The following is an 85,376-nucleotide window of genomic DNA, read 5'->3' on the forward strand; positions in this document are numbered from 1 at the left end:
CATCGTCAGGCGGAGGCGCATCGGCCGCAGCGGGCTCCGCGGTCGCAGCCTCTGCCGTCGGCGGCGCGGCCGGTTCGCGCTCCTGCGCCGCGACCACATTGGCGCCGGCGAGCGCGAGCAGCGACGCGGACAATAGTCCCCACCGCCGCCGAGCATCGACGCCAAAGCCGTTCAATTCGTGACGCTTTTTTTCGCTGGCCATCTGTCCACAACCGATGCGCACTTGTGGCTTGCCCGCCGCACGCACGCAACCCGGTTTTCGGGGAAACCGGCTCGGTCCGTCGAAAAGGCGGCCCCGTGGCAACCGCTCAGCTATCGGCGCCGAACAGATCGCGGCTGTAGACCTTGTCGGCCACATCGGCGAGTTCGTCGGCAACCCGATTGGCAATGATCACATCGGCCTCGGCCTTGAAGGCATCAAGATCGCGCACGACGCGCGAGTTGAACAGCCGATCTTCCTCGATCAGCGGTTCATAGACGATAACCTCGATCCCCTTGGCCTTGACGCGCTTCATCACGCCCAGGATGCTGCTCGCGCGGAAATTGTCGGATCCCGCCTTCATCGCGAGCCGATGGATGCCGACGACGCGCGGCTTGCGGCGAACGACCTCGGCGGCGATGAAATCCTTGCGCGTGGTGTTCGATGCCACGATCGCCTGGATCAGATTCTGCGGCACGTCCTGATAATTGGCAAGCAGCTGCTTGGTATCCTTGGGCAGGCAATAGCCGCCATAGCCGAAGGAGGGATTATTGTAGAATTGCCCGATCCTGGGATCGAGCCCGACCCCGTCGATCACCTGCCGGCTGTCGATTCCGTGCATCGCGGCATAGGTGTCGAGTTCGTTGAAGAAGGCGACGCGCATCGCAAGATAGGTGTTTGCGAACAGCTTGATCGCCTCGGCCTCGGTATTGCCCGTTTGCAGCACATCGGTCTTGTCCTTGAGCGACGCCTGCTCGAGCAGCCGCGCGAAATCGGCGGCGCGCGGGTTCGTGTCGCCGACGATGATCCGCGAGGGATAGAGATTGTCGTAAAGCGCGCGTCCTTCGCGCAGGAATTCGGGCGAGAAGACGATATTGTCGCTGCCGAATTCGGCGCGCATGCGGTCGGTAAAGCCGACCGGAATCGTCGATTTGATGACGATCAGCGCGCGCGGCGCGAGCGCCAGCGCATCGGCGATGACCGCTTCGACCGTGCTCGTGTTGAAATAATTATTGTCCGGGTCATAGTCGGTGGGCGTCGCGACGATCACGAAATCGCTGTCGCGATAGGCGTCCTGCTTGTCGGTCGTCGCAACCAGGTCGAGCGGCCGGTTCGCCAGATATTCCTCTATCTCCGGATCGGCGATCGGCGAAGTCCGGGCGTTGATGAGATCGACCTTCTGCTGATCGATATCGAGCGCGACGACGCGGTTGCGCTGCGCGAGCAGCACCGCGTTCGAAATGCCGACATAGCCGGTACCGACCACGGTGATTTTGGGCGAGCTGGTCGCCGCCGATTCAGTCTGGGACAAAGATGCGATCCTCGATTGGGTTGGCGGCCGCTCTAGCAAGTGCCGGACGCCCGCTCAACAGCGCCGGACACGCCCGTCAGGTTCCGCAGAAAGTCGTATAGGGTCCGAAGCCTTCGGGCGGCGGGCCGGCAAACGCCTCCCATTCGCTGCGCGGCACGAAAGGCTGGCGCACGACATCGAGCAGTTCGCGCCACGCCGTCATATCGCCCGCCTCGGCATCGGCCAGCGCCGCCTCGACCAGATGATTGCGCGGGATATAGAGCGGGTTGACCCCGTCCATCGCGTCAGCGCATTCGAGCGGCCCTGCCGGCTCGCGCTCGATCAGCGCCCACCATTCGGCGATCCACGGCGCCATGGCATCGGGCGCGGGAAGCAGCGCCTGCAGCATATCGCCCTCGCCGCGGAGCAGCATCGCGAGCGCACGGAAGAACAGCGTGAAATCGACCTGATGCGCCTCAAGCTGATCGAACAAGCCGTCGATCAACTCGGCATCGCTCTCGCCCGGCTGCGTCAGCCCGAGCTTCGCGCGCATCCGTGCGAACCAGGCCGTGCGAAAGCGTTCGGGAATGGCGTTGGCAAGCGCCTTCGCCTCTTCGACATCGCCGGGTTCGACCGCATGGATCGCCGGAAGCAGCGCCTCGGCGAAGCGCGCCATGTTCCAGTGCAAGATTTGCGGCTGGCGGCCGTAGGAATAGCGTCCGTTCGCGTCGATCGAGCTGAAGACCGTGTTCACCGCGAAGCGGTCCATGAAGGCGCAAGGGCCATAATCGATCGTCTCGCCGCTGATCGCGACATTGTCGGTGTTCATCACCCCGTGGATGAAGCCGACGCCAAGCCAGCTTGCGACGAGATCGCACTGCAGGCCGATCACCCGGTCGAGCAGCGCCAGATGCGGATTGGCCGCCTCGGCAAGCTCGGGAAAATGGCGGCGCACGGCATAGTCCGACAGTTGAACGACATGGTCGGCGCCGAAATGCGCGGCGAAGAATTGGAAGGTGCCGACGCGGATATGGCTGCTCGCGATGCGCGTCAGCACGGCGCCGGGGTGCGCCTGCTCGCGCTGGACGCGATCGCCGGTGGCCACCGCGGCGAGCGCGCGCGTCGTCGCTATGCCCATCGCCGCCATCGCCTCGGACACGAGGAACTCGCGCAGCACGGGGCCGATCGCGGCCTTGCCGTCGCCGTTGCGCGAAAAAGGCGTCGGCCCCGACCCTTTGAGCTGCACGTCGAACCTCGCCCCGTCGGGCGCGACGATCTCGCCGAGCAGCAGCGCGCGGCCGTCGCCCAGTTGCGGCGAGAAATGCCCGAATTGATGCCCGGCATAGGCGAGCGCCAACGGGTTGGCGCCGCCGGGCATTTCCTCGCCCGAAAAGATCCGGGCGAGCTGTGCATCGCTCGCGCCCGCCGCATCGATCCCCAACCGGTCGGCAAGCGCATGGTTGAAGATCAACAGCGTCGGCGCCGACGGCTTCGCCGCCTCCGCGGGCGCGTAAAAGCCCGGCATGGCGTCGTGAAAACTATTGTCGAACGCAAAATCCATGCCCGGCTCCCTAAGGCAGCAATGTCGGTCGAAGCGCCAACGATTGCAACCCACAGCAAGTCAAGGTTAGCGTCATTATCCGCGCTGCGATCGATATATCGCGAAGCGGCGTCCACTCGTCGCGCAGCGGATTTCAATCTTCGCAGGGCATGGCAAAAGCAACGCCAGCGATCGCAAAAAAGATAGTATATTGAAACGGAATTCATTTCCGCATGAGGGCAAGCGATGCTGAATCCTCGTCCATCGACGAATGCACAATAGCATCCAATTTAGCTCAAAATAAATTATCGTTCGTTGACAAATATTTGTAGCGGTGAAAAAGCTCATGGCAGATTGAGTTTTGGACAAGGGCCGGGCACCTCCAGTGGATAGGATTGCACCAGCCTCGAAGGCCCCGCCGGACGGCGGGGCCTTCAACTTTTCCGCCAATGCGCGCAAGCTCGACGCATACAAGCGAGGTTCAGGCAGCGCGCGGCAAGGGGCGGCCGCCCGATTCGAAATTCCGCGCATTTTGAAAGAGATCAATGCAAATTCTGCAGCAAGCCGCCGCCGATTATCACGGCCTCATTCTCGATATCGGGGCGACGACGGGCCTCCCCGATGCGATGCTGCACCTGCATGCGGGGATGCTCATCTTCCTCGCGACCGCGCTCGTGATGCGCCGGGGCCTCGATGACATATTGCCGCTCGGCATCGTCATCATCGCCGCCTGCGGCAACGAAGTGCTCGACCGGATCAATCTCGGCAACTGGAACTGGCCCGACACGCGTATGGACCTGTTCAACACGATCATCTGGCCGCTCACGACCCTCCTCGTCGCCCGGGCCGTTCGCGCCGCCCGTTCAGCCGCCGCCGACAGGAAAGTCCCGGCCGAGCCCGCCACCGAGCCGGCCGCGGCCAACCCCGACTTCACCTGAAACACGGCGCGCCGGTCCAACCCTGGCCTGCGAATTGGCGATTGCAGCGCGGTCGCGCATTTGCTAGCGGCCCGCACCGTGACCTCGGGTTGCCCGGTGACGGGCATGAAAAGGGAAGACCGGTCGATCCGGCGCTGCCCCCGCAACTGTAGTCCGGCGAGGTGGATGCAATCATGCCACTGGAAGCTTGTCTTCCGGGAAGGCCGCATCCCACCGCTGACCCGGCGAGCCAGGAGACCTGCCAGGGCGTCGCCGTTATCTGCACGCGGGCGGGGTGTACCGGGCGCAGGCGAGGATCCTCGCGTGACGGCAAGCCGTTACGCTGGAGGTACTCGTGAAGTCATTTTTCTGGAAATCCACCTTGTCTCTCGCCGCGGTTGCCGCGGCCTCGCCTGCCTTGGCGCAGGACGCTGATGGCGATGGTTCGACGATCACCGTCGTTGGCGATCTGCTCGGCGCTGACCAAAGCAATGCCTCGGTCTCGATCATCGACGCCGCCGCCATCCGCCGCGCCCAGAACGGCACCGCCGCCGACCTGATCGCGCGCCTGCCCGGGGTCAGCATCACCCAATATGGCACGCTCGGCAGCGTATCGAACGTGCGCGTCCGCGGCGCCGAGGGCGAGCAGACGCTCGTCGTCATCGACGGGGTGCGCGTCGGCGACCCCTCCTCGCCGGGCGGCGGCTTCGACTTCGCCAATCTGATGCTCGGCGCGATCGACCGCATCGAGGTGCTGCGCGGCGCGAACAGCCTGCCGTGGGGCAGCCAGGCGATCGGCGGGGTGGTCGCCATCTCGACCACCGAGCCCGACGCGGTCGGCGGCGCGACAAGCGGCCGGATCGGCGCCGAATATGGGGCGCGCGATACGGCGCGGGTCAACGGCCAGTTCCGCGCCGACCTCGGCGCGTCGCAATTCGGCCTCGGCGGCGGCTATGTCCGCACCGACGGCATCAGCAATGCCGCGGTCGGCACCGAGCGCGACGGCTACCGCCAATATGCGCTCAACCTCACCAACCGGACCGATATCGGCAATACGCTGACCTTCCGCGCCTTCGGCCTTTATGCCGACAGCCGCGTCGATCTCGACGGCTTCGCGCCGCCGACCTACAGCTTCGGCGACACCGCCGAATATCAAAAGACGCGCGAACATTACGCCGCCGCCTCGGTCGAACACCGCCCGGGCGGCAATGCGAGCACGACCGGCTTCTCGCACAAGCTCGCGTTCGGCTTTGCTGACATCAACCGCGACAATTACGACCCGGCGGTCGGCAGCGATCCGAGCTTCAAGGCGCGCGGACGCAGCGAGCGGCTTTCGTACAGCATCGACTGGCTGACGGCGGGCAACGCGAGCGGACAGCAAGTGCGGCTGATCGCGGGCGCCGAACGCGAATGGATGCGCTCGCTGACCGCCGACGCCTTTTCGAGCGACAGCGGCCGCACCGCGACCACCGGACTGTGGGCGATGATCGTCGGCAAGCCGACCGAGACGCTTTCGCTGACCGCGGGGGTGCGCCGCGACGATCACCGCGACTTCGGCGGCGCGACCAGCCTCGCCTTCGATGCGGGGCAGAAGCTCGGCGATCATGTCACGCTGCGCGCGAGCTACCGCGAAGGCTTCAAGGCGCCGACGCTGTTCCAGCTTTCGGATACCGCGGGGGCCTACGGCAATCCCGATCTGCAGCCCGAGCGCGCCCGCGCCTATGAAGTCGGGGTCCGCATCGAAGCCGCACCGCTCGCGTTCATCGACATCGCCTGGTATCACCGCGACACGCGCAATCTTATCGATTTCGTGAGCTGTCCCGCCGGTCCCAATCCCCTGCCCCCGATCTGCGCGACGGGCAACCGTCCGTTCGGCACCTACGACAATATCAACCGCGCGCGCGGCCAGGGGGTCGAGGTCGAGGGTACGGTGCAGCTTGCGCCGGGCCTGCGCTTCAGCGCCAACTACAGCCTCGTCGTCGCGACCGACCGCACCCCCGGTTCGCTCTACGAGGGCAACCGGCTCGCGCGGCGCCCCAAGCATCTCGCCAATGCCGAACTCGGCTGGACGCCCGGCGGCGCCTTCGCCGGCGCCGATCTGTCGGTCGCCGCGCGCTATGCCGGCAAAAGCTTCGACGATCGCGCGAACAATGTGACGCTGGACGATTATTGGCTGGTCGATCTGCGCGCAAGCTACCCGCTCGTTGCCGGAATCGAAGTCTATGGCCGCATCGAAAATCTGTTCGACACCGATTATCAGACGGTGGCGGGCTATGGCACCGCGGGCCGCTCGGCCTATGTCGGGGTCCGCTGGGCTTTCTGATGCGCGCGGGAGCGGCCCTCGCGATGCTGGCGGCCCTTTCGGCCTGCCAGCCGCGCGCGCCGCTTCCCGCCCGTCACGGCATCGTCAGCATCGATTATTGCGCCGACCAGATGCTCCTCGGCCTCGTGCCCCGGGAGCGCATCCGCGCCATATCCTTCGAGGCGGCGAGCGACAGCGCCTTTGCCGCGCCGCGCGCCGCGGGTCTGCCGCGACTGCGCCCGCAGCTTGAGGATATTGCGATGCTGCGCCCCGCGGTGGTCGTGCGCTCCTATGGCGGCAGCGCAAAGCTCGACCGCCAGCTTGAGGTGATGGGGATAAAGGTCGTGCAGCTCGGCTATGCCGGCACGCTCGCCGATGTCCGAAGCCAGATGCTCCAGGCAGGCGAGGCGCTCGGCGCCGGCCCGCGCGCCGCGGGGCTGGTCAAGGCCTTCGATGCCGAGGTCGCCGCCGCGCGCCGAGGCGGCGGGCACGCGGGCACCGCGCTTTACATCACCCCCGGCGACGTGACGACCGGGCCCGGCTCGCTGGTCGCCGAGGTCATCGCGGCGGCGGGCTTCACCCCCTATCGCACCCGCCCCGGCTGGGGCAGTCTGCCGATCGAGGCGATGGTGCGCCGCCCGCCCGATCTGGTGTTCCGTGCCTTTTTCGACAGCGCGCGCTATCGGCAGGATTATTGGACCGCCTCGCGCCACCCCGTCGTCGCCGAAGCCACGCGCCATGCCCGCGATGTCGAGGTGCCCGGCGGCTGGCTCTCGTGCGGCAATTGGTTGACGGGGCATGCGGTCAAGGCACTCGCCGATGCGCGAAGGGATATGCGATGACGCGCCTCAACCTCACCCTTGCCGCGATGCTGCTGCTCGCCGCGCTGCTCGCGCTGGCGACCGGCCCCGATGGCGTGTCGCCGTCGCTGCTCGCCGGCTGGCTCGGCGGGCATGACCCCGCCGCGACGATCATCCTTGCCGACATCCGGCTGCCGCGCGTGCTCAGCGCCGCGGTCGTCGGCGCGTCGCTCGGCCTATGCGGCGCCGCGCTGCAGGGGCTGACGCGCAACCCGCTCGCCGAACCCGGCATCCTTGGCGTCTCGGCAGCGGCAACGCTCGGGGCAACGCTGACGCTCTATTTCGGGCTCGCGGCACTCTTCCCCTGGGCGCTTCCCCTCGGCGCCATCGCAGGCGCTGCGCTCGCGACCCTGCTCCTCGCCTCGACGGCGGTGCGGACGCAGGCAATGGCGAGCCTGATCCTCGTTGGCGTCGGCCTCTCGAGCCTCGCCGGCGCGCTGATGGCGCTGATCCTCAACTTCGCGCCCAATCCCTTTTCGCTCTCCGATCTCGTCAACTGGACGCTCGGGTCGGTCGCCAACCGGTCGCTCGCCGATCTTGCGATGACCGCGCCGCTGATCCTCGTCGGCGCGCTATTCCTGTTCGCCCAGCGCGCGAACCTCTCGCTGCTCACGCTTGGCGAGACCGCTGCCGCGGCGCATGGCCTCGACGTCCGCCGCACCCGAATCGCGATCGTCGCCGGCACCGGGATCGCGACCGGCGCCGCGGTGGCGCTGGCCGGCGCGGTCGGCTTCGTCGGGATCGTCGCGCCGCATCTGGTTCGCCCGTGGACGGGGCACGATCCGGGGCGGACGCTGGCGCCTTCGGCGTGGCTGGGCGCGCTGCTCCTCGTGCTTGCCGATCTCGTCGTGCGTATTCTGCCAACCGACAATGAGCTGCGCCTCGGCGTCGTCGCCGCGCTTGCGGGCGCGCCCGTTTTCACGCTGATCGTGCTGCGCCGCGGCCGTGGAGGCGCGCGTGGCTGACGATCTGATCATCGAAGCGCTTCGCGTCGAGGCGCAGGGTACGCTCCTCATCGACGATATCAGCGCCCGCTTCGCGCCGGGACAGCTAACGGCGATCGTCGGCCCCAATGGCTCAGGCAAATCGACGCTGCTGCGCGCAATCGCGGGCGTCGTTCCGGCGCAGGGTGCGATCCGCATGGGCACAGCCGACCTCACCGCACTGCGCCCCGCCGAACGCGCGCGGCGGCTTGCCTATCTGCCGCAGGTGCACGAACTCGCCTGGGGCATCAGCGTCGCCGACATGGTCGCGCTCGGCCGCTTCGCCTATGGCGCCGCACCGGGACGGCACTCTGCCGAGGACAAGGCGGCGATCGACCGCGCAATGGCCGCCACCGGCTGCACCGACCTTGCCCATCGCGGCGTTACCAGCCTGTCGGGCGGCGAAGCGGCCCTCGCCTGCCTCGCGCGCGTCCTCGCCGCCGAAACGCCGGTCCTGCTCGTCGACGAACCGGTCGCGGCGCTCGATCCCGCCAATCAATATCGCGTCATGGAATGCCTTGCCGCGCTCGCCGCCGACGGCCGCACGGTCGTCGCGGTGCTCCACGACCTTTCGCTGGTCGCGCAATTTGCCGACACGGTGCTGTGGATCGGCGGCGGCCAGCTTGCTGCGCTAACGCCCGCAACCCACGATGCTTTTGCGCAGCATGTCCCGGCGCTCTTCACCCGCGAGCCCGTCTTTGCCAGCGACGGATCGAGGGCGCTCTATTTTCGTCGCAGCCAAAGCACGTAACGCACCCTTTGCTTCTGGCGCCTAAGCCCTTCAGAATTGACCATGGCCAGCGAACCGCTAGGCAGGCGAAGCAAGGAGGCGATGGGTGAAAGTCTTTGTTACCGGCGGCGCCGGCTATATCGGCAGCCACACGCTCGTTCAGCTTTTGTCGGCGGGGCATGAGGTGTGCGTGTTCGACAATTTCGCGAACAGCTCGCCCGCCGCGCTTGACCGGGTGCGGCAATTGACCAACCGCGACATGGGGCTGGTCGAAGCAGACATTCGCGACGCCGACGCGCTGTGCGATGCGGTGACCACATTTGCGCCCGACGCCGTCGTCCATTTCGCGGGGCTCAAGGCCGTCGGGGAATCGAGCGATCTCCCGCTCCTCTATTATCAGACCAACGTCAGCGGCACGATGAATCTGCTCGCGGCGATGGATGCGGCCGGGTGCAAGCGGATCGTCTTCTCCTCATCGGCAACCGTCTATGGCGAGGCACATTATCTGCCGTTCGACGAGGATCATCCGATCGCCCCCACCAACCCCTATGGCCGGACCAAGGCGATGGCCGAGGGTGTCATAGGCGACTGGGCCAAAGCGACCCCGGACGCATCGGCGGTGCTGCTGCGCTATTTCAATCCCGTGGGCGCGCATGAATCGGGCCGGATCGGCGAAGACCCGCAGGGCATCCCCAATAATCTGATGCCTTTCATCGCGCAGGTGGCGGTGGGCCGGCGCGAAAAGCTTGCGATCTTCGGAGACGATTATGACACCCGTGACGGCACCGGCGAGCGCGACTATATCCACGTCGTCGATCTCGCCGCCGCGCATCTCGCGGCGATCGACTACAGTGGGCGCGCCATCGGCTGCGAGGCGATCAACGTCGGCACCGGTACCGGCATCACCGTCAAGGAACTCGTCGCCGCCTACGAGCGCGCCTGCGGCCACGCCATCGCCGTCGAAGTCGCGCCGCGCCGTCCCGGAGACGTCGCAAGCAGCTTTGCCGCAACGGCAAAGGCTGACGAACTGCTTGGGTGGCGGACCACTTTCGATGTGGACGCGATGTGTAAATCGTCGTGGTGTTGGCAGTTCCTCAATCCGAACGGTTATTCTCCCGGCCCATGATCTTATCAATTTCTACAGCTGCGGCGGCTCATTTGGCGGAAGGGACGCAAGCATTACGGAACAAACAAATCACGAAAGCGCCCGGACGACCGATGTCGTCCGAACAAAAATTATGAAAAACGCCTAGCTGGCGATCCCAATTCCGAGGAATAACCCGACGAAGATCGCAGGATTCCGAAGGCAGACGGCGCCAGAAAGTTTGAAGTCAGGATCAAGTCGGGCTCGCATACAAGGTTGAGCGAAGCGGGATTGATTCTACAATGACCAGCGGTCACATAAAATCTGGGCGCCGAACCTAGAAATACTAATGCACATTATATAGATAAAAATAAGAATAATCAAAAATTATTAACAATAATAAAATCTATTTTGCTCCATAACCTTTAACAATAACAACAACCGTCTTAAAAAGAATAAGAATGTCTAACCACATAGAAAAATTCTTAATGTAGAAAAAATCAAAACGAAGCTTGTCATGAACATCGCTTATGCCGACAACATGCCCCTGATTTACTTGCGCCCAACCGGTAATTCCAGGTCGAACAATATGGCGATAGACGAAAAAGGGGATCTCACGCTCGTACCATTCGGAAAGCGGCCGCGCTTCCGGTCGTGGGCCGATCCAGCTCATCTCGCCACGAAGGATGTTGAACAGCTGAGGTAATTCGTCGATCCGTGTCTTTCGCAGAAAGCGCCCAATCCGCGTTATCCGTTCATCTTGATCCTTGGTAATTGCTTCTTGGACGCCATCATCGTTGGTTGAGACAGGTTGAGCGACCCGCATGGTTCGGAATTTCAACACACTAAAGGCCTGCCCGCGATAGCCGATTCTTTCTTGACGAAAGAACATCGGCCCTGGTGAATCTAAGCGGATGAGCAAGCCCGTCAGGAGTAAGGGAAGCAGAAGGATTGGAAGAACGGCGAGCGTAAGAGCAATATCAATTAACCGTTTGATTTTAGCATAAGAATTGCTTGGCATGAGCGAGCCTAAGCTATTTTCAGAAAGATGCTCGATTCGCACCTTCCCTGTCCGCGCTTCCCACACCTGCTTATAGTGATAAATTGCAATACCTTTGAGCGCCGCCACCGCAAAGGCCCTTTCCCATTCAGCGAGGTGATCATGATGGAGGTCGGCCACAATTACGGCGGACGGATCTTCAGGCAGAACGGACTCTTTCAGTATGATACAATCGGCCTCTAATTCGCTCCTGATACGCTCAATGTCGCCCCCCGGAACAAGATAATAGCGATTGGTATCCCGCCGTGGCTCCACGGCCCCAATCGCAAAACGCGTGGTAAGGACACACACGAACGTAACTGAGAGAAGCATCCCACTGTAGGGTGCTCGCATCAACAAAATGATTGCGAGCGCAATCGCGTAACTGCTGGCGAGCGCAGGAAAGACATAGCTTATGCTGAATGACCCCGGAAAGGAACCAAACTTCCGCGTGGCAACCACGCCAACAATCGTAGTTATCGTCGCGGTAACCACCGAAATGGCGATAGGTCCATTCGATGAAATAATGGACAGATCACCGCCGATATAAGTCATAACTGGAACGAATACGCCGAAAACACAGCACAGAAAAAGTTGCAGCCGCAGAGAGCCGAACCAGCGTGGCCACATTCGTGCAGGCCGAACCAGGTGCTGGTCAGCCCCCAAAGTGGGGGCATCCGCCTGGTCCATTGACAAATCCTCAGCACTTATGGCGCGCGACGACGCCGAATGGTCGTGGCTGTCGCTTGTGAAACGCCGATTTAGCACTATTCCGTCATCCAGTCGAGTTTGTCATAGAAGCGAGCCGCTGAAGCAAACCATCTGCGCTCCGCTTTCAGGATTCATCTGTGGCGCATCTTCTAATATTGTTTGAGCGCCTCTTGCAGCACCGCTGATAGGCGGAGAAGGTTGCACCGTCAGCCCCAAAAAAAAGCTGTTAGCAATCACTCGGCACGAGAATGCGACGAACGCTAATCAGCTGGGTAGTTTCCCAGCAATACTGCCGCCATTTGCCGGTTGATAACCCGGACGTCGAACTTCCTTTCGACAATTGCACGGCCTGCTCTGCCGTGCCTTTCGGCAAGAAGCGGATCGTTGATATATCGAATCATAGCCTCGGCTATCGCATCAGCCGATCGCGCAGGAACCAGAATTCCGTTCACCTCAGTCTCCACCGTCTCACGACACCCCGGCACGTCCGTGGTGATTGCCGCAAGCCCCATCGCCATCGCTTCTTGGGTGCTACGTGGCAGACCTTCCCGATAAGACGGCAAGATGAAAACATCGGATTGGGCCAAATATGGGCGCACGTCATCCACCTTGCCGGTCCAAGAAACTAGCCCAGCGTCGCTCCAATTTTGAACGATTTCCGTAGACAACGATCCCGGGTTAGAATCAACGCCTCCGACAAGAAACAGCCTGAACTCAAAGCCCTGGTCGCGAACCAGCCGCGCCGCTTCGATGAGCTCAAATACGCCCTTCTCGCGGAGCAGTCGACCGGTCCAGACGAACGTCAGCGGGCCATGGGGGCGCGGCATCTCCTTCATCGCGAACCGGTCGAGATTCACGCCGCTGCCATTGATCAGCTTTGCCCGCTCCGCCGGCGCGATCCCGGCGCCGGTCATCAACGCCCGATCATCGCAATTCTGGAAGATGACGGCGTGCGACACCCGGAAGGCCATTTGATAAAGCCGCGTGACGAGCATCTTTAGCAAACATGATTTGGCGGACGCGCCCCGGCCTGCATTGATGAATACAAAACCGAGCCCCGCCACCATGACGACGCGCCGCGGGACGCGCGCAAGCCATGCGGCGATAGCCCCATAAATCACCGGCTTCATGAAATAGCCAAAAAAGATCGCGGGACGGACGCGGCGCATGAAGCGGTAAAGTGAAATAAAGCTGTCGAGATCGCGCGCCAAATTCATACCGTTTCGCTCAAGTGGCATTGATACCGCGACGGCTCCAAGCTCCTCGACCCGCGCCTTACTCGCCGGATTGTAATCGGGCGCCAACGCAAAAACGCGCCATCCCTCGCCCACCAATTCGCGGATTAGGTCGCCGCGAAAATTGTAGAGTGATTCCGCGTAGCTCGACAATATGATGATGGTACGCGCGTCGTTCGATATCTTGAATGCCACGACCGATCCTCGATATTGAAGTCTCGCCGCGACCTAGGCGGCCAGCGAGCACTTTTCAATGCGATAAGATGGCGTGTAGGCGTGAGCGACGGGCCCACGGGCTACCTTGCTCATTGATTTTCCAGCGGTCATGCGGCACAGGACCCATGATGAGCGAGCAAGCCAAGCTGTTTCAACTCGAGCTCAACGAGATCAACTTTGATTTCGTGCAACGCTACGGCGCGGTGGGCGAACTTCCGAACCTCAACCGGCTCATCGTCCGGCACGGCCTGATCGAAACAACCTCGGAAACGGCCTATCAGGAACTCGAACCCTGGATACAGTGGGTTACTGCTCACACCGGGCTTAGCTACCGCGAGCATGGCGTATTTCGCCTTGGCGATATCGTCGAACATGACCTTTGCCAGATATGGGAGTGGCTAGAGGAACGCGGTGTTAGCGTCGCTGCGACAAGTCCGATGAACGCAAGCAACCGGACGCGCAACGCGGCTTTTTTCCTGCCCGACCCATGGACCGACACGCAAGTTACCGGTTCGCCACTTCTTGCCCGGGTAATGGCCGCCGCATCGCAAGCAGTGAACGAGAACGCCGATGTGAAACTCAGCCCTCGATCGGCAACGGCACTAGGACAGGCGGTGCTGCGCTATTGCGGAATCCGCGAATACGCCCTGCTGGCAAGCTATGTCGGACGGGCGGTGCGCGGCGGCAAGTGGGCGCTCGCACTCGTTCTTGACGAACTGCTGACTGCGATCACGATTTCTGAAACACGTGCTAAGCGGCCGGACTATGTGTCGCTATTCCTCAACGGCGGCGCGCATCTCCAGCATCACTATATGTTCAATTCAGCGGTATATGACGGACCGCATCGCAATCCGGAATGGCTGCTATCGCGTAAGCAGGACCCTGTTTTGGAAGTTTACCGCCAATATGACCGGTTGCTCGGCCGCATCGAACGCGCCCTTCCCGAATATCGGCTGCTTATCGCTACCGGCCTTCACCAGAATCCCTATCCCGACGAATGCTATTATTGGCGCCTTGCGGACCATGGCTCGTTTCTGAGCCAGATCGGATGCGAAAATTTCGTCGCCCACCCGCGCATGTCGCGCGACATGATGATTGAGGCGGGCGATCAACGGAATGCCGAAGCCATCCAACGCCGTCTGGAAAGCGCCGCGGGCGACGACGGGACGAAGCTGTTCGAGGTCGACAATCGCGGCGACAGCCTTTTCGTGATGCTGACCTATCCGCGCGACATCCCTATAGGCTTCGGATTTTCGATTGGCAATCGCCGTTTCGCAGACCTGCGCCGCCATGTGAACTTCGTTGCGATCAAGAATGGCGAGCACGACGGCATTGGTTATCTCGTCGACACTGCCGAACAGGCGGGCCAATTGACTCGGCCCCGTATTGCGCTCGGCGAACTCCCCGGACGGGTCGCGGCCCATTTCGGGCTGAAATGGCCGACCGGTCCTGCCGGCGCCGCACGCCTCAATGCCTTAGCCAAACCTCCCCGCTAATGGGCGGTGGGAGTATCTAGCCACGACTGGAACATAAGAATATCCCAGACATGATAATGCAGCCGGCGCCGGCCGCTGCGCACGTCGGACCACAGTGCGGCGACCGCGTCGGCATCGAAATATCCTTCGCGCCGCAATCGATCGGAGCCGAGCAAATCATCCGCCCAGTTCCGTAACGGTCCGCGCAGCCAGTGTTCAATCGGCACGCCAAATCCCATCTTGGGCCGTTCCATCATTTCGCGCGGCACATAGCGGTACAAAATCTGTCGCAGCGGCCACTTCGCCCTTCCGTCGCGAAGCTTGTAAGCCAGAGGCAGCGCAAGAGCGAATTCTACTACGCGATGATCCAGCAAGGGAACGCGCGACTCCAGGCTGACCGCCATGCTCGCCCGGTCAAGCTTCACCAAAATATCGTCGGGGAGATATGTGCGCATGTCGAGAAACATCATGCGGTCGCGGAAATCGCCGCCGGCCGGCCAATCAGGGTCTGCCGACGACAACAGGGTCGGAAGCTCGCTGCCACCCCGCACGATGGCGGAGGGCTTTTTCGAGTGTGACACAAGCGAACGATAGAAATCGTCCGCGCGATCGACGTCCAGTACGTCTGCGAATTTGAGCAAGCGGTCGCCCACCGCCATCCTGCGCAACCGCTCGGGCGCAAATTTCATGGCGCCGGCGATCATCCCGGCGGGCGTCAAGCGAAGCGCGCCCGCCGCCGCCTTGCGGAGCGCCCTCGGCATTGCGCCCAACCGTCGCCAGATGTCGTAACCCTGTGCGTAGCGCGTGTAGCCGCAGAAAAGCTCGTCTCCAGCATCGCCTGACAGGCTGACGGTGACCTCGCTCCGCGCAAGGCGACTGACAAGCAGCGTCGGAATCTGGGATGAGTCGGCAAAAGGCTCATCCCAGTGATGCGGCAGGATCGGAATCTGCGCCAATGCATCCTCGGGTGTGACATATAGCTCGGTATGTTCGGTACCGAGGTGAGCGGCCACCCGTTTCGCATGGTGCGCCTCGTCATATTCCGATTCCGAAAAGCCGATCGAGTAGGTCTTCACCGGCCGCGACGATTGGCGCTGCATTAGTGCTACCACCGTACTCGAATCATAACCGCCCGACAAAAAGGCTCCAAGCGGCACATCGGCCGCCATGCGGATGCCGACTGCGTCGAGTAGAAGTTCCTCGAGCGCGTCAACCGCGGCGTCGGGTGAACCCGCGAAAGGATGGTCCCGTCCAAGGCGCGCCTTTTCAGAAATGTCCCAATAGGCCACGGGTTCGCCGGGAACGAAATCGTCGACGCCCACTTCCAAATAATGCGCAGGGGGCAGCTTTTTTATGCCGTCAAAGATCGAATAGGGGCAGGGTACATAATTGTGCCGCAGGAAAAGGGTAAGAACATCACGATCGATACCCCCTTCCCAGTTCGGGTGCTGACGAAGCGCCTTGAGCTCGGATCCGAAAAGCAATGCTCCCCGTTGCATTCCGTAGTAGAGTGGCTTTTCGCCCATTCTGTCGCGTGCGAGAATCAGCTTGCGCTCCGCACGGTCCCAGAGCGCCAGCGCGAACATGCCGTTCGCCCGCACCAATGTTTCGCGGACTCCCCACGTCCTAAAGCCCTGCAGCAGGGTTTCGGTATCCGAGTGTCCCCGCCACTCAACCTGTCCCTGCTCTTCGAGTTCAAGGCGCAGGTCGAGATGATTGTAAATCTCGCCATTATAACTCAGCACATATCGTCCGTCGTGACTTGCCATCGGCTGGCGCCCTGCCGCCGACAGGTCGATGATGGCAAGCCGGCGGTGCGCAAGGGCTATTCCCGCTTCGGCGTCTACCCAATAGCCGTCACTATCGGGTCCGCGGTGGACGATCGTATCGGCCATCCGCCGCAACGTCGCTTCGCCGTCCGAAAAACCTTTCCGGTCCAGAAAGCCCGCAAAGCCACACATTTACGTTTCTCTCTTCATCATCATATCAAAGAGGTTTGCATAGGCGTCAGCCGTGGCATCCATCGCATAGGACGCGACTATCCTCTCGCGCGCGGCTATGCCAATCTCCCGCCGTCGCGCAAGGCTTGTCGCGGCAATTTCCCGTATGGCGTCGGCGATACGCGACGCATCTCCGGGTGGCACCAGTATCCCATTGCCGTCGAGCAGGCGCGCGCAATCTCCGACGTCGGTCGCGATGCACGGAAGCGCCGTCGCCATCGCCTCCCCCAGTACATTCGGGAACGCCTCGCTGACCGACGACAGGCAGAAAAGGTCAAATGCGGGCATGATCGCTTCGACCGTGCGCTGGCGGCCAAGCGCATGAACCCGCCCGCGGGGAAGCCCGTTCAGCGCTAATGCGAGTTTCGGATTTTCGAGATCCAGTCCCTCACCTACCAACGCCACGTGCAGCCGCGGATCATCCGCCATCGCCCGCTCGCATGCGGCGAGGAAAGTCGGGATGTCCTTCATCGGATGAAACCGGCCGACAAAGCCCAGCAGCAACTCATTGCTGCCCAGCCCCAGTGCGCTGCGTAATGTTGCACGCCGCCCTGCGTCGGGACGCCACCGATTACAATCGAATCCGTTCGGGATGACGATTCCGTTCGCTGCAGCGAACCCGAAAGCCTCATGATGCGCACGCGACTGAAAGCTGTTGTAGACGATTGCTGCCGGGCCGGCCGACATGCCCGCGAGGCGCCTTATAACCCACCGGGTGACGCGCTTTTCGCTTTCGATGTCATAAAGCGACTGCCGGATATTCCAGGCGACAGGGATACGGCGCCCCGCAAGCCACGGGGCAAGCGACGCAATCAGGTTACCGTGATACATCCATCCTTGTATCCCGTCCGGACGGAATAGCCTCACGATACGTCTGAGCCGCCCAATTGCGGCCAGGGACTGCGGCGTGCTCCCCAGGCCCAATTTATCGACCCCGATCCCCTCACCTGAAAGAATCGGTCCATAATGCCCTTCGCCTGACAGCGAAACGACATGCGGTACATGACGCCGCTTTGCCGCCCCGAGCAAAAGGTTCGCAAGTGAACGCTCGGCGCCGCCCATGTCCAGCCCCGTTATCAGGTGAAGTATGCGTGGAAGGCGCTCGGCGACCATCAGGCGGCTGGCGCCTGCCTTGTCCGTGCACCCAGCATGATCAACGCAAACATGATCGGTGATGTCAACGTGCCGATGAGCGTCTTTGGATCTCCCTGGAAATAATACACACCCCAATAGAAGACAAAGGGAGTGATGATCAGTGTATTTATAAACCTCTTCGGTGCCGATACACGGTTAGCCTTATCAAAAAGACCAAGGACAAAGCCGTATATCACAGCGGAAATGACAATACCGACCGGACCGAGTGCATAATTTCCATAGGCTATTAAACCCGGCGGAACCACCGACTCCCATACGCCTATCACCATATAGGTGTTGAAATACATGACGGATTCAGGCTTCGCGAAATCGAAGAGGCGCGATGGAACAAGGTAAGCCGGAGATATCAAGCTGTCATAGAAATATGTGTAAGAGATGTTCTTCATCGACATCGAAGAAATGGCAGATGCTATATACTCATCATAATAACCGACCAGCGACCCCAGGGGGGCATATTTGAAATCTCGAAACACATCGCCGAATGTGAGGTCCTCGCGATAAAGAGCGCTGGAAAGAGATTTCCCGATACCAAGGAAGTAATCGATCACGAACGCGCCAATGAAGAGAAGGATCAGCGTACCGGGCTTGATCACCTTGGTCCCGTTATAACGGAAATTCATGTAACAGAAAAATAGCAACGCAATCGATATGACGATATGGCCGCGGCTCCCAAGGATTAGCCACACTAGAACCGACAGAATGAAAGAGAGAAAGAAGAGGGCGCCCGTGGCCCAACTCCGCTCTTTCGTCAGCAACACTAGAGCCGCAGGTGTCAGAACGAACGCCAGCGGAGTCAGGTTTTGGACGAAGAGCAGTTCACCGCTTGTTTCCAGAACATCGTCCTGAAATCCTTGTCGGATAAAGCCGGATAGCTCAACAGTCCGGATAAACCCGCCGTATTGATAGATATATATATAGAATGCGACAAAAACAAAGCAGCCCCCAACGATGACTGCGCGCTCCAACTGACGCCTGTCATAACGCAATTCCTTAAGCGGATTGAAATAAGTTCCAAATCTGTATCCTAAAGACGACATAAAAAATGCGCCGGCGCAAGCAATAGCTAGCTGAAAAAGGAGTTCAGGACTTGGAACAAACCCAAAGAGATCTATTCTTTCTCCATATAGATCTGGAAAAAAGAATAGGCACAAGGGGCACAAACCGTAAATAATAGAATAATTAACCCTCATTATCAAAAGGCCGTCAAACTTCAACGATCCGGATTGCCGGATAATTTCAGACAACGCCCCAATCAATAGTATTGACAGAAATATGATGAATGAAATATAGTTCATGTTCTTGTCTGCGAAATTCAGGAAACGAAGTTGAAGTCGAAATGAAAATTCTCTTTTTGACGTCTTCCATGGAAGGAGGCGGCGCAGAACGAGTGGCCGCTCTGCTCAGTAGCGCATGGGGCGCGCGCGGAGATGACGTCACGCTGATACCGACGTTTTCTGGACGGGGGGGGTGCGCCTTTCCCTTGTCCGACTCCGTCCAACTTGAGTTCCTCTCTGATTTGGTCGGAAATGGTGCAGGAAAATTCACCCGCCTAAGAACATTGCGGGCTTTAATAAGGGCGCGTCATCCTGATGTCATCATCTCTTTTCTGCCGCATGTGAACTGCGCCGCGATCCTCGCCGCATGGGGACTCGGCATCCCCGTCATAGCGTGCGAGCGCATATTTCCGCCGTTGTTCGAGCATCTCCTGCCCCGACCATATCGTCTTCTGCGCCGTCTCCTCTATCCGGCTGCGGCCGGATTGGTCGGCCAGACGGAACCGGCAAGCCGCTGGCTACGCGATTGCGCTCCACGGTCAACGGTCGCCACGATCCCCAATCCCGTGATCTTGCCGCTTCCGGCCACCGAACCGGGTCCGGTGCCGGACGCGATGCTGGCAAAGGAGCGCAAACTGATCCTATGGGCGGGACGCTTCGAAGATCAGAAGCGCCCCGAACTGCTGATCGATGCCTTTGCGGAGGTCGCCGCGTCCGCCCCCGATTGGGACGTGGCCATGCTTGGCGATGGTCCGATGCGCGCGGCGATGCGAGAAAAGGTTGAAGCTGCAGAGCTGTCAGACCGAATCCTGCTCCCCGGATTTGCCAGTAACTTGGGCGAATGGTACAAAAGAGCCGAGCTGTTCGTCATGACATCTAAATTTGAAGGATTTCCCAACACGTTACTCGAGGCAATGGCGCATGGCATCGCATCCATCGCCTATGACGTGCCGACCGGGCCGGCCGAGCTCTCAGATGGCGGCCGCCGAATCGCCCTCTTGCCCAATAGTCAGCAGGTGGTGCGCCTCGCGGCGCAAATGGAGCGGCTCATCTCTGACGGCCAGGCCCGCGAGGCTGCGGCACGCGCGGCACTGGAAGTACGCGACGCCTATTCGATGGATTCCATCGTCGCGCAATGGGATGAACTATTCGAGATGGTGCGCCAAGGCCGGACTCAGCGCGGTGGCGAGCATATTTCGTCATAAAGAAAGGCCGCAAGACCGAGCGGCCAGCTCAGGAAACGAAGCAACTGTCCCGGCAGCGTCCGCGGCAGATAGCTAACTTGGCGCCCACTTTTCCGCATATGTAATGCAAATCGCGTATGGTTGGCAGCGGTTTTGGTGACGCGGGCGGGCGCCCGCAAAAACCAGCGCCATTCATGATCGAGGAAATCGGCCGAGGCGTAACATTGGCCTTCCGCGACGCTTTGCATCTTCGCAACGGTCTTCCGGCTATGAATCAGCGAGTCCGATTCGACATGATAAATTCGTACCACGTCGTTGATATAGCGCGTCCGGTATTTGCGCGCGATCGCGTTCCAGATCAGCCCCTCACCAACCAGCCCCTTGATGAATTCGGGGAACGGATACTCACGCAGTACCTCAATGCGGTGAAACCCCCATTTTTCGCCGCCAATGCCATCCCCGAGCGTCGACGACAGCGTATCGCTGTCATAGGGGCTGGTCGGGTATCGATCGCCGACAATCGCTCCCCCTTCGTCGATGCATAGACCGGTCACACCGACAAACTTGCTCTGCTCGCTTTCCGGAATCGCGCACCATCGGTCATGGAATATCTGCAAGGCGTCCGCAGGGGCTGTGTCGTCGCTGTCCCAGCACAGGAACAATGCGCCGCGCGCCTCGCGCACGCCGCGATTGAAGGCGGTCTTCTTGTGTCCATTCGTCTGATAGACATAACGGATCGGAAAATCGGCCTCGCGAGCCCATGCTTCGACAAGTTCGGCCGTGTTGTCCGTCGATCCGTCATCGACGATCACCCATTCGAAATCTCGAAAACTCTGGGCCGCAATGCTGTCATAGACGCGCGGAAGCGTATGCGCCCGATTATAGCTCGGCGTGAAGATCGTGAACCGGGGTGCCTTCGGCATTTCGTCTTCCGGGACCATAAGGCCGGTCACTTGACGGGAATATCGCCATGAACGGCGACAATCATCTGGTAGAATCTGGACTCAAAATGCTCGATGGGACGCAGCACATAATTTTCGCCGAACAATGTCCGCATCAGGAAACCGGCATATCGGCCGATCCTTGACTTGCCCAACTGGAAATTCTTCTCGACAGCAACAAAGTGATAGCCGTGACCCTGCAGGATATTCACCACATCAGAAGCGCCGGACTCATCAAAATCGCTCGGCGAAAGCTCGAAGATGATGAGGGGCTTGTGATTTTCCAGTACTTGCCGGGCACCGCGGAGGATACGCGCCTCGAATCCTTCCGTGTCGATCTTGATCAGGGCGATGTCATCAAGCCCCTGCGTCTCGACGAACTTGTCGAGCGTACCGAGCGATACGGGCGGCTTCCCCGGCACATCCTCGTTCGCGCCCAGTTCGATATAGGTCCCGCCCATATTGGTCGGGTTCTCTTTCAGCGTCCCCACGACATCGGCGTCGGACAGCCCGCGCGGGTGCGCAATGACGTTGCCCGCATGGGCCGCGTTGAACCGCAGCAATTCGAATGTGCGCGGGTTCGGCTCGAAAGCGTGCACTTCTCTGAAATGCTGTGACAAAAAAACGGCATGATTGCCGATATTGGCACCGATATCGAGCGCCAGCCTGTCCTTCATCCCGCCGGCGAAGCTGGTGAGCCAGCCGAACACCGTCTGAAGATAATCATCCTCATAACGCCCATCGACATTGATCACATGGCCGATGTGGTCATGCGAAAATACCGCCATTTGCGGAAAGCCATTGTCATGGTGCTGTTTGGCGAGCTTGTGCAACTGCCAATGCGTCAGGAAATGCGCAATCTTCGTCGATCCCTGACTTGCCGCCCTGCGGCTGTAAAGAGTCTCACCCACGTTTTATTCCCATCCTCACGATCTGGTTTAGTCCAGAAACTGCGCTGCATTCGATTCCAAGGTGAGATCGAACATAAAAGTAGGCCATCATTCTCAACAGAACAAAGCTGAAACTGGTGGCTGTGGCGGCTCCGACCACCCCGAAATTGGGGATTGCAATGGCATTGAAAATCACATTTATCGTCAGTGCGACAACGGTAAGCCGCATCGAGGTTTGATGATGCCCCGTCATGTTCAGAATATAGAGCGGATCGCCGAACAACAGCGCCAGAAAATGCCCAAGCGCCAGAACGGAAAGCGGCGCGGCTGCGGCCGCGTATGGCATACCGAAGACAAAGGTGACGATCGGCGCGGCAAATACCGACAGAATGAAAAACGGCAGCAGCGCGATCGCCAGGACGATTGCTGCCGATTGTCGGGCCGTCCTCTCCAAAAGCGCCAGATCGCCGCTGGAAAAAATCCGGCTGTATTCGGGTGCCAGAACCGCGTTGCCAGCGACATAGGCGAAGGCGACCATCTGCGCGCCTTCGGCAGCCACCTTGAAAATGGCGACCGAACTCTCCCCGATCATATAGCCGAGCATCAATTGGTCGATCGAAATGAACACGACGTGCAGAACGCCGATCACCAGAAACGAAAGGCTGGTTTTCAACGTGTCGCGGGAACCCGGTCTGGCTCTCTCCTCATGTGGGAATGAGGCCGCTTGTGTCCGCGCGATGCGGGTAACGAGGGCGATCGCGGCGATACACGCAGCGACCACGATGAGCATCCGGATCGCCAAGGCGTCGAAAGCCGAAAACTCGTGAAAGAGAACCGAATAGGCAACACAGGCAATCAGGGTCAGCGCGGTCATTCCGAGCGTACTGATAATCTGGAACGTCACGACATAGCCCAGCCCGCGCAGCGCGCCTGCGTAGATTTCAAACAGCGCGAGCGGCGCCATCATCAGAAGCCCGAGCATGAACTCATCGGCATTTGGCCCGTCATACAGCGTCGTCAGGACCAGCATGCCGATCGCGATAAGGATCAACGCCGACGATGATGAAAGAATGACGGCGGTTCGCAGCAGCAATGTGGGCACATGCCCGCCACCGGTACCGCGGCCCGCCGCGAAATCGCGCAGGACCAGCTCCGGCAGCCCCAGCTTGGCCAGCAGCGCCACCAGTGTGACCTGCGACATGACGAAGGAATAGGCGCCATAGCCCGCAGGCTCAAGCAAACGGGCAAGAAAAATGCCGAGCCCGGCCGTAACGATCCGATCGGCGATATTGATCGCGCCGACGCTCGTCGCCTTGCGGATGAACGTCGCCGTTCTGTAGTCGCCCATTCTCCCCGGCCCGTTATGTTAGAGGCGCAGATCGCTCTCGGCGAGCGGCAGGATGCCTTTGATATCGATAAGGATCGCCCCATCCCTGCCGAAGGCGCGCAGCGCGGCCGCGCCCACCTCGGCGAACTCGCGATGCGCAACCGCAAGCACCACGGCGTCATATTCGCCCGCTGCGGCGTCGACGAGATCGATGCCATATTCATGCTGCGCTTCGGCGGCATCGACCCACGGATCGTTCACATCAACCTCGGCGCCATATTCCCGGAGCTCGGACACGACATCGACGACGCGGGTGTTGCGGATATCGGGACAATTTTCCTTGAACGCCAGCCCCAGCACGAGGATGCGCGCGCCCTGCACCGGCAGGTTGCGCTTGATCATCCGGCGGACGATCTGGCTGGCAATATAGCCCCCCATCCCGTCGTTCACGCGGCGTCCCGCGAGAATCACCTCGGGATGATAGCCGACCGCTTGCGCCTTGTGCGTCAGATAATAGGGATCGACGCCGATGCAGTGGCCGCCGACGAGCCCCGGCGTGAACTTCAGGAAGTTCCATTTGGTGCCCGCGGCCGCAAGGACGCTGTGCGTGTCTATATCGAGCTTGCCGAAGATGATCGACAGCTCGTTCATCAACGCGATATTGAGGTCGCGCTGCGTATTTTCGATGACCTTCGCCGCTTCCGCTACCTTGATGCTCTCGGCCATGAAGGTGCCCGCGGTGATGATCTGGCCGTAGAGGCGGTCGACCCATTGCGCCACCTCGGACGTCGAGCCGCTCGTCACCTTGCGGATCGACGGCAAGCGATGCTCCTTGTCCCCCGGATTGATCCGCTCGGGGCTGTAGCCGCAGAAAAAGTCGCGATTATATTTGAGGCCGCTCACGCGTTCGAGAATCGGTACGCAATCCTCCTCGGTGCAACCTGGATAAACGGTGCTTTCATAAATGACGATGTCGCCGCGCTTCAGTGCGCGCCCTACCGTCTCCGACGCCTTGACCAGCGGCGTCAAGTCGGGGCGCTTGTGCTGATCGATCGGCGTCGGCACCGTGACGATGAAGACGCGCGCATCGGCGAGATCGGCCGTGTCGTGCGAAAAGCGAAGGCGGCTGGCCGCCGCCAGTTCCTCAGCCGTGGTTTCGAGCGTGTCGTCGCGTCCTTCGCGGAGCGCCGCGATCCGGTCGACGTTGATGTCGAAACCGGTGACGGCGCGCAGCCGGCCGAATTCGACAGCGAGCGGAAGCCCGACATAGCCGAGGCCGATGACTGCGATCGGGGCGGAATCGAAATCGGGAAGCGATGCTGGGGAAATTTCGGTCATTTCTGGAAATAATCCCTGTACCAGGCGACGAACTGGCGAACGCCGTCACGGAAATCGGTCTGCGGCCGATAGCCGGTCAGCCGCTCGAGCAGGCTGGCGTCGGCCCAGGTCGCCGGAACGTCACCCATCTGCATCGGCATCAGATTGCGCTTGGCGACGATGCCTAATGCGTCCTCGATTGCGGCGACGAAATCGAGCAGCCGGACCTTGTCATTGTTGCCGATATTGACGATCCGGAAAGGCGCCACCGGTGACAGGCTGTCGCCAGGCTCAATGTCCCCCGCGCTGGCGGGGCGCTCCGGCACCGCATCGATCAGCAGGCGGATACCGCGAACAAGGTCCTCGACGTAAGTGAAGTCGCGATACATGTTGCCGCCATTATAAAGATCTATGGGGCGGTCATCGAGCATCGCGTCGACGAACTTATAGAGCGCCATATCGGGGCGCCCCCACGGTCCGTAGACGGTGAAGAAGCGGAACATGGTTGTTGGCACGTTCCAAAGATGGGCATGCGCGTGCGCCATCGATTCCGTCGCCTTCTTGGTCGCCGCGTAGATAGTCAACGGCGTATCTGCCTTCTCGGTTTCAATAAACGGCATTTCCTCGTTCGCGCCGTAAACGGACGAGGTTGATGCCATCAGCAAGTGCCCGACTTTGTTCCGGAGCGCCGCCTCCATGACATTGAAGGTTCCCACGACATTTGCCGAAATGTATGCATGAGGGTTTTCTAGCGAATAACGTACGCCTGCCTGTGCCGCGAGGTGCACGATCGCGTCGGGCTTGAACTCATCGACAACATCATCAATGCGTTGACGATCCTCGAGCATGGCTTCTACCGCTTTGAAGTGCTGATTTTGCATCAGAATCTGGTGTCGGCGGCGTTTCAGATTGACATCGTAATAATCCGTCATCCCATCGAAGCCGACTACCTCGAACCCTTCAGCCAGCAGCAGCTTGGCGAGATGAAATCCAATAAACCCGGCGGTACCGGTTACAAACACTTTTCGGCGCACATGAATCTCCGATGACGGCTCTAATCGTCTGGTTGATACGGAATCAACGGATTGCCTTGCCCGCTTCTCGCCGGAGGCTGACGTGATCAATCGAGACATCAACGCCCGAATCCACCTTCATGGTGTTTAGCTCGACCGTCACCCAGAACCAGCGGCAAGCCGACGAGGACACGTCGATCACCTTGTTGCCGGCGCCATTGGTCAACAAAGCGGAATCCAGCGACTTACCGCCGCTCAGGCTTGGATCGACACAGGCAAGGCGAACGCGAAGCTCACTACCCGGGGCGGAATCCAGCCCCGATACTTTCCATCCTAACCGATATCGCCCAGGCGACAACGAGGTCAGTTGGCGCGCGACGACGGCGTTCGAAGCTGGCAGGCTCGACAGCCGCAAAGTGCCTGTCCTGCTATCGATGCTGACCCCAATTTCACCGCTTTCCAATAAATCCCAGTCCACTGGCGGAAAGCGCGGAATACTGGAAAAAGAAGGATTGGCCAAAATTTCAGGCGGTTGCCTTTTAAGGCCTAAGGCACTGGCAAGCGCAGCAGCCGTTTCGAATTGCTTTGCTTCAACCAGTGCGCGAATAAGTTCCGGGTCCGTATCAAGGACATTGCGCTGGTTCCACGGCTGGCCTGCGATGCGCAATCGCAATAGCCCCGCTTGTGGAACCGCCTGGGGACGCAACACGACGGCGCCCCAATATTCAGCGCTCCAGTCGGGAGCTCGACCAAGCATTGGAACGAGCGCTTGCAAAGAACCGGGCAGGGACGTCGCCGCCGCCAATCGCTCAAGATAGAAGCTGCGAACCTCCAGATTCACGGCCATCGCTCGACCGAACAGGTGGACTACCTGCTCAGGACGGTTCTTCGGTAACTCCTGATCTATCAGCATCGCGTTTATAAGACGGTCTCGACGCGTCATTTGCCCCGCAAGCTGCAACAGTTCGTCGCCCTTCCGAGGCTTACCGTCAGCCATAAAGCCACCGACCAACACCGGGAGCGCATTCGCCGCAAGCGGTTCAGCCGCGAATGCTGCGTTTGCGAGACGTAGGTCGGTCGCGCCAGGGCTTGCCTTCGAATTCTTTGCCAGACGTGCGCCGTAGAGTGCGCGCGCCACACCTGCTTGGGCCAGCCCTTGTGGCGGAATTCCGATTGCCAACACCACCGCCGATCGGCGCGTCTGGTTCGCTATGGCAAAATTAACCGCACCAACCGCAATTGCCACGAGCACTGCAGTTCCCAGAAAAAAAAATCGCTTGTCCATGATCAGACGCTAACCGATTTCCAAGAGTAAATCTAATTGGCCCGCTCTGGCGCCTTGTCGGCCCCATAACCATAACCATAGCCATAACCATATCCGTAGCCATAACCGTAAATTTCGTTGCGACGGCTGACTTTGGTAACCAGCGCACCAAATATTTGAGCCCCCGATTGCCTCAGTCGGCTGAGTGCCGATTTGATCGCGCGCGCACTGCTGCTCGATGAATCGATAGTGTAAATAATGCCTTCGACGCAGCGTGCGAGAAGGGGAGCGTCCGCAAGTCCCAGAATCGGCGGAGAATCAAGAATCACATGGTCATATTCTTTCTGGAGGTGCTCGATAAGAAGCCCCAAGCGCGATGTGCTGAACAGCTCCGCCGCGTTAGGCGGGGTCGGTCCAGCAAGCATATAATCGAATCCGAACTGGTCAGATTTTGCGATCATGTGATCCAGATCTTCAGATCCGGTCAAATAGTTGCTGAGGCCTCTGCCATTCTCGATTTCAAGCATCTCATTGAGCGACGGACTGCGAATGTCAGCGTCGATAAGGATTATCTTTTTGCCTGTCGATGCGAACACGTGCGCAATACTAAGTGCCGAACTGCTCTTGCCTTCGGCCGGACGCGTAGACGTCAACAAAAAGCTCCGAGGAGCGCCGTGGTGCGTCAGAAATGTAAGATTGGTCTGGGCTGCAAGATATGCTTCGTAGATCATCGACTTTTTGTCGAGCAGCAAAGCCTCAAAATGCTGTGGGTCAACTCGCGGGATAGCTCCCAGCAAGGGAAGGCCAAAACGGTCGTTGACCTCCGCGGGGTCGCGTATTGACTGATCGAGTTGCTCGAGGATGAATACCAGTCCGCCCGCAAGCACTAGGCCAGCGACCAACGATAGCAGAATGTTGAGAAACAGCCGCGGGCTTGAAGGGGAATTCGACGGCATCGCCAGATCAACCACCGCGATATTATTTGTACCCACACCGGCCGCGCCGATTTCCTTGTAACGCTGCAGCAGGCCATCATAGAGTTGCCGGTTGGTATCCACCTCTCGTTGGAGGATTGTGTACTCGATCGACCGAGTCTGCTGGTCCCGATACTTTCCCGTAATGCGGTCGAGCTCAGCCGCAAGGTCACGCTCACGCTTAACTGCGCTGTTGTAGGTCTCGCGATTGATGCCCTGACTTCTCTTAGCTTCTGCAGCCACTGCACGATCTATGCTTTCGAGCTGCTCCCTCTTCGCAACTACCTCAGGATACTCCTCACCGAATATCTTCCGCAACTGAGCCAAATCCGCTGTTAATTCAGCCCGGCGTTGTCGGAGCGCGGCCACAGCAGAGTTTGCAGAGGCATCGGCAAGTGCAAACGAATTATTGAGCTGGCTCTCGGCGGCAATCCGGGCGTCGCGCGCAGCGGATAGCGCTTGACTAACCTGCTCGATATCGCCCGAAACTAATGTGCGCTCGACGGTCGTCCGCCCGTTTGCGTCAGCCCGCCCCTGCAGAGTGATGATATTGTTGTTGGTAGCATAATTAATCAGTTCGCGTTCGGAGTCTTCCAAGTTCCGCCGAAGCCCACCAATTCGTTGCTCAAGAAACTGACGCGCATCGCTTGTCGCTGCATAGCGACGATCAAGATTCGCGGCAATGAATTGCTTTACCCACAGATTCGTAAGACGCGCAGAAAGAGCCGGCGAAGGCGTAGCGAAACTAACGTCCACAAGACTTGAAGTGCGAACTGGCGCAATGCTTACCGCGTCGAGCAGTATCTTCGCAGCGCGTTCGGATTTCCGTTGGCGACTTTCGCTATTTGAAAAGCCTTCGTCCTGCTCGTTAAGGCCGTAAATGCTTACAAATTCCTTGTCATTCAAAAGATTTCCAGCGCGGACGGCGCGTTCAGCAAGCGAACGCGATTCAAGCAGGCTATATTGCGTGTTATAAAAGGCGACCTCATTCGTGAGATTCTTTTCCTTGGCACCTTCAACGTCAGTTTCAACAGGGGCTTGAGGAGAAATCTCGATGCGAGATGTGCTAGTATAAAGCGGTGTCGTCAAAAATGTCGCAATTATACCGATAGCCAAACACGCCGCGATGCAGCCGACCACCCAATTTCGATGACTGAGCAATGCAATGAAAGCCCGCTCCAGCAAATGAGTATCGAATAATCCTCCGCGATATTGGGACGAAGGCTCGCTTTGATCCGGCGCTTTCAGGCCCACCAAAGAGCGGTCAGCGTTTACGCTATCCATTTTTATTATATCCGTGTTACAATTGGTTGCCGAGAATTACAAGCGGAGTACTCAACAGCGTTGAAGCTTTCAAAATATTGTCAAAAAGGCGCCGCTGGGGTGAATCACCGACCACGACTACGTCGTTCGGATAGATTTCTGGATCGCCGTAATTGCCGCGGCGTATAGCCTGTAGATTATATGCCCCGACATACTGTCGACCTCCGACCTTCCGAAAAATCAGAACATCCTCCAGTTTGGCAAATTCGCTTGTTCCACCAGCTAGCGCAACAGCGCGCATCAGCGTCACCTTACCAAATATCGGGAACTGCCCAGGTTTGACCACCTCGCCATCGACAGTGACCGATTGCGCCTGCATCAGAGCGGGGTTGGTCGAAGCCTTGAAGTTGACGGTCACACTGGGGTCGCGAACGTAACGCCCGCGCAGTCGATGTTCAATCTCCGACGAAATCTCTTCAGGCGTCTTCCCGGCAGCCTCCACCGTTCCGATTAGGGGATATGTAAACTTGCCTTCACCGTCAGTTAGCACTTCGCGCCGCAAGTTCTCGACCCCGAATACCTCGACAGCCAACTCCGTAAAGGGGCCAACAAAAGACTGGCGCGACGTCTGCCGCGTATCTTCGCCGTTTGGAGACGGCAACTCTGTCAACATTGTCACGCCCGATGCCGGATTGACCGCGACAGGACCCGCGGATTTCGTGCACCCAGACAGTACAAGAATTGCAACGATTGCTACGGAAGCTCGAAGGCCGTTCATGTAAGAATTCCAAAAACAAGGACGTGGCGGACGAATGCCCCCGGCCATAGGGAGAAACACAAGGAGACGGAAGCCGGTTAGTTTCTTTTGCGCCAACCCGAGCCATCCGCCCGCCCTTTGACCGCTATCGCGATCAAGAACATGGCAAACATCATGATTGAAGGCTGCCTAAGCGGATAATCAACTAAGCTGCCAATCGCCAAAAAGGCAAATGACGTCACCAAAATGATGGCCTCGATTAAGCCCACTCCGTCCCCCGCCCACCTTTGACGGAGCAAAGCGAACAAGGAGGATCCGACCCAAACGATCGCTGCGATCGCAACAAGTGTGGCGGGCAACCCCCCTTCGAGCGGAAACTGCAACCAATCATTGTGAGCGTGGTTCAAATAAGATGGCTGCAGAAGCTCGTCCGGCTCGGCCAGCTGGAAAAGTTTGGCAAAAGAACCGAAACCAGACCCGAATAACCATTGCTCCCTGAGCTGAGCTAGTACCGTTCCCAACGCAGCTAATCGGACTTCTGAGACGTTGTCCCCGCCTTCCAAAAGACGCGTTATCGAACTCGCACGACCCGATGCATAAATCAACGCTCCTGTAACTGAAACGATCAGCACTGGAAAAACAACGAGTGCATACCGAGCAATGGTGTCGGACCGGACCGCCTTTTCAGAGGGCACCACATTTAAGCGTCGATAGCGAATTCGAAACCCCCAGCAAATTACCAAATATCCTACCACAAGCGCAATGCAGCCACACATCAATCCCAAGCGCGAACCGGTGACCAGAATAAGTATTAAAAACAGGATTATACTGCCCCCTAACGCTGCTGTCACGAGCGGGCGCCGAACCTTTCTCGCCATCTCTTTTACGAGGAGCCAACTCGAAGCCAGAATGCCAAATGACAAAAGAAAAGCTTGATGGTTGCGGTTCGCGAAAAGGCCAACCAAGGAGCCCTCATTGGTGATGCGATAAAGATATAAGGGGCTGCGAGGTCCGGCCATAAATTGCAACAGGGCGAGACCGGAGGAAGCGAGTGCAAACGCCCACAATAACCACCAAAGCCTGTGGCGATCTCGGTTCGGAATTCCCGCAACGATTAAGAGGGCAGCGGCGGGAACCACAAGCGACATCAGACTATTCAAAGTCAGCGACGGCGTCAAACTCAAGGGTCGCCAGCGATTGGGGTGTCCAAGAAGAACATCTATCGAATGGATCAGCTCGCGTTCGGGCAAGGCGGACCATATTCCCACCGGCAATGGGACGAGCTGCAACACCATCCAGAACGCCAGCGCCGCGAGCAAAAGCAGCGGCACACGTATTGCGCGGACGGCACCAGTCGGCATCATTACGATCGCCAGAAACGCGAATGCAACAGCGATGGCTCGCAGAAGCGGTATCGACGCGATGTCACTTCGTGACCCGCCACCCATAACCGTCACGATCAAAGCAAATGTTATCAGAACGACCCATAGCGCTCGCGGAGAAAATTCCTGCGGGAGCCTGAGTGATAGTTTCGTCTTCTTCATCAACGGCCACTCCGAATGAAGGGTCGTCTCAGCCGGGCGGCCTTGCTTCGATACATAATAGATTGAATCCCAGGTTACCGATAACTTGGTCAGAACGGCCCGGACCTAATCTTCAGCTGTGTCCAGAGACCAACGATCACTGCCCTCGAGCCCCAAGGCTGTCAAGCGGCCGGTTAGATATGCGCCGGTGTCGATCCCAATGCGATTTGGCGCTTCATCAACTCGTTCCGTTATTGTGTGCCCATACACGATAACTCCACCGTGACCATCCTTGGATTGGATAAACTCGTCACGAATCCAACGCAGATCCGACAATTGCTGCCGATCGAGCGGGACGCCAGGCCGGACGCCGGCATGGACGAACACATAATCTCCGATCTGAACCATATCTTCGCCGCGCCCCAGAAAATCGATGTGCGATTGGGGAACCAGATGCGGCAGGCGCTCGGCAACCTCTTCAAAGTCCGCTGCGGCATAGGCGGCATCGTCGCACCAATAGCTTCTTATGGTCGCATCGCCGCCAATCCGGATAAAATAGCGCACGCGCCGCGGGTCGCCCGAAAGCGCGGACAGAAAACATTCCTCATGATTTCCAATGAGAAGAGTCACCTTGTCGAACGGAGCCCCGAGGCGGATCGCGCGCTCGATGACCGATGCAGAATCGGGTCCGCGATCGACCAGGTCGCCGAGCAGGATTAGTGTCGTTTTCGCCTGGCCTCGGCCGGCGTTGTCGGCCTCGATCTTCGCCAACAATTGCTCGAACAGATCGTTACGACCGTGAATGTCACCGATCGCATAAACACGCTCGCCAGCGGGAACGCGCGGCTCCGCCGCACGCGAACCGCGGTCTTCGCCTCGCCGGCGCTTCAGAAAACCAAGTAAGGACATATGGGGCTTTACGAGTAGAACTCTGAAATTACAGACAAATGCATCACCTGCCGCCCCCCTCGATGGCATGTGTTACGGCCCACGGGAGGCGTATCCGATCGTTTCGAACCAGAATTCCGCGAACGGCCGGGCGAATAGTGGCAAGTTAAGCCAGCGGCAAGAGCTTTGCGCTAAGGCGGGCGAAGGAATCGCCGAGAAAGCCTTTGCCTTATGAGTCCGGAATTGCGTTCATCACAGCATTCAGCGGCGCGAAAAATCGTTGTCGTGTTCGGCACACGACCCGAAGCCATCAAGATGTTTCCCGTGATTCACGCGCTTCAGCGCACCAACGGCATCGACGTTCGTGTCTGCGTGACCGCCCAGCACCGCGAGATGCTCGACCAGGTTCTTGCAATAGCCCGAATCATTCCCGACGTCGATCTCGACATCATGATCCCGAGCCAGTCGCTCGATGCCCTTCTCGCGAGACTGGTCACCGGACTCGGCGAGACTTTCGACACAGAAAGGCCGGACCGCATTCTCGTCCATGGGGATACATTGACAACAATGGCAGCGACGCTCGCCGCCTATTTCCGCAAGATACCTGTCGGCCATGTCGAGGCGGGGCTGCGCAGCGGAGATATCTATCATCCCTGGCCCGAGGAGGTAAATCGCAAGGTCACAGGTTCGGTCGCCGACCTGCATTTCGCCCCGACCGAGACCGCCGCCGCTGCGCTGCGTTCGGAGAATGTGCCGGACGAGCGCATTCACGTCACCGGCAACACCGTCATCGATGCCCTGCTCGCAACGAAGGCGCGCATCAACGAAGACCCGTCGCTCGCAGCTGGCCTCGATCCGCTGGTAAAACGATATGCGAGGAAGCGGATCATCGCCGTCACCTCGCACCGGCGGGAGAATTTCGGCGAGGGGATGCGCGCGATCGCCGAAGCGATCGCCGCCATCGCCGCCCGCCCCGACGTCGCCGTGATCTTTCCCGTCCACCCAAACCCGCAGGTCCGCAGCGCAATGGAACCGCTGCTCGGAGGGCTTTCCAACGTCGCGCTGATCGATCCGCTCGATTATCCGCATTTCGTGCGCCTGCTCGCCGAAGCCGATCTCGTGCTGACCGACAGCGGCGGCGTGCAGGAGGAAGCGCCGTCGCTCGGCAAACCAGTGCTCGTCATGCGCGAGACGACCGAGCGCCCCGAGGGCATTACGGCAGGCACGGCAAAGCTCGTCGGCACCGACAAGGACCGTATCGTTACCGAAATTTTCAGCCTTTTGGACGATAGCAAAGCCTATTCGGCGATGGCCCGCGCGCACAATCCGTTCGGCGACGGCCTTGCTGCCCAGCGAATTGCGGAGATTGTCGCGCGTGCCCATTGATACCGACCAGCAAGTTACCGTCCTCGGCCTCGGCTATATTGGGCTGCCGACCGCGGCGCTGATCGCGCGGTCGGGTTGCCGCGTCACCGGCGTCGATGTCAGCGAGAAGGTCGTCGAAACCGTCAACAGCGGCAAGGTTCACATCGAGGAGGTCGATCTCGATGGGCTCGTCCAGGGCGTCGTCGCGCGCGGCGCGCTCACCGCTTCGACCGAAGTCGCGCCCGCCGACAGCTTCGTGATCGCCGTGCCCACGCCGCACGACGCCGATCATCGCCCCGACATCAGCTATGTGCTGGCAGCAGCTCGCGCGATCGCGCCCAAACTGCAATCCGGCAATCTTGTCATCCTCGAATCGACATCGCCCGTCGGCACGACCGAAAAGGTCGCCGCGCTGATCACCGAACTGCGCCCCGACCTGAAGGTGCCAGGCGCGTGCGCCGGTGCCGCCGACATCTTCATCGCTTATTGTCCGGAACGTGTCCTGCCCGGCCGGATTCTGGTCGAGCTGGTCGACAACGACCGCTGCATCGGCGGTATCACGCCGCGCTGTGCGCGCCGTGCGATGACCTTCTACCGCCAGTTCGTGCGCGGTGCCTGCATCACGACCTCGGCGCGCGCCGCCGAAATGGTCAAGCTCGTCGAAAACAGCTACCGCGACGTCAACATCGCCTTCGCTAACGAATTGTCGATGATGGCCGAAGAAATGGGCGTCGATGTCTGGGAGGTGATCCGCCTCGCCAACCGCCACCCGCGCGTTAACATCCTTCAGCCCGGCCCCGGCGTCGGCGGCCATTGCATTGCCGTCGATCCCTGGTTCCTCGTTCATGGGGCGCCCGATCACAGCCGACTCATCCGTACCGCACGCGAAGTCAATCTCGCGAAGACCGCGCATGTCATCGGCGCCGCCGAAATGCTCGTGTCGCAGCATCCGCAGGCGCGCGTCGCCTGCCTCGGCCTCGCCTTCAAACCGAACATCGATGATTTCCGCGAAAGTCCCGCGGTCGAGGTGGCGGCAGCCCTCGCTCGCCGCTTCGGCAAGCAGGTCGACATCGTCGAGCCCTATGCGCGCGGTCTGCCGGCCGAATTCGCCGGTACCGGATCCGAACTCATCGACCTCGATACCGCACTTGCGAAATGCGACCTGCTGATCGTGCTCGTCGATCACGACCTGTTCAAATCGATCCCGCTCGAAGAACGGTCGGACAAGATTGTCTATGACACGCGCGGTCTCTGGCTCGACCAGCCCGGCGGGAGCACCCCTAACCGGCTCAATCGCGCCGCTTGATGCGCGCGGTCGCTTGACGTCCTCGCGCACGCGACACATGACATCGTCATGTTGACCCGCCTTCCCCCGCATATCGTCGAAAAGCCGTGGGGACGGACCGACATACCCGCGGCATTCGGCGACTTCGGCGAACGGCGCATCGGCGAGATATCGTTCGCGCATCCCGACGGCGATGCGGCGCCGCTGATGATCAAATTCCTGTTCACCTCCGAGCGGCTGTCAATTCAGGTTCACCCCGACGATGTCCGCGCGCGCGCCGCCGGTTATACGCGCGGCAAGGACGAATGCTGGCTGATCCTGGGCGCTGAGCCGGACGCCGAACTTGGCCTCGGCCTGAAAGCTCCCGCCGACGTGCCCGCACTTCGCGCCGCGGCGCAGGATGGGTCGATCATCAACATGGTTGACTGGCGGCCGGCGCACGCGGACGAATTCTTCTATAATGCGGCGGGCACGATCCACGCGATCGGCGGTGGGCTGACCTTGGTGGAGGTGCAGCAGAATGCCGACTGCACCTACCGCCTCTTCGACTATGGCCGGCCGCGCGATCTGCACCTCGATGACGGGCTTGCGGTTGTCGACGCTGCGCCGTCGCACGGCGCGCCGCATTGCGCGATCGACCCGGCGGCGAACCAGCGTCTCGTCGATGGCCCCCACTTCCATCTCCTGCATCTGGCGGCGCCTTTCGATCGCGACTTTGTGGGACCGACCGGCCAAAGCCTGACGCTCGTGCCGCTAGCAGATGGCTGCCGGATAGGCGACGAACCGCTGCCGTTCGGGGAAGTCGCCCTGCTGGGCGACATATCTTCGCTTGAAATGGCGCCGGGCGCCCGCGCGCTGCTCTGCTGGGCGGCCTGATCGGCCCCTCCCCTTGCGGCCCGGCGCCGCTTTACCCATATCGCGCCGCATGACCCAATCGATCACGCACCGTGACGCGCCCTGGCACGGAACCACCATCCTCTCCGCCCGCAATGCAGACAAGGTTGTCGTAATCGGCGACGGTCAGGTGTCGATGGGCCAGACGGTGATGAAGCCCAATGCCCGCAAGGTCCGCCGCCTCCACGACGGCAGCGTGATCGGCGGCTTCGCGGGTGCGACCGCCGATGCCTTCACCCTGTTCGAACGGCTCGAGGCCAAGCTCGAGCGCCACAATGGTCAGTTGCTGCGCGCTGCTGTCGAGCTCGCCAAGGACTGGCGCACCGACAAATATCTGCGCAACCTCGAAGCGATGATGATCGTCGCCGACAAGGAAGTGACGCTCGTCATCACAGGCAACGGCGACGTCCTCGAACCGCTCGGCGGCATCGCCGCGATCGGCTCGGGCGGCAATTTCGCTTTGTCGGCCGCGCGCGCACTCGCAGATTATGAAAATGACCCCGAGGTGCTGGTAAAAAAGGCGATGCAGGTCGCCGCCGATATCTGCGTTTACACCAACGACCAGACCACGCTCGAAACCATCGAAATTCAGGCATAATATCATGAACAAGGATTTGACTCCGAAGGCGATCGTCGCCGCGCTCGACACGCACATCATCGGCCAGAAGGACGCCAAGCGCGCGGTTGCCGTTGCCCTGCGCAATCGCTGGCGCCGCCAGCAGCTCGCGCCCGATCTGCGCGATGAGGTCAGCCCCAAGAACATCCTGATGATCGGCCCCACCGGCTGCGGCAAAACCGAGATTTCGCGCCGCTTGGCCAAGCTCGCAGATGCCCCCTTCATCAAGGTCGAGGCGACCAAGTTCACCGAAGTCGGCTATGTCGGCCGCGACGTCGAGCAGATCGCGCGCGATCTGGTCGAGGAAGCGGTGCGGCTCGAGAAAGATCGCCGCCGCGGCGCGGTGCGCGCGGCCGCCGAGGAAGCCGCGATGGAGCGGCTGCTCGACGCCCTGACGGGCAAGGGCGCCAGCGAAGCTACACGCCAGAGCTTCCGCCAGCGGATCCGCGAAGGTCATCTCGACGATAGCGAGGTCGAGATCGAGGTCTCCGACGCCCCCGGCATGCCGTTCGATCTGCCCGGACAGCCCGGCCAGATGAGCATGATCAATCTCTCCGACATGCTCGGCAAGGCGATGGGCGGCCTGCCCAAGAAGCGCCGCAAGATGAAGGTCATCGACGCCGCGACACGGCTGATCGAGGAAGAGCAGGACAAGCGGCTCGATCAGGACGATGTCGCGCGCGTCGCGCTCGCCGATGCCGAAGCCAATGGGATCGTTTTCCTCGACGAGATCGACAAGATCGCGGTCAGCGACGTGCGCGGCGGTTCGATCAGCCGCGAGGGCGTCCAGCGCGACCTGTTGCCGCTCATCGAAGGGACGACCGTCGCGACCAAATATGGCCCGATGAAGACTGATCATATCCTCTTTATCGCCAGCGGTGCGTTCCATGTCGCCAAGCCCAGCGACCTGCTCCCCGAATTGCAGGGCCGCCTGCCTATCCGCGTCGAACTGGGCGCGCTAAGCGAGGAGGATTTCGTCCGCATCCTCAGCGAAACCAAGGCGGGCCTGCCCGAGCAATATGCCGCGCTGCTCGGGACCGAAGGGGTCACGCTCAGCTTCACCGCCGATGCGATCGCACGCGTCGCCCGGCTCGCGGCAGAGGTGAACGAAAAGGTCGAGAATATCGGGGCCCGCCGGCTCCAGACGATCATGGAGCGGCTTGTCGAGGAAGTGAGCTTCACTGCCGAGGACATGCCCGGCACGACGCTCGAAATCGACGCCGCCTATGTCGACAAGCAACTAGCCGATGTCGTGGGGGACACCGATCTCAGCAAATATGTGCTCTGACGGCTAGCGGCCCACCGTCGGATGGCGGCATGAGCCGCCCCCCGCGATTGCACACAAAAAAAGCGGGCGGTTTCAAACCGCCCGCTTTTTTTCATCGCTTATTTCGCGACCTGTCAGCTGATCTTCTTCGCAGCGGCCGAACCGAGGACGAGGAAGAGAACAACTAGGGCCAAGCCGACGAAGAAGAGGATTTTGGCAATCCCGGCTGCCGCGCCGGCCACACCGGAAAAGCCGAGAACGGCCGCGAGCAATGCGATCACGGCGAAGATCAACGCCCATTTGAACATGCTGAATTCCTTTCGACACCTAATCATCCGGATTCGCGCGCTTTGTTTCGCGGGAACTGAGAATGGAACGGATGAGCGGCGGCGAATGTTCCCTGCCCTGCCCTCGTCTCGACAAGTCGGCTTTTCCGGCAATCCGGAATCCGCTTCCTTTCGGCCTGTTGTTTGCGGAACTTCATTTGACTTTCGCGCGTCCACAATGCGAGAACGAGGCGACACGGTCGAAACGGGTTGCAAGCGACCGGCACGGAGACAGCAATGGCAGATGAGGACGTCGCCCCGCAGCAGGGCGAGTTGGCGATCACGCGCACCGGCGACCGGCTTCGCCTAGCGCGCGAGGCGGCGGGGCTTTCGCTCGCCGACATCGCGACGCGTACGCGTGTGACCCAGCGACATCTTCAGGCCATAGAAAACTCGGAATTCTCGGAACTTCCGGGCCGGACTTATGTCACCGGCTTCGCCCGCGCCTATGCCCGCGCGCTCGATCTGCCCGAAGCCGAGATCGCCGCCGAGCTTCGCCGCGAACTCGACGAGGATGAATATGGCGCGCGGCCGCTTTACGAAGCCTATGAACCGACCGACCCCGCCCGCCTGCCGACCGCACGGCTGACCTGGACGCTTGTCATCGTCGCGCTCTTGCTGGTGTCGGCCTATGGCGTGTGGCGGTTCCTGTCGGTCGAGCCCGACGAGGCGCTGATCGCGGCGCAGAATGCCGACGCCGACGCATCGGAAGCTCCCGCTGCCGCAACGCCCGCAGCAGGCACCCCCAAGGCGGCCGCCCCGAATGCCGCCATTCCGGCCAATGCCCCGGTCGTGCTCACCGGCCTTTCCGAAGTGTGGATCGGTTTCGACGATGCGACCGGCAAGACCGAGAATTGGCGGACGCTCGACGCCGGCGAAACCTATGAGGTTCCCGCAGCCTATATCGAGCAGTTCACGCTGCGTACGAGCCGCCCGCAGGCGCTCAAGATCACCGTCGGCGGCCGCGACGTCGGCGCGACCGGCCCCGCCGATACGCTCGTCAAGGGAATCTCGCTCAAACCCGCCGACCTTGTGGCGCGCGCCGAAGGGAGCGGCAGCACCGCGACGGTGCCGCTGCCCAGGGCAAAGGGCGCGCCCGCGCGCCCCTGATTCGTCTCCGTTCCCGACGGATCGACGCGGCCGCGCGCCGAAATGGGTTTGCGTATCCGCCGTTTGCGGCGTTATGAGAGCATAGAGACAAGATAGTTAACTGGTGGGGGCCGCACGGCAGATGAGGAAGTTACAAGGGTCTTTGATCGGCGCGGCGATGATCGCGCTGACAGCGGCGCCTGTTGCACAGGCGCAGGACGCCGGGCTCGACAAGCGCGTCGAGCGATTGGAAAAGGAAATGCGGGCGGTCCAGCGCTCGGTCTTCCCCGGCGGCAGCCCCGCTTTCTTCGAGGGCGAGATCGCACCCGACAACACAGCCGGCGAGCGCGCGAAGGGCAATGCCCCGGTCATCGACCTCACCGCGCGCGTCGATGCGCTCGAAGCCCAGCTTCAGACGCTCACCGGCCAGACCGAGCAGAACAGCTATCAGCTACGCGAACTCGAAAAACAGTTCGCCGCCTATAAGGCCGAAATGGAAAATCGCCTTGCCGCCCCCGCCATCGGCGGTGAAACCCCGGCAAGTCTGCCGCTTGCATCGGGCTCGGGGGCGACCAAGCCTGCCACGGTGACGCAGGCGTCGACGACCACGACCACCAAAAAGCCCTCAACGACGCCCACCGCGAGCAAACCCGACGCCAACCGGCTCGCGCTCGTCAAGAAGGTCGAAATTCCGGCGACCGGCAATGAAGCCGAAGATGCCTATACCTACGGCTTCCGCCTGTGGGATGCCAAACTCTATCCCGAGGCGCAGGCGCAACTCAAACAGGTCGTGGCAAAATGGCCGAAGAGCAACCAGGCAAGTTATGCGCAGAACCTGCTCGGGCGCGCCTATCTCGATGAAGGCAAGCCCAGCCTTGCCGCCGTCGCTTTCTATAATAATTACAAGGATCGGCCGAGCGGGCCCCGCGCGCCGCACAGCCTGATGTATATGGGAGTAGCGCTCGACAAGCTCGGGCGCAAAGCCGACGCCTGCAAGGCCTTCCGCGAACTGGATGAGGTCTATGGCGACAAGGCACCGAAGGATGTCCGCGACGATGCTGCCGCCGCAAAAGCAAAAGCAGGCTGTTGACAGCGACGCCGTCGAACGGCTCGGCGGTGAACTCGCCGCGCTCGTCGGCGCCGACTGGCATCGCCGTCACTATGGCGTCGCCGTATCGGGCGGCCCCGACAGCATGGCGCTGCTCTGGCTGATGGCTTCGCTGCTGCCCGGGCAGGTCCGGGCGGCAACGGTCGATCACGGATTGCGTAGCGGTTCGGCCGAGGAGGCGCGCATGGTCGCGGCCTTCTGCGCGCGTGAACATATTCCCCACGCGACGCTGACGCCGGATAGTCCAATCGCGGGCTCGCTGCAGGCCGCGGCGCGAACGGCGCGCTATGATCTGCTCGACGGCTGGCGCCGCGAACAGGGCATCGACTTCATCGTCACCGCGCACCATGCTGACGATCAGCTCGAAACGATGATCATGCGGCTCAACCGCAGCAGCGGCGTCGGCGGCCTGGCCTCGATCCGCGCCCGCAACGGCCAGGTTTTGCGCCCCCTGCTCGGCTGGCGGCACATGGACCTGACGCGGCTCGCGCTCGACCAGGACATTCCGTTCGTCGACGACCCGTCGAACAGTGACGAGCGCTTCGACCGGGCGCGGCTGCGCCATGCGCTGCGCTATCAGTCGACGATCGACGCCGAAGCCGCCGCGCGCTCGGCGCGCTGGCTCGCCGAAGCCGACGAGGCGCTCGACTGGGCTGTCGACCAGGCGATCACGAGCTGGCCCGAGGTCGACGACGCAGCCGTCATCCGCGATCTCGGCTATCCGCCCGAGCTTTTCCGCCGCATCGTCATGCGCCGCCTTTCGCATGCCGACCCGCGACTCGTGCTGCGCGGCGTCACCCTCGACACGGTCATCGCGGCAATGCGCGAGGGCCGGCGCGCAATGGTCGGCAGCCTGTTGATCGACGCCGCGGGCGAGCGCGACGGCTCAATCTGGCGCATTTCCTCGGCGCCGCGGCGGAAAAGCTGAATTTATCGCGCTTGGCGCATTGTCATTTAACCGGATATTCCTATCTTGCAGCCTATGGTCGCGGCTTCTCGCGATGCTGGCGTTGATTGGGATATTCTCCGAATGCAGGACGACAAGGAACCGCAGGGCAACCCCTGGATGAAGAGCGTGATGATCTGGAGCGGCATTCTGCTTGCCATGCTCCTCGTCGCGTCGATGTTCGGCGGCGCCTCGCAGGGCACGGGTTCACCGATGGCTTATTCGGAGTTCCGTCAAAAGGTTCAGGAAGGCGCGGTGAAGGAAGTCGTCCTCTCCGACGACCGCGTTTCCGGCAAGCTGAACAGCGGCGAAAGCTTTTCGGCAAATATCGTCCGCGATCCCGAACTGCTCAAGCTGCTCAACGACAATGGCGTCAAATATGACGGCAAGCCGACCGATCAGGGCAATATCTGGGTCTATCTGCTGATCCAGGCGCTGCCCTTCATGCTGATCCTCGGCATCGCTTTCTTCGTTTTCCGCCAGGTTCAGAAAAATAACGGGTCGGGCGCGATGGGCTTCGGCAAGAGCCGCGCGAAGATGCTTACCGAGAAGCAGGGCCGCGTGACCTTCGACGACGTCGCGGGCATCGACGAGGCGCGCGAGGAGTTGCAGGAAATCGTCGAATTCCTGAAGGATCCCACCAAATTTTCGAAGCTTGGCGGTCAGATTCCGAAGGGCGCACTGCTCGTCGGCTCGCCGGGGACCGGCAAGACACTTCTCGCTCGCGCGATTGCGGGCGAGGCGGGCGTCCCCTTCTTCACCATCTCGGGTTCGGACTTCGTCGAAATGTTCGTCGGCGTGGGCGCCAGCCGCGTTCGCGACATGTTCGAGCAGGCCAAGCGCAACGCGCCGTGCATTGTCTTCATCGACGAAATCGACGCGGTCGGTCGCCATCGCGGTGCCGGCCTTGGCAACGGCAATGACGAGCGCGAACAGACGCTCAACCAGCTGCTCGTCGAAATGGACGGCTTCGAAGCGAACGAGGGCATTATCATCGTCGCCGCGACCAACCGTCCCGACGTTCTCGATCCCGCGCTGCTGCGTCCGGGCCGCTTCGACCGCCAGGTCGTCGTCCCGCGCCCCGACATCGAAGGCCGCCAGAAGATCCTCGAGGTCCATACGCGCAAGAAGCCGCTCGCGCCCGACGTCGACCTGCGCCGTATCGCGCGCGGCACGCCCGGCTTTTCGGGCGCCGACCTTGCCAACCTCGCCAACGAGGCCGCGCTGCTTGCAGCGCGTAAGGGCAAGCGCCTGATCGCGTCGGGCGAGTTCGAGGAAGCCAAAGACAAGGTGCTCATGGGCGCCGAACGCCGTTCGATGGTGATGACCGAGGACGAAAAGAAGGCGACCGCCTATCACGAGGCGGGCCACGCACTCGTGTCGATCCATGTCGAGCATAATGATCCGCTGCACAAGGTGACGATCATCCCGCGCGGTCGCGCACTGGGCGTGACGTGGAACCTGCCAGAACGCGACCGCTATTCGATGAGCATGAAGCAGATGAAGGCGCGCCTCGCGCTCTGCTTCGGCGGCCGCATCGCCGAACAGCTCATCTACGGCAAGGACGAGCTCAATACCGGTGCGTCGAACGACATCCAGCAGGCCACCGACATGGCGCGCTCGATGGTCATGGAATATGGCATGTCCGACAAGCTCGGCTGGCTGCGCTACCGCGACAATCAGGATGAGGTTTTCCTCGGCCACAGCGTCTCGCGCGCGCAGAATATGTCCGAGGAGACCGCCAAGCTGATCGACGCCGAAGTCCGCCGCCTCGTCGAGGACGGCGAGAAGACGGCGCGCAAGGTGCTCACCGACCATCTCGACGAACTGCATCTGCTTGCAGGGGCGCTGCTCGAATATGAGACGCTGTCGGGCGAGGAAGCGCGCCGCGCGATCAAGGGCGAGGACATCGGCCGCGATAGCGATGCGAACAAGCCCGGCGCGCCCATTCAAGGGCACGCTGGCGGCCTGCCGCAAATCAAGCGCAAACCGCGCCCCTTTGGCGACACGCATCCACAAGGCGCGTGACGATCTCTGATTCAGCCGGCATTCAGGGCGCGGGAGAGATTTCGGCGGCATGATGAACGGCAAGACGCAGCGCATCGGACTGGCTTCGGCGGCCCTGGCCGCCGGGCTGGTTCTGACCGCGGCGTCGCCCGGCGACATGAGCGTAGCAGCCTTTCTCCAGCGCGCCGAAGCGCTGCAGCGGCTGGGCCCGCTTGCGCTTGCCATGCCCGAGGCGGACCGGCTCAAGAGCGAAGTCATCGCGGCGGGCAAACGCTATCAGGCGCGGATAGAGGCCGACCGCAAAGCGGGGCGCAAATCGGCGAGTTGCCCGCCCAAGAGCGGCACGCTGACCCCCGAACAATGGCTCGCGCATCTTCGCACCTATCCGCCGCAGAGCCGCAGCCGCACGACGATCAACATGGCGTTCGACGGGCTGATGCGGAAACGCTATCCCTGCCCTGCTTGAGCAGATCAATTTTCACCTTTCGAAGGACCAGATGATGCGCGGCAGGCTTTTCGCATATATTCTCGCGGCAGGCCTTGGCGCCGCCGGCCCCATGGCCGCCGCGCAGGAAAAGGGCGCGCTGACCTCTACGGTGGAACTGGAGAAGATCAGCGGCGCCGACAGCGGCAAGCCCATCAAATCCTATGTCACCCCGGACGTCGTCGTCCCCGGCGACCGCGTACGCGTCACGCTGCTGTTCGCCAATCCCGGGCCCAGCCCGGCGACGGGGGTTCGCATCGTCAACCCGATCCCCGCGGGGCTGGCCTTCGACGGCACCAACGACCGCGCCGATTTCAGTGTCTCGGTCGACGGCGGCAAGAGCTTCGGCGATCTCGCTAGCCTTACCATTCCCGGCACCGATGGCACGCCGCGCGCGGCGACCGATGCCGACGTGACCCACGTCCGCTGGCTCTGGAGCACCGCCGTGCCGGCAGGCGGATCGCGCTCGGTCGCCTTTTTCGGCCGCGTCAAATGATCGGCGCAAGGGGCGCGGCGCGGGCATGACCATCTATTGCGACGAATCGGGCGGCCTCAATGCCGGCGCGATGACTTTTGCCGCGGTAATGCTCACCCCCGAAGCCGCGGCGCAAATCCACGCGCGCTTTCGCGCCGTGACGGGCCTGCGCGGCGAACTCAAGGGCAGCCGCATCAGTCTGACCGAGCGCGCTTACCTGCTCGAATTGTTCGACCGGGCCGGCGGACGCGCCTGGGTGGCCGTGGCCAATCGCGCGCAGCTCCAGCCGCCGGCCGACGGCCAGCCGCCAAGCGATCTGGCGCTCTATGCCGCGCTTCTCGATCTCGCGATCGGAAGCTGGCTCCCCGAAACGGGCGGCGTGTGCAGCGACGTGGTGATCGACGACGGTCGCTACGATCCCAAAATTCTCGAAAATGTCCGCGAGGCGATCCAATCCGGGCTTGGCGGCTGGGGCCGCGCCTCGCTCGCCGACAGCCGCCGCTCGGACGGCGTGCAGATCGCCGATGTCGTCGCGAACAGTCTCTATAATGTCGAGGTCGATTCACCGCGGGCTCGGCGCATCGGTATCATCATCGAACCGATGCTCGCCTCGCGCGCGATCCGCGTCGCCGAACTTACGCAGCTTCCCCGAGCGTCCTGACGAGACGCCGCGCCAACGAAAAAGGGCCGCGGTTTCCCGCGGCCCCCTTCGGTGATGCTTTCGTCGACTTCAGTCGAAATCGGCACCGCCGCCCGCAGGGCTGCGCGGCGGCGCAGCGGCGGTGAGGCGAAGCGCCTCGGCCGAGCGCGCGATCGAGCTGATTTCATCAGGCGTATCGTCATCGTCGACGACGACCTTCTGCAGCGATCCAGTGAGCGCGTCCTTGAGGTCGACGGGACGGATCGTCTGTTCGGCGATCTCGCGCAGCGCGACGACCGGATTCTTGTCGCGGTCGCGATCGATGGTCAGCTCCGAGCCGCCCGAAATCTCGCGGGCGCGATGCGCCGAAAGCAGCACCAGATCGAAACGGTTGGAGACTTTGTCGACGCAATCTTCGACGGTAACGCGGGCCATCTTGTTTCCTTAGATGAGGAGAGGCCAGCCCGATGGGCATGGCGGCAAGCGCTGCGCGCTAGCAGGCAGCGCCCTATATGTCAACAAAACCGGGGTGCTTGCGGCGCTTCGCGGCTCCGGCTTATGACAGGGGCAGGATGACCGAGCCCCCTGCCCCTGCCCGCGAGCGATTGCATTGGAGCGCCGATGTGGCGGGGCACCGGATCGAGCTGCTGTTCGACGGCGCCGCGCGGCTCGAACGGTTGCTCGCCCTGATCAATGGCGCGATCCGCAGCATCGACCTCGTCATGTATATCTTCGAGGGCGATAGCGCGGGGACCGACGTGCTCGACGCGCTTGCACGCGCGGCGCGGCGCGGCGTCCGCGTGCGCGCGGTCATCGACAGTTTCGGATCGTCGAACACGTCCGACAGCATCTTCGTGCCGCTGCGCGACGCGGGCGGCGAAGTGACCTATTTCTCGCGCCGCTGGCGTTCGAGCTATCTGATCCGCAACCATCAAAAGCTGATCCTGATCGACGGCGATATCGCGATCACCGGCGGCTTCAACATATCCGACGACTATCTGAGCGCGCCGCGTGCCGACTGCTGGTTCGATCTGGGGATGATCCTGCGCGGGCCCAGCGTCGCGCGCGCCGTCCAGTGGTTCTCGCAAATCCGCGACTATGCCGTCAACCACGACGGCAAACTCCTCATGCTCCGGCGGCTGATCCGCGAATGGCCGGTCGAAAATGGCGCCGTAACCTGGCTTGTCGGAGGACCGACGCAGCGCCTCTCACCATGGGCGCGCGCCGTACGCGCCGATCTCGGGGGGGCGCGGCAACTCGACATGGCGATGGCCTATTTCTCGCCGACGCAGGGGATGTTGCGCCGGCTCGGACGCGTCGCGCGCTTCGGGCGAGCGCGTTTCGTCATGGCGAGCAAATCTGACAATGCCGCGACGATCGGTGCCTCGCGTCTGCTCTACGGCTATCTTCTGCGCAAAGGCGGCGCAGTTTGGGAATATCGGCCGTGCAAATTGCACATGAAGCTGATCGTCATCGACGACACCGTCTATATCGGATCGGCCAATTTCGACGTGCGCAGCCTGTTCGTGAATGTCGAGATCATGGTGCGGATCGCGGATCCCCATTTTGCAGAGCGCATGCGCGGTTTCGTCGCAGGACTTGAAGAGGATTGCGACGTAATTACCGCCGAAACGCACAAGGCCCGCGCCGGCTGGCTGACCCGCCTGCGCTGGACGCTTGCTTGGTTCGTGGTCGGTGTGGCCGATTATACGGTATCGCGGCGGCTGAATTTCGGGCTCGCCGAACCCGATCCCGAGCTTTGAGGGCTCAGTCTTTCCAGCCCCAGAACAGGAAACAGGGCGGGACATTGACCCATTCGAAGGCGTTGTCGATGCGCTTGAAATGCGCCGCGAGAAAATCGCGGGCGCGGGCGCGGAACTGATAGACGAGGAAGGCCCCGCCCGGGCGTAGCACGCGGTGCGTCGCTGCCGCGATCGCCGGCCCGACGCCTGCCGGGAGCGTCGAAAAGGGCAGACCCGACAGCACATAATCGGCCTTGTCGAAACCGTGCGCCTTGACGATTTCTTCAACGTCTGCCGCGGAGCCATGCACCGCAACGAAGCGGCTGTCGCGGATCTCCTTGCGCAGATAGGCGATGAAATCCTCGTTCGTGTCGATCGCGATCAGCATCGCATCGCCCGCCAGCCGTTCGAGCACCGGGCGGCAAAAGGTGCCGACGCCGGGGCCATATTCGACGAACAGCTTGGTATTCTTCCAGTCGACGGGCCGCAGCATGTGGCGGATCAGCGTCGGTGAGGAGGGCACGATCGACCCGACCATGACGGGATGCTTGATGAATCCCTTCACGAACATACCCCAAGGGCCGAAAAATCGCTTCAGCCTCTCGCGGATCCGGCGGGACATCGCGATTTTCGATTCTTGGGCCTGCGCCCGCGGATTGGTCATGATGGCTTTCGCGTTGTTGCGGTTCTTGGTGGAGTGGCAAAATCGTGGCGGCGGTGCAAGAAAAGAGTCTGTCTTGACACTGGACAGACGCCCGGCGGCGTGTAGGGAAACAGGCACTTGCGGTAAATGGTTGGAAAACAGGGGGAGGACGAATTGAGCAATATGACGCGCTCGATTCCGGCCGATCGCATGGCCGTCCTCTTCGCCATCATGCTGGTCGCCGCCGCGGGCAATACCGCGATGCAGTCGATCCTTCCCGCCATCGGTGCCAAACTTCACATCCCCGATGTCTGGGTCAGCCTGGCATTCAGCTGGTCGGCCTTGCTCTGGGTGCTTACCGCTCCCTATTGGGCGCGCCAGTCGGACAAGCGCGGGCGCAAGGTGCTGATGGCGCGCGGAATCATCGGTTTTTTCCTGTCGATGGCGCTGTGCGGCGTGACCTTGTGGGCCGGGCTCCAGGGCTGGCTCGCCGCGGGCGCGACCTTCATTCTCTTCGCGCTCTTCCGCAGCCTCTACGGCGGCTTCGGTTCAGCGGCGCCGCCCGCGGTCCAGGCCTATGTCGCCGCACGTACCGATCCTGAAGAACGCACGCAGGCGCTGTCGCTCGTCTCCTCCTCCTTCGGGCTCGGCACCGTGATCGGTCCTGCGGTCGCGCCCTTCTTCATCCTCCCGATCTTCGGCCTCGCCGGGCCGCTGCTTGTCTTCGCGCTGATCGGCCTAACGGTACTCGTCATGCTGCGCTGGCGGCTGCCCGATGACATGCCGCGCTTCGCCGCACGCGGCGCGATCGCTTCCTATCCACTCTCGGCAGGACCGGGCGAACCGACCGCCGAGGATGAGAATGAACGCGACCCCGCCGAGCAGGAATCGCTTGGCTGGCGCGACCGGCGCGTGCGCCCCTGGCTGCTCGCGGGATTCTTCGGCGGCCAGGCGCAGGCGATGATGCTCGGCGTCATCGGCTTCCTCATTCTCGACCGGCTCCATCTGCGTCTGAGGCCCGACGAAGGCGCGGCGATTACGGGTATCGTGCTGATGGCCGGCGCCTTTGCGACGCTGCTGTCGCAATGGGGGCTGATCCCTCTGCTCAAGATGACCCCGCGCACCACCGTCCTGTACGGCGCCGCTTTCGGGGGCGTCGGCATTCTCATGACCGGGCTGGCGCAGGATTTGCACGCGATCGTCATCGGTTTCGCCCTCGCCTCGCTCGGCTTCGGACTGTTCCGGCCCGGATTTACCGCCGGCGCCTCGCTCTCGGTCCCGCGCCGCGATCAGGGCAGCGTCGCCGGGATGACCGCGTCGATCAATGGATCGGCCTATATCATCTCGCCCGCCATCGGCGTCCTGCTCTACAATTGGCACCCGATGATCAGCTATGGACTGATGGCCGCTTTTTGCGGCTGGCTCGTCCTCTGGGGCTGGTCCGCCTTACGACAGGACCAGCCCGCAAACTGAGCATTAGCGCTTCGCGTCAGCCCTTCGCATCATCGGCGTGCTTCTGCTCGCGAACGGGTTTCAGCATGCCGGGCGCGAAAAAGCCGATCGGGTCGATGCTCATCGCCTGCTGCTTGATCTCGCCCTGGATTTTTTCATAGTCGCGCTCCATCGCCTCCGTGACCGAAGCGCGGGTGTCTTTCAGCGCGGCCTCGAAATCGGCCATGGTGACGAGATCGCTCGCGATCGATCGCTTGAGCGCGGCAAGGCCCGCCCGGCGCACCAGATCCTCCAGATCGGCGCCCGTAAAGCGGTCGCTGCGCTCGGCGAGCGTGTCGAGCGACACATCGTCGGCGAGCGGCATTTTGGCGGTATGGATCTCTAGAATGCGCCTCCGTCCCTCGGCATTCGGAACCGAGACATAGATCAATTCGTCGAGCCGTCCCGGGCGGAGCAGCGCGGGATCGATCAGGTTCGGGCGGTTTGTCGCGCCGATGACGATGACCGATTGCATCTCTTCGATCCCGTCCATCTCGGCCAGGATCGTGTTGACGACGCGCTCGGTCACCTGGGGTTCGCCCGACGTTCCGCTGCCGCGCGCCGGCACCAGACTGTCGAGTTCGTCGATGAAGATGATCGTCGGCGCAACGGCGCGTGCCCGGGCAAACAGCCGGGCGATCTGCTGCTCGCTCTCGCCATACCATTTGGACAGGAGGTCCGAGGATTTGATCGCAATGAAATTCGCGTCCGATTCGCGCGCTGCGGCTTTTGCCAGCAAGGTCTTCCCCGTACCGGGCGGGCCATAGAGCAGAAAGCCCTTCGCCGCGCGGATACCGAGCCGCCGGAACGCCTCGGGATGTTTGAGCGGCAGTTCGATGCCCTCGATCATCTTGTCGCGCGCCGCGTCGAGCCCTCCGATGTCGCTCCAGCGCGTTTTCGGCGCCTGCACCATCACCTCGCGCATCGCCGAGGGTTGGACGCGCTTCAGGGCATTCAGAAAATCGTCGCGCGTCACGCGCAATTCCGCGAGCACTTCGGGCGGGATCGTCCCCTCCTCAAGGTTCAGCTTAGGCATGATCCGCCGCACCGCCTCGATGGCCGCCTCGCGCGTCAGCGCGGCCATGTCTGCCCCGACGAAACCAAAGGTCGTGCGCGCAAGCTCGCCCAGATCGACGTCGTCACCCAGCGGCATGCCGCGGGTATGGATCGCGAGTATCTCGCGGCGCCCGCTTTCATCGGGCACACCGATCACGATCTCGCGGTCGAAGCGGCCAGGACGACGCAGCGCCTCGTCGATCGCGTCGGGGCGGTTCGTTGCCGCAATGACCACCAGATTGGTGCGCGGTTCGAGCCCGTCCATCAGCGTCAGAAGCTGCGCGACGATGCGCTTTTCGGCCTCGCCGGTTACCTGGCCACGCTTCGGCGCGATCGAGTCGATCTCGTCGATGAAGACGATCGACGGCGCGGCCTTGGTCGCGGCCTCGAAAATTTCGCGCAGGCGCTTTTCGGACTCGCCATAGGCGCTGCCCATGATCTCCGGCCCGTTGATCAGGAAGAATTGCGCATCGCTTTCGTTCGCAACGGCGCGCGCAAGCCGCGTCTTGCCGGTTCCCGGCGGGCCGTGAAGCAGTACGCCGCGCGGCGGATCGACGCCGAGCCGCTGGAAAAGTTCGGGATAGCGCAGCGGCAGCTCGACCATCTCGCGCAGCTGATTGATCGTGTCGCCCAGCCCGCCCAGATCGTCATAGGTAACGTCGGTGCGCCGCGCGTCCTGCGGTTCCTGATATTCGGACAGCAGTTCGACTTCGGTGCTTTCATCGATGTACACGACGCCCTTCGGGTTCGCCGACACAACAAGCAGGCGCACCTCGGCGAGTGCATAAGCGGGCGCATTGAGCATCTGCCGCAGTTGCGGCGGCATATCGCCTGCAGGGACGCGCTGCTGCCCGGCGGTCGCGACCGTATCGCCGGCGACCAGCGGACGACCGAAGAAACTGCGCTTGAGCGCATTAGCCGAGCCCTGCAGCCGCAGATTTTCCTGTGCTGGCGCAAAGACTACGCGCGTCGCGGGCCGCATCTCGACGCGGCTCAGATGCACCATATCGCCCGCGCCGGCGCCCGCATTGGCGCGTTGCAGACCGTCAAGGCGGATCACCTCGATCCCCTCATCCTCGGCATAGGGCGCAACGACGCGCGCTGCGGTGTCGCGCTTGCCGCTGATTTGGATGACATCGCCCTCGGTCACCCCGAGTTCGGCCATTGCGGTGCGCGGAATCCGGGCGATCCCCGCGCCGCTTTCTTCTGCGCGCAGAGTCGCCACCTGAAGCTTGACCTGCTTTTCTTTTACCGGTGCGTCGGCCAACGCCAATCTCCCACAAAGAGTTCAGAACGGCAGAGATAGGACGGCAGTTCCCGATTTGCGACCCCCGGACCGCCGTCCAATCATGCCGCACTGCACAAAAGTCTGGCGCGGGATTGACACGCATGTCATCATCGCCATCGAGACACGATCATGCCACGCCTTCCTCCCCTCAGCAGTATGGAAGCCTTTCTGGAGGTTGCCCGTCACGGCACCGTAAAGGCCGCCGCGAGCGAGCTTGGTCTGTCGATGCCCGCGCTCTCGCGCCGCATCCAGACACTCGAACACGCTGTCGGTCGACCTTTGTTCGACCGCCATCATCACGGGCTGCGACTGACCGAGGCAGGGCGCGACCTGCAGGACCAGTTGTCGCCCATCCTCGACGAGCTACGCAGCGTTATCGGCCAAGTCGGGAGTCCCGACGCGTCAGTCCGCCTGCACCTCAATGTGCTGCCGCTCTTCGCGCAGCAGCGCCTGTTCCCGCGCCTGCCCGAACTGCGCCGCGCGCATCCCGAACTGCACATCGACATCGACACGCTGTCGCACGGGGAAGCGCGGCTCGGCGAAGGCATCGACGCCGCGATCGCGCTTGCCCGCGCAATTGATCCGGCGCTTTATGCAGCCAGGCTCGATCAGGACAAAGTGTTCCCGATCGCGGCGCGGGGACTGACCGATGGGGAGCGCCCGATTGCGGTGCCCGAACAGCTGCAGCGCGCGACGATCCTGCTGCACCGCGAAATGCCGGAAACCTTCAACGAATGGCGCAATGCGATCGGCATGCCGTATCTCGAACCGATGGGGACCGATTTCTTCGATTCGGGTCCATTGATGCTCGAGGCTGCAGCGCAGGGCATCGGCGTCGCTTTCATGCACGGTCATCATTTCGACGACGCACAGGATCCGCGGCTGGTGCGCTTGTTCGATTTCGACGTCGACAGCCCTTACAGCTACTGGTTCGTCTGCCGCCCCCGCGCACTGCGCCAGCCCGCGGTCAAGCTGTTCCACGACTGGCTGCTCGAAGCGAAGATCTAGGGTCAGGTCGCTAGGCCGGCGGCGACAGGGCTTCGCCGCGCATCTGCGCAGCTATATCCCAAACCGCGATGAACATAGCCGCGATCACCGGCCCGATGACGATGCCGTGAAATCCGAACAATTGCAGCCCGCCCAGTGTCGTGATCAGCACGACATAATCGGGGATGCGCGTCTCGCGCCCCACCAGTATCGGGCGCAGCAGATTGTCGACCATGCCGATGACGAAGAGGCCGCAAAAGACGAGCACCGCTCCCTGCCAGATCGCGCCACTGAAAAAGAGATAGAGCGCCATCGGCACCCAGACGAGCCCGGTTCCGACCGCCGGTATCAGCGATGCCGCGCCCATAAGCACGCCCCAGAGCAACGGTGCCTCGACCCCCAGCATCCACAGCACCGTCCCGCCGATCATACCCTGGATGATCGCGACAACGATGCTGCCCTTGATCGTCGCGCGCACCACCACAATGAACCGATCGACGAGCAGGCCAAGCTGGTCGGCGCGCAGCGGCACGGCGGCCGCGACACGGCGCTGCAGCGCATCGCCGTCGCGCAGCAGAAAGAATGCGAGATAGAGCACGACGCTCAGCTTGACCAGCAGGCCGAAGATGCTTTGTCCGAACAGCAGCGCCTGCCCCAGCACCGCGCGCACGCCGTCGGCCGCGCCCGATCCGAAGATGTCACGCGCGTCCGCGAGATTCTTGACGCCCAGATTGGCGAGCAGGGTCGTCGCCCAACCGGGTAGTCCGGCAAACAAGGTCGTGAAAATGCGCGCAATGTCGATATCGCCTGACTGGATACGCAGATAGACCGTCGTCGCCTCTCCGACCAGCGCCACGCTCAGGATCGCCGCCGGCAGGATGACGATCCCGACGATCAGCAGCAGGGTCAGCAAGGCAGCGCTGTTCCGCCAGCCGGGGATGCGCGCGAGCAAGCGGCGATAGACCGGCGTGAACAGGATCGCCGCGATCACCGCCCAGAGGATAGCCGTCAGAAATGGCCACAGAACGAGCGCAAAAGCGGCCGAGATGGCGATCAGGATGACCAGAAAGGACCAACGCCCGTCCGCGCCCCGCCCTTCACCCTCGCTCGCCATGATCCATTACCCCTGCAGCAATTCCCCTTCTCTAGCGACGACGCAGTCGACCGCATAGGTGGCAAAATATGGGACGCCGGATTGCGCCGGTCCTCACATATGAGTTTCAGGGAGAAATGGTGCTGCTGGAGAGGATTGAACTCTCGACCTCACCCTTACCAAGGGTGCGCTCTACCACTGAGCTACAGCAGCATCCGGGCCCGGGGCGGCGTCACGCTCGCTGGGCAGGCGCGGCCTATGGCGGGGCGGCCCGCGCCTGTCAAGGTGCGAGACTTGACCTTTTGCCGAATTCGCGGGCATGGACGCGGCAATGTCCAAGACGCCTTCCCCCTCCGATATCGAGCGCGAACGCCGCCTTGCCGAAGCGCTGCGCGCGAACCTGCGCAAGCGCAAGACACAGACGCGCGAAGCCCGGACGCACTACGAAAAGCCCAGCGACGCAACTAAAGGCTGACGGTCACCGTCACCACATCACCCTCGGTCAAGCCCTCTGCCTTGCGCACCGCGGCCTTGACGGGCAGCAGCCAGCCGCCGCTTTCCTTGTGCGGGAAGACCGAGGTGTTCCAACGGGTATCGCCAACGGTCGCGCAGACCTTTGCCGACCCGAATCCCTTGCGGCCGTCGAGCCACTGTCCGCCGATCGCCGCGAACCGAATTCCGTCTGCCGCCTCGCCCGCGATGGTCAGGAAAAACCAGGCTGCGGGCGCGGTCGCCGACTGCCAGCGCCAGAGCGGCGTCGTAACGGTGAAATCTTCCACGCGTACCTATTTCGCCGCGATGGGCCGGATCGGCACAGGGATGTTGCAGATATCGGCGCCGCCCGCCGGGCGGATGAAGAAGGGATCCCGGCGGTTCGCGCGGGCGTCAGCATATTTGGCGAAAGCATCGCTGTCGGTCGACAGATATTCGAAGCGCGGCTGCTCCGCCGCCGTCAGGTCGCTGGCAAGCCTGATCGAGCTGATCCCGACGCGCTCGGCTTCATCTTCGTAAAAGCCGAGTGGCCCGGTGCCACGCGGCAGGCTCGACAGATACTCGATTCCGCTGATCACGCGTCCGACGAGCGCGATATTGCGGTCGAGGTGGCGCGGCGCGTGGCCGATGACGGCGTAGAGCTCGGCGCCCGAACCGGTATCGGGCGACATGTTGCGGCCGACGCCAACCATGCCATAGCAATGGATGGGCCACTCGCTCTGATGATCATAGGCGACAGGCCAGCCCGCAACAAAACCGGTGAATTCTGCGTAGGCATCGCCGCGCGGTCGGTGCGGAGACGGCGGCAAGGCCGCACTACGGGTTTCGTGAGCCACCAAAATATGGGGCGGTACCGAATATTCGCTCTCCGGCACCGTCAACAGACCCTCGGGCAAAGGCTTCTTCTCGGTCGCGTCCCCCCACTGCGCAACATAATTGTCCTGCACCCTGTTGACGCTGGTGCCATCCCACCAGTGCGAAGCCGCAAGCTTGCGGATATTGCCGATCCAACCTTGGCTGAACGGCGCTGGCATCACCTGGATAACCACACGGCGCGCCTTCCCCTTGGCATCCGGGACGAGTTCCATCACGAGCAGGTCCGACGCCGGGATCGCAATCCAGTCCTTCGCGGGCGCCGCGGCCGCAATCTCGCCCGGCGACGGCGCCGCGGCCGCTTCCTGGGCGTGAACGGGACTGGCGAGCGATACCGCGGCGGCGGCGAGCAGAAGATATTTCATGCCACCTGTCTGCCATGGCCATGCGACTTGCGAAAGCCCCGCCAAGCGATTAGGGCGCGCCTTCCAGTGCAAGATGCGGAGCGGTGGCCGAGTGGTCGAAGGCGCTCGCCTGGAAAGTGAGTATACGTCAAAAGCGTATCGAGGGTTCGAATCCCTCCCGCTCCGCCAAGTTCTAATCCCACTCTCTCCCGAACCGTCCCCAAGACCCCAGCTTAGCTGCGGGATTGAAGGGCGCTTCGTATCCCTGTGCGTCCCACATCATCCAGTCCGACATTTTTGCCAATGTGGGACTAAATCTTATGATTCAAGGGATGAAAAGCACTTCGAACGGGCTCGCGAAGCCCAAGGGTAAACAGCGCCGCGTCAGCCTTGGTGACGGACTCGTCCGGCTTGATCGGCCGGGAGGCACTAGCAGTTGGGTGTGCCGCGTCCAGAAGGACGGTGTTCGCCGGGACTTCGGCCTTGGCAGTTGCCAGAAAGTCAGTCTCGCGCAGGCGCGCGAACTGGCGCAGGAAATCCGGGAACAGGTCGAGATAGGAATCGACCCGCATTTCGAGCGACGCAAGCGGCAGGCAGTGCCCACCTTCATCGAAGCCGCCGCCAAGACTTACGAAATCCATTCGAAGACTTGGCGCAACGGTAAGCATCACGCGCAATGGATGCGAACGATGGAGCTTTACGCCTTCCCGCACATCGGAAAGTTCAAGGTGGATCAGATTACCGGCCCGATGATCCGCGACCTGCTCGCGGAAATCTGGCTCGCGAAGCCTGAGACGGCGCGTCGCGTCCGGCAACGGATCGGCGCCGTCCTCGATTGGGCCTACGCATCGGGCTATCGCGAAACTGACGCCCCGATGCGCGCGATTACGAAAGGCCTGCCCCGCCAGCCGCGCCGCGACAATCATTTTGCCGCGATGCCATATGAAGATGTGCCTGCCTTCGTGCAGCGATTGCGAGAGCGGGAATCTTTCAGCCGCCTCGCGCTCGAATTTGCGATTTTCACGGCCGCACGGTCGGGCGAGGTTCGCGGGGCAACATGGGGCGAATTCGATCTGGAAAAGGGCCTTTGGAAGCTCTCCAAGGATCGGATGAAGGCCTATCGGGAGCATGTCGTTCCCCTCACCCGCCGCCCGCTGCGTATCGTCGAGCGGTGCGCGCGGTTGCGGATTAAGGGTTGCGATCTTGTCTTTCCCGGCATGCGGCGCAATCGCCCGCTGTCGGATCAGACGCTGACCAAGCTGCTCAAGGAAATGGGCGAGCCGTACACGGCGCATGGGTTCCGCTCGTCCTTCCGCGATTGGGTGAGCGAGGAAACGAACCACCCGAGCGACGTTGCCGAAGCCGCCCTCGCCCATACCGTCGCGAACAAGGTGGAAGCCGCCTACAGGCGCGGCAATCTCCTCGAAAAGCGCCGCCTGATGATGGAGGATTGGGCAAACTTTTGCGACGGGAGGAAACGGTGAGCCGCTACACCCGCGCGCGGCGCCACCTGCTCCGCCAGTATGAGCGCGCCGTCGATCGCATCGACGAGGCCGACCGCGCGATCTTTCTCGGCCACCGTGTCGAGGAGCTGAGCTACCGCGAGCTTGCCGAGCGACATGGCGTCAGCGTTGCCGAAGTCGAGGAAGCGATGATCCGCAGTTTGCGGGTCATCGCCCAATCGGTCGACAGAAAGAACCGCAGGTGGTGGCAATTCTGGAGGCGATAAAGCCGCCTAGACCTTGCCAATCAGCCGCCGCGCCGACAGGGTGCCGCCAGCGATGAAAACCGACCTCGACCATCTTCCGGCCAACAAGCAGCGCGAGCTCGAACGCGTGAAGGCCATCGTCTTCGAAGAGTTTGAAGACGCCATCGCGCTCGGCACGATGGGGTGGAAGAAGAAGGGCCGGATCGACAAGATCATCCTCTACGGCAGCTACGCGCGCGGCGGCTGGGTCGATGAGCCGCATACCGCCAAGGGCTATCGCTCGGACTTCGACCTTCTCATCATCGTCAACGATAAGCGCCTCACCGAGAAGGTCGATTTCTGGGGCAAGCTCGAAGATCGGCTTATCCGTGAACTGGCGATCGACAAGACGCTCAAGACGCCGGTGAACTTCATCGTTCATACCTTGCAGGAGGTGAACGACGGGCTCGCCCACGGCCGCTATTTCTTCATGGACGTCGCGCGCGACGGAATCGCGCTCTACGAATATGACGACAAGCCGCTCCACACGCCGAAGCCGAAAACGCCCGAGCAGGCGCTGGCGATGGCACGAGAATATTACGAGGAATGGTATCCTACCGCCGGACAATTCCACGGCTCGGCAATGCATTCAATATCGCAAGGCTGGCTTAAAAAGGCTGCCTTCGACATGCATCAGGCGACTGAGCGCCTTTATCACTGTGTCCTCTTGGTCTGCACCTTCTATACCCCGCACGTCCACAACTTGGCCTTCCTGCGCACCCAGGCCGAGCGGATTGACATGCGGCTGGTTGATGCCTGGCCGCGCGACCACCGCGAAGATCGGGCGCGGTTTGAGAAGCTGAAAGAGGCCTACGTGAAGGCCCGCTATTCGAAGCATTACCGCATCACCGAAGAGGAGCTGACGTGGCTCGGCGGCTGCGTCGAGGAACTCGGTCGCGCGGTTCACGCGGTTTGCTCAGAACGGATTGCCGAACTCGAAGCCAACGCCTCAGTTCGCCCCTGACTATCTAACACTTTTCGAGGCAGCGCACCGCCCTCTTGACGGATGAGAATATGGCGGACGAAAATGACGTGAGCGGCAGATCGGTCGAGCGCAAAATGGAAGCGCTGAACCGGTGTCGGGGTGACGTGTAGACCCGCGCTCCGGGTGATAGCCGACATCTCTCGACACACCGCCGGCGTTTGAGAACGCGTGGCCATACTCCCGCATGCTGAGCCGGCCGGTCACGACGCAGAGCCTCCACTGGGCCGAGTTGCGGCAGACTGGCGTAGAAAAACAGGCCTTGGCGTACAAACGTCGTGTGGAAAGGCCCAGCGCAGTTCTGGATAATCAGGCGGACGGGACGGCAATGCTTCCAGCCGTCACGTCGGCGACAGGTCGAACACCTTGCGACCATCGTTAAAACAATCTGCCCTGAACGCGTTGCAGCTCCGGAGTTGAAGACATGGGGATTAGCTTTGACAGGAGCGCACGGATAGCAGGTTATCGGCCCTCGGTTTTCAAGCGCGCGCTGCTCAGCTTCTCGCGAACACGCTCGCCAGGCAAGACAATAGATCTGAAGACCGTGTTTCCCGAACGCAGCGACGGTGCCATCGTATTCGAGGAATGCCTCGACAGAGGGTTGATCGATCCCACGATAACGAAACTTACCGAGACCGGCGAGGCGCTCGCCCTCGCCAAGGCAAACCCGCGAACGCCCTTGGCGAAGGCGCAGGCAGTTCTGAACAGCTTTCTGGATCGGATAGAAGCTCTCAGGTGCAATCCGGATGGCGTGCAGGACGTCGATCAAGTCTGGCTATTTGGCAGCCTCATGCGAGGCGCGGATAGCGTTGGCGACATTGACGTGGCGGTGACGAGGTCGCGCCGCCCCCACTTTGCGAATGATCATGACGGCAGGCAGAGGCATGTTAATCAGCTCGTGGCAAAAATGTCTGATGCCCCCCACGACTGGGCTGGGCCATGGTCGAAGGAAGAGTGGCTGTTCAAGCGGGCGATCTATGGCGCAATGCGCCATCCCCTTCTCGCCGGAGCGCAATACGGTACCGCCGATCTGCAGGCACTGGGGGTACCCTGCCGCCTGATCTACGATCGAGCGCGAGGCGGAAGAGTTGATGATCCCGTCCTTCCCAGACATCCTGAATCTCTCGGTCGAAGCAATAATGTCAGTCCGCCATTTGAGATGCCGAATCTTGAGCCTGCCCCCATCCAACCCATGGACGCGCGTTGGGTTGCGGGTTTCTCGGAAACAGGCATGGTTTCGCCATATCATATATTCCGAGGCTGGACCTGCGACGCGCACGCCTTGTTCCCCCGCTTTTCTGACGGCCTGCGCATTGTCGCCGATGTTGACGACTTGCTTCACTCTCCGTCGGTGCCGGCGCTTTTGAAAAGGCCTGGACTCGATGGCCGAAAGGCCGTCGCGCTTGTCAATGCGATCGAACGGCGGAAAACTGGCCTTATCCTTCACCGTGAGATCGAGATCAGTTCATCGCACTGGACGCTGCACACCCGCTTCTCCAATGTTCAACTTTGCCGAGCCAGCGGCCATGTGAATCCGGCGACGCTGCCGGATATGGCCTCCGCAGCTGCGCTTATTCTCGCGGTCGATGCAGAGCATATGCTTAGAAGAGCAGACGAGGCGCCTGCTCCGCCAATCGTTCGGATCGCGGCAGACACTACGGATTTAAGCGATAATCTGCGTTTCAATCTGGCTGAACCGATTCGCAGATTATTGCGCAAGCGCGTTGCTCGCATTGAAACAGATGATTATTGCACCTGCAGACATGTCAAAGTCATCGAATTCAACCGAAATGCCGCAATATAAATTTCTATATGCGTTAAAATATTAATAAATTTAAACAGAGCAGTTTAAATAATGATCATAGAATAAATTGCATAAACGATTTTCAAAAACTGACTTCCAAATTACTATTTATATTAATTGAATATTGTGTAGCTTTTATTATAAATATTGAACCTTCGCCCTCGGGGCTTGAACCTTCCCGCCGCAGCGCTACACCGACGGCATGCGTAACATTCTCGTCCCCAGCGCGCTCGCGCTCGCCGCCGCCCTTTCCACGCCCGCTCTCGCCCGGCCGATGACCGAGGTCGATCTTGCGACGCTCAATCGCGTCGCCGCGCCCACGGCGTCGCCCGACGGGCGATGGGTCGTGTTCCAGATGACCGAAACCGCGCCCGAAACCTACAAGCGCTCGACCGGGCTCTGGCTCGTCGATCGCAAGGCCAAGGACGCCAAGCCCGCACGAATCGCCGATGCGCCCGGCAAGAATGAAGCGTCGCCCGCATTTGCGCCCGACGGCAGTCTGTATTTCATCTCGAACGCCTCGGGCAGCGATCAGGTCTGGCGGATCGATCCGAAGGCCGGCACGCCCGCGACGCAGGTTACCGATACCAAGGCCGATGTCGCGGGCTTCAAGATATCGCCCGATGGCGCGCGCCTGCTCGCATGGGGCGACATCCCGATGGAGTGCGCCGATTTCGGCTGCGACGCGAAGGACGTAAAGGACAAGGGCGCGCTCGTCGGCCCCGGCAGCGGGCGGCTTTACAAGGACGGAACCGGCTTCGTCCGTCACTGGGACACGTGGGAAACCCCCGGCACCCACAGCCGCCCCTTCGTCTTCAATCTGGCGGACGGCAAGGCGAGCGCGGCGCGGCCGGTCGCGGCCGGACTGGTCGGCGACACGCCGTCGAAACCCTTTGGCGGCGGCGAAGAGCTTGCTTGGGGGCCCGACAGCCGCACCGTCTATTTCACGCTGCGCAAGGCCGATCGCCACGAGCCGACCTCGACCAACCTCGACATCTATCGCTGGCTGGTCGACAGCCGCATGATGCCGGTCAATCTGACCGAGGCGAACCAGGCGACCGACACCCTGCCCACCCCGTCGCCCGACGGCAAATGGCTGGCCTATGTCGCGATGGCGCGGCCGGGTTATGAGGCTGACCGGCAGGTGCTGATGCTCCGCAACCTTGAAAGCGGCGAGACGAAGAAGCTGACCGATGCGTGGGATCGCTCGGTCGCCTCGATCGCTTGGACGCCCGACGGCAAAGCGCTCTACGTCACCGCCGACGATGTCCTCGATCACCCGGTGTTCCGCGTCGACGCGGCGAGCGGCAAGGTCGAACGGCTGAAGGCGTCGAACGAAGCCTTCGACGGCAATATCGGCGATGTCAGCGTGCTGCCCGGCGGCGCGCTGCTCTATGCGCGCAACACCGCCCTAGCCCCCACCGACGTCTATGTCCGCGATGCCAAGGGCAAAGTGACGCAGCTCACCGCGGTCAACGCCGACCGCATGGCCGAATTCGATCCGGTGCGGCTCGATCGCATGCAGTTCGCCGGCGCCAATGGCGACAAGGTGTGGGGAATGATCCTGAAGCCCGCGAACGCCGCCGCCGCGAAGCTGCCGGTCGCCTTCATCGTCCATGGCGGTCCGCAGGGCAGCTTCGGCAACAGCTGGTCGACGCGCTGGAACCCCCGCCTGTTCGCGCAGCAGGGCTATGGCGTCGTCACCGTCGATTTCCACGGATCAACGGGTTACGGGCAAGCCTTTACAGACAGCATCAACAAGGATTGGGGCGGCAAGCCGCTTGAAGATCTGAAACTCGGCCTAGCGGCGGCAGGCAAGCAGGATGCCCAGCTCGACATCGCCAACGCCTGCGCGCTCGGCGCGTCTTATGGCGGCTATATGATGAACTGGATCGCCGGCCAGTGGGCCGACGGTTTCAAATGCCTCGTCCAGCACGACGGCGTCTTCGACGCGCGCGCCATGGCCTATGAAACCGAGGAGCTGTGGTTCGACGAATGGGAGCATGGCGGCCCCTATTTCAAGGTTCCCGAAGAATATGAAAAATGGAACCCGGTGAACCATGTCGACAAATGGAAGACGCCGATGCTGGTGATCACCAGCGAGAAGGATTTCCGCATCCCCTACACACAGGGCCTCGCCGCCTTCACCGCGCTCCAGCGCCGCGGCGTTCCGTCGCAATTGCTCGTGTTTCCGGACGAAAACCATTGGGTTCTGAAGGGCGCGAACAGCGTCCAGTGGCATCAGACGGTCTTCAACTGGCTGGGGAGCTATCTGAAGAAATAGGCAAGACCGCATGCTCCCGCGAAGGCGGGAGCCCATCACCGGCCGGTGCAAGTTGGAACCGGCAGAAGATGGGTCCCCGCCTTCGCGGGGACACGCGATGGCTTGCAGTAAGTGCGTGTCCCCCCTTGCCGCTGCGTCCCCCGACTGGCAAAGGCGCCCGGCTATGCCGATGGAAAAAACCTTCGATCCCGCCGCTATTGAGGCGAAATGGTCCCACGAATGGGAAAGCCGCGGGCTCTATCGCCCCGCGCGTCCCGACGCGACACCCTTCACGATCGTCAACCCGCCGCCGAACGTCACCGGCGCGCTGCACATCGGCCATGCGCTCGACAACACGCTGCAGGACGTGCTCGTCCGCTACGAGCGGCTGCGCGGCAAGGATGCGCTGTGGGTCGTCGGCATGGACCATGCCGGCATCGCGACGCAGATGGTCGTCGAACGCCAGATGGAAGCGCGGCAGGACAAGCGCACCAATTACAGCCGCGAGGACTTCGTCGAAAAGGTCTGGCAGTGGAAAGCGGAAAGCGGCGGCCAGATCACCGGCCAGCTCCGCCGCCTCGGCTGCTCGATGGACTGGTCGCGCGAACAGTTCACGATGGACCCGCATTTCACCCGCGCGGTGGTCAAGGTGTTCGTCGATCTCCACAAAAAGGGGCTGATCTACCGCGACAAACGGCTGGTGAACTGGGACCCCAAGCTCAAGACCGCGATCAGCGACCTCGAGGTCGAAACGGTCGAGGTGAAGGGCGGTTTCTGGCACTTCAAATATCCGCTCGCCGACGGCGTGACGCTCGACGACGGGCGCGATTATATCGAGGTCGCGACGACGCGCCCCGAAACGATGCTCGCCGACATGGCGGTCGCGGTGCACCCCGATGACGCGCGGTACAAGAGCGTGATCGGCAAGGACATCCTCCAGCCGATCACCGGCCGCCGCTTCAAGATCGTTGCCGACGAACATGCCGACCCCGAACTGGGTTCGGGCGCGGTGAAGATCACGCCGGGGCATGATTTCAACGACTTCGAGGTCGGCAAGCGCGCGGGCTTCAAGCCCGCCGAAATGCTCAACATGCTCGATGGCGATGCGAACGTCATCCAGACCGCCGACGGGCTGGTGCCGCAGGAATATCTCGGCCTCCACCGCTTCAAGCGCGATGGTATCGATGGCGCGCGCGAACTGGTCGTGGCGCGAATGAAGGAAGCCGGCTTCCTGATCCCGCATGTCGACAAGGACGGCAACGAACATGACGCCGAACCGCGCACGATCCAGACCCCCTTCGGCGACCGCGGCGGCGTGGTGATCGAACCCTGGCTGACCGACCAATGGTATGTCGACGCCGAAACGCTCGCGCAGCCCCCGATGCAGGCAGTGCGCGACGGGCGGATCAACATCGTCCCCAAGACGTGGGAAAAGACCTTCTTCAACTGGATGGAGAATATCCAGCCCTGGTGCGTCTCGCGCCAGCTCTGGTGGGGGCACCGGATCCCGGCGTGGTATGCCGAGGATGGCCACATCTTCGTCGCCGAGACCGAAGAGGAAGCGCAGGCACAGGCTGGCGCAGGCGTCGCTCTTACCCGCGACGAAGACGTCCTCGACACGTGGTTTTCCTCGGCGCTCTGGCCCTTCGCGACGCTGGGCTGGCCCGAGGATAGCGAGCTTCTGAAGCGCCACTACCCCAACGACGTCCTCATCTCGGGCTTCGACATCCTCTTTTTCTGGGATGCGCGCATGGCGATGCAGGGGATGGAGTTCATGGGCGACGTGCCGTGGAAGACGCTCTATCTCCACGGCCTCGTCCGCGCGCCCGACGGCGCGAAGATGTCGAAGTCGAAGGGCAATGTCGTCGACCCGCTCGGGCTGATCGACCAATATGGCGCCGACGCGCTGCGCTTCTTCATGGCGGCGATGGAAAGCCAGGGCCGCGACATCAAGATGGATGACGCGCGCCTCGCGGGCTATCGCAATTTCGCGACCAAGCTGTGGAACGCCGCGCGCTTCTGCGACGCGAATGGCATTTCGGCCTCGACCAGTTTCGAGGCGCCCGCCGCAACGCTGCCCGTCAACCGCTGGATCATCGGCGAAGTCGCCGCGACCGTCGCGGCGATGGAGAGCGCCTTCGCCGCCTATCGCTTCGACGAAGCCGCGAATGCGATCTACAGCTTTGCCTGGGACCGTTTCTGCGACTGGTATCTGGAACTGATCAAAGGCGCGATCGACGACGAGACAAAGGCGGTCGCGGGCTGGGTGCTCGACCAGATCCTTGTCATGCTCCACCCTTTCATGCCCTTCATCACCGAAGAGCTGTGGACGGGCCTCGGCGACCGCGCCGACTATCCGCTGATCACCGCCAAATGGCCCGCTCCGGCGGCCGAAAAAGATGCTGGCGCCAGCGCCGATATCGACTGGCTGATCAAGCTCGTCAGCGAGCTGCGTACCGCCAAGGCCGAGCTCGGCCTGCCGCCGGGCGCGCGTCTGACGGCGCATTTTCCGACGTCGCTCAAGGGCCGCACCGACAAGCTCGCGGCACAGCTCGACCGTCTCGCGCGGCTCGAGGCGATCAGCTTCGATCCCGCTCCGGCTGGCGCCTCGGCACAGCTCGTCGTCGAGGGCGAGACGATCACCGTCCCGCTCGAAGGCGTCATCGACATCGCCGCCGAACGCGATCGCCTGAGCAAGGCGCTTGCCGCCGCGACCAAGGAACGCGACAGCCTCGCCGGCCGGCTGAACAACCCCTCGTTCGTCGAACGCGCCAAACCCGAAGCCGTCGACAAGGCGCGCGCCGACCATGCCGCCAAGGAGGCCGAAGCCGACCGCCTGACCGCCGCGCTGGCGCGGCTGGGGTGAGCGAAGACGCGTCCGTTACGCCGGTCGCCGCCGCTGCCGACCCCGCCGCCGCGCCGGTTCCGCCGCGCCAGACTGCACGCGGCGCCGGACGCATGAACCTGACCGAAGGGCCGATCGCGAAGACGCTGATCCTCTTCGCCCTGCCGACGCTCGCGTCGAACGTGCTGCAGACGCTGTCGGGATCGATCAATTCGGTGTGGGTCGGCCAGTTTCTCGGCGGCAGCGCGCTCGCCGCAACCGCCAATGCGAACATCATCATGTTCCTGATGTTCGCGACCTTCTTCGGCTTCGGCATGGCCGCGACGGTACTGATCGGCCAGGCGATCGGGCGCGGCGATACCGACGCGGCGCGCCGCGCCACCGGTGCCGTCGTCGGCCTCGCGCTGATCTTCTCGCTCGTCATCGCCATCGTCGGCTGGTTCGCCTCGACAACCATCCTGCATTGGCTCAAGACCCCGCCAGAAGCCTTTGACCTTGCACATGATTATCTGCGCGTGACCTTCATCGCGATCCCGGCAAGCATGCTGGCGGTGACGCTGATGATGGCGTCGCGCGGCGCCGGCGACGCGGTGACGCCGCTGCGCTTCATGCTGTTGTCGGTCGTCCTCGACATCGCGCTCAATCCGCTGCTGATCCTCGGTATCGGCCCCTTCCCGCGCCTCGGCATCGCGGGCAGCGCGCTCGCGACGGCGATTGCCGGGACGATCAGCCTGATCGCGATGCTCGGCTGGTTCTATGCCCGCGACCATGTGCTGCGGCTGCGCGGACCCGAGCTCAAATATCTCCTCCCCAATATGGAGGAACTGCGCTTCATCATCGGCAAGGGGCTGCCGATGGGCGCGCAGATGCTCGTCATTTCGGGCGCCGGGCTGGTGATGGTCGGGCTGGTCAATCGCGAAGGGCTCGTCACCGCCGCCGCCTATGGCGCGACGCTGCAATTGTGGAACTATGTTCAGATGCCCGCGCTCGCGGTCGGCGCGGCGGTCAGCGCCATGGTCGCGCAGAATATCGGCGCTGCAAAGTGGAACCGCGTCACCACGATCACCAACAGCGGCATCGCGATCAACCTGATGATGACCGGGGTGCTGATCGCGCTGCTGCTGCTTTTCGACCGCGCTGCGCTCGCCCTTTTCCTCGGCAGCGATACCGCGGCAATCGATGCCGCGCACCATATCCAGTTGCTCGCGACCTGGACCTTCCTGCCCTTCGGCACGACGATCGTGCTGATCGGAACACTCCGCGCCAACGGATCGGTCGTGCCACCGCTCGTCATCCTGTTCCTGTCGATGTTCCCGATCCGCCTCGGCATCTATTATCTGGGTTACCCGGCGCTCGGCGGCGATGCGATCTGGTGGAGCTTTCCGCTGTCCTCGTTCGCGTCACTGACGATGGCGTGGATCGTCTATCGCCGCGGCAACTGGCGCCGCACGCTGCCGCAATCCCGCGCCGCCTGACCGGCCGCGTTTCGACCAATAGGCGCGCGGCTTCGACTGACGCAGCGCGCGCACCTAGTTTTTTGCGCCAAATTCGCGCAAAAGCGACGGCAATGAACATGACCATCCGCAAAGAGACGCTGCGCGACCAGCGTGCGCACATGCTGGCCGCATCGCCGGGCTGGCGGGCGTCGGACGCCCGCGTCAATCCCCGCGTCGCGATCGGTTCGATCATCGCGATGTGGCTGATCTATTTCCTGATCACGACCGGCCTCGCCTTGCTGGCCGGGGCCGCCGAGCAATGGGGTGCGATCGGCCGCCGCGCGATCGTCGTCATCGCCGGCATCCTGTGCACCTTCGCCCTTTATCAGCTGATCCAGCGGGTTCAGCCTAAAAGCTTTGGCGCGCGCCTCGCCGTGGCGATGGGCGCCGCTGTACCGCTTGTCGTCATTTACGCGAGCATCAATCTGCTCGTCTTCTTCTACTGGTTTCCATCAGGCGATACCCAGAAGATCATTGAAGAGGTGCAGTCCAAATTTCCCATTGCCTGGGAAACGGTCCTGATCCTCGACAGCTCGATCCGCTGGTATTTCTTCTTCGCGGTATGGGCCGCACTCTATGTCGCCTTCGGCTATGCCAACGAGATGCGCGCGGTCGAGCGCCGCGCCAACAGCTACCGGGTCGAGGCGCAGGCGGCGCAGTTGCGCGCGCTCCACTATCAGGTGAACCCGCACTTCCTGTTCAACACGCTCAATTCGCTGTCGACGCTCGTCATGCGCGGATCGCAGGCGGAGGCCGAGACGATGATCATGAATCTGTCGTCCTTCCTGCGATCGAGCCTCGCGATCGATCCCGAACAACTCGTCAGCCTCGACGAGGAAATGGCGCTTCAGCGGCTCTATCTGCAGATCGAGCAGGCGCGCTTTCCCGACCGCCTGCAGGTCGAGGTGACGATGCCGAAAGCGCTGGAGAATGCGCGCGTTCCCGTGCTGATCCTGCAACCGATCATCGAAAATGCGATCAAATATGGTGTTGCCCCCAGCAAGGGGAGGATTGCGATCCGCCTGTCGGCGAGCAGCGAATATGGGCTGCTGGTGATCCGGATCGAAAATGACATCGATCCGGCCGCACCGTCGCCCGAATCGGGCACCGGCCTCGGCCTCGGCAACGTCCGCGAGCGATTGATCACACGCTACGGCCCGGTGGCAGGCTGCGAATGGGGGCGGTCGGACAGCGGCGGCTTCGCGGTATCGCTGTGGCTGCCGATCGCGGGGGAAGGACACTGACATGCTGCAGACGCTGCGCACCCTGATCGTGGATGACGAGCCGCTCGCGATCGAACGGCTTCAGATTCTGGCGGGGCAGCAGGACGGGGTTTCGCTCGTCGGTACCGCCAGCGACGGCGCATCCGCGCTGCGCATGGTCGAGGCGCTCGCGCCCGATCTGTTGCTTTGCGATATCGCCATGCCCGACCTCGACGGGCTGGACGTGGCGACCGCGCTCGAAAAGCTCGCCTCGCCGCCGGCGATCGTCTTCGTCACGGCGTTCGATCGCTATGCTGTCGCTGCCTTCGACGTCGCCGCGGTCGACTATCTGCTCAAGCCCGTGTCGCCCGATCGTCTTGCCAAGGCACTGGCGCGCGTGCGCGAATGGCGCAGCGCTGGGCGAGCTGCCCCGCCGAAGAGCCGGTGGATCAACGAATTCTGGGTTCAGAACCGCGGCGAGATGCTGCGCATCGATGCGGCGCAAGTCGATCTGATCGAGGCCGAGCGCGACTATATGCGCCTCTATGTCGGCAGCCGAAGCTGGCTGATTCACCAGACGATCAAGTCATTGGAAGAGCGGATGAACCCCGATCAGTTCATGCGCATTCACCGGTCGAAGATGGTCCGGCGCGACGGCATCGTCGGCCTCAAACATCATGGCGACGGGGCGTGGAGCGTGGACCTGGGCGAAGGCGGACAGCACCGGATCGGTCGCACTTACCTGCACGACGTAAAGGCGATCATGCACGGCGCATGACCGCCTCTACCGCCGGTTAGCGAACGGCAACCTCCGCCGGACGTTCAAGTGCCAATTTCATATCGCTGCCACCGAACAACGCCGCCATCTGCGGTTCGGCGCTGCGCCGCGCATGGGCAATGCAGTCGCGTTCTTGCGCCCGCTGAGACAGGGTCGCTCGGGGATCGGTACGACACATGCCGCGAATGGCGATGCGTACGCGCGTTTCCAGCCGAGCGCGGCCCTTGACGCTGCTCAGATTGAGATCGCCGTACGGCACGATGACCGTCGGCGCAGCATCGGTATCCGCGACGCGCGTCTCGGCGGCAGTCGCGACCGGGCCGGCGGCGCCTGCCGACAATGCAGCGGCGCCTGTCATGAGCAAATATTTGGCAATACGGTGTGACATGGGGGAGTCCTCTCATCCGTTATGGGATGCGGGACACGCTGCGCCGTAACCGGGGAAGTCTGGTCGCCTCGCATCCCGCAGCCCAAGCAATGCGCCATTTTTCCGCGCCAGACATACGCGCTTCGATCAGCCCCAGCGACGAGTCGATTGAAAGATGAAGCGCCTACAAAGGGCGACCAACGGACGAACGGAAGCGCGCCAATAAAAAAGGGGCCCCGACTTGTCGTCGGAGCCCCTTTAATCTCACGGGATCGCGTGCCGATCGGCAGCGCTATTCCTTGGGCTGCGGCTTGGCACAGCGGCTGGTGTCGCCCGCCTTGCAGGCCGCGACATCGGCTTCCCACTTTTGCCGTTCTTCGGCGGCCATCGCCGCGACGCGAGCCTTTTCCGCTTCATAAGCGGCGGTTTCGTCGGCATATTTCGCCTGCGCAGCGGCCGCCTGCTCGGCGATCGCAGCCTTTTGCTGCTCATATTGCGAAACGCTCTGCTGATAGCGCGCGGTTTCGGCATCGGCCTTCGCGAGCTGCTCGGCATTCAGCTTCGCGGTATCCGCGCGTTCCTGCACGGTCGTGCCGTCAGGCAGCTTCTGAGCCATCGCCGGCGCCGAACTCATCAGCGCCGCGACGACCGCGGCGGCAAAAATCGATCTGGTCATCGAGAAATCTCCTTAAACCGAGCACCCTGCCTGTCCAACGCTTTGCCGCAAGTTGCGTTCCGGGGCCAGCGGCATTGCGCGGAGGGGATAAAAGGGCGCCGCCGGCTTACCAGATGCGCGTGCGATCCTCGGGCTTCAGATAATATTTGGCGCCCGGGGCGACGTTGAACGCCTTGTACCAGGCATCGACGTTGCGCAGCGGACCGATGATGCGCCAGCGCGCCGGGCTGTGCGGGTCGCTCGCTACCTGCTGCTTGGTCGCATCCTCGCGCGCCTTGTCACGCCACGCTTGCGCAAAGGCGAGGAAGAAGCGCTGATCGCCGGTTAGCCCGTCGATCACTGGCGCTTCCTTGCCGTTCAGCGACCGGTGATAGGCGTCGTAAGCAACCTCGAGCCCCGCAAGGTCGGCGAGATTCTCGCCCATCGTCAGATCGGGGTTGATGAACGCACCCGGCGCCGCCTCATAGGTCGCATATTGCGCGCCGAAGCCTTTGGCCTGCGCATCGAAGCGCGCGGCATCTTCCTTGGTCCACCAGTCGCGCACGGCGCCGCTCGCGTCGATCTTGCGCCCCTGATCGTCGAAACCATGAGTGATTTCATGGCCGATCACGGCGCCGATCGCGCCATAGTTGACCGCATCGTCGACCGTCTCGCTGAAATAGGGGGCCTGCAGAATACCGGCGGGGGAAACGATCTTGTTTTCAAGCCCGCCGTTATAGGCGTTCACTTCCTGCGCGTTCATCGACCATTTTTTGCGGTCGACCGGCTTGTCCAGGTCGGCGAGCTGATAGGCATATTCGAACGCCGCGCTGCGCTTCACATTGCCGTAGAGGTCGGCGGGATCGATCTTGAGCCCCGAATAGTCGCGCCACTTGTCGGGGTAGCCGACCATCACGTCCATCTTGTCCAGCTTGGCGAGCGCGGCTTCCTTGGTGGCGGGCGCCATCCAGCTGTTGCCGCGGATCCGGTCGCCCATCGCCAGCTTCAGATTGGCGACGAGCGTTTCCATCTTCGCCTTGGCACTCGGCGGGAAATATTGCTTCGCATATTCCTCGCCAACCAGCTCGCCCAGGCTGCTATCGACAAGGCGCAGCCCGCGCTTCCAGCGCGGCCGCATCTCGGTCACGCCGCTCAGCGCTTTTGAGAATTCGAAGCGGCTGTCGACCCAGTCGTCGGACAGATAATTGGCCGCATTGTCGGCGACATGGAATTCCTGCCACAGCTTCAGCGTATCGAGCGGCGTCTTGCCATAGAGCGCGGCAATGTCGCGGATCGCGGTATTTTCGTTGACGATGATGCGCTTCTGCGCCGGAATTTCGGCGCCCGCGAACCAGGCGCTCCATTCGAGCCCGGGCGCATAGGCGGCCAGCGCCTCCGACGACATCGGGTTGTTGATCTTGCCCAGATCGCGGCGCTCGGCGATCGCCCAGCTCACCTTGGCGATCTCGGTCTCGAACGCCAGCACCGCATCGGCGGCCTTTTCGGGATCGGGGTTGCCGATCATCTTCATCGTCCGCGCGATATACGCGCGATAGGCCTCACGCTGCGGCTTGAAGCTGTCGTTCAGATAATAATCGCGGTCGGGAAGCCCGATCCCGCCCTGCCCGAGCCACAGGACGTTGACGGTTGGCGTGTCGGGATCGGCATAGGGACCGCCACCGACGATCGAGGCGCCGAAGCTTCCCTGCGACGCGCCCATGAAGCGCGCCATCTCGCTCTTGTCCTTGATCGCCGTGACGGCGGCGATATCCGCCATCAGCGGCTTGGCGCCCAGTTGCGCGACGCGCTTTTCGTCCATGAAGCTTTGATACAGCCCGCCGACCTGACTGGTCGCGGGTGCGCCGGTGACGAGCTGGCGGAGCTGACGCTGCGTCAGATTATAGACATCATAATCGACGCCGGCCGAAGCCTGATCGGCCGGAATTTCGGTGCGTGCGAACCAGGCGCCATTAGCATATTTGTCGAAATCGTCGCCCGGCTTTACCGACGGGTCGCGTGCGCTCAGATCGACGCCCCAGCTTCCGAAGGTCAGCGGCTTGAGCGACCCATCTTCGGCGCCGGCCGCAGCATCGGTCGCGACGACCAAGGGGGCGCCGGCACCCGGATTACGGGCCAGAACAGGTGCTGCGATCAGTGCAGCGGCGATAGCGACGGCAGCGGTGCCGCCCAAAAACATCTTCATTCCCCAGTCTCCTACCCCCGCGCACGGTTCAAGGGCCGATCCGCCGCAGGCCATGGCGACTTGTCCGCCCGTGCCCATCGCAGGTCAAGCAAGATGCAGGCCGCTGGTCGAACGCACTGGTTCGTTGGTGGAATCGCCGCCCCGTTGCGCGCAAAGCAGCCGCTTCCTATCTAGGCGTTCGAGCGAGCGGCGCCCTCTTGCGCGGCCGGAACAAATCTGGAACATACCCACCCCATGAGTCTCACCCATATTTCGGTGCGCGGCGCGCGCGAGCATAATCTGAAGGGCGTCGACGTCGATCTGCCGCGCGACGCGCTGATCGTCATCACCGGCCTGTCGGGCAGTGGCAAGTCGAGCCTCGCCTTCGACACCATCTATGCCGAGGGTCAGCGGCGCTATGTCGAGAGCCTGTCGGCCTATGCGCGCCAGTTCCTGGAAATGATGCAGAAGCCCGACGTCGAACATATCGACGGGCTGTCGCCGGCGATCAGCATCGAACAAAAGACGACGAGCCGCAACCCGCGCTCGACGGTGGCCACCGTCACCGAAATCTACGATTATATGCGCCTGCTCTGGGCGCGTGTCGGCATTCCCTATTCGCCGGCGACCGGCGAGCCGATTTCAGCGCAGACGGTCAGCCAGATGGTCGACCGGGTGATGGACCTGCCCGAGGGCACGCGCGCCTATCTGCTGGCGCCCGTCGTGCGGGGGCGCAAGGGCGAATATAAGAAGGAACTCGCGCAGTGGCAGAAGGACGGCTTCACTCGCGTCCGCATCGACGGGGAATTTTACGAGATCGAGGACGCACCGGCGCTCGACAAGAAATACAAGCATGACATCGAGGTCGTGGTCGATCGCATCGTCGTGCGTGAGGGGATCGCGACGCGGCTGGCGGACAGTTTCGAGACGGCGCTGAAACTTGCCGAAGGGCTCGCCTATGTCGACCTCGCCGATGGCGAGGTTCCAGGGCGCGACGGCGATGTCGGCGGCGCCATGAAAGGCGCCGGGATCCCGGCCAACCGCATCATCTTTTCCGAGAAATTTTCGTGCCCGGTTTCGGGCTTCACGATCGCCGAGATCGAGCCGCGGCTGTTCAGCTTCAACGCGCCGCAAGGCGCCTGCCCGGCATGCGACGGCCTTGGCGAGCGGCTGGAATTCGACCCCGAACTCGTCGTTCCCAACCATGCGCTGAGTCTGAAAAAAGGCGCCGTCGTGCCGTGGGCGAAATCGAACCCGCCTTCGCCCTATTATATGCAGGTGCTCGAAAGCCTGGGCAAAGCCTATGGTTTCGGCCTCGACACGCCGTGGCAGGATCTGCCCGGCGAGGTGCAGCTCATCATCCTTTACGGCAGCGGCGGCAAACCGGTCGAGCTGACCTTCAAGGACGGCCGGCGCACCTATACGACGCACAAGGCGTTCGAAGGCGTGATCGGCAACCTCAATCGCCGGATGCTGCAGACCGAGAGCGCGTGGATGCGCGAGGAGCTGGGCAAATATCAGACCGCGCAGCCGTGCGAGACGTGCCACGGCGCGCGCCTGCGCCCCGAACCGCTTGCGGTCAAGATCGCGGGCGAGGACATCAGCATGTCGGCGCAGCGCTCGGTCGCCGACGCGCTCGCCTGGTTCAGCACGCTCGACGAGAAGCTCAATGATCAGCAGCGCCAGATCGCCAAGGCGATCCTAAAGGAGATCAACGAGCGGCTCGGCTTCCTCAACAATGTCGGGCTCGATTATCTCAACCTCAACCGCACCAGCGGCACGCTCAGCGGCGGCGAAAGCCAGCGCATCCGTCTTGCGTCACAAATCGGCAGCGGCCTGTCGGGTGTCCTCTACGTTCTCGACGAACCCAGCATCGGCCTGCACCAGCGCGACAACGACCGGCTGCTCGCCACCTTGAAGCGCCTCCGCGACCTCGGCAACACGGTGATCGTCGTCGAACATGACGAGGATGCAATCCGCCACGCCGATTATGTCGTCGACATGGGGCCCGGCGCGGGCGTCCATGGCGGCGAGATCGTCGCCGAAGGCACGCTGAAGCAGGTGCTGGCGAACAAGAAGAGCCTGACCGCGGCCTACCTCACCGGCGCGAAGAAGATCGAGGTGCCGACGCACCGCCGCCCCGGCAACGGCTTCGACCTGGTGCTGAGGGGCGCGCGTGCCAACAATCTGCAGAATGTCACCGCTACGATCCCGCTCGGCACCTTCACCTGCGTCACCGGCCTGTCGGGTAGCGGCAAGTCGAGCCTCGTCATCGATACCCTCTATGCCAGCGCGGCGCGGACGCTCAACGGCGCGCGGCTCGTCGCGGGGCCGCACGACAGCCTGACCGGCCTTGAGCATTGCGACAAGGTGATCGACATCGACCAGTCGCCGATCGGCCGCACCCCGCGCTCGAACCCCGCGACGTACACGGGCGCCTTCACGACGATCCGCGACTGGTTCGCGGGGCTGCCCGAGGCGCAGGCGCGCGGCTACAAGCCCGGTCGCTTCAGCTTCAACGTCAAAGGCGGGCGCTGCGAAACCTGCACCGGCGACGGCCTCATCAAGATCGAGATGCACTTTCTGCCCGACGTCTATGTGACGTGCGAGACGTGCCACGGCAAACGCTACAATCGCGAAACGCTGGAGGTGAAGTTCAAGGGGATGAGCATCGCCGACGTGCTCGACATGACGGTCGAGGTTGCGGCGGAGTTCTTCAAGGCGGTGCCGGCGATCCGCGACAAGATGGAAATGCTCGTCCGCGTCGGCCTCGGCTATATCAAGGTCGGACAGCAGGCGACGACGCTGTCGGGCGGCGAGGCGCAGCGGGTGAAGCTTGCGAAGGAACTTTCGCGCCGCTCGACCGGACAGACGCTCTACATCCTCGACGAACCGACCACCGGCCTCCATTTCGAGGATGTGCGCAAGCTGCTCGAAGTGCTGCAGGCTCTGGTGGATCAGGGCAACAGCGTGGTGGTGATCGAGCATAACCTCGACGTCATCAAGACCGCCGACTGGATCGTCGACCTCGGCCCCGAAGGCGGGGTCAAGGGCGGCGAGATCGTCGCGGCCGGCACCCCCGAACAGGTGGTGAAGGAACCGCGCAGCTTCACCGGGCAATATCTGGCGCCGTTGCTGGGGAAATGACCCGTCCCCCTCCCGCCTGCGGGAGGGGTTAGGGGTGGGTGCGAGCGAAGCGAGCCTTGCCCTTGCCTATGCCCACCCCGCTGCGACTAGCGAGCAAGCTCGCAAGTCTCGCTGCCCCTCCCGCAAACGGGAGTGGGGAGAAATCAATGCCACAGCGCTGACAGCGGATAGAGCGCGAGGAGCCAGATCAGGCAGGCGATGACGATGCGGCGGTCCTTTGCCGCGATCGCGAGCGCCGCGACAGGGAAGAAGGACCATGCGAGGATGAAGGCGCGCACGGTGCCCGCTCTGGGGAGTCCGACAAAGGCCCAAGTGACGGCGACCAGCGCGATATTGGCCAGGAAGACGCCGCCGATCACCAGCCGCCGCTGTTTGTCGAAATGGGCGTCGAGATCGTCCCACGCCTCCGGATCGTCGGGAAAGACCAGGCTCGCCGCGACGAAATAGACCGCGGTGACGACGAAGCCGCCGAACAGGATCGGCCAGTTCAGCGGCAACAGCTCGCGCAGGGTCCATCCGTACATCCAGAAGGTCACGACGTCACACGACACGAACAGGCCGAGCAGCGCGGTCGGCCAGCCGATGCGGACGCGGTGGCTGGCCTTGAGCGCGCGCGCCAGCCCGCCCAGCCCCTCGGCCAGCGCGAGGCCCAGGATCAGGCCGAAAAAGGAAAAGCTGAATTCGAACCCCGTCATATGCCCCCGGCCTGACCTCTCCCCGTCCGCTTGCGGGAGGGGCTGCGAGACTTGCGAACCCGTCGCTAGTCGCAGCGGAGTGGGCAATCAACATCGGATGCGCACACCGGCGCGCGGGCCCTCCCCAACCCCTCCCGCAAGCGGGAGGGGAGATTTACCCCATCAGCGTTGCGGTGATGTCTTCGGCGGCATAGATGCGGATCGCGGGCGGCTGCGGCGAGAGGGCGCGCATGTCGGCGACAAAGGCGCGCGCGGCGGGCAGCGCAAAATGGGCGCGGACCGCATCGACACTCTCCCACTCCTCGACGAACATCAGCAGGTCGGGGTTCTCGACATCGATATGGCAATTATGCGCCAGACACCCCGGTTCGCCCCGCGACCGCGCGCTATGCTCGGTGCAGAGCTCAATCATGCGCTCGCGACGTTCGGAGGTGAGGATGACGTGGCCGGTGATGAGGATCATATTGGTATGGTATGCATGATCTACGCTTTCTGGTGCGCATCGAGCTGCAGGCTAAGAGTAATTTGGATAGAATGCCTTCGTATTTGAGATTTATTTGGCAACGGCCTCGGTCAGCGTAATAACTCGGAAATCCTTCGACGGAGTCCATAAATCCGCTCAAGATGATTCCGAATTTGAGTGAGCCCCGCTTCCAGACTCTCTACCGGGACGGGCTGCGGACCATAGTGGGATATTTTCTTGGCCTTGGTTCTGAACTGCTGGGTCTCGCCCGTATCTTTGTCGTTCATCCACGCATCATGGATGGCCCGGTTACGGATTTCCGAAATCCTTGAGGAGACCTCGCTCTGCCGCTTAATCTCCTTAACCACATCGTCAGGCATACAACGTGCCGTAGATAGTTGAGCTAGCGCGAGGTACCGTGGGTACATTCCCACAAATTGCCCTGTAATGCAGGAGCCCACTTCGCTGCTTACCATCGCGAGCGCAAAAATGATGTTATCGAGTGCATTCTCACTTCGGGCATATTCTGAAGCGGTAAGGCCTATTAACGCGTAACAGGAATGTCCTTCGGGCAGAGGCGAAAAAACCCGTATGGATGGCTCAGATGAGCTATGACGTGCGTTGAATCATCCGGCGAGATCATGAATTTCCCATATCAAACGATCCACCGAAAGCCAAAGCCTGACGGATTGCGCATGACACTTCCATGACACTCGCTGTCACAAACGCGTCACACAAAACCCCCAAATGGCCCTCAGCGAGTCGCCGCGGGGGTGGCGGCTTGGTTCGGTAACGACCCCCGACAGGATCATTTCATGGTGAAGAAATTTGCCCGCACCACCGGCCTGGTCGCCTGCGCCGCGACCGCCGCGCTGGCGCTTTCGGCTTGTCAGGATCAGGCGTCCTCGGGCGGCGCCGCGCGCGATTATATCAGCGCCGTCGGCTCCTCGACCGTCTATCCCTTTGCCACCGCGGTCGGCGAAAAATTCGCCGAAGCGACGGGCAACAAGACGCCGAAGATCGATTCGACCGGCACCGGCGGCGGCTTCGAACGCTTTTGCCAGGGCGCCGGCGGCGACACCCCCGACATCTCGAACGCCTCGCGCCGGATGAAGAAGTCGGAATTCGACACCTGCCAGAAGAATGGCGTCAAGGACATCGTCGAAATCCAGGTCGGCATCGACGGCATCGCGCTGGGCGAAGCGCAGCGCGGCCCCGGCTTCAAGCTGACCGAAGCCGATGTCTACAAGGCGCTGGCCGCGAACCCCTATGGCAAGCCGAACACCGCGAAGACGTGGAAAGACGTCAACCCGGCGCTGCCCGCGGTCGGCATTTCGGTCTTCGGTCCGCCGTCGACCAGCGGCACCTATGACGCGTTCAAGGAACTGATCATGGGCAAGGGCTGCGATGCCGACCCCGCGATGAAGGCGCTGAAGGACAGCGACAAGGAAAAGCATGAAGCGGTCTGCACCGGCCTGCGCGGCGCGCCCTACTATGTCGAACAGGGCGAGAATGATAACCTGATCATCTCGAAGCTCGACAAGAACCCCGACAGTCTGGGCATCTTCGGCTTTTCGTACCTCGATGCGAACAAGGACAAGATCAAGGCGGTTCCGGTGCAGGGCGTCAGCCCGACCTATGATACGATCGCCGGCGGCAGCTATCCCGGCTCGCGCCCGCTGTTCATCTATATCAAGAAGGCGCATGTCGGCGTGATCCCCGGCCTGGCCGAATATGTCGCCGAATTCCTGAAGGGTGCGGCGAAGGACGGCTATCTGGCCGCCAAGGGCCTGGTGATCTCGCCCCCCGACGTGTCGGCGAAGGCCGCCGCCGCGGCGAAGGACATGACGCCGCTCGACGGTTCGGAGCTTAAATAATCTCCCCCGCCGGCGGCCGGGACGCGGGGGGCCACATCCCCCTGCCCCCGGCCGCCGCCTTTTGCGGGGATTTCGTCATTGCGAGCGAAGCGAAGCAATCTCCCAGCCGGCGCACCGCCATGCCGATGGCGGGAGATTGCTTCGTCGCTTCGCTCCTCGCAATGACGCCATGTTCGATGACGGCGGAAATTATGACGCCGAGTCATCAAATTGCCACGCGCGGCCGCTTTGGGTTGCGGCGGGCCACACGATAACGGGGACGATGTGACTTTCAACGCCGCCGCCTTATTGCTCCTGATCGCGGGGCTTGCGCTGATCGGCTGGCTGGCTGGCCGGGCGCGCTCGGCGCTGCTCGCGGGCCGCGCGGGCACCCGACTGCATTCGCGGCCGCAATATCATGGCTGGTACGTCGCGCTGTGGCTGTTCGCGCCCGCCGCGATCTTCCTTGCCGTTTGGTCGAGCATGTCGCCGGCGCTGATCACCAATGCGGTGCTCGCCAGTCCCGAGGCGCAGAGCCTGCCCGCCTTCGGCTTCGAACGCGGCGCGATGCTGTCCGACGCGCGCGCCGTCGCGCAGGGCAAGCAGGCGGCGGTGCGCATCCCCGAGGCGGCGCCGCTCGTCAAACCCTATGCCGACGCGACGCACCGTTTCGCGTGGATCGGCATCGCGGCGATGCTCGCGCTAGCGCTCGCCGGCGGGCTTTATGCCTTTACGCGGATCAAGCCCGATTTCCGGGCCCGGACGCGGGTCGAGCGGATCGTGATGGCGCTGCTGCTCATCGCCTCGCTCGTTGCGATCTTGACGACCTTCGGCATCGTGCTGTCGCTGCTGTTCGAATCGATCCGCTTCTTCCGCCTCGTCCCCGCGACCGAGCTGCTGTTCGGCACCTATTGGAACCCGCAGAGTGGCGCGCCGCAACCCGGCACCTTCGGCGGCATCCCGCTGTTCTGGGGTACGGTGCTGATCGGCGCGATCATCGCGATGATCGTCGCCATCCCGATCGGGATGATGACTGCGGTCTACCTCACCCAATATGCGGCGCCGACGGTGCGCAAATGGGTGAAGCCGTGCCTCGAGATCCTGGCGGGAGTGCCGACCGTCGTTTACGGCTATTTCGCGGCGCTGACCGTCGCGCCGGCGCTGCGCAATTTCGCGGTGATGCTCGGCGTGCCGAATGCGAGCACCGAAAGCGCGCTTGCCGCGGGTATCGTAATGGGGGTGATGATCATCCCCTTCGTCTCGTCGATGGCCGACGACAGCATCAATGCGGTGCCGCAGGCGATGCGCGACGGCAGCCTCGCGCTCGGCGCGACGCCGAACGAGACGATCCGCCAGGTGCTGATTCCCGCCGCGCTTCCGGGCGTGATGGGCGGCATCTTGCTCGCGGTCAGCCGCGCGATCGGCGAAACGATGATCGTTGTGATGGCCGCGGGCCTCTCCGCCAACCTCACCGCCAACCCCTTTGCCAGTGTCACCACGGTGACGGCGCAGATCGTCAAGCTGCTGACCGGCGACCAGGAGTTCGACAGCGCCAAGACGCTCGCGGCCTTCGCGCTCGGCCTCGTGCTGTTCATCGTCACGCTGCTGCTCAACATAGTCGCCCTGCGCATCGTCAAAAAGTATCGCGAAGCCTATGAATAGAGACACCGCCCCGACCGACTGGAAAGGCGCGGCGATGCAAAAGCGCATCGCGGGCCGCTATGCCGCCGAACGCCGGTTCAAGGCGATGGGGCTGGGCGCGGTGCTGCTGTCGGGCTTTTTCCTCGCCTTCCTGCTGTTCGTGATGGTCGGCAACGGCGCGCGCGGCTTTACCTACACCCATGTCGCGGTGCCGATCGACTTCAAGGCGATGCCGCTGACGGTTGACAAGGCGCGACTGTCCGATGCCGACGCCGATCAGGTGATCGCCAACGCCGGGCTCGCCGACATCGTCGCCTTTGCTGCCGACGAGGCGCTGGGCAAGGACGGGTCGCAGCTGATCAGCGAAAATGCGTGGAAGGAAGTCCGCACCCGGATCAAGGCCGATCCCGAGCTGCTCGGCGGCAAGTCGCTGTTCGAACTCCCCGCATCGAGCGCGGTCGACATCGCCGCCAAGGAAGGCGCGAAAGGCGCGCTGGGCGAACGGGTCGATGCGCTCGAAAAGGAGGGCAAGCTGTCGACGGGCTTTCACACGCCCTTCTTCAAAAATGCCGACGCGACCGATCCTGCCGTCGCGGGGATCTGGGGGGCGCTCAAGGGGTCGTTGATGACGATCTTCATCGCCTTTCTGATCGCCTTTCCAACCGGCGTGCTCGCGGCGCTCTATCTGGAAGAATATGCGCCGAAGAACCGCTGGACCGACCTGATCGAAGTGTCGATCAACAATCTGGCCGCGGTGCCCTCGATCATCTTCGGCCTGCTCGCGCTCGCGGTGTTCATCAACTGGTTCGGCCTCTGCCAGGCGAGCCCGCTCGTCGGCGGGTTGACGCTGGCGCTGATGACGATGCCGGTGATCGTCATCGCCAGCCGCAACGCGATCAAGTCGGTGCCGCCGTCGATCCGCGACGCCGCATTGGGGGTCGGGGCCAGTCCCGTGCAGGTGGTGTTCCACCATGTCCTGCCGCTCGCCCTGCCCGGCATCCTGACCGGCACGATCATCGGCATGGCGCGCGCGCTGGGCGAGACGGCGCCGCTGCTGCTCGTCGGGATGCGCGCCTTCATCGGTGACGTTCCGGGCGGCCTCTGCTCGCCCTCGACGGTGCTGCCGATGCAGATTTTTCTCTGGTCGGACGAGGTCGATCGCGGCTTCGTCGAAAAGACGTCGGCGGCGATCATCGTGCTGCTGTTCGTGCTGCTGTCGATGAACGCCCTTGCCATCTATCTCCGTAACAAGTTCGAAAAACGCTGGTGAAAATGAGCTCCCTGACCATGACCAACGACGATCTGATCATCGCCGATCCCAAGATGCGCGCCGAGGGCGTCAACGTCTTCTACGGCGACAAGCAGGCGATCAAGGACGTGTCGATCGACGTCGGCACCGACCTCGTCACCGCCTTCATCGGCCCCTCGGGCTGCGGCAAGTCGACCTTTCTGCGGTCGCTCAACCGCATGAACGATACCGTCGCCAGCGCGCGCGTCACCGGCCGGATCGAGCTCGACGGCGAGGACATCTACGCGCCGTCGATGGACGTTGTGCAGTTGCGCGCGCGCGTCGGCATGGTGTTCCAGAAGCCCAATCCCTTTCCCAAGTCGATCTATGACAATGTCGCCTATGGCTCGCGCATCCACGGGCTTGCCGCGAACAAGGCCGATCTCGACGTCATCGTCGAGCGCGCGCTGACCCGCGCCGGGCTGTGGGACGAGGTCAAGGACCGTCTCAATGAAAGCGGCACCGCGCTGTCGGGCGGCCAGCAGCAGCGTCTGTGCATCGCGCGGGCGATTGCGGTCGACCCCGAAGTCATCCTGATGGACGAGCCCTGCTCGGCGCTCGACCCGATCGCGACCGCAAAGATCGAGGAGCTGATCCACGAACTGCGCGGCAAATATGCTATCGTGATCGTCACGCATAATATGCAGCAGGCGGCCCGCGTGTCGCAGCGCACCGCCTTTTTCCACCTCGGGACGCTGGTCGAATACGGTAAGACGACCGACATCTTCACCAACCCGAAGCAGGAACGCACCAAGGATTATATCACCGGCCGCTACGGTTAAGGCGCGGGCGAAGAAGGACAGGAACGAGAACGATGGCAGTTGTGAACGATCATACGGTCAAGGCGTTCGACGAGGACATCAATCGCCTCCGCGGCCTGATCAGCGAAATGGGCGGGCGCGCCGAACAGGCGCTCCTCCAGGCGATGACCGCGCTCAGCAAGGGCGACCTCGCCCTCGCGGCGCAAGTGGTGGAGGGCGACAAGAAGATCGACGCTCTCGAAGCCGAAGTCGAACAGCTCACGGTGCAGACGATCGCGCTCCGCGCCCCGATGGCCGACGATCTGCGCGAGATGATCGCGGCGCTCAAGATCGTGTCGGTCGTCGAACGGATCGGCGACTATGCGAAGAATATCGCCAAGCGCGTTGCGCTGATGGACCAGACGCGATCGATCGAGTCGATCCCGGTGCTGATGTCGATGTCGGCCATCGTTGCCGAGCTGATCCACGACGCGCTCGACAGCTTCGCTGCGCGCGACGCCGACCTCGCGGTGCGCGTCACTGTGCGCGACAAGAATGTCGACGATTTCTACAACAGCATCTTCCGCACGCTCGTCACCTTCATGATGGAAAATCCGAAATATATTACCGAGAGCGCGCATCTGCTGTTCGTCGCCAAGAATCTGGAACGAATGGGCGACCATGCGACCAACATCGCCGAGATGGTCTATTATGTCGTCACCGGTGAGCGGATGGAGGAGCGCGAACGCGGCGAAACGCCCGAAGACAGCGCGACGGCGGAGAAGGAGCAAGGCTGATGCCGCAGCCCGACCTGCTGCTGATCGAGGATGACGAGGCGATCGCCGAACTCATCGTCTGGCATTTCGCCCGCGAAGGTTTTTCGGTCCGCCAGACCCCGGACGGGGAGCAGGCGCTCGTCCTCGTCGAGGAACGCGTGCCCGACATCGTCCTGCTCGACTGGATGATCGAAAGCCTGCCGGGAATCGAGGTGTGCCGCCGCCTGCGCCGCAACCCGAAATCGGCGAATGTGCCGATCATCATGCTGACCGCGCGCGGCGAGGAAGAGGACCGCATCCGCGGCCTCGAAACCGGTGCCGATGATTATGTCACCAAACCGTTCAGCCCGCGCGAACTGGTGGCGCGCGTTTCCGCGGTGCTGCGCCGCCTGCGCCCGGCGCTGGCCGGCGAGATCCTGGCCTATGCCGACATCGAACTCGATTCGGTGGCGCACAAGGTGGTCCGCGGTGGTCAGGTGGTGAGCATGGGGCCGACCGAATTCCGCCTGCTGCGCCACTTCATGGAGCATCCCGGCCGCGTGTTTTCGCGCGGACAATTGCTCGACAGCGTATGGGGCCAGGACAGCGACATCGAACTGCGCACCGTCGACGTCCATATCCGGCGCCTGCGCAAGGCGATTAACCTGCCCGGAACCGCCGACATCATCCGGACCGTGCGATCCGCAGGCTATGCGCTCGACGCGGGGAAAAGCGTCTGATCTGGCAGAAGATTCGCTTGCGGGGCGGCTCTGTGATTGACGGCTAACGGCCGGTTCGGCTGTAGGCCGATCTTTCTTTCATCGTCATCCCGGCGAAGGCCGGGATCTCTACCTAACGAAATAGCGCACCGGAGAGATCCCGGCCTTCGCCGGGATGACGAAAATAGCGGGTGGCAGCTTCCCTCCCCAAAGCAGACTCCCCCAATCAGAAGTCGATCTGCGTCCGCAGGCCGAAGGCGTCGGCCGAATAGTTGCGGTCGCCGCTCGTGCTGCCGATCGCGGCATCGTCGTACATCAGATGGCCGTAGTTGGCGGTCAGGCGCAGATAGGGGATCGGTGCCCACACGACCGCGACACCCAGCGTGCGCTGGCGCCCGCCGGTGATCCCCGCATCGCTGAGGTCGAGATGGTCGTACCGGGCGTTGATCTCGATCGCGCCGGGGCCGCCTGCGGTGATCGGGCGCGACGGCACGAGACGGTCGAAGCTGCCGTCTTTGTACCCGCGGCGATCGCCGCGCGTCAGCACATAGCCGACTTCGGCATAGCCGCCAAAGAAGGTCGGGTCGGCAAGGCCAGGGCGGCGCGCGGTCTGCCAGAAGCCTTCGCTGGCGACGTGCAACGGCCCGGCGATCAGCGCGCCCTCAAGCCCCAGTCCGCGCTCGCTCGTCGCGGTGAATGTGCCGGTGTCGACAAGCCGGCTGTTCGTCGTGTGGACAAAGGGCCGCGCGGCGTAACGCACCGCGGTCGGCCCGTCATTCGCCTTGCGCCAGTGCGCCGACGTCCCGAGGTGAAGCTGCGTATCGCCGAAGCGGGGCATCCACACCACCCGGCCGTCGACGCTCACGCTATTGTCCGAATCGCTCAGCAGGTCGTTGGCATTGTCGCCGAACACCCCGCCCTGCACGAGCAGCGCTTTGCCCTTGTACTGGCCCGACAGGCCGACGCGCCGCTCGAAACCGAAGGCCTGGGTAAAGGCGGCGCGTTCGGCGAAGCTGGTGAAGAGATCGCTCGTCATTTCCTCGAGCGACCAGAAAGGTTTGATCTGCCCGGCGGTGATCGAGAGCGGGCCGGTGCCATAGGTCAGATAGACGTCGGTCAGTTCAACCGAGCTGTTCGCGACATCGGCCTCGACGCGGTAGCTGATTCCGCCCGGGATCTTGCCGTCGACGCCCAGATAGACGCGGCGGAATTCGGTCGCCAGGCCGCCATGCGTGTCGGTGACGCCCGGCGGCGCGTCGATGCTGGCGAGATCGAGCTGGATGCGGCCGCGCGGCTTGAAGCTCCAGCCGTCGGCGGTCTTGATCTCGGGCGCGCCCTTCCACGCGATGTCGGTGCCGGGTTTCGCGGGGGCTGCCGCGGCCGTTACCGGAGCAGGCGCTGGCGTTGCTGCGGTCGCCGTGCCCGATGGAATGGCGCCCGGCGCGGTCGCGGCATCGAGGCGGTCTTCGAGCGTCTGGACCTTGGCCTTGAGGGCAGCCAGTTCGGCGCGCAGCGCGGCGGCTTCCTCGGCACTCAACGCCTGCGCATGCGCGGTCGTGGGGATGCAGAACATCGTCGTCGCCAACAGGGCGGCGGTCAGGGTCGGACGCATGCAGAAGGCTCCATTGCGAAAAGGTGACGATCCGGTGGCGCTGTTATGACGGTCAGATGACAGTCGCACGTCATTTCCGTTACATTTCGATGACAGTCGGCATTTTGTTGCACCCGCCAAAATTGCCCCTCCCCTCTTGCCTGCCCGCCGCGAGCGGTTAAGGACGTGCCAGTTTTCTTGGGCAACCTTTCGCGGGACGCCCCTCATGGGAGATCAGCATGACGATCAAATTTGACGGCCGCGTTGCCATTGTCACCGGCGCCGGCGGCGGCCTGGGCCGCGCCTATGCGCTCGAACTCGCCCGGCGCGGCGCCAAGGTCGTCGTCAACGACCTCGGGGGCGCCCGCGACGGCACCGGCCATTCGGACGCCGCTCTGCAGGTCGTCGAGGAAATCCGCGCCGCGGGCGGCACCGCCATGTCGAACGGCGGCAGCGTCACCGAATATGAGCATATGGTCGAAATGGTGGCCAAGGCGAAAGAGGAATGGGGCGGCGTCCACATCCTGATCAACAACGCCGGCATCCTGCGCGACAAGAGCTTTGCCAAGATGACGATGGAGGATTTCAACCTCGTCGTGCAGGTCCATCTGCTCGGCAGCGCGAACGTCACCAAGGCATGCTGGGATCTGATGCGCGACCAGGCCTATGGCCGCATCCTGATGACCGCCTCGTCGACCGGCCTCTACGGCAATTTCGGGCAGGCCAATTACGGCGCGGCGAAGCTCGGCCTTGCCGGTCTTACCAAGACGCTGCACCTCGAAGGCGCGAAATATAACATCCGCTGCAACACGATCGCGCCGGTCGCGGGCACGCGCATGACCGAAGACATTTTCCCGCCCGAACTGTTCGAAAAATTCACCCCCGAAAATGTCGCGCCGGCCGCGCTGTTCCTGGTGAGCGAAGATGCCCCGTCGAACATGATCGTCGGCGCAGGTGCGGGCGCCTATCACGCCGCCTACATCACAGCGACCCCGGGCGTCGCCCTGCCCGAAGACCAGCGCACGCCCGAAGGCGTCGCCGCGGCGTGGGACAAGATCATCGACCGTACCGGCGAAATCGTGCCCCAGTCGGGCAGCGAACAGTCGATGGTTGTGATGAAGGCCTTGCAGGCGCTCGGCTGAGTGATTGCTCCTCCCTGCCGCGCAGTGGTGGGGAGCAACCGTCTTCAAGCTTTCCAAGGCTGCTCATCTCGGATGATGGCGTTGAGCGCGACGACGAGTTTTCGGATGATGGCGACGATGATGAGCTTTGGGGGTTTTCCTGCGTCGACGAGGCG

73 protein-coding genes, 2 tRNA genes and 1 riboswitch (1 of these 76 cut by a window edge) are annotated in these 85,376 nt (G+C 62.3%); of the genes, 42 read left to right on the plus strand and 33 right to left on the minus strand.

The genetic code is table 11. The features are described from left to right. The 3 genes from P1IM2_RS16380 to P1IM2_RS16390 all read right to left on the minus strand — a co-directional run. Positions 1 to 202, minus strand: the 5' end (the start) of a protein-coding gene (locus tag P1IM2_RS16380) for an autotransporter assembly complex protein TamA (protein WP_186403116.1). Its footprint begins 2,135 nt before the window's first position; 202 of the gene's 2,337 nt are visible here — the first part of the coding sequence; its start codon is at positions 200 to 202; the stop codon falls past the left edge of the window. Between the two features lie 106 nt (positions 203 to 308). After that, positions 309 to 1,511, minus strand: coding sequence for a nucleotide sugar dehydrogenase (locus P1IM2_RS16385; protein WP_062766554.1), 1,203 nt, complete (start codon positions 1,509 to 1,511; stop codon positions 309 to 311). 76 nt (positions 1,512 to 1,587) lie between these two features. After that, positions 1,588 to 3,051, minus strand: a complete 1,464-nt coding sequence (locus P1IM2_RS16390; RefSeq protein WP_186403117.1) for a protein adenylyltransferase SelO — start codon at positions 3,049 to 3,051, stop codon at positions 1,588 to 1,590. A 524-nt stretch (positions 3,052 to 3,575) separates the two neighbouring features. Between P1IM2_RS16390 and P1IM2_RS16395 the strand changes: the two genes are divergently transcribed. The 6 genes from P1IM2_RS16395 (at position 3,576) to galE (ending at position 9,948) form a co-directional block, all read left to right on the plus strand. Beyond that, positions 3,576 to 3,968 (plus strand): hypothetical protein, encoded by a 393-nt coding sequence (locus tag P1IM2_RS16395; RefSeq protein ID WP_186403118.1) that lies wholly within the window; start codon positions 3,576 to 3,578, stop codon positions 3,966 to 3,968. A 69-nt stretch (positions 3,969 to 4,037) separates the two neighbouring features. Then, positions 4,038 to 4,229: riboswitch (cobalamin riboswitch) on the plus strand. Positions 4,230 to 4,302: 73 nt separating this feature from the next. Next, the gene (locus tag P1IM2_RS16400; RefSeq protein ID WP_186403119.1) at positions 4,303 to 6,270 is read left to right on the plus strand and encodes a TonB-dependent siderophore receptor; all 1,968 of its coding nucleotides are present in this window, start codon (positions 4,303 to 4,305) and stop codon (positions 6,268 to 6,270) included. Beyond that, complete coding sequence (locus P1IM2_RS16405) at positions 6,270 to 7,091, plus strand: ABC transporter substrate-binding protein (protein WP_186403120.1); 822 nt, start codon at positions 6,270 to 6,272, stop codon at positions 7,089 to 7,091. Before P1IM2_RS16400 ends, P1IM2_RS16405 begins: the two co-directional genes overlap by 1 nt. Beyond that, the gene (locus P1IM2_RS16410) at positions 7,088 to 8,074 is read left to right on the plus strand and encodes an iron ABC transporter permease (RefSeq protein ID WP_186403121.1); all 987 of its coding nucleotides are present in this window, start codon (positions 7,088 to 7,090) and stop codon (positions 8,072 to 8,074) included. The genes P1IM2_RS16405 and P1IM2_RS16410 overlap by 4 nt, the downstream gene beginning before the upstream one ends. Further along, a complete protein-coding gene (locus tag P1IM2_RS16415; protein WP_186403122.1) occupies positions 8,067 to 8,843 on the plus strand; it encodes an ABC transporter ATP-binding protein in 777 nt (258 codons plus the stop codon). The genes P1IM2_RS16410 and P1IM2_RS16415 overlap by 8 nt, the downstream gene beginning before the upstream one ends. 85 nt (positions 8,844 to 8,928) lie before the next feature. Beyond that, positions 8,929 to 9,948, plus strand: a complete 1,020-nt coding sequence (gene galE / locus P1IM2_RS16420) for a UDP-glucose 4-epimerase GalE (protein ID WP_186403123.1) — start codon at positions 8,929 to 8,931, stop codon at positions 9,946 to 9,948. A gap of 364 nt (positions 9,949 to 10,312) precedes the next feature. On the opposite strand, the gene P1IM2_RS16425 is transcribed toward galE, so the two are convergent. Beyond that, complete coding sequence (locus P1IM2_RS16425; RefSeq protein ID WP_186403124.1) at positions 10,313 to 11,635, minus strand: exopolysaccharide biosynthesis polyprenyl glycosylphosphotransferase; 1,323 nt, start codon at positions 11,633 to 11,635, stop codon at positions 10,313 to 10,315. Positions 11,636 to 11,916: 281 nt separating this feature from the next. Next, on the minus strand, positions 11,917 to 13,086 hold the full coding sequence (locus P1IM2_RS16430; protein ID WP_186403125.1) for a glycosyltransferase family 4 protein: 1,170 nt from the start codon (positions 13,084 to 13,086) through the stop codon (positions 11,917 to 11,919). A gap of 113 nt (positions 13,087 to 13,199) precedes the next feature. Here P1IM2_RS16430 and P1IM2_RS16435 point away from each other — a divergent pair, with 113 nt between their 5' ends. Further along, positions 13,200 to 14,603 carry a hypothetical protein gene (locus tag P1IM2_RS16435; RefSeq protein ID WP_186403126.1) on the plus strand — a complete coding sequence of 468 codons (1,404 nt, stop codon included), beginning with the start codon at positions 13,200 to 13,202 and terminating at the stop codon, positions 14,601 to 14,603. Here P1IM2_RS16435 and asnB read toward each other — a convergent pair. From asnB to P1IM2_RS16450, 3 genes are read right to left on the minus strand one after another with little or no spacing between them, the layout of a single operon-like run. Further along, positions 14,600 to 16,543: an asparagine synthase (glutamine-hydrolyzing) gene (gene asnB / locus P1IM2_RS16440; RefSeq protein WP_186403127.1), complete on the minus strand. Its 1,944-nt coding sequence runs from the start codon at positions 16,541 to 16,543 to the stop codon at positions 14,600 to 14,602. The two genes, P1IM2_RS16435 and asnB, sit on opposite strands and share 4 nt — an antisense overlap. Beyond that, positions 16,544 to 17,695 (minus strand): glycosyltransferase, encoded by a 1,152-nt coding sequence (locus P1IM2_RS16445; RefSeq protein ID WP_186403128.1) that lies wholly within the window; start codon positions 17,693 to 17,695, stop codon positions 16,544 to 16,546. Further along, positions 17,695 to 19,032, minus strand: coding sequence for a hypothetical protein (locus tag P1IM2_RS16450; protein ID WP_186403129.1), 1,338 nt, complete (start codon positions 19,030 to 19,032; stop codon positions 17,695 to 17,697). The genes P1IM2_RS16445 and P1IM2_RS16450 overlap by 1 nt, the downstream gene beginning before the upstream one ends. 41 nt (positions 19,033 to 19,073) lie before the next feature. On the opposite strand from P1IM2_RS16450, the gene P1IM2_RS16455 reads away from it, so the two are divergent. Next, positions 19,074 to 20,216 carry a glycosyltransferase gene (locus tag P1IM2_RS16455; protein ID WP_186403130.1) on the plus strand — a complete coding sequence of 381 codons (1,143 nt, stop codon included), beginning with the start codon at positions 19,074 to 19,076 and terminating at the stop codon, positions 20,214 to 20,216. Here the strand turns inward: P1IM2_RS16455 and P1IM2_RS16460 are convergent. From P1IM2_RS16460 to P1IM2_RS16505, 10 genes are all read right to left on the minus strand, one after another. Next, positions 20,186 to 21,136 (minus strand): glycosyltransferase, encoded by a 951-nt coding sequence (locus P1IM2_RS16460; RefSeq protein ID WP_313906820.1) that lies wholly within the window; start codon positions 21,134 to 21,136, stop codon positions 20,186 to 20,188. The genes P1IM2_RS16455 and P1IM2_RS16460 overlap by 31 nt on opposite strands. Positions 21,137 to 21,144: 8 nt before the next feature. After that, the gene (locus P1IM2_RS16465) at positions 21,145 to 21,969 is read right to left on the minus strand and encodes an FkbM family methyltransferase (RefSeq protein ID WP_186403132.1); all 825 of its coding nucleotides are present in this window, start codon (positions 21,967 to 21,969) and stop codon (positions 21,145 to 21,147) included. 70 nt (positions 21,970 to 22,039) lie between these two features. Further along, positions 22,040 to 23,374, minus strand: a complete 1,335-nt coding sequence (locus P1IM2_RS16470; RefSeq protein ID WP_186403133.1) for an oligosaccharide flippase family protein — start codon at positions 23,372 to 23,374, stop codon at positions 22,040 to 22,042. Positions 23,375 to 23,392: 18 nt separating this feature from the next. Continuing rightward, positions 23,393 to 24,691 (minus strand): Vi polysaccharide biosynthesis UDP-N-acetylglucosamine C-6 dehydrogenase TviB, encoded by a 1,299-nt coding sequence (gene tviB / locus P1IM2_RS16475; protein WP_186403134.1) that lies wholly within the window; start codon positions 24,689 to 24,691, stop codon positions 23,393 to 23,395. Further along, the gene (locus tag P1IM2_RS16480) at positions 24,688 to 25,692 is read right to left on the minus strand and encodes an SDR family NAD(P)-dependent oxidoreductase (RefSeq protein ID WP_260834182.1); all 1,005 of its coding nucleotides are present in this window, start codon (positions 25,690 to 25,692) and stop codon (positions 24,688 to 24,690) included. Before P1IM2_RS16480 ends, tviB begins: the two co-directional genes overlap by 4 nt. Positions 25,693 to 25,747: 55 nt before the next feature. Then, positions 25,748 to 26,968 carry a hypothetical protein gene (locus P1IM2_RS16485; protein ID WP_186403136.1) on the minus strand — a complete coding sequence of 407 codons (1,221 nt, stop codon included), beginning with the start codon at positions 26,966 to 26,968 and terminating at the stop codon, positions 25,748 to 25,750. 32 nt (positions 26,969 to 27,000) lie between these two features. Then, complete coding sequence (locus P1IM2_RS16490) at positions 27,001 to 29,205, minus strand: GumC family protein (protein WP_186403137.1); 2,205 nt, start codon at positions 29,203 to 29,205, stop codon at positions 27,001 to 27,003. Between the two features lie 16 nt (positions 29,206 to 29,221). Further along, positions 29,222 to 29,962, minus strand: coding sequence for a polysaccharide biosynthesis/export family protein (locus tag P1IM2_RS16495; protein ID WP_254535874.1), 741 nt, complete (start codon positions 29,960 to 29,962; stop codon positions 29,222 to 29,224). Between the two features lie 77 nt (positions 29,963 to 30,039). Continuing rightward, the gene (locus P1IM2_RS16500) at positions 30,040 to 31,485 is read right to left on the minus strand and encodes an O-antigen ligase (protein WP_186403138.1); all 1,446 of its coding nucleotides are present in this window, start codon (positions 31,483 to 31,485) and stop codon (positions 30,040 to 30,042) included. Positions 31,486 to 31,590: 105 nt separating this feature from the next. Further along, positions 31,591 to 32,373 (minus strand): metallophosphoesterase family protein, encoded by a 783-nt coding sequence (locus tag P1IM2_RS16505; protein WP_254535873.1) that lies wholly within the window; start codon positions 32,371 to 32,373, stop codon positions 31,591 to 31,593. Positions 32,374 to 32,667: 294 nt separating this feature from the next. On the opposite strand from P1IM2_RS16505, the gene wecB reads away from it, so the two are divergent. The 5 genes from wecB to hslU are packed head-to-tail and all read left to right on the plus strand — an operon-like array spanning position 32,668 to position 37,800. Then, on the plus strand, positions 32,668 to 33,738 hold the full coding sequence (gene wecB, locus P1IM2_RS16510; RefSeq protein ID WP_302480131.1) for a non-hydrolyzing UDP-N-acetylglucosamine 2-epimerase: 1,071 nt from the start codon (positions 32,668 to 32,670) through the stop codon (positions 33,736 to 33,738). Next, the gene (gene wecC, locus P1IM2_RS16515) at positions 33,728 to 35,023 is read left to right on the plus strand and encodes a UDP-N-acetyl-D-mannosamine dehydrogenase (RefSeq protein ID WP_186403140.1); all 1,296 of its coding nucleotides are present in this window, start codon (positions 33,728 to 33,730) and stop codon (positions 35,021 to 35,023) included. Before wecB ends, wecC begins: the two co-directional genes overlap by 11 nt. Before the next feature lie 48 nt (positions 35,024 to 35,071). Beyond that, entirely contained in the window at positions 35,072 to 35,878 is an 807-nt protein-coding gene (locus P1IM2_RS16520; protein WP_186403141.1) for a class I mannose-6-phosphate isomerase, read from the plus strand. A gap of 49 nt (positions 35,879 to 35,927) precedes the next feature. Continuing rightward, a complete protein-coding gene (gene hslV / locus P1IM2_RS16525; protein ID WP_186403142.1) occupies positions 35,928 to 36,494 on the plus strand; it encodes an ATP-dependent protease subunit HslV in 567 nt (188 codons plus the stop codon). A 4-nt stretch (positions 36,495 to 36,498) separates the two neighbouring features. Continuing rightward, entirely contained in the window at positions 36,499 to 37,800 is a 1,302-nt protein-coding gene (hslU, locus tag P1IM2_RS16530) for an ATP-dependent protease ATPase subunit HslU (RefSeq protein ID WP_003044812.1), read from the plus strand. Positions 37,801 to 37,913: 113 nt separating this feature from the next. On the opposite strand, the gene P1IM2_RS16535 is transcribed toward hslU, so the two are convergent. Next, complete coding sequence (locus tag P1IM2_RS16535; RefSeq protein ID WP_003044814.1) at positions 37,914 to 38,087, minus strand: DUF1328 family protein; 174 nt, start codon at positions 38,085 to 38,087, stop codon at positions 37,914 to 37,916. Positions 38,088 to 38,342: 255 nt separating this feature from the next. Between P1IM2_RS16535 and P1IM2_RS16540 the strand changes: the two genes are divergently transcribed. The 7 genes from P1IM2_RS16540 (at position 38,343) to P1IM2_RS16570 (ending at position 44,875) form a co-directional block, all read left to right on the plus strand. Continuing rightward, complete coding sequence (locus P1IM2_RS16540) at positions 38,343 to 39,215, plus strand: helix-turn-helix domain-containing protein (RefSeq protein WP_186403143.1); 873 nt, start codon at positions 38,343 to 38,345, stop codon at positions 39,213 to 39,215. A 157-nt stretch (positions 39,216 to 39,372) separates the two neighbouring features. Further along, positions 39,373 to 40,284 (plus strand): tetratricopeptide repeat protein, encoded by a 912-nt coding sequence (locus P1IM2_RS16545; protein WP_254535871.1) that lies wholly within the window; start codon positions 39,373 to 39,375, stop codon positions 40,282 to 40,284. After that, positions 40,238 to 41,230 (plus strand): tRNA lysidine(34) synthetase TilS, encoded by a 993-nt coding sequence (gene tilS / locus P1IM2_RS16550; protein ID WP_186403144.1) that lies wholly within the window; start codon positions 40,238 to 40,240, stop codon positions 41,228 to 41,230. The genes P1IM2_RS16545 and tilS overlap by 47 nt, the downstream gene beginning before the upstream one ends. Before the next feature lie 102 nt (positions 41,231 to 41,332). Continuing rightward, on the plus strand, positions 41,333 to 43,276 hold the full coding sequence (gene ftsH, locus P1IM2_RS16555; protein WP_062766467.1) for an ATP-dependent zinc metalloprotease FtsH: 1,944 nt from the start codon (positions 41,333 to 41,335) through the stop codon (positions 43,274 to 43,276). A gap of 49 nt (positions 43,277 to 43,325) precedes the next feature. Further along, complete coding sequence (locus P1IM2_RS16560) at positions 43,326 to 43,721, plus strand: hypothetical protein (protein ID WP_186403145.1); 396 nt, start codon at positions 43,326 to 43,328, stop codon at positions 43,719 to 43,721. A 31-nt stretch (positions 43,722 to 43,752) separates the two neighbouring features. Further along, a complete protein-coding gene (locus tag P1IM2_RS16565; RefSeq protein ID WP_186403146.1) occupies positions 43,753 to 44,235 on the plus strand; it encodes a DUF11 domain-containing protein in 483 nt (160 codons plus the stop codon). A gap of 25 nt (positions 44,236 to 44,260) precedes the next feature. Then, positions 44,261 to 44,875: a DUF3800 domain-containing protein gene (locus P1IM2_RS16570; RefSeq protein WP_186403147.1), complete on the plus strand. Its 615-nt coding sequence runs from the start codon at positions 44,261 to 44,263 to the stop codon at positions 44,873 to 44,875. Positions 44,876 to 44,944: 69 nt separating this feature from the next. Here the strand turns inward: P1IM2_RS16570 and rpoZ are convergent, their stop codons facing one another. Beyond that, entirely contained in the window at positions 44,945 to 45,289 is a 345-nt protein-coding gene (rpoZ, locus tag P1IM2_RS16575) for a DNA-directed RNA polymerase subunit omega (RefSeq protein WP_186403148.1), read from the minus strand. A 137-nt stretch (positions 45,290 to 45,426) separates the two neighbouring features. Here rpoZ and P1IM2_RS16580 point away from each other — a divergent pair, with 137 nt between their 5' ends. Further along, on the plus strand, positions 45,427 to 46,617 hold the full coding sequence (locus P1IM2_RS16580) for a phosphatidylserine/phosphatidylglycerophosphate/cardiolipin synthase family protein (RefSeq protein WP_186403149.1): 1,191 nt from the start codon (positions 45,427 to 45,429) through the stop codon (positions 46,615 to 46,617). Between the two features lie 4 nt (positions 46,618 to 46,621). Here the strand turns inward: P1IM2_RS16580 and P1IM2_RS16585 are convergent, their stop codons facing one another. Continuing rightward, complete coding sequence (locus P1IM2_RS16585) at positions 46,622 to 47,218, minus strand: class I SAM-dependent methyltransferase (protein ID WP_051066408.1); 597 nt, start codon at positions 47,216 to 47,218, stop codon at positions 46,622 to 46,624. 204 nt (positions 47,219 to 47,422) lie between these two features. Here P1IM2_RS16585 and P1IM2_RS16590 point away from each other — a divergent pair, with 204 nt between their 5' ends. Next, positions 47,423 to 48,712, plus strand: coding sequence for an MFS transporter (locus P1IM2_RS16590; protein WP_254535914.1), 1,290 nt, complete (start codon positions 47,423 to 47,425; stop codon positions 48,710 to 48,712). 16 nt (positions 48,713 to 48,728) lie between these two features. Here P1IM2_RS16590 and P1IM2_RS16595 read toward each other — a convergent pair whose 3' ends face one another. Beyond that, positions 48,729 to 51,059, minus strand: a complete 2,331-nt coding sequence (locus tag P1IM2_RS16595) for a CDC48 family AAA ATPase (protein ID WP_409574544.1) — start codon at positions 51,057 to 51,059, stop codon at positions 48,729 to 48,731. Between the two features lie 144 nt (positions 51,060 to 51,203). On the opposite strand from P1IM2_RS16595, the gene P1IM2_RS16600 reads away from it, so the two are divergent. Further along, positions 51,204 to 52,082, plus strand: a complete 879-nt coding sequence (locus P1IM2_RS16600; RefSeq protein ID WP_040590058.1) for a LysR substrate-binding domain-containing protein — start codon at positions 51,204 to 51,206, stop codon at positions 52,080 to 52,082. A 10-nt stretch (positions 52,083 to 52,092) separates the two neighbouring features. Here the strand turns inward: P1IM2_RS16600 and P1IM2_RS16605 are convergent, their stop codons facing one another. After that, positions 52,093 to 53,175, minus strand: coding sequence for an AI-2E family transporter (locus tag P1IM2_RS16605; protein WP_186403151.1), 1,083 nt, complete (start codon positions 53,173 to 53,175; stop codon positions 52,093 to 52,095). 117 nt (positions 53,176 to 53,292) lie between these two features. Beyond that, positions 53,293 to 53,367, minus strand: a tRNA-Thr gene (locus P1IM2_RS16610). Between the two features lie 106 nt (positions 53,368 to 53,473). Here P1IM2_RS16610 and P1IM2_RS16615 point away from each other — a divergent pair. Continuing rightward, the gene (locus P1IM2_RS16615) at positions 53,474 to 53,629 is read left to right on the plus strand and encodes a hypothetical protein (protein WP_186403152.1); all 156 of its coding nucleotides are present in this window, start codon (positions 53,474 to 53,476) and stop codon (positions 53,627 to 53,629) included. On the opposite strand, the gene P1IM2_RS16620 is transcribed toward P1IM2_RS16615, so the two are convergent. Beyond that, on the minus strand, positions 53,619 to 53,933 hold the full coding sequence (locus tag P1IM2_RS16620; RefSeq protein ID WP_186403153.1) for a DUF1905 domain-containing protein: 315 nt from the start codon (positions 53,931 to 53,933) through the stop codon (positions 53,619 to 53,621). The genes P1IM2_RS16615 and P1IM2_RS16620 overlap by 11 nt on opposite strands. Positions 53,934 to 53,939: 6 nt before the next feature. Continuing rightward, positions 53,940 to 54,884 (minus strand): peptidylprolyl isomerase, encoded by a 945-nt coding sequence (locus tag P1IM2_RS16625; protein ID WP_186403154.1) that lies wholly within the window; start codon positions 54,882 to 54,884, stop codon positions 53,940 to 53,942. 77 nt (positions 54,885 to 54,961) lie between these two features. Between P1IM2_RS16625 and P1IM2_RS16630 the strand changes: the two genes are divergently transcribed. The 10 genes from P1IM2_RS16630 to P1IM2_RS16675 all read left to right on the plus strand — a co-directional run bounded on the left by P1IM2_RS16630 (position 54,962) and on the right by P1IM2_RS16675 (position 67,980). Further along, a tRNA-Ser gene (locus P1IM2_RS16630) sits at positions 54,962 to 55,052 on the plus strand. Positions 55,053 to 55,195: 143 nt separating this feature from the next. Then, on the plus strand, positions 55,196 to 56,347 hold the full coding sequence (locus P1IM2_RS16635) for a tyrosine-type recombinase/integrase (protein ID WP_186403155.1): 1,152 nt from the start codon (positions 55,196 to 55,198) through the stop codon (positions 56,345 to 56,347). Beyond that, complete coding sequence (locus P1IM2_RS16640; RefSeq protein ID WP_186403156.1) at positions 56,344 to 56,592, plus strand: sigma factor-like helix-turn-helix DNA-binding protein; 249 nt, start codon at positions 56,344 to 56,346, stop codon at positions 56,590 to 56,592. Before P1IM2_RS16635 ends, P1IM2_RS16640 begins: the two co-directional genes overlap by 4 nt. Positions 56,593 to 56,644: 52 nt before the next feature. Then, complete coding sequence (locus P1IM2_RS16645) at positions 56,645 to 57,574, plus strand: nucleotidyltransferase and HEPN domain-containing protein (RefSeq protein ID WP_186403157.1); 930 nt, start codon at positions 56,645 to 56,647, stop codon at positions 57,572 to 57,574. A 442-nt stretch (positions 57,575 to 58,016) separates the two neighbouring features. Continuing rightward, positions 58,017 to 59,396, plus strand: a complete 1,380-nt coding sequence (locus P1IM2_RS16650) for a nucleotidyltransferase domain-containing protein (protein WP_186403158.1) — start codon at positions 58,017 to 58,019, stop codon at positions 59,394 to 59,396. Positions 59,397 to 59,598: 202 nt separating this feature from the next. Beyond that, positions 59,599 to 61,680: an alpha/beta hydrolase family protein gene (locus P1IM2_RS16655; RefSeq protein WP_186403159.1), complete on the plus strand. Its 2,082-nt coding sequence runs from the start codon at positions 59,599 to 59,601 to the stop codon at positions 61,678 to 61,680. A gap of 163 nt (positions 61,681 to 61,843) precedes the next feature. After that, a complete protein-coding gene (locus P1IM2_RS16660) occupies positions 61,844 to 64,525 on the plus strand; it encodes a valine--tRNA ligase (protein ID WP_186403160.1) in 2,682 nt (893 codons plus the stop codon). Between the two features lie 92 nt (positions 64,526 to 64,617). Next, positions 64,618 to 65,979, plus strand: coding sequence for an MATE family efflux transporter (locus P1IM2_RS16665; protein WP_186403184.1), 1,362 nt, complete (start codon positions 64,618 to 64,620; stop codon positions 65,977 to 65,979). Between the two features lie 98 nt (positions 65,980 to 66,077). Then, positions 66,078 to 67,244 carry a sensor histidine kinase gene (locus tag P1IM2_RS16670; protein ID WP_254535866.1) on the plus strand — a complete coding sequence of 389 codons (1,167 nt, stop codon included), beginning with the start codon at positions 66,078 to 66,080 and terminating at the stop codon, positions 67,242 to 67,244. Between the two features lies 1 nt (position 67,245). Further along, positions 67,246 to 67,980, plus strand: a complete 735-nt coding sequence (locus tag P1IM2_RS16675; RefSeq protein ID WP_186403162.1) for a LytTR family DNA-binding domain-containing protein — start codon at positions 67,246 to 67,248, stop codon at positions 67,978 to 67,980. A 16-nt stretch (positions 67,981 to 67,996) separates the two neighbouring features. On the opposite strand, the gene P1IM2_RS16680 is transcribed toward P1IM2_RS16675, so the two are convergent. The 3 genes from P1IM2_RS16680 to P1IM2_RS16690 all read right to left on the minus strand — a co-directional run bounded on the left by P1IM2_RS16680 (position 67,997) and on the right by P1IM2_RS16690 (position 71,205). Beyond that, positions 67,997 to 68,320 (minus strand): UrcA family protein, encoded by a 324-nt coding sequence (locus tag P1IM2_RS16680; protein WP_186403163.1) that lies wholly within the window; start codon positions 68,318 to 68,320, stop codon positions 67,997 to 67,999. A gap of 319 nt (positions 68,321 to 68,639) precedes the next feature. Beyond that, positions 68,640 to 69,023, minus strand: a complete 384-nt coding sequence (locus tag P1IM2_RS16685) for a hypothetical protein (protein WP_186403164.1) — start codon at positions 69,021 to 69,023, stop codon at positions 68,640 to 68,642. A gap of 106 nt (positions 69,024 to 69,129) precedes the next feature. Continuing rightward, positions 69,130 to 71,205, minus strand: coding sequence for a M13 family metallopeptidase (locus P1IM2_RS16690; RefSeq protein WP_186403165.1), 2,076 nt, complete (start codon positions 71,203 to 71,205; stop codon positions 69,130 to 69,132). A 234-nt stretch (positions 71,206 to 71,439) separates the two neighbouring features. Here P1IM2_RS16690 and uvrA point away from each other — a divergent pair, with 234 nt between their 5' ends. Then, a complete protein-coding gene (gene uvrA, locus P1IM2_RS16695) occupies positions 71,440 to 74,331 on the plus strand; it encodes an excinuclease ABC subunit UvrA (protein ID WP_186403166.1) in 2,892 nt (963 codons plus the stop codon). 143 nt (positions 74,332 to 74,474) lie between these two features. Here uvrA and P1IM2_RS16700 read toward each other — a convergent pair whose 3' ends face one another. From P1IM2_RS16700 to P1IM2_RS16710, 3 genes are all read right to left on the minus strand, one after another. Further along, positions 74,475 to 75,026 carry a hypothetical protein gene (locus P1IM2_RS16700; RefSeq protein WP_186403167.1) on the minus strand — a complete coding sequence of 184 codons (552 nt, stop codon included), beginning with the start codon at positions 75,024 to 75,026 and terminating at the stop codon, positions 74,475 to 74,477. A gap of 154 nt (positions 75,027 to 75,180) precedes the next feature. Continuing rightward, entirely contained in the window at positions 75,181 to 75,489 is a 309-nt protein-coding gene (locus P1IM2_RS16705; RefSeq protein ID WP_186403168.1) for a putative quinol monooxygenase, read from the minus strand. A gap of 110 nt (positions 75,490 to 75,599) precedes the next feature. Continuing rightward, on the minus strand, positions 75,600 to 75,869 hold the full coding sequence (locus tag P1IM2_RS16710; protein WP_186403169.1) for a hypothetical protein: 270 nt from the start codon (positions 75,867 to 75,869) through the stop codon (positions 75,600 to 75,602). Positions 75,870 to 76,304: 435 nt separating this feature from the next. On the opposite strand from P1IM2_RS16710, the gene P1IM2_RS16715 reads away from it, so the two are divergent. The 6 genes from P1IM2_RS16715 (at position 76,305) to phoB (ending at position 82,509) form a co-directional block, all read left to right on the plus strand. Then, the gene (locus P1IM2_RS16715; RefSeq protein WP_186403170.1) at positions 76,305 to 77,366 is read left to right on the plus strand and encodes a substrate-binding domain-containing protein; all 1,062 of its coding nucleotides are present in this window, start codon (positions 76,305 to 76,307) and stop codon (positions 77,364 to 77,366) included. 264 nt (positions 77,367 to 77,630) lie between these two features. After that, positions 77,631 to 79,007 (plus strand): phosphate ABC transporter permease subunit PstC, encoded by a 1,377-nt coding sequence (gene pstC / locus P1IM2_RS16720; RefSeq protein WP_186403171.1) that lies wholly within the window; start codon positions 77,631 to 77,633, stop codon positions 79,005 to 79,007. Then, positions 79,000 to 80,256 (plus strand): phosphate ABC transporter permease PstA, encoded by a 1,257-nt coding sequence (gene pstA / locus P1IM2_RS16725; protein ID WP_186403172.1) that lies wholly within the window; start codon positions 79,000 to 79,002, stop codon positions 80,254 to 80,256. The genes pstC and pstA overlap by 8 nt, the downstream gene beginning before the upstream one ends. Positions 80,257 to 80,273: 17 nt before the next feature. Further along, on the plus strand, positions 80,274 to 81,056 hold the full coding sequence (gene pstB, locus P1IM2_RS16730) for a phosphate ABC transporter ATP-binding protein PstB (protein WP_003039081.1): 783 nt from the start codon (positions 80,274 to 80,276) through the stop codon (positions 81,054 to 81,056). Positions 81,057 to 81,097: 41 nt separating this feature from the next. Beyond that, entirely contained in the window at positions 81,098 to 81,811 is a 714-nt protein-coding gene (gene phoU / locus P1IM2_RS16735) for a phosphate signaling complex protein PhoU (RefSeq protein ID WP_003039083.1), read from the plus strand. Next, a complete protein-coding gene (phoB, locus tag P1IM2_RS16740) occupies positions 81,811 to 82,509 on the plus strand; it encodes a phosphate regulon transcriptional regulator PhoB (RefSeq protein WP_003039086.1) in 699 nt (232 codons plus the stop codon). The genes phoU and phoB overlap by 1 nt, the downstream gene beginning before the upstream one ends. A gap of 205 nt (positions 82,510 to 82,714) precedes the next feature. Here the strand turns inward: phoB and P1IM2_RS16745 are convergent, their stop codons facing one another. Then, entirely contained in the window at positions 82,715 to 84,100 is a 1,386-nt protein-coding gene (locus tag P1IM2_RS16745) for an OprO/OprP family phosphate-selective porin (protein ID WP_186403173.1), read from the minus strand. A gap of 218 nt (positions 84,101 to 84,318) precedes the next feature. Here P1IM2_RS16745 and P1IM2_RS16750 point away from each other — a divergent pair, with 218 nt between their 5' ends. Continuing rightward, on the plus strand, positions 84,319 to 85,221 hold the full coding sequence (locus P1IM2_RS16750; protein WP_003039091.1) for an SDR family oxidoreductase: 903 nt from the start codon (positions 84,319 to 84,321) through the stop codon (positions 85,219 to 85,221). Positions 85,222 to 85,376: the final 155 nt, after the last annotated feature.

The organism is Sphingopyxis sp. P1IMeth2 (assembly GCF_900185685.1).
In the GTDB taxonomy this organism is placed as follows: domain Bacteria; phylum Pseudomonadota; class Alphaproteobacteria; order Sphingomonadales; family Sphingomonadaceae; genus Sphingopyxis; species Sphingopyxis terrae_A.

Coding starts and splice junctions, on each gene's coding strand:
- P1IM2_RS16390 (WP_186403117.1), bottom strand. CDS start 3,051: ATGGATTTTGCGTTCGACAATAGTTTTCACGACGCCATGCCGGGCTTT.
- P1IM2_RS16395 (WP_186403118.1), top strand. CDS start 3,576: ATGCAAATTCTGCAGCAAGCCGCCGCCGATTATCACGGCCTCATTCTC.
- P1IM2_RS16405 (WP_186403120.1), top strand. CDS start 6,270: ATGCGCGCGGGAGCGGCCCTCGCGATGCTGGCGGCCCTTTCGGCCTGC.
- P1IM2_RS16410 (WP_186403121.1), top strand. CDS start 7,088: ATGACGCGCCTCAACCTCACCCTTGCCGCGATGCTGCTGCTCGCCGCG.
- P1IM2_RS16425 (WP_186403124.1), bottom strand. CDS start 11,635: ATGGACCAGGCGGATGCCCCCACTTTGGGGGCTGACCAGCACCTGGTT.
- asnB (WP_186403127.1), bottom strand. CDS start 16,543: ATGTGTGGCTTTGCGGGCTTTCTGGACCGGAAAGGTTTTTCGGACGGC.
- P1IM2_RS16445 (WP_186403128.1), bottom strand. CDS start 17,695: ATGGTCGCCGAGCGCCTTCCACGCATACTTCACCTGATAACGGGGCTG.
- P1IM2_RS16450 (WP_186403129.1), bottom strand. CDS start 19,032: ATGAACTATATTTCATTCATCATATTTCTGTCAATACTATTGATTGGG.
- P1IM2_RS16455 (WP_186403130.1), top strand. CDS start 19,074: ATGAAAATTCTCTTTTTGACGTCTTCCATGGAAGGAGGCGGCGCAGAA.
- P1IM2_RS16460 (WP_313906820.1), bottom strand. CDS start 21,136: ATGGTCCCGGAAGACGAAATGCCGAAGGCACCCCGGTTCACGATCTTC.
- P1IM2_RS16470 (WP_186403133.1), bottom strand. CDS start 23,374: ATGGGCGACTACAGAACGGCGACGTTCATCCGCAAGGCGACGAGCGTC.
- tviB (WP_186403134.1), bottom strand. CDS start 24,691: ATGACCGAAATTTCCCCAGCATCGCTTCCCGATTTCGATTCCGCCCCG.
- P1IM2_RS16485 (WP_186403136.1), bottom strand. CDS start 26,968: ATGGACAAGCGATTTTTTTTTCTGGGAACTGCAGTGCTCGTGGCAATT.
- P1IM2_RS16490 (WP_186403137.1), bottom strand. CDS start 29,205: ATGGATAGCGTAAACGCTGACCGCTCTTTGGTGGGCCTGAAAGCGCCG.
- P1IM2_RS16495 (WP_254535874.1), bottom strand. CDS start 29,962: ATGAACGGCCTTCGAGCTTCCGTAGCAATCGTTGCAATTCTTGTACTG.
- P1IM2_RS16500 (WP_186403138.1), bottom strand. CDS start 31,485: ATGAAGAAGACGAAACTATCACTCAGGCTCCCGCAGGAATTTTCTCCG.
- P1IM2_RS16505 (WP_254535873.1), bottom strand. CDS start 32,373: ATGTCCTTACTTGGTTTTCTGAAGCGCCGGCGAGGCGAAGACCGCGGT.
- wecB (WP_302480131.1), top strand. CDS start 32,668: ATGTTTCCCGTGATTCACGCGCTTCAGCGCACCAACGGCATCGACGTT.
- P1IM2_RS16520 (WP_186403141.1), top strand. CDS start 35,072: ATGTTGACCCGCCTTCCCCCGCATATCGTCGAAAAGCCGTGGGGACGG.
- hslV (WP_186403142.1), top strand. CDS start 35,928: ATGACCCAATCGATCACGCACCGTGACGCGCCCTGGCACGGAACCACC.
- hslU (WP_003044812.1), top strand. CDS start 36,499: ATGAACAAGGATTTGACTCCGAAGGCGATCGTCGCCGCGCTCGACACG.
- P1IM2_RS16535 (WP_003044814.1), bottom strand. CDS start 38,087: ATGTTCAAATGGGCGTTGATCTTCGCCGTGATCGCATTGCTCGCGGCC.
- P1IM2_RS16540 (WP_186403143.1), top strand. CDS start 38,343: ATGGCAGATGAGGACGTCGCCCCGCAGCAGGGCGAGTTGGCGATCACG.
- P1IM2_RS16545 (WP_254535871.1), top strand. CDS start 39,373: ATGATCGCGCTGACAGCGGCGCCTGTTGCACAGGCGCAGGACGCCGGG.
- tilS (WP_186403144.1), top strand. CDS start 40,238: ATGTCCGCGACGATGCTGCCGCCGCAAAAGCAAAAGCAGGCTGTTGAC.
- ftsH (WP_062766467.1), top strand. CDS start 41,333: ATGCAGGACGACAAGGAACCGCAGGGCAACCCCTGGATGAAGAGCGTG.
- P1IM2_RS16560 (WP_186403145.1), top strand. CDS start 43,326: ATGATGAACGGCAAGACGCAGCGCATCGGACTGGCTTCGGCGGCCCTG.
- P1IM2_RS16565 (WP_186403146.1), top strand. CDS start 43,753: ATGATGCGCGGCAGGCTTTTCGCATATATTCTCGCGGCAGGCCTTGGC.
- P1IM2_RS16570 (WP_186403147.1), top strand. CDS start 44,261: ATGACCATCTATTGCGACGAATCGGGCGGCCTCAATGCCGGCGCGATG.
- rpoZ (WP_186403148.1), bottom strand. CDS start 45,289: ATGGCCCGCGTTACCGTCGAAGATTGCGTCGACAAAGTCTCCAACCGT.
- P1IM2_RS16580 (WP_186403149.1), top strand. CDS start 45,427: ATGACCGAGCCCCCTGCCCCTGCCCGCGAGCGATTGCATTGGAGCGCC.
- P1IM2_RS16585 (WP_051066408.1), bottom strand. CDS start 47,218: ATGTCCCGCCGGATCCGCGAGAGGCTGAAGCGATTTTTCGGCCCTTGG.
- P1IM2_RS16590 (WP_254535914.1), top strand. CDS start 47,423: ATGACGCGCTCGATTCCGGCCGATCGCATGGCCGTCCTCTTCGCCATC.
- P1IM2_RS16600 (WP_040590058.1), top strand. CDS start 51,204: ATGCCACGCCTTCCTCCCCTCAGCAGTATGGAAGCCTTTCTGGAGGTT.
- P1IM2_RS16605 (WP_186403151.1), bottom strand. CDS start 53,175: ATGGCGAGCGAGGGTGAAGGGCGGGGCGCGGACGGGCGTTGGTCCTTT.
- P1IM2_RS16615 (WP_186403152.1), top strand. CDS start 53,474: ATGGACGCGGCAATGTCCAAGACGCCTTCCCCCTCCGATATCGAGCGC.
- P1IM2_RS16625 (WP_186403154.1), bottom strand. CDS start 54,884: ATGAAATATCTTCTGCTCGCCGCCGCCGCGGTATCGCTCGCCAGTCCC.
- P1IM2_RS16635 (WP_186403155.1), top strand. CDS start 55,196: ATGAAAAGCACTTCGAACGGGCTCGCGAAGCCCAAGGGTAAACAGCGC.
- P1IM2_RS16645 (WP_186403157.1), top strand. CDS start 56,645: ATGAAAACCGACCTCGACCATCTTCCGGCCAACAAGCAGCGCGAGCTC.
- P1IM2_RS16650 (WP_186403158.1), top strand. CDS start 58,017: ATGGGGATTAGCTTTGACAGGAGCGCACGGATAGCAGGTTATCGGCCC.
- P1IM2_RS16655 (WP_186403159.1), top strand. CDS start 59,599: ATGCGTAACATTCTCGTCCCCAGCGCGCTCGCGCTCGCCGCCGCCCTT.
- P1IM2_RS16660 (WP_186403160.1), top strand. CDS start 61,844: ATGCCGATGGAAAAAACCTTCGATCCCGCCGCTATTGAGGCGAAATGG.
- P1IM2_RS16665 (WP_186403184.1), top strand. CDS start 64,618: ATGAACCTGACCGAAGGGCCGATCGCGAAGACGCTGATCCTCTTCGCC.
- P1IM2_RS16670 (WP_254535866.1), top strand. CDS start 66,078: ATGACCATCCGCAAAGAGACGCTGCGCGACCAGCGTGCGCACATGCTG.
- P1IM2_RS16675 (WP_186403162.1), top strand. CDS start 67,246: ATGCTGCAGACGCTGCGCACCCTGATCGTGGATGACGAGCCGCTCGCG.
- P1IM2_RS16685 (WP_186403164.1), bottom strand. CDS start 69,023: ATGACCAGATCGATTTTTGCCGCCGCGGTCGTCGCGGCGCTGATGAGT.
- P1IM2_RS16690 (WP_186403165.1), bottom strand. CDS start 71,205: ATGAAGATGTTTTTGGGCGGCACCGCTGCCGTCGCTATCGCCGCTGCA.
- uvrA (WP_186403166.1), top strand. CDS start 71,440: ATGAGTCTCACCCATATTTCGGTGCGCGGCGCGCGCGAGCATAATCTG.
- P1IM2_RS16700 (WP_186403167.1), bottom strand. CDS start 75,026: ATGACGGGGTTCGAATTCAGCTTTTCCTTTTTCGGCCTGATCCTGGGC.
- P1IM2_RS16705 (WP_186403168.1), bottom strand. CDS start 75,489: ATGATCCTCATCACCGGCCACGTCATCCTCACCTCCGAACGTCGCGAG.
- P1IM2_RS16710 (WP_186403169.1), bottom strand. CDS start 75,869: ATGCCTGACGATGTGGTTAAGGAGATTAAGCGGCAGAGCGAGGTCTCC.
- P1IM2_RS16715 (WP_186403170.1), top strand. CDS start 76,305: ATGGTGAAGAAATTTGCCCGCACCACCGGCCTGGTCGCCTGCGCCGCG.
- pstA (WP_186403172.1), top strand. CDS start 79,000: ATGAATAGAGACACCGCCCCGACCGACTGGAAAGGCGCGGCGATGCAA.
- pstB (WP_003039081.1), top strand. CDS start 80,274: ATGACCAACGACGATCTGATCATCGCCGATCCCAAGATGCGCGCCGAG.
- phoB (WP_003039086.1), top strand. CDS start 81,811: ATGCCGCAGCCCGACCTGCTGCTGATCGAGGATGACGAGGCGATCGCC.
- P1IM2_RS16745 (WP_186403173.1), bottom strand. CDS start 84,100: ATGCGTCCGACCCTGACCGCCGCCCTGTTGGCGACGACGATGTTCTGC.
- P1IM2_RS16750 (WP_003039091.1), top strand. CDS start 84,319: ATGACGATCAAATTTGACGGCCGCGTTGCCATTGTCACCGGCGCCGGC.